The following is a 111,339-nucleotide window of genomic DNA, read 5'->3' as shown; positions in this document are numbered from 1 at the left end:
GGTGTGCGCCAGCGCCTGCGCGAGCCGGTACGTGATCGACTCCCGGAGGCCCTGGGCGATCTGCGGTTCCTCCAGTGCCGTCCGGAGCTGGTTGATGGTCGTCACGGGGTCGTGCAGGAGGTTCGCCGAACCGAGTTCGAACAGCACCTCGGCCCGGTCCTCGGCCTCGGGCGGTTCACGCAGCGCCCGGGCCAGATAGCGCCGCGCGGCGTCGGGCGCGCCCGCGGAGAAACTGTCGCGCGCGGCCTGGCGCAGCTGCTGCACCACCCACGGGTCGCCCTCGGGGTGCATCTCCAGCACGTGGCGGGCGGCGGCGGTCGTGCCGTGCCCGTCGTCGATGAGGGCCTGTGCGGCCATGCCGTGCATGGCGACGCGCACCCCGGGCGGGATCGACCGGTAGACGGCGGTGGCGATGAGGGGGTGGTAGAACTCCACGACCTCCTTGCGCCGCAGGCTGGTCAGGACCGTCAGGATGCGGGCGGAGTGCAACTGCTCGATGGCATCGGCGGCCTGCGCCTCGCCGAGTGCCGCGACACTGCCGACGATGCCGGTCGGGACCGCCGTGCCCAGGACCGCTGCGGCCCAGGCGTACCGGACGGTCGACGCCCCGAGTTGCTCCAGGCGTTCGATGAGACCGCTGCCCTTGACGGCGGAGGCCAGATCGCGCAGCTGCACGATGTTGTCCTGGTGCGGCTTCAGCCCCCGGTCGCGGCCCTTCATCGCCAACTCGACGACCTCGAAGGGGTTGCCGCCGGTGATCGCCCAGCATTCGCGGCAGAACACGTCGTCGGCGTTCGACCCGAGGGCGTCCCGGACGATCTGCGCCACCGCGCTCGTCGTGAGGGGCGCCAGCTCGTGCGGCCGGGTCCCGCGCCGACCCATCAGGTTGCGCAGGCCGCCGGCATCCGTGGGGATCTCGTCCGGACGGCAGGCCACCATGATCAGCATGGACAGTTCCTCGGCGCGGGCCGCGAACGTGGTCAGCCAGGCCAGGGACTCCGCGTCCGCCCAGTGCGCGTCGTCGAGGATGAGCACGACCGGCGCGCTGCGCACCGTCAGCTGGGTGACGACCCAGTCCAGTCCGTCGCGCACGCCCTGCGGGTCCGGCGCCGCCGGGCCCTTCCGGGCCGCGGTCAGTCCGAGCGCCGGGGCGACGATGGTGCGCCAGTTGCCGAGCGCGGCCCGTCGCTCGTCCTCGGGCATGGCCGCGAACACCGGCTGGATGAACTGCCGCATCACGTGGAACGGCACCTGCCGCTCCTGTTCGCCGCCGCGTGCGAACAGCACGGTGCAGCCGTGGTCCGCGGCGTACCGGCGGGCCTCACCCAGCAGCGTGGTCTTGCCTATGCCGGCCGATCCCGCGAAGGTCAGCACGCCTCCGCGGCGGGTGGCCGCGTCCGTATCCTGGTCGGATACGCCGCGCACACCATCCACTGCGCGTCGGATCGCCAGCAATTCGGACTCCCGCTCGAGCAGGGGCTTCTCCGCCCCTCCTCTGGGTTCCATGGCATACGACATTCCTGCCCCCTCCTGCGCGTGCGGCCGAGTGTATGGCCCTGGGGACGAGACGTTGCCGAATCACGTTGCATTCTCCGTATCCCGCCACCCGTGCGAGTGCAATGCTGTACCCTCTGCGTGCTTCCTCGCGGTGGATTGATCGAGAAATGGCGGGAAGCGACCGCCAGGAGAACGCGATCGACAGGACCGCGCCGGTGGTCCCGGCGCGGTCGGGGCGAGCGGGGCGTACGGGGTCAGCGGCGCGCGACCGGAATCATGGGCAGTTCGTTCGGCTGGGGGATCCCTGCGGGAACCTCCCGTACGGCGGCTCCCGGGGCGGGCTCCAGGTGCCACCGGGAGGCGACGCTCGCCACCGCGGCCAGGATCTCCGCCACCGCGAACGAGTCCCCGATGCACTTGTGCTGGCCGGCCCCGAACGGGATGTACCGGTGGGCGCGCGGGCGTTCGCCCTCCTCCCGCCGCCAGCGGTCCGGATCGAAGACCTCCGGGTCGCGGAACAGCGACGGGTCCCGGTGCAGGGCGTACGGGCTGTAGGCCAGCTCGGCCCCTTCCGGGACGGACACGCCGCCGAGCGTGATCGGGACCAGGGCGCGCCGGGTGAACAGCAGCGGCGAGTGCAGCCGCAGCGCCTCCTGGAAGACGCGGTGCGCGTACGGCAGTGCGCCGAGGTCCGAGGGGCGGACGGGGCGGGCGCCCACCACCGCGTCCACCTCGGCGTGCAGGCGCTCCGCGACCTCGGGGTGGCGGCCTATCTCGTGGAACATCCAGGCCAGGGTGGTCGCGGAGGTCTCCGTACCGGCGAACATGATGGCGATCACCTCGTCCCGCACCTGCTCGGGATCCATCGTCCGGCCCGTCTCCGGGTCCGTGCTCGACAGCAGCATCGAGAGCAGGTCGTGGCGGCCCTCCGCGTCCCGGACCCGGTACTGCCCGATCACCTCGTCGATGATCCCGCGCAGGCGCTCCGCGGCCGTGTCGAAGCGCCGGTTGAGCGGAATCGGCAGCCTGTCCAGGGACTTGGGCATGACCGCGCGCAGCAGCATGCCCTCCAGGACGACGGGCAGGGAGCGGTGCACCTCGGCGACGGCAGGGCGGCTCAGCTCCCCCGAGAAGATCATCTCGGCGACCGAGGACATCGCGTAGCGGCGGGTCTCGGTGACGATCGAGACCTCGCGCCCGGCCGTCCACGACGAGGACATCGCCTCGGCCTGCCGGCACATCGCCTCGGCGTACCCGGTGATGTGGTTCCGGTGGAACGCCGGCTGGATCATCCGCCGCTGGGTGCGGTGGAAGTCGCCGTCGGTCGTCACGATCCCGTTGCCGAACACGGGGCGGAGCCTGTCGAAGATCCGCCCGCGGCCGAACCGCTGTGCCTGTCGGACCAGTACGGAGTGGACGTGTTCAGGGGTCGTCAGGACGTGGACCGGCCAGGTGCCGATGTCGATCCGTACGACCTCGCCGTGGTCCCGCAGCGACGTCAGGAAGGCGATCGGCTGCCGCCACAGGGGCAGGGCGTGGCCGAGGAGCGGTAACCGCCCGGGGGCCACGGGGGCGCCGGCCGCGGCGCCCCCTTGTTCCACGTGCGCCACGGGCGGACCCCCTCGTCATGCCACCGATACCAGGTCCGGGCGGGTGTACGCAGACTCCAGCCCGGCCGCGAACCGTTCGTCGCTGTACCGCGTGCACTCGTAACGCTGCCACAGATCCGCGCCGATCATCCAGTCTTCATAACTGCGTACGCATCGGGCGACCGCCTCGCGCAGGGCCGGTTCGGTCCCGTCGCCGGCGTCCAGGAGCCGGAACAGGCGCCCCTTGCACTGCAGGTATTCCTCTATGCGGGCGTGGATGCTGCTCTCCACCGTCCGCAGCGCGTCGGCGAGCGAGCACCGGTCCCGGGAGGCGACGAGGGTGACGAGGTTGTTGGTGTCCCCGCAGGAGTGCTCCTTCGGCAGCGAGAACACGTCGTTCTCCCACCCGATGATGTCCAGGGCGCTCGCGACGACCTCCCGGAACTCGGGGAGGTCGTGGATGTGCTGCGGCAGGTCGATGCCCAGCCCCGCCTCCACCATGTCCATCATGGGCAGCAGTTGGGAGCTGTGCCGGCGCAGGAGGACGTGGTCCTCGACCGTCGGGCGCACGCCGGCCCGCCTGTTGTGCGCCTCCTGGTCCAACGAGCGCAGCACGAGCCGGAAATGGGCCCGGAAGCGGGCCGCGGCCGGTTCGGACAGTCCGGCGAGGATCCGGTCGCACAGCTCGGTGAACCCGTGCACCAGCGGGTTCCCGTCCGCCGCCGCGCTGTTGAGCCGGCCCGTGCCCAGATAGTCGCCGATGGCGCCGACGACGGGCCGCCATGCGGAGAGCCCGCCGCTCCTGATGAGGTGGTCGTGCTGGTCGTCCAGGACGAAGGACCAGGCCATCCACTCGGCGAGGAGGACGACCGTCTCGTACGGCACCTCGCCGCTCACGCGGCTCGCGAGGTGGCCGAATCCGATCCCTGCGAACTGGTCCACGGCATCGGTCACCAGTTCGTGCCTCACCGTCCAGGCCGTCGCCTCCGCATTGGCGCGCGCGGCATGCGGGTGCTTCGCGTTCCCGAAAGGCAGATGGAAATCCGGAACGGTGAAATCTGTGAGCCCGGCCATTTGGTCCCCCATGGAGAAGTCTCGTTCGTCAGTACTCGCTCACTGTGAAACATGAGCGCTGCGACCTGGAGCGTTCCCCCTTTGCTGCGAAATTTTCATGGGGAAGTGTGATGTTTGTGGGGAGGAACCGGTCGTATGTCGAACGGATCCGGCCATCTGAAGGGCAATTAACCCTCAGGGGGGACGGCACTGTCAATGTGGGTCGACCGAAGAGGGCGAATTAGTCCCGAAAACCTGTGCTGTCTATTCGTACAGAATATGTGGATGGCATAGTCGCCGGCGGTCGCGGCCCCGGGCGCGTACCACCGGGCCCGGTTGGCCGGGATGCTGCGGCGGAGCGGGCAAGTGGTCGAAGAGCGCCTTGGCGACAGGGGGTTCTGCCTAGACTGCCGGTGGACGCGGCCGTCCGGGAGGGGTGGGGAACATGGTCGAGAACCGTCCGGCCGGACCGGATGACGGCGGCCCCGGAGCCGAGGTCCTGGGCTCCTATCTGGAAGGGGTGCGGGCCCGCCTGAGCGGGGAGCGGTTCGACGTGCTCATCCGCGCCGTCCAGACCACCTGCGCCCTGCTCGGTGAGGGCCACCACCAGGCCGTCGTCGAGGTGCCCGGCGGCGGCGAACTCGCCCCCGACCTGCAGCGCGAGTACGTCTCCCTGCTCGCCGTGATGATCACGGGGCGGCTCGACCACCACCTGGTCGAACTCGACGCCCCCGAGGGCGACAAGGGCTGGGCCGTCGTCGAGAACACCGGCCCGCGGCACGACGAGGCCGAGCGGATGTGGATCCAGGCCGAACTCGACGGCATCCTGCGCGCCGGCAACCCGGCATCCCCCTGACCGCCGCCCGCGGCGGGCGGGGAGTCCGGTCGGGAGTCCTCGGGAGTCCGGTCGGGAGTCCTCGGGAGTCCGGTGCGGAATCCGGTGGGAGTCCGGTGGGGAATCCGTTCCCGGGCCTGGTCAAACGGGGTGGGCGTGCGCGAGGATCTCGGCCCGCACCCCACACCGCTCCAGCACGGGAGGACCTTCATGGCCCGCCGCACACACCGCGGCCTTGTCGCCGCGGCCACCGCCACCGTGGCACTCTTCGGCCTCGCCGGACCCGTCGCGGCCCTGCCCCCGGCGACCGGCGCAGGCCCGGAGGCCGGGCCGCCCCTGGCCCGGATCTTCATGGTCAACCCCGTCCAGTCCACCGGCGACCGGACGCTGACCGACGGCAAGGACGGGGCCGCCGCCGTGCCCGAGTCCGCGTACACCCTGGCGGCGCTGCGGAACCTGGACGGCAGCGGATCGCTGTCGGGGAAGTGGGCGTACGTGCGCTCGGACACCGGAGCCTCGGCCCGGCTCGCGGACGTGGGCGGGTACGACCGGAACGACGACCGCTTCGAGCAGGTGATGGCGTACTTCTGGGTCAACGAGGCGCAGGAGTACCTCCAGGGCCTGGGCTTCGGCAGCGAGCTGCCCGGAGCCAACGACCGGGCGCAGCCCGTCCGCATCAACCAGTGGGGTGCCGACAACTCCTTCTTCACCGACAAGAAGGCCGAGATCCGCTTCGGCAAGGGCGGCGTCGACGACGCCGAGGACGCCGAGGTCATCGTCCACGAGTACGGGCACGCGGTGCACCACGCCCAGGTGCCCGGCTTCGGCACCTCCCCGGAGGCGGGCGCGATCGGCGAGGCCTTCGGGGACTACCTGGCCGTCGCGGTCGGCTCGCACGCCGCCGCGAAGTACGGCTGGCCGGGCGGCGCCGACCCGGCGTGCGTCGCCGACTGGGACGCGGTCGCCTACACGGCCGCCCCGCACTGCCTGCGGCGCACCGACAGCGGCAAGGTGTACGCCGACCGGGTCGGCGAGGTCCACGCCGACGGCGAGATATGGTCCCGGGCGCTGTCCGACATCCGCGGGGCGCTCGGGGCGCGGACCGCCGACCGGATCATCGTGAACGCGCAGTTCGGCTTCCGCCCGGACACGAGCTTCCAGGACGCGGCGCTGACGACGGTCGCGACGGCGCAGCGCATGTACGGCACGAGCGCCGCGAACGCCGTGCGCGACGCGTTCAGGGCCCGGCAGATCCCCGGCATCGCCTGACGCACCGGCCGACTGCCCCGGCGGACCCGTGCCGCCGGGGCGGTCACCCGGCCAGGTCCCACAGCTGCTGTGCGCACAGCACCACGAACAGCAGCCCGGCGGCCCCCAGCATCGCGTTGCTCAGCATCCCGTTGCGCCAGGCGGCGGGCGTGCGCGCGGAGTTGAGCAGCCAGAGCAGGGTCAGCGCCAGGAACGGCATGAAGAGCGCGCCGACCACCCCGTACACGATGACGAGCCCGAAGGGCTGGTCCAGGAAGAGCAGGCTGACGGGCGGGAACGTGAGCCAGAGCAGGTAGGCCCGGAAGGGCCGCGACCGCTCGGGGCTCGTCCCCGCCGGGACGAGCGACGGCCGGTACTTGGCGGCGAAGTCGGCGAACATCAGGCTGACGCCGTGCCAGACGCCGATCAGCGAGGTGTAGGACGTGGCGAAGAAGCCCACCAGGAACAGCTTGGCGGTCGCCGCCCCGTAGCGCTCCTCCAGGACACCGCTCAGGTCGAGCAGCCCCCTGTCGCCCTTCGCCAGCGCCACCCCGGACGCGTACAGCAGCTCGGCACCGACGAACAGCATGGCCACGACGAAGACGCCGGTGGTGAGATAGGCGATGCGGTTGTCGAGCCGCATCACCCTCATCCAGCCGGTGTCCGTCCAGCCCTTCGCGTTGACCCAGTAGCCGTACGCGGCGAGCGTGATCGTCCCGCCCACGCCGCCGATCAGGCCGAGCGTGTAGACCAGCGAACCGTCCGGCAGGACCGGCACGAGACCGGCGAGTGCCGAGCCGAGGTGCGGCGTGACCCGGATCGCGAGGTAGACGGTCACCGCGAACATCACGCCGACGAGGCCCGTCATGACCTTCTCGAAGACGGCGTACCGGTTGAACCACACGAACACCAGCCCGGACAGGCCGCACAGCACCGCCCACACCTTCAGGTCCATCACGCCCGGGAAGAGCGCGGCCAGCGGGAGCGCGCTGGAGGACATCGCGGCGGCGCCGTAGACGAACCCCCAGACGACGACGTACCCCGCGAAGTAGACGCTGGTCCAGGAGCCGAGGCTGCGCCAGCCGTCGAACAGGGTGCGGCCGGTGGCGAGGTGCCAGCGGCCGGCGGCCTCGGCGAGGGAGATCTTGACCAGGCAGCCGATCACCGCCGCCCACAGCAGGGTGTAGCCGAACTTGCCGCCCGCGATGAGGGTGGCGACGAGGTCCCCCGCGCCGACCCCGGTCGCCGCCACGACCATCCCGGGGCCGATGGACCGCCAACTCGGCTTGCGCGGCGCGTGGTTCTCGCCCGCTCCGGTGCCGGTCTGGGTGGTGTCCGCCATCCGTGGCCGCCTTCCCGCTCGCCCTGGGTGATCCGGATCACCCAAGCGGCTCGGGGGCCCTCCCGCAAGAGGACCTCCCCGCGGGGGCGGGGGCGGGGGCGGGGCGAGGGCGGGGGCGGGGGCCGGGGCTGTCCGCGTGGCGTGCGGGGCGGCGGGCGCGGCCCGTCTACCGTGGCCCGGTGCGCCTCGCCCCCCTCGCCGTCGCCGTGGTCGTCGTGCTCGGCGCCGCCGCCCCGTCCTGTACGCGGACCGTGTCGCTCCCGCAGCCCGGCCTGCGCGTGGAGGCCCAGACCCGGGACCTGGCCGCCCAGGTGACGGGGGTCCCGCCGACCGCGCTCGGCGCCACCCACCGCCCCGGCTGCCCGGTCGGCCCCGACCGGCTGCGGCTGATCCGGATGAACCACTGGGGCTTCGACGGCAGGGTCCACCGGGGGGAGATGGTCGTCCACGAACGCGTGGTCCGCCCGCTGCTGTACGTCTTCGGCGAGGCCTTCCGGGCCCGGTTCCCGATCCGCCGGATACGGCCCGTCTCGGTGTACGGCGGCGACGACGCGAAGTCGATGGCCGACGACAACACCTCCGCCTTCAACTGCCGCCGGGTCACCGGGGACGCCTCCCGGCTCTCCCGGCACACCTACGGGGACGCCGTCGACATCAACCCCGTGGAGAACCCCTACGTGGACCGCTTCGGCACCGCCCACCCGCCCGCGAGCCGGCCCCACCTCCGCCGCGACCGCACCGCACCGGGCATGATCCGCCCCGGCGACGTCGTCACCCGGGCCTTCGCGGAGGTCGGCTGGCGCTGGGGCGGCCGCTGGTCCCACCGCGACTACCAGCACTTCTCGGCAACCGGCGGCTAGCTGCCCGCAACCGATCTTTGAGCGAAGGCGGCTCCCCCGCGCGGGGGAGCCGCCTTCGTCCGCGCGGACGACGCCCTGCCGCCCGGGTCCGGCGAGGGTGGAGCCGTGACGATCAAGCATGCTCCGGGCGATGCCGTGCGTCCGGCCCCGGGCCGGGCGCTCCGCCTCCGTCCGGGCACGTGGCCCGGGTTCGCCGCTGCGGCATGGGGGGTCCTGTTCGCGGTACCCAGTTTCGTCTGGGCCTCGGGCGGCACCTTCGGTGCGCAGTCGACGGTGGCTCCGTCGCTGATGACGCTCGCTCATGACCGGGTGACGTGGTTTCTGGCGGTCTTGTGGGTGACTGGCTTCCTGAAGCTCTTCGGGGCCTTGGTCGGTATCGGCCTGACGCGGCGCCGCGGCAAGCGGACGGGGCGGTTCTTGGTGTTCTGCGGTGGCGGTGCGACGGTCCTGCTCGTCTGGCACGGATGTCTGTTCGTCGTCCACGGAGTGCTGGTTGAGGCCGGGGCACGCGCTGTCGCGCCTGATCTGCTCGGGTTGACCCGCTGGTACCTCTGCCTGTGGGGGCCGTGGTTCGTTGCCGGTGGTCTGGCCTTCGCCGCGGCCGCCGCGCACTATGTCCGCCGACACGATGCCCGGCGTGAGCTGAGGCTTTACGGCTCCGTCGGGGCGCTGGGCGCGTTGCTCCTGTCCGTGGCCTCGGCGGTCACCGGGGTCGGCTGACGGCCGCCTGCGTGGTGGTCATGCGGCTTCCACCCAGGCTCGGGTGCGGGCCAGGCGGCGTAGCTCCACCAGGTCGGCGTACGAGTGGGCGGTGTCGGTCCAGTACGGATGGGCGTACAGGAGGCGCAGCTCGTGGATCAGTGCGCGCCGCAGCCGGGTGGTGCCTGCCCGGGGCTGCCGGGCGAGGGCGGCGTAGGTCTGGATCACCCTGATCTGGGTGAGGAGGAGGTCATCGGGGAATTCGGTTCGCGCCATGCCTGAATTAGGCCACTTGTTCGATTTTGCGGGCAAGTGGAATCCGGTCGCCGGAGCGCTCGTACGTTCGTGCGAGAGATCACTCGTGGGTGTCCCGCTCGGGCCTGCCGTGCGCCTCTGCGATGACCACGGACGTGGGGCGGGACACCTCAAGGGGCCGGCGGTACGCTCCCGGCGCCCGGTTGCCTCGGGGCCCGGCAGCAGCCGTCCCCGCGACACCCGGCGTTGGCGTGGACGCCACGCCCAGCCCCTAATTTCCTCAGCGCTTCCCCCCGCTCTCCCCCGCTCTCCCCAATCTCCGAGGAGTGACTGTGGAACGTCGTACCTTCCTGCGCGGCGCTGTTGTCGGCACCTCCGCCGCCGCCTTCGGCGGCACGCTCATGCGCGGCGCCGCCTACGCCGCCCCCGCCCAGCCCGGCCCCGGCCCGTACGGGGCGCTCGGCCCGGCCGACGCGAACGGGATCATGCTGCCCAGCGGCTTCACCAGCCGCGTCATAGCCCGCTCCGGCCAGACCGTCTCCGGCACCTCCTACACCTGGCACAACGCGCCCGACGGCGGCGCGTGCTACTCCGACGGCACGGGCTGGATCTACGTGTCCAACTCGGAGATCAACCCGTCCGGCGGGGCGAGCGCGGTCCGCTTCAACGCGTCCGGCACCGTCACCTCCGCGTACCGGATCCTCTCCAACACCCGCCAGAACTGCGCGGGCGGCAAGACGCCGTGGAACACCTGGCTCTCCTGCGAGGAGGTCAGCCTCGGCTACGTCTACGAGACCGACCCGTGGGGCGTGAACGCGTCGGTCCGGCGGCCCGCGATGGGTCGGTTCAAGCACGAGGCGGCCGCGGCCGACCCGGTCCGGCAGGCGGTCTACCTGACCGAGGACGAGTCGGACGGCTGCTTCTACCGCTTCCTCCCCACCACCTGGGGCAACCTCTCCTCCGGCACCCTCCAGGCCCTGGTCGCCGGCTCCGGCACCTCGGGGTCCTTCAGCTGGCAGAACGTGCCGGACCCGGACGGCTCGCCCACCACCACCCGCAACCAGGTGTCCGGCGCCAAGCGCTTCAACGGCGGTGAGGGCTGCCACTACGCCAACGACACGGTCTGGTTCACCACCAAGGGCGACAACCGCGTCTGGCAGCTCAACCTCGCGAACAACACGTACGAGCTGGCCTACGACGACTCGCTCGTGGTCGGCGGCGGCGCCCCGCTCACGGGCGTCGACAACGTCACCGGGTCCTCGTTCGGCGACCTGTACGTCGCCGAGGACGGCGGCAACATGGAAATCTGCGTGATCACCCCGGACGACGTCGTCGCGCCGTTCCTGCGGATCACCGGGCAGTCGTCCTCCGAGATCACCGGTCCCGCCTTCTCGCCCGCCGGCAACCGGCTGTACTTCTCCAGCCAGCGCGGCACCACCGGCAGCTCCTCCGGCGGCATCACCTACGAGGTGACGGGCCCCTTCCGCACCTGACCCCGCCTCCTCCCGCACGCCGCGGCGCGGCCCCGCCGGACCCCCGGCGGGCCGCGCCCGTCGCCGGGCCGTGTGGGGCCGTGCATAGTGGGTAGACGGGGTGCCCCCGAGCCCGAAGGAGAGGTGAGGACGTATGGCCGCTGACATGGCCGACCTCATCGGATACAAGGTCGAGGCCTCCGACGGGACCATCGGCAAGATCGATCGGCACAGCGAGTACGTCGGGCGGCAGTACATGGTGGTGGACACCGGCCCGTGGATCTTCGGACACCACGTCCTGGTGCCGGCCTCGGTCGTCACCCGGGTGGACGACGAGAACGAGACCGTCCACCTGTCCGTCACACGGGCCGAGGTCAAGGACGCGCCCGAGTTCGAGCGCGGCCAGCACCAGGACGACATGGCGGCCATCCAGATCATCGAGCACTACTACTCGAAGAACAGCCACACCTGAGCCCGCGCCCCCGCACCGCCGCTCAGCGGCGCGGCGGGCGCTCCGCGGCCGATTTCAGGTACCGGCGGAGGGCCGCACTGTCGTCCATGACGTGGCGGTCGCCCTCCTTCACGGGCAGCCCGTTGACCTCCATCGACGGGGTCCCGCGGACCCAGGAGGCGCTGAGGGCCCGGTCGGCGGCCTCGACGAACTCGCGGTGCCGTGCCGTGCGGACCGCGTCGTCGAAGTCGCCGTCGCGCAACCCGTCGATCGTGGCGGCCAGGTCGAGCAGGCCGTTCGTGCTGAAGCCGCCGCGCCGCTTGGCCGACGCCTGGCCGTCGTAGACCGCCTGGTGCAGGTCGACGAACTTGCCCTTGTCCAGCGCCGCGCGCAGGGCGTTGACGGCCCGCTTGGACCCGGAGCCGAGGAACGAGCCCAGTGCGAACTGCAGCTGGAGCTCGCCTGCTGCCGCCATCAGGAGCAGGCGGGGCCCGGTGCCGGTGGTCTCGAAATCGGCGCAGGCCGGGCAGCTCGGGTCCTCGAAGAGCTTGACGGTGAGCTTCGCCGACGGGTCACCGACCACGATGGTGGTCCCGTCCGGGCCCAGTGCCTGCGCCACGGACCCGACGGTCCCGGTCTCGCGCTCGCCCTCGCCCGGCCTTCCCAGCGGCAGGCATCCGGCGGTCGCCGGCGCCAGCGCGGCCGCCCCGATCGCCACGAGCACCTGTCGTCTGGATCTGACCTGCATGTATGTCTCCTCCCCTGGTCTGAAGAGGCGAGCGTACGCACTCCGGCCCGGCCTCCCGGCGACGGGGTCAGCCGACTGCCGGTATGCGGGCGGCCACCGGGCCCGCGACCAGGGCCGACCAGTCCGCCAGGTCGGCCGCTTCGGCCGCGGAGGACCCGGCCCAGGCCGTGTAGCCGTCGGGGCGGATCAGGAACAGGCCGCGGCCGTAGCCCTCGTGGGCGGCCATGCGCGCCGTGCGCAGCTGCGGCAGCGGCGGGAGCTGCTCCGGCAGGTCCGTGTCGACGGCGAGCAGGGTGAAATGCGGCCCGCGGAAGAGGTCGAACAGCCGCAGCCCGTCGCGCCGGCCGTCGGGGGCGCGGTCACCCGCGGTGAGGGCGTCCTCCGGCAGCCCGGACCGGGTCTCGCGGGAGAGCGACGAGTCCCGGTGGTGGATGCCGAGCTGGCGGGTGGCGGCCCCGCGGCGCGCCTCGCCGCGGTGGATGCGCGTGGACAGCCCCAGCACGGCGGTCGCCTGGGGCAGGCGCTCCTCCTCGTACGTGTCCAGCAGGGCCTCGGGCGCGCCGTCGCACAGCACGGCGGCGAGCTTCCAGCCCAGGTTGTAGGCGTCCTGGACGCTGGTGTTGAGGCCCTGGCCGCCGGCGGGGGAGTGGATGTGCGCGGCGTCGCCGGCCAGGAAGACCCGCCCCTCCCGGAACCGGTCGGCGAGCGCCGCGTTGACCGTGAAGTCCGAGGCCCAGCGGACCTCCCGGACGTCCTCGGCCGGGACGTGGGTGAGCTCGGCCACCAGGGCGCGGACGTCGTCGGCGGACAGGTCGGGCCGCACCTCGCGGTACTGGCCGACGAACTGGAACTCCTGCGTGTGCGGCAGCGGGCACAGGGCGGCGAAGCCCCGGCTGCCGTCCTCGGCCGGCGGGAAGAGGTGCCAGTTGTCGCGGTCCAGGTTGTCGACGACCACATCGGCCACGACCAGCGGGGTGGGGTCGACGCGTTCGCCGGACATCGTGATGCCGAGGAGCCGGCGGACCGTGGACCGGCCGCCGTCGGCGCCGACCGCGTACCGGGCGCGGACCGCCGCGGCCGGGCCGCCGTCCGACGAGAGGAGGGCCTCGACGCCGTCGGCGTCCTGTGTGAGGGCCGTGAGCTCCGTGCCGAACCGCACCTCGCCGCCCAGTTCCCGCAGGCGGGCCAGGAGGATCTCCTGCGTGCGCCACTGCGGCAGTATCCAGGGGCCGGTGTAGGGGGCCTGCTCGGTGGGCTCGGCCTCGTCGAACATGGTGTGCTCGCCCAGCCGCACGCCGTCCTTCCACGCCATGCCGACCGGGGCGACGCCGCCCCGGCGCAGCACGTCCTCCAGCACGCCGAGGTCGTCGAAGACCTCCAGCGTCCGCGGCTGGATCCCCTTGCCGCGCGAGCCCGGGAACAGCCCCGCCGCCCGCTCCACCACCAGCGGACGCACGCCCCGCCGCGCCAGACAGCAGGCCAGGGCCAGGCCGGTCGGGCCAGCGCCCACCACCAGCACATCCGTCACGCCGACAGCCCCGATCCCGTTCGTGTGTGCGCTCATCGTCATCCCCGTTCGTCGTGCGGGCGCACCACGCGCCCGCCCTCACACTTCCCACCTCCTTAACGCTGTTAAGGAAGTGATGGCACGAGGATGCCCTTAACGTTGTTAAGCTGTCAACCCCGATGATCCGGACGCCGCGCGTCCGTGCGACCACAGGAGAGAGACGGGCGATGACCCCCAAGTCCGACCGCACGCCGCCCCGCGTCCCGCCGCTCAGCCGCGTGACCGTCGCCGAGGCCGCCCTGCGCCTGCTGAACGAAACGGGACTGGAGAAGCTCACGCTGCGGGCCATCGCCGCCGAACTGGACGTGAAGGCCCCCGCCCTGTACTGGCACTTCAAGAACAAGCAAGAGCTCATCGACGAGATGGCCACCGAGATGCACCGGCGCATGACCGCCGACCCGGCGGCCGTGCCGCCGTCGCACGGGGCCGGGGCGGAAGGGCCCGGGTGGCGCGCGATGCTGCTGGCCGGCAACCGCCACCTGCGGCACACGCTGCTCTCCTACCGCGACGGCGCGCGCGTCTTCAGCGGCTCCCGTTTCACCGGCACCGGGCACGGCGAACACGTGGAGGCCCACCTCCGGGCGCTGCAGGAGGCGGGCCTCGACCTGCCGCAGGCCGTCCGGGCCCTCGCGACCGCCTTCGTCTACACGCTGGGCTTCGTCACGGAGGAGCAGGGCGTCCACCCCGTCCCGGGCGAGCGGCGGGAGGGCTTCGACGTGGCCGAGCGCGGCGAGCGCCTGGCCGAGTACCCGCTGGCCGCGGCCGCCGGGTCGCACCTCTTCGAGGACTTCGACGCCCAGTTCGAGGAGGGCCTCCAGCTCATTCTCGACGGCATCGCCGCACGCTACGGCGTGAGCTGACGAAGCCGGCGATGCCGGGGCCGGCCTTGCGGAATGGGGTCGGTTCAGTCCTCCTCGCCGTCCGGCAGCTGCTGCTCCGACCAGATGACCTTCCCCTCCGGCGTGTACCGCGCCCCCCAGCGCCGGCTGAGCTGGGCCACCAGGAAGAGCCCGCGGCCCCCCTCGTCGGTGGTCGTCGCGTAGTGCAGGCGCGGTGAACTGCTGCTGCCGTCGAAGACCTCGCAGGTCAGCACCCGGTCGCGGAGCAGGCGGACGCGCACCGGTGCCGCGCCGTGCCGGATCGCGTTGGTGATGAGCTCGCTGAGCACCAGTTCGGTGCTGAACGAGAGCTCCGACAGCCCCCACTCGTCCAGCTTCTCCATGGCGACCGCGCGCAGCGCCCCGACCGCGCTGGGCTCGAACGGGACCTCCCACTCGGCGATCCGGTCCGCCGGCAGCACCGAGGTCCGCGCGACCAGCAGGGCCACGTCGTCTCGGGCGCGCACCGGCAGCAGTTCCTGCAGCACCGCCGTCACCGTGTCCTCCGGTTTGCGGTCGGCGTGGGCGAGCGCCGCGCGCAGCAGGTCGAGCCCCTCGTCGATGTCCCGGGCCCGGTCCTCGATCAGCCCGTCGGTGTACAGCACCAGCTGGCTGCCCTCCGGGAGGTCCAGCTCGGCCGCCTCGAAGGGGAACCCGCCGAGCCCCAGGGGAGCCCCGGCGGGCAGCTCGGGCGTCTCGACCCGGCCGTCCGGGTACACCACCGCCGGCGGTACGTGGCCCGCGCGCGCCACCGTGCAGCGCCGGGCCACGGCGTCGTAGACGGCGTACATGCAGGTGGCGCCGAGCAGGCCGCCCTCGGCTCCGCCGCCCTCCCCGTTCTGGTCGGTGTACTGCACGAGGTCGTCGAGGCGGGCCAGCAGCTCGTCGGGCGGCAGGTCGAGGGAGGAGAAGTTCAGCACGGCGGTCCGCAGGCGGCCCATGGCCGCGGCCGCGTGCAGTCCGTGGCCGACGACGTCGCCGACGACGAGGGCGACCCGGCTGCCGGAGAGCGGGATCACGTCGAACCAGTCGCCGCCCACGCCGGACTGCGCGGGCAGGTAGTAGTGGGCGACCTCGACGGCGTTCTGCTCGGGCAGGTCGCGCGGCAGCAGGCTGTGCTGGAGGGCGACGGCGAGGGCGTGCTCGCGGGTGTAGCGGCGGGCGTTGTCGATGCTGACCCCGGCCCGGGCGACGAGCTCCTCGGCGAGGGAGAGGTCCTCCTCGTCGAACGGCTCCGGTTTCTCGGAGCGCCAGAAGTTGACCACGCCGAGGACGACGCCGCGGGCCTTGAGCGGGGCCGTGATCAGGGAGTGGACCCCGTACTCGATGATGGCCCGGGCGCGCGGCGGGTCCTGCGCGTGCCAGCCGGGGGCGTCTTCCAGGTCGGGGATCAACCCGGCCTGGCCGCTGCTGAGGCCGCGGGCCTGCGGGGTGGAGGGCAGGAAGTCGATCAGCCGGCCGCGGGGGTACAGGGGCACGTCGTCGCGGATGCCGCTCACGCCGGTGCGGCGCAGGTCGACGGCGGCTGCGGTGGGCTCGTCGCCGAGCAGGACCGGTTCTGCGAGGTCGACGGTGACGAAGTCCGCGAAGCGGGGCACGGCGACGTCGGCCAGCTCCTGGGCGGTGCGCTCCACGTCGAGGGTGGTGCCGACGCCGACCCCGGCGTCGTAGAGCAGCCTGAGCCGTCTGCGGGCGGCCTCGGCCCGGGTGGTGAGGACCTGCATCTCGGTGGAGTCCCGGATGGTGACGGCCATGCCCTCGGTCCTGCCGCCCGAGGGCCGGGTCGGCCGCTGGTTGATGACCAGCAGCCGCTCCCCGGCCTCCATCACCTCGTCGGTGGCCTCCCGGCCGGAGAGCAGCAGGTCGGCCAGGTGTCCGTCGAGTTCCGGGAGGTCGCGGATGTGCCGGCCCTCGGCGTCCGGCGGCAGGCTGAGGAGTCGTTTCGCCTCGTCGTTCGCGAGGAGCAGCCGGCCGCCGCGGTCCGTGATCAGCACCCCTTCGCGTACGGAGTGCAGCACCGCGTCGTGGTGCTCGTACATCCGGGTCATCTCGAGCGGGCCGAGGCCGCGGGTCTGGCGGCGCAGGCGCCGGCTGATCAGGGCGGCGCCTGCGGTGCCGAGGGCCAGGCCGGCCGCGCTGGTGCCGAGGATCACCGGGAGCTGCCGGTCCACGACGCCGGTGACGTTCTCGACGGTGAGCCCCGCCGACACCAGTGCCTCGACCTTGCCCTTGTCGCCCTCGGAGAAGACGGGCACCACGGCCTGGATCTCCTTGCCCAGCGGGCCGTCCACGCTCTCGGTGTACACGCGGCCCTTCAGCGAGGGCTCGATCGTTCCGACGAAGCGTTTGCCGATCCGGTCGGGCAGCGGATGGGAGTACCGGATGCCGTTGGTGTCCATCGCGACGATGAAGTCGACCCCGGCGGCCTTGCGCGTCTGCTCCGCCAGCGGCTGGAGGGTCTTGGACGGGTCGGAGGAGCGCAGCGCCTCGCGCAGCGCGGGGGAGTGCGCGAAGGTCTCGGCCACGGCCACGGACCGGCCGCGGGCCTCCCGGTCGACGTCGCTGCGCGACTGCAGGACGAGGGCCAGCACGGCGCCGGCGGCGAGCAGCACCACGATCGCCACCTGAAGGACGAATACCTGTCTGGCGACGCTCCGCGGGCGCTTCCCGCTCAGTGACCGCACCGATGTCCCCGGCACGGGTTGCAAGGACGGGCCACGAGACCATTTGTAGCACTGTCTATGGCTGTCGGCCGGAAGTAGCGGCGGGGTAAAGTCCGCGCCGGCGCCCCCGATGCCGCCCCCGATGCCGTCGACGCTGCTGCCCCCGATGCCGATGCCGATGCCGCTGCCGACGCTGCCGCCGGCTCGCGGGACTGCGCGTCAGCCGGTGCGGCCTGCGCGCCAGGCCGCGAGGACCTCGTCGACGTCGAACACGGACAGCCGCAGCGGCGGCCCGGGCGGAGGCCTGCGCAGTGCGGCGCGGATCTTCTCGTTGATCTCCGCGAGGACGGCGCGCACCTGCCGCTCCGAGCGGGCCGCGTGCACCGCCTCCATCGCGTCCTCGGCCTCCTTGCGCAGGGCGAGGCTCGGCGGCAGGGCGGCGAACCCCTCGCGGTGCAGCTTCTCCCTGACCCACCACATCTCGTCGTACGGGGTGTCGGCGGAGGCCAGCGGCTTGCCCATGCCCTCCAGCCGGTCGAACGCGCCGCGCTCGGCGGCCTCGCGGATCTGCCGGTCCACCCAGGACTCGAAGTCGACGCCCGGTGGCTTGCGCTCGGTCACGGTTCCTCCCTCGGTTCCGACCCGGGCTCGCGGGATGCCGGGCCCCACGTCCCCCGGCCCACGTCCCCCCACGTCCCCCGGCCCGCGTCCCCCACGTTCCCCGGTCCTTCGGCCTGCTGCGGCCTGCCGGCGGGCCTCTGGCGCCAGCGTAGCGCCGCGCTAAGTATCTTGACGTCGAGATTGATGTCCGGCAGGCTACCGCAAAGTATCTCGACATCGAGATATCTTCGCGGGGGACTCGGAGGTCCGGCATGAAGCAGCGCGGCGGGGGACCCGGCCTGATCGCACAGCTGCGCCGGCCGCCCGGCGGCCGCGACGCCCGGATCATGCTCTTCGGCCAGCTGCTGGACCGGACCGGTACCGGAGTGTGGGCCGCGTCCTCGGTCCTGTTCTTCACCTTCGTCGTCGGGCTCGACGCCGGGCAGCTGGGCCTGATGCTCGGGGCCGGCGCGATCGCGGGCATCGCCGGATCACCGCTCGCCGGACACCTCGCCGACCGCTTCCCGCTCCGCCCGCTGCTGATCGCCTGCCATCTGGTGCGCCTCGCGGCACTCTGCGCCCTGCTCGTGGTCACCCGCTTCGATGCTCTGGTGCTCGTCGTCGCCCTCACCCACCTGGGGGACCGGGCCGCCAAGACGCTGGAGATGCTCTTCGCCACCCGCGTCGCCGGTGAGCGGCGCGCCACCTACCAGGCCCTCTCGCGCAGCGCGGCGAACGCCGGCTACGCCGTCGGAGCGGGCATCGCCGCCCTCGGCCTCGCCGTCGGGACCCGGGAGGCGTACGCGTTCCTCATCCTCGGCAACGCGGTGTCGTTCCTGGCGGCCGCGGTGCTGGTGTGGCGCACCCGGGAGCCGTACGGCCACGGCCGCTTGACCGCGCCGGCCGAAGGCGGGGCCCCGACGGGCGAGGACAGCGGGGCGGACGGGGCCGGCGCGGACGGACCCGCGGCGGGTGGAGCCGCGGCGGTCGGATCCCGGGCGGTCGGATCCGCGGCGGGCGGGGCCGCGGCGGGCGGGGCCGCGGCGGGCGGGGCCGCGCGGGGCACGCCCGCGGGGGACGGGCGGAGCCCGTGGCGGGACCGCGGCTACCTCCGCTTCGTCCTCCTCGACATCCCGCTGAACCTCGACGACGCCATCCTCAACGTCGGGCTCCCGCTGTGGCTCGTGCACCGCACCGACGCGCCCCACGCCCTCGTCCCGGCCATCCTCGCGATCAACACCGTGCTCGTCGTCGCCCTGCAGCTGACCGTCTCCGCCCGGGTGGGGGAGCCGCGTCAGGCCGCGCGCGCCTCCGCCTGGTACGGGCTGTTCCTGCTCGCCTGCTGCGCCGCCGTCGCCCTCACCCCCGCCCGCGGAGCCCTGGCCGCCTCGCTCGCCCTGCTGGCCGCGGCGGTGCTGGTCACCGCGGCGGAGCTGGTGCGCTCCGTGAGCTCCTGGGAACTCGCGGTGTCGCTCGCGCCGCCGCAGGCGAGGGCTTCGTACCTGGGGGTGGCCGGGATCTCCCCGTCGGTGCAGAAGGCCGCGGGCCCGCTGCTGCTGACCGGTGCGGTCATGCCGGCCGGGCCCGCCGGGTGGCTCGCGCTCGGCGCGGCGGTCGCGGGGCTGTCCCTCGTACAGCGCAGGGCCGGCCTGCGCCGGCTGGACACCGTCCTGCCGGCACCCGCCGGGCCCCGGCTGCCGGCCCGGGAGGACGCCGCGCCCGTGCCCTGAACCCGCCCGTCCCGGCGAATGTTCTCGGCCCGTCAGGGTAGGCGGTTTTCGGCAGGTCGCACGGCAAGGAGGAACGGGGCACCAGGCCATGAGCGAGGAGATCCGCAGGCTGGCTCTCGGCAGCGGAGCCGGAGGCGTTGTGGCCCGGTGCCGCGACTTCACCCTGGACGCTCTGGCCGCCTGGCAGTGGATCGCCCGGCCGCCCGGTGACGGCCGGCGGGCCGCCGACGGTCAGTACGGCGCCGACGGGCGGTACCGCAAGGAGGCGGCCGCCGAGGACCCGGACCGGGCCGAGGCCGCCGAGGACGTCCTGCTGATGGTCTCCGAACTGGTGAGCAACGCCTGTGTGCACGCGGGCGGCCCCAGCGAACTCGTGCTGCGCCGCACCCCGGACCGGCTCCGCGTGGAGGTCGGCGACGGGAGCCCCGAGCACCCCCGCCGCCGAACGGCCGCGGACCCCGCCCTCCCCGGCGGGCACGGCCTGCTGGTGGTGGAGCGGCTCTCGCGGGACTGGGGCTGGGAGCCCCGCCCGGACGGGACCGGCAAGACGGTCTGGGCCGAGGTGCCGTACCCGCTGCCGCGGCGGCTGCCCTGAGTGGTCCGCGGAGGTGCCGCGATGGTCCGGGGTCGTCTGCGGGCCGGTGCGGGCTGGTCGCGCAGTTCCCCGCGCCCCTCACGGGGCAGTTTCCCGCGCTCCTCACGGGGCGCAGTTCCCCGCGCCCCTCACCGGGCGCAGTGGGGTCACGCGTCATCGAGCAGGCTCGCCCGCAGCATGGCCAGCGTCCGGCTGAGCAGCCGCGAGACGTGCATCTGGGAGAGCCCCAGCCGCTCGCCGATCTCGGACTGGGTCAGCTCGTCCCCGAACCGCAGCGACAGCAGCGTCCGCTCGCGCGCCGGCAGGGTCGCCAGCACCGGCTTGAGGGACTCCAGGCACTCGATGCGGTCGTACGCCGTCTCCTCCTCGCCGAGCGAGGGCCGGTCGGATCCGGGCTGCCGTTCGCCGTCCTCCCGCGCCGGCGCGTCCAGGGAGCGCGCCGAGTACGCGTGCGCCGCCTTCTGCCCCTCCGCGAACTCCTCTTCGCTCACGTTCAGGTGCTCGGCGATCTCGCCGTCGGTCGGCTCGCGGCCGAGGTCCTGCTCCAGGGCGTCGTGCGCCTTCGCGGCGCCGATCCGCAGCTCCTGCAGCCTCCGGGGCACCCGGACGGCCCAGCTGGTGTCGCGGAAGAACCGCTTCATCTCCCCGGTGATGGTCGGCAGGGCGAACGTCGTGAACTCCACGCCCCGCGCCGGGTCGAACCTGTTGATGGCCTTGATCAGGCCGATCGTCCCGACCTGGACGATGTCCTCCATGGGCTCGCTGCGGCCGCGGAAGCGGCGCGCGGCGTACTTCACCAGGCTGAGGTTGAGTTCCACGAGGGTGTTGCGCACGTAGGAGTACTCGGCCGTGCCTTCCTCAAGGGCCCGCAGTCTGCGGAAAAGGGTCTCCGACAGGGCGCGGGCCTCGCCGGTGCTGACGCTCAGCGTGTCCTGCGGGATTCCTTCGGTGACCTCTGCGTAGAGCATGTCGGCTCCTCCGACGGGTGGTCGCGCCGCACCGCCGTGCGACCCGGCCGTCTCGTGAGCTTTCCTGAGGGATATACCCGCGGGCGACCGCCGCGAAAGCAGCCCGCCGGACCGGGCCGGTCGGTCCCCCGCGCATCAGGCCCCGCCGGCCTGGTTCCGCAGCGCCAGCCGGACCGCCCACAGCACCGACACCAGGGGTACGGCCACCACCGCGCCCACCAGCCCCGCGGCGATGGTCCCCGCCGCGACCGACAGCGCCACCACGACCGGGTGCAGCCGCACGGCCCAGCTCATCACCATCGGGTGCAGCACGTGCCCCTCCAGCTGCCCGATGACCACGATCAGCGCGACCACGAGGGCGGCGATCAGCGGTCCCTTGGACGCCAGCGCGACGACCACGGCGACGGCGAGCGCGATCGGGGACCCGATGAGCGGGATGAACGCGAGGAAGAACTCCAGCAGGGCCAGCGGCACCGCCAGCGGGACCCCCAGCGCGTACAGCGCGACCCCGACGAGCACGGCGTTCGTCGCGGCGACGAGGACGATCCCGTGGGTGTACCCGGTGAACGCCCGCCACGCCGCCCGGCCGGCGACCTGGGCCCGGTCGCGCCCGCCCGGCGGGAGCTGGCCGCACAGCCAGTTCCACTGCCGCTCGCCGGACGCGATGAAGAACACGGCGCAGAACAGCCCCAGCGCCCCCACCGTCAGCGCGTGCGCCACCCGGCCCGCGCTGTCCCAGGCCGTGCTGAGCAGCGAGGTGCGGTGGCTGGTGAGGTAGGAGCCGATCCGCTCCCGCAGGTCGGTCAGCGCGCCGGGGGCCATCCCGAACGGCGCCCGGTCCAGCCACACCTGCAGCCGGCCCAGACCGACCCGGAACTCCGCGATCAGCGACTGCCACTGCACGGCCACCGTCTCGCCGATGCCCGCGAGCACCCCCGTCAGGAGCACGGCGCTCCCGATGATCGCGAGGGCCACCGCCGGGGGTCGGGGCATCCACCGGTCCAGCAGGTCCGCCACCGGACGCAGCAGTGCGGCCCCGACCAGGCCGAGGAAGACGGCCACGGCCACCTCGTGGAACCGGCCCAGGACCGCGAAGACCGCGTACACGGCCGCGCCGACCACCAGCAGCCGCCAGGCGTACGCGGCCGCCGTCCGCAGCAGCGGCGACACCGCGCCCGGGCCCGCCCCCGCCCCCGCACTCGCCCCGGCCGGTGGCGGCCTCCGGCCGCGCACCCCGGCCCCCGCCCCCGCCCCGGCCGCGGTCCCGGTTCCGGCCCCGTACCGGGCGCGGGTGCGGCGGGCCGCCACCCGGATGGAGGAGCGCGGGCCGTCCCCGCGCGGCCCCGCCGGGCGGCGGTCCGGTCGCGCCGCGGATCGCCTGGTCATCTGCGCGTGCACCGCCTCTGCCGGTGGCGAAGGGCCTGTCGCCGTACGAGGTGCCACGCAGGGCCGGACGGCGCACGCGCCCGCCGGCAGATTCGCCCGAAGGAGGCGGCCGGACGCCGGATGCCCGGATTCCCGGAGTTCCGCGGACGGGCATCCCTGCCATGCTTGAGGTGAGTCCAACCGGGCAGACGCGGTACCCACCTGGGGTCCGGCCGGCCCGGGCCCCGGACCGAAGGAAGTGAGCCTGGTGCGCATCGCCTTTCTGACCGCGCCCGCGGGCGTCGAGGAGATCGAGCTCATCGAGCCGTGGAAAGCCGTGCTCGACGCCGGCTGGGATCCACGGCTGGTCTCCACGAAGCCGGGGGAGGTCCGCGCCTTCCGGCACCTGGAGAAGGCCGGCCGCCACCACGTCGACGACGTGCTCGGGGACGACGCGGCCGGGGCCGCGGACGGCTTCGACGCACTCGTCCTGCCCGGCGGCCTCGCCAACCCGGACGCCCTGCGCCTGCACAAGGGGGCCGTCCGGTTCGTCCGGCGCTTCTTCGACGCGGCCAGACCGGTCGCGGCGATCTGCCACGCGCCCTGGACCCTGGTCGAGGCCGATGTCGTACGGGGCCGCACGCTGACCTCGTGGCCGAGCCTGGCCACCGACATCCGCAACGCCGGGGGCACTTGGGTGGACGAGGAGGTCCACGTCTGTCGCGCCGCTCCCGCCACCCTGGTCACCAGCCGAAAACCGGCGGACCTGGACGCCTTCTGCGGGGCGTTCGTCAAGGAGTTCGACAGGGAGTTCGACGCGGGGTTCGAGTCGGGTACTTCGGCGAGGAGTTCGGCGGGACATGACCACGGTCGGGGTTGAGGAAGAGTACGTACTGCTGGACCCCGCCACCCACCTCCCGGTGGCCTGCGCCGAGGAGGTCCGGGCCCGGGCGGGCCTCGGGACCTGGGTGGACGAGGGTGAGGTCCAGCACGAGCTGCTCCAGGCGCAGGTGGAGGTCGCCACTCCCGTCTGCACGGACCTGGAGGAGGTCGGCGGCCACCTGCTGCGGCTGCGGCACGCGGTGGCGGCGGCCGCCGAGCAGGAGGGGTGCGTGGTCGCCAAGACCGCCACGTGGCCGCTCCGGGACGGCTTGCCGGTACCGGTCACCCGGGAGACGCGGTACCTGAAGATGCGCGAGGAGGCCGGGCGGCTGGTCGACGAGCAGCTGATCAACGGGATGCACGTGCACGTCGCGATCCCCGACCGGGACACCGGCGTGGCGGCCATGAACCGGGCGCGGGTCTGGCTGCCGACCCTGCTGGCGATGTCCGCGAACTCGCCCATGTGGGACGGGCGCGACACCGGCTTCGCGAGCTGGCGCACCATCGTCTTCGGCCGCTGGCCGGTCAGCGGCCTGCCGCCGCACTTCGACTCGCTCGCCGACTACGAGCAGCGGATCGACGCGCTCGTGGAGTCCGGGATGATCGCCGACCGGGGCCAGCTGTACTGGCAGGCGCGATTGTCCGAGCGCTACCCCACGATCGAGATCCGGTGCCTGGACGTGCAGCTGGAGGCCGACGACGCCGTCCTGCTCGCCGGCATCGCCCGGGGCCTGATCACCACCGCGGTCAACGAGGAGAAGGCGGGCGCGCCGCCGCCCGTCTGCGCCCCCGAACTGCTGCAGGCCTCCCTGTGGCACGCGGCCCGGTACGGGCTGAGCGGCACCCTCCTCGACCCGAACGGGCACCGGCAGAGCGCGGGTGACGTGCTGTACATGCTGATCCAGCACATCACCCCGGCCCTGGAGGAGGCCGGGGACCTGCGGGAGGTCAGCGCCCTCCTGCACCGGCTGCTCCAGCAGGGCACCCCCGCGGACCGGCAGCGCCGGGCCTTCACCGACGGAGGGATCCAGGCCCTGACCGACCTCATCACCACCAAGGATGCCGCGGACTGACCCGGCGTCCGCCGCCCCGTCCGCAGGGCCCGGCCGGACCGGTCCGACCGGGCCACATTGCGGCGCGCCGCCGCACGGCCGCGCCCCCGCAGCCTGTAGCAGAGGGGGTACCGGTACGGCGGCCGCCGGGCCGCGGTGCGGCGGCGAGGCTCGGGAGGCCGGATGACGTCAGTGGACCCCTCACCCCACGGCGCACCGCCCCCCGCGCCGGAGGGGTCCGCCCGGCCGGCGGCCGGGCCGCGCACGGAGCGCCGCGTCGGCCAGGGCGCGGCGCTGCTGCGCTGGCTGTCGACCACCGACCACAAGGTGATCGGCAACCTCTACCTCGTGACGGCCTTCGCCTTCTTCCTGTTCGGCGGGGTCCTGGCCCTGCTGATGCGGGCCGAACTCGCCCGCCCCGGCAACCAGATCTTCTCGAACCAGCAGTACAACGAGCTGTTCACCGTGCACGGCACGGTGATGATGCTGCTGTTCGCCACCCCCACCTTCACCGGCTTCGCCAATGCGGTCATGCCCCTGCAGATCGGCGCGCCCGACGTCGCGTTCCCCCGGCTCAACGCGTTCACCTACTGGGTGTACCTCTTCGGCGCCCTGATGGTCGTGTCCGGGTTCCTCACCGAGCAAGGGGCGGCCGCGTTCGGCTGGTTCGCGTACGCCCCGCTCAACGGGGCCGTGTACGCGCCCGGCCCCGGCTCCGACCTGTGGGTGATGGGGCTGGTGGTGTCCGGGGTGAGCACGATCCTCGGCTCGGTCAACTTCATCACCACCGTCATCTGCCTGCGCGCCCCCGGGATGACCCTCTTCCGCATGCCGATCTTCACCTGGAACGTGCTGTTCACGTCGATCCTGGCGCTGCTGGCCTTCCCCGTCCTCGCCGCCGCCCTGCTGGCCCTCGAAGCGGACCGGAAGTTCGGCGCGCACGTCTTCGACGCGGCGTACGGGGGCGCCCTGCTGTGGCAGCACCTGTTCTGGTTCTTCGGCCACCCGGAGGTCTACATCGTGGCCCTGCCGTTCTTCGGGGTGGTCAGCGAGATCCTGCCCGTCTTCAGCCGCAAGCCCATGTTCGGCTACGCCTCCCTGATCGGCGCCACGATCGCCATCACCGGGCTGTCGGCGACGGTGTGGGCGCACCACATGTTCGCCACGGGTGCGGTGCTGCTGCCGTTCTTCGCCCTCCTGTCCTTCCTGATCGCCGTACCGACCGGGGTGAAGTTCTTCAACTGGATCGGGACCATGTGGAGCGGTTCGCTGTCCTTCGAGACGCCGATGCTGTGGTCGGTCGGCTTCCTCGTCACCTTCCTCCTCGGCGGGCTGACGGGCGTCCTCGTGGCCTCGCCGCCGCTGGACTTCCAGCTGACGGACAGCTACTTCGTCGTCGCCCACCTGCACTACGTCCTGTTCGGCACGATCGTCTTCGCGACCTTCGCCGGCTTCTACTTCTGGTGGCCCAAGCTCACCGGCCGGATGCTGGACGAGCGGCTCGGCCGGATCCACTTCTGGACCCTCTTCACCGGCTTCCAGACCACCTTCCTCGTCCAGCACTGGCTCGGCGAGGCCGGCATGCCCCGCCGGTACGCCGACTACCTGGCCGGAGACGGGTTCACCGTCCTCAACTCGGTCTCCACCATCGGGGCCTTCCTGCTGGGGCTGTCCACCCTGCCGTTCCTCTACAACGTGTGGCGGACGCAGACCCGCGGCGCGCGGGTCACCGTCGACGACCCCTGGGGCTGGGGGCGCTCACTCGAATGGGCGACGAGCTGTCCGCCGCCCCGGCACAACTTCCACACCCTGCCGCGGATCCGCTCCGAGTCCCCGGCCTTCGACCTGCACCACCCGGAGGTGGTCCGTGAAAGGTGAGGCCTGGCTGTTCACCGGCACCGCCCTGTTCTTCGGGGGCACCATGGCCGTCTACGCCTGGTTCTCGGGGGAGCCGGCGGGAACCGCGGCCCTGGCCGTGTCGTTCCTCATGACGGCCCTCGTCGCCGCGTTCCTGTGGCGGCAGTACCGGCGCGGCGGCAGCCGCCCGGAGGACCGGGGCACGGCCGAGGTCCAGGAGGCGGGCGGGCGCCGCGCGTTCTTCCCGGGCCGCACCTACCTCCCGGTCACGGCGGCCGCGGGCACCGCCCTGATCGGCCTGGGCGTGGTCCAGGGGCTGTGGCTGTGCCTGATCGGGTTCGGCGTGCTGCTGCCCGCGGTGGTCGGCTTCGCCTTCCGCACCCTCGACCACCCGCAGTAGCAGGGGCCGTACGGGCCCGGGGCCGGACCGGCTCCCTCAGGCCCCGTCCGCGGGCGGCCGCCGGTCCGGACCGGCCAGGGCGTCCTCGACCGCGCGGCGCTGCCCGGCGGTCGCCGGGTAGCGGACCCGGTCGGCGTAGTACCAGGCGGACAGCGCTGACCGGACACGCCGCGCCACGCCCCGCATCCGCCGTGCCAGGCCCCGCATCCGCCCCGCACCGGCCGCCGGCTCGGGCTCCGGCCGCGCCGCCGGCAGGGGCCGCGGCCGCTCCCGTACGAGGATCCCGTACCGTTCGTCGGCCGACAACGGCCGGTGCTGCGGGCGGAAGCCGCCCTCCACCCCCTGGACCACCAGCCCCGATTCCGTGCCCCCGGCCAGCTCGGCGGCCTCCCGCGCCTGCAGCGCCAGGCACAGCCGCCGGGTGGTCCAGAACGCGACCGCGGGCACGGCGAAGAACGCCACCCGCAGCGCCCAGGTCACCCCCGCGACCGGCACGTCGAAGACGAACGCCGCGATGTCCTGGCCGCCCGCGACGAGCAGCACGGCGTAGCAGGACAGAGCCCCCACCGCCAGCCCGGTGCGCACCGGCCGGTCCCGCGGCCGGTCGCACAGGTGCCGCTCACCCGGCCCCGGCGTGATCCAGCGTTCGAAGAAGGGGTACGCGTACAGCACCGCGAACAGCAGCCCCGGCAGGACCACCGCGGTGAGCAGGGGGTTCCAGCTCACCGTGTGGCCCCAGAGGCGGGTCTCCACGCCCGGCATCAGCCGCAGCGCCCCCTCCAGGAACCCGATGTACCAGTCCGGCTGGGAGCCCGTGGAGACCAGGTCCGGCCGGTAGGGGCCGTACACCCAGATCGGATTGACCTGCGCGGCGCCCCCGAGGACCGCGAGCACGCCGGCCACGGCCAGGAACAGCCCGCCCGACTTGGCCGCGTAGTTCGGGAAGAAGGGCGGGCCGACGGCGTTGCGGGCGGTCCTGCCGCGGCCGGGCCACTGGGTGTGCTTCAGCACGAACACCAGCAGCACGTGCACGGTCACCAGGGCCACCAGCAGGCCCGGGACGAGCAGGATGTGCAGGGCGTACAGCCGCGGCACGATGTCCTCGCCGGGGAACTGGCCGCCGAAGACCAGCATGCTCAGGTACGTGCCGACGACCGGAACCGACAGCATGATCCCCTGCGCGATCCGCAGGCCCGTGCCCGACAGCAGGTCGTCCGGGAGCGAGTAGCCGGCGAACCCCTCCAGCAGCGCCAGCAGGAAGAGCGTGACGCCGATCAACCAGTTGAGCTCCCGCGGCCTGCGGAAGGCGCCCGTGAGGAAGACGCGCAGCATGTGCACCCCGATCGCGGCGACGAACACGATCGCCCCCCAGTGGTGCACCTGGCGGACCAGCAGCCCGCCCCGCACGTCGAAGCTGATCGCCAGCGTGGAGTCGAACGCCCGGCTCATCGGCACGCCCTGCAGGGGCTCGTACGAGCCCCGGTAGACCTCCTCGGCCATCGACGGGTCGAAGAAGAAGGTGAGGTACACCCCGGTCAGCAGCAGCACGACCAGGCTGTACAGGGCGATCTCGCCCAGCAGGAACGACCAGTGGTCGGGGAAGGCCTTGCGCAGCACCGACCGGGTGAGCTCCGCCAGCGGCAGCCGCGCGTCCAGCCACCCCGCCCCGCGCACCGCCGGGCTCCCCGACCTGGCCTTCCGTCCTGTCGTCCGCGTCGACGCCGGCACCCGGTGCACCTCCTGTCGGGGCCCTCGCCGTCGCAGGGAGGGGGAGGAGAGGGCCGGGCGAGCCGCCCGGAGTAGCCGCAACGCTACAGAAAGTGGTCAATGCGGATCAATTCAGACACGGTGCTCCCGGTCCGAGGCGCATGATGGTGGTACCACCACCGGACGGGCGCGCGGACAGGCCTGTGCATGCCGCCACGGCAGTACAGCCGCGCCCGACGTGCGGGCCACCTCCCCTGACGCGAGGATGGGGCGGGGACAAGGACGGAGCGTGAGTCGTGGAGATTTCTACGAGAGAGGTCTTCGGCGCCCCGTGCTGGGTGAGCCTGATGGCCCGCGACCTGCAGCAGGCACAGGAGTTCTACGGCGCGGTCCTCGGGTGGAAGTTCCGGCCCGACCGCCTGGGCGACGCGTTCACCATCGCCGAGCTGGAAGGCGTCGCCGTCGCCGGCATCGGGGCGCTGGCCGGAGACCTGGCCGTCGCCCCGACCTGGACGCCGTACTTCGCCGTCGACGACGCCGACGTGGCCACGGACCGGATCCGCGAGCGCAGCGGCACGATCGCGGTCGGCCCCGTCACCTTCTCCGGCGGCGGCCGGGGAGCCCTCGCCGCCGACCGGGACGGCGCCGTCTTCGGCATCTGGGAAGGCCGGGTCTCCTCCGAGTGGCGGGTGGGCCGCGGCCGGGCGCCGGCCTGGCTGGAACTGCGCACCCGCGACGCCTTCGAGGCTGCGATGTTCTACGGAGAGGTCCTGGAGTGGGCCACCGGCCGCGTCGGCTGCTGCGAGGTCTCGTACGAGGACGACCAGGTCGTGCTGCGGCAGGCCGGCGAACCCGTCGCCCGGCTCAACGGCGGCCTCGGCCCCGACGCCGCCTCGCACGCCCCCGAGTCCAGGCCCCGCTGGCACGTCTACTTCCGCGTCGCGGACCTCGACGAAGCCATCGACGCGGCCCTCGCGGCCGGCGGCACCACCCTGTCGACGATCGTCTCCAGCGCCACCGAGCGCTGGGTCACCGTCCGCGACCCCGAGGGCGCCATGCTCACCCTCACGGCCGCCCGGGCCCAGGACGGCTGACCCGGGTGGCCGGGGTGGAGCGGCTGCGCTCCCTGCCCGGCCTCACGTGGTGCAGGGAACTGCCCCCGGCGGCGGGTGGCGCCGTCATGGCCCCCGGCATCCTCTCCGTCGGCCTGCACCTGATCGGCCGGCAGGTGCTCTCCCTGGCCGCACTGGCCGTCGCCGGGGTGCTCTGGCTGCTCCTCGCCTTCGCCTTCGCGTGCCGGCTGGTGTGCGACCGGCCGCGGTTCCGGGCCGCCGCCTACACCCCGGCGGCGCTGACCGCCGTGGCCGCCACCTCCGTGCTCGGCTCCCGGATCTCGATGCTGGGCCGGCAGACCGCCGCGGCCGCCCTGCTGGCACTGTCCGCCGCCCTCTGGCCCTGGCTGACCCTCGCCGTCGTACGGCACTGGAAGCGGCAGATGCCCGGGGCGGTGTTCCTGGTCTGCGTGGCCGCCCAGGCGCTCGCCGTCCTGGCCGCGACCCTGGCCCTCGCCGGCCTCGGCGACTGGCTCGCCTGGGCGGCGCTGGCCGCGTTCTGCCTCGGCCTGCTCGACTACGGGCTGTCCTTCGCCCGGTTCGACCTGCGCGAGGTGGTGCGCGGCGCGGGCGACCAGTGGGTGGCGGGAGGCGCGCTGGCCATCTCGGCCCTGGCCGCGTCGAAGCTCACGGCGGTGCCCTGGACCGGTCCCCTGCACACGGCGCTGCACCGGGCCACCCTGGTCACCCTCGCGCCGGCCCTCGCCTGGTACGTGCTCCTGCTGGCCGCCGAGCTGCGCAGCCGGCGCCCCCACTACGACGTCCGGCGCTGGGCGACCGTGTTCCCGCTCGGGATGACGGCCACCGCCTGCCTGTCGGCGGCCGGGCCGACGGGCATCGACGGGCTGGCCCGACTGGGCGAGGTGCTCCTGTGGATCGCCGTCGGCGCCTGGCTGCTGACCCTCGCCGCCTTCGCGGTCAGCCGCCCGGGCGCCCGCTGACCGGACCGCCCGCCGGGGCGGCCGCGGCCCTGCCCGCCACCGCGATCCCCGCGAGCAGGGCGAACGCCGGCGCCAGCGCCGCCCACGGCCCGTGGTGCAGTGTCAGCAGGGCGCCGGCCAGGGCCCCGCAGAACAGCGCCGCGAGCGACACCAGCCGCCGCCGCGCGGCCGGCCCCCACGGGTCCGCGGCCAGCCCGGTCAGTGTCCGGGTGACGACGGTGGTCGTCAGGTCGGGGACGGCCAGCCGGTGCACGACGGCGTTCTGCACGCCCATGCCGAGCGCGAGCAGTCCCACCGCGGGCAGTTGACCCGCGCCGGCCGCGGACACCGCGAGGGCGCCCGCCACCAGTGCTGCCTGCACCGCCACGAGCGGCGCGAACAGCCGCCCGCCCGGACGGCCGCGGCGGCTCCGCCCGGCTGCCGCCGCCCCGGCCGTGAACGCGGCGAGCGCCAGGAGGGAGGCGGCGGCAGAGAACTGCCGGTCGCCGGCGAGCGCGAAGCCGAGCAGGGCCACGTTGCCGGTCATGTTCGCCACGAACACCTGGTCGAGGCCGATGAAGCTCACCGCGTCGACCAGCCCGCTCACGAACGTGAGCCCGACCAGCAGCGGCGGCAGCACCCCGTGCGCACCGGCCCCGCCGCCCTCCCGCGACGGGAACAGCAGCCGGGCCAGCGCCCGCAGAATTCGTTCCACGGCGTTGTCAGTGCCCCTCGGTAGGGTCGCTCCATGGCCTATATGTTCCAGGTGACCATCGACAGCGCCGACCCGCACGCCCTTGCGGACTGGTGGGCAGAAGCCCTCGGCTGGGAAGTCGAGCCGGTCGACGAGGAATTCATCCGCAAGACCGTCGCGGCGGGGCACGCCGCCGAGGACGACACCACCACCCACCGCGGCAGGCTCGTCTGGAAGGTGGGAACGGCCATCCGGCACCCCGAGGGCACGGACCGCGCCCCCCGCGTCCTCTTCCAGCTCGTCCCCGAGGAGAAGACCGTCAAGAACCGCGTCCACCTCGACGTCCGCACCGGCTCCGACGACCCGAAGGAGGTCGTCGAGCGCCTCCTCGCCAAGGGCGCCACCTTCCTGCACGACGGCCACCAGGGCCCGTTCGTCTGGACCACCCTGGCCGACCCGGAGGGCAACGAACTCTGCGTATCCCGCTGACCCGCGCGGAACCGCGCCGTCCGCACCGCCGCGACCTGCGGTAATTCGGTACCGGGCAGTCCCTCCCACCGTCGAGAATGAGACATCTCGAAACGGGAGGGACCCCATGGGCCACAACCAGGCCTACCTGACGCTGGACGACCTCATGCCGCGGCAGGAGCTCGCCGCCGCCATCGACGCCGGCCACGTCAGCCGCAAGACACACCCCGAACTGCCGCTGTCCATCTACACCTACACCCGGACGGCGCAGTACGAGCGGGTCTGGAACCAGGTGACCGTCCGCTGCCGCGGACTCGTCGCCGACGACACCACCGGTGCCGTCGTCGCGCTGCCGCTGCCGAAGTTCTTCAACGTCGGAGAGCACGAATCCGGACAGCCCTACGCCCCGGCCCTGCCCGACGAGCCGTTCGAGGTGTACGAGAAGGTCGACGGCAGCCTCGCGGTGGTCTTCCACTACGCGGGCGCCTGGCGGGTCGCGTCCAAGGGGTCGTTCATCAGCACGCAGGCGGTCTGGGCGCAGCGCCGCCTCGACGGCCGGGACACCTCGGGCCTCGTGCCCGGCACGACCTACCTCGCCGAGATCCTGTACCCGCAGAATCGTATCGTCGTCGACTACGGCGACCGCCGGGACCTGGTGCTCCTCGCCGCGTTCGGCGCCGACGGCACCGAGGTCCCGCTCGCCGAGGCCACCGGCCACTGGGAGGGGATCGGATCGGTCGTCACCCTGTGGCCCGCCATGCCGCTCGGCGAGCTGACCGCACTCGCCGAGGCGAACACGCTGCCCGGCGGCCGCGCCGCCACCGGGACCGACGCCGAGGGCTTCGTACTGCGCTTCGCCTCCGGCGTGCGCGCGAAGGCCAAGCTGTCCGAATACGTACGCCTGCACAAGGTGCTGACCGGCGTCACGGAACGGGACGTCTGGCGCAGCCACGGCATCCAGCGGTTCGCCGGCCTGCCCGCCAAGCAGGTCGCGCAGACCCTCGGCTGTACCCTCGCGGAGATCGAGGCCTCCGACGGCAAGCCGCTGGACGCACTGCTGGAACAGGTGCCGGACGAGTTCGACGCCTGGGTGCGCCAGGTCATCGCCCGCATCGAGGACGAGGCCGCACGGCGCGAGCAGGCGATCGACGAGGCCTACGCGCAGCTGGAGCACCTCGCCTCCGACCGGGGCGCCTTCGCGCGCGCCGCGAAGGCGCTGCCCGACAGCGGGATCCGCGGGGCGGTGTTCCTGCGTCTGGACAACCGTCCGACCGAGCTCGTCGTGTGGCGCCACGTACGGCCGCAGGCGTCCGACCCGTTCACGACCGATGAGGAGAACTGACCAGTGTCCGCACGACCCGAAGAGCCCGTACGGCCCGTCGTCCACGTCATGACGGGGCTGCCGGCGTCGGGGAAGACCACCGCCGCGCGCGCCCTGCAGTCCGAGGCCCCGGGCCGGATGCGCCGCGTCAACCTCGACGACCTGCGCGCCATGCTCGACCTGCCCGACCCCGAGCGGGGCCGCTCGTACCGGCACGAACAGACCGTCCTGGCCATCCAGGACGCGGCGGTCAGCGCCGCCGTCGAGGACGGCTTCGACGTCGTCGTCGACAACACCCACCTGACCTCGCGCATCCCCAAGCGGCTCAAGGCCGCCGTCGCCGGCCGGGCCACCTTCGTCGTGCACGACTTCACCCACGTGCCGGTGGAGGAGTGCCTGCGCCGCGACGCCGAGCGCGCGCGGCCGGTCGGCGAGGAGGTCATCCGGATCCTCGCCGACCAGCACACCAAGGCACGCAAGGGCGGCTGGCGGCTCACCGCCGAATGGCTGAACGACACGCCGTCCGTACAGCCGTACGTGGCCGACCCCGCCCTGCCCCCGGCGGTGATGTGCGACATCGACGGCACCCTCGCGCTGACCGGCGACCGCAGCCCGTACGACTTCTCGCGCTGCGAGATCGACGAGCTGAACGAGCCGGTGCGGTACGCGCTGGACGCCTTCCGGCGCGCCGAGGGCGACACCATCGTGCTGCTGTCCGGGCGCGGCGAGGAGCACCGCCCGCAGACCGAGGCGTGGCTCGCCCGCCACGGGGTGCCGTACGACGAGCTGTGGATGCGCCCGGCCGGGGACACGCGCCGCGACGACGTCGTGAAGGCCGAGCTGTTCGACGCGCACGTGCGGCACCGGTTCGCGGTGCGGGTATCGCTGGACGACCGGGACCGGGTGGTCGCGGTTTGGCGCCGGATGGGCCTGCCCACCTGGCAGGTCAACTACGGCGACTTCTAGCCCGCCGACCATACTGGGACCGTGAACGTGCTGATCGTGGACGGTGCCAACGTCGTCGGGTCCGTCCCGGACGGCTGGTGGCGCGACCGGCGGGGCGCGGCCGAGCGGCTGCGCGACCGCCTGGCGGGGCGCGACCCGGTGGCGGGCGAGGAGGTCGTCCTCGTCGTCGAGGGCGCCGCCCGGGGGGTCGAGTCCGTGCCCGGAGTACGGGTGGACTCGGCGCCGGGCAGCGGCGACGACCGGATCGTGGAACTGGTGGCGTCCCTCGCGGGCAGCGGCCGCGACTGCACCGTCGTCACGGCGGACCGGGAGCTGCGGTCCCGGGTCCGGGCGTACGGAGCGCAGTGCGTGGGGCCGCGTGCCGTACGCCCGGAGGCCTGACCGGGCGGTCGCAGGACCGGCGGTCCGGGAGAGCCGGGGAATGCGGAGGAGTCGGGGAATTCGGGGGAGCCGGGGGAGCCGGGGGTTCGGGCGGGTCAGTCGCAGGACCCGACCCGGTCCAGGTTCTTCACGTAGCGGGCGGAGACCCAGGCCTTGTGGCTCTCCTTGCCGCCGTTCCGCTTGGCGGACACGGCCTTCTCCTCGTCGGAGTCCTCTTCGAGCTCGTCCACGAGGTCGTCCTCGGCCACCTCCTCGGCCACCTCCTCGTCGGCCGATTCGTCGGCGGCGAGGTCCTCCTCGACCGCTTCCTGCTCGTCCCGCTGCTCCTGCTCGTCCCGCTGCTCCTGCTCGTCCCGCTGCTCCTGCTCGTCCCGCTGCTCCTGCTCGTCCCGCTGGTCCTTGTCCTCGCCGCCCTGCTCCTTCTCGTCTTCCTTCTTGTCGTCCTTCTTGTCGTCCTTCTTGTCCTTGTCCTCGCGACCCTTCTGGGAGTCCTCGTGCTCCTTCACCAGGAGGCGGTACCAGACGTCGTTGCCGTCGACCTTCTGGCCGTAGACCTTGCACAGGATCGCGACCCTGTGACCCGACCCGACCTCGCCGACGGAGCGCGAGTCGGCCGTCGGCAGGCTCCTGACCTTCAGCGAACCGCGCGAGACGACCTTGCCGACGGTGTAGTGCCGGCCGTTGAACTTCCCCGACGACCCTTGCCCCGGTTCGACGAGGCGGAGGTCGCGCGACGTCGTGTCGCCGCCGTGGCCCGCGTCCGCGACGGCGGCGCTCGCGCAGCCCAAGCCGAGCACCAGGCTTCCGGCGGCGAGAGCGATGACGGTCCTGGTGGGCTTCAGCATGTGCAGGCTCCTCTGCGAAGGCGCATCCGCCCGGCCGCGATGCGCCGCGGTCCGGAGCGGCGACCGGGCGGTCGCCAGGGACGACTATGACGAGGGCGTATCGTGCCGCCCCGATGACGCACCGTCATTTCGCCCGAAATGCCCAATAGGTATCGCTCTGGTGCGGGTGGGCTGCGCCGCCCCCGTGCTGCGCGGCCGCGCAGCAGGGCCCCGCAGGCCGGGGCCGGTGCAGGCGCCTGCCGGCCACCGCCCCGGTACCCGGTGGGCCGCGCTGCGGATGCGGGGCCGCGGCCCCGCCGCCACAGTGGGTGCCATGGGTATCGACGATTACACCGGCGGCCCCGGGGCCCAGCAGACCGGAGTCCTGGTCGTGACGACCAACGACGCCCCCGGATACCGGGTGGAGCAGGTGGTCGGGGAGGTCTTCGGCCTCACCGTCCGCTCCCGCCACCTGGGCAGCCAGATCGGCGCCGGCCTGAAGTCGATGATCGGCGGAGAGCTGAAGGGCCTGACCAAGACCCTGGTCGAGACCCGCAACCAGGCCATGGACCGGCTCATCGAGGCGGCCAAGGCCCGCGGCGCGAACGCCGTGCTCATGATGCGGTTCGATGTGACCGACGCCGCCGACGTGGGCACGGAGGTGTGCGCGTACGGCACTGCCGTCGTCCTCGTCCCGGCCGGCTCCTGACCGGCCGCGGTTCGGCAGCGCCCCGAAGTGCGCGGGGAACCGCGCGACCGGCCGCAACCAGGCCGCAACCAGGCCGCAACCGGGCCTCAACCGGGCCGCAGGCGACCGCCGGCCCGCCACGGCGCCTCCCGCGGAGCGCTCGGCGCGCGCCCCGTCGCCGCGGCCGGGGTCCCGGCTGCGGGCGCAGTGCGCGGCGAACCCTATGCTCAGGGCATGTACCACCCGTTCGTGCCCGACGTGTCCGTGATCATCGCGGTGTACAACGCGATGCCGTACCTGACCGAATGCCTCGAATCGGTCATGGCGCAGTCGCTCGGGCGCGACCGCCTGGAGGTCATCGCGGTCGACGACGGGTCGACCGACGGCAGCGGTGCCGAACTCGACCACTTCGCGGCCCGCCACCCGCAGATCCGCGTGCTGCACCAGCCGAACTCCGGCGGCCCCGGCGGACCGCGCAACCGCGCCCTCGACCTGGCCCGCGGGCGGTACGTCTTCTTCGCCGACGCCGACGACATGCTGGGTCCCGAGGCCCTCCAGCGGCTGCTCGCCATGGCCGACACCCAGGGCAGCGACCTCGTCCTCGCCCGGCAGGTCGGCCTCGGCCGGACCGTCTCCGAGAAGGCCCACCAGCACGCCCCCGAGGCCGACCTCTACACCTCGGAGGTCTACCGCTCGCTGCACTCGGCCAAGCTGATGCGCCGCAAGACCATCGAGGACGCGCAGCTGCGCTACCCGGAGGACCTCTGGTACGGCGAGGACCAGCTCTTCGTCACCTCCGTCTTCCTGGCCGCCGGGAAGATATCCGTGGTCGGCGACTACGACTGCTACTACCTGCGCCGCCGCGACGACGGCGGCAACCTCACCTCGCGCCCCCGCACCGCCCACGAGACCGTCGCCCACATCGAACGCGTCATGGCGCTGGTCGCCGAGCGCGTGCAGGACCCGGTGGGCCGGCGGCGGATGCTCGGCCGCCACTTCCGCAGCCTGCTGCGCACGGCCCTGCGGCCGGCCGTCGCCGCCCGCCACGGCGACCCCGCGTACACGGCGGAGGTCTACACGCGGGCGCGGACGCTGGTCGAGACGTACTGGACCCCCGACATGGGCGGCGAGCTGCCGCGGATCGACTGGATCCGGCTGTACGCCTTCGCCTGCGGCCCCCTCGCAGCCTTCGAGCAGCTCATGGAGTACGACCCGGCGAAGGAGCCGGCGCCGCAGGAGTTCGTCGAGAACGGCCGCCTGTACCGCTGCTACCCCCTCTTCCGGGATCCGGCCGCGGGCCTGCCCGACGTGCTCTTCGACGTGACGGGGCAGCTGAAGGTCCAGCACCGGCTGGTGTCGATGGCCTGGCAGGGCCGCCGGGTACGGCTGGCCGGGCACGCCTGGATCCAGAGCCTCGGCACGGACCGCATGGACAGCGAACTCGTCCTGCGCGAGCGCGAGACGGGACGCGAGTACGCGGTGCCCGCCGCCCCGTGCCCGGACCCCGAGCTCGCCGAGCGCGATCCCGGGCTGGACATGGCCGGGTTCCGGGCGGAGCTCGACCTGGCCACCGTGGCCGGGGGAGAGCCGCTCCCGCCGGGCCTGTGGGACTGCTTCCTGAACGTGCGCGCGGACGGGGTGGCGCGCACCGTCCGGCTGGGCCGGCGGCACGCGCCCGACCTGGACCGCACGGCCCGCCGCTCCAAGGTCCTGGCCCGGGAGGCGGGCGGGGCCACCGAGCTCGCGGCCGCGCCCTTCTTCACCGCGTACGGCAACCTCAGCTTCGAGGTCGTACGCCGGATCCCGCTGTCGGCGGGGTGAGGCCGGGCGTGTCCCGGACCCGCGCCGCCGCCCGGCCGGAAGTCCGCGGAAACTTTTCTGCACAGGGCGGCAACCTCCCGGGGGGTCGCGCGTCGTGCGGGGGTGAAGGGCGTCATCCCGCGCCCTCGACCCGACCGTGGAGAACCACCGTGACCAACCTCAAGCGTGTCCCCGCGCCCGCCCGTCCGTCGCTGCGCCGGGCGGCGGCCGCCGCCGTCGTGGCCGCCGCCGCGGCCGCCCTCGCCGGGCCGGTGCCGGCCGCGCACGCGGCCTCGGCCACGCCGTCTCCCGTGCCGACCGCGACGCGGAGCGTGCCGCCCACCGCCGTGCCCAGCACGGCTCCGACCCCCGTGCCGAGCACGCCGCCGAGCACCGCCCCGGGCGGCCGGCCGACGCCCTCGGTCAGCGTCCCCCCGACGGCCAGGCCGAGCGCCGCCCCGAGCGCGGTGCCGAGCGTGCCGCCGGGCCAGACGCCGTCCGCGACCCCCTCGCCCGCCGGCGGCGAGCTCGCGCAGACCGGCTCCTCCGCGACCAACGTCGCCCTGGGGGCCGGGGCGGCCGTACTCCTCGCCGCCGGCGGCGGGACCCTGTACGCCGTCCGGCGCCGCACCAACGGCTGAGGACGCCCGTGCTCCACCTCGCACCACCGGCACCCCTCGCACGGCCCCTCGCGCCCGGCTTCGGCCGGGCGTGGCGGGGCCTGCTGGCGTGGGCGCTGCGCCGTGAACGGCCCGCCCCGGCCGCCGCCCGCCCGGCCCCGGCCGTGCCCCCGCCGGCCGCCGCACCGCCGTACGCAGCCGGGCCCGCCCACCGGGACGCGTCCGCGTACCGGGGCGCGTCCGTGTACCGGGGCGCGTCCGCGTACGACAGCACCCGGGCCGGCCCCGGGGATCCGCCGTGGGATCCGCCGCGCCCGACGGTCTCCGGGCTCTACCACGCCCACCGGCTGCCGATGGTCCGCCTGGCCGTCCTGCTCGTCGACGACCTCGCCACCGCCGAGGACGTCGTGCAGGACGCGTTCACCGCCCTGTACCGCCGCCACGGGGAGGACATCGCCGAGGTCGACAACGCCCTGGGCTACCTGCGCACCGCCGTGGTCAACACCTCCCGGTCCGTCCTGCGCCGCCGGCGCACGGCCCGCGCCTGGACCCCGCCCCCGGCGCGGGACCTGCCGTCCGCGGAGGAGCACGTGGTCCTCGACGAGGCCCACCGCGAGGTCCTCGCCGCGCTCGCCCGGCTCACCCCGCGCCGCCGGCAGGTCCTGGTGCTGCGCTACTGGGCCGACCTGAGCGAGGCGGAGATCGCCACCACCCTCGGGATCAGCCGGGGTGCGGTGAAGTCGAACGCGAGCCGCGCCCTGGACGCGCTGGAACGGATTCTGGAGGGACGCGTATGACGTACGGCGAGCGCCCCGGCGGAGCCACGGGCGAAAGACCGGTCGAGCGCAGGCTGCGTGCCGCCCTCGACGCCCGGGCGGCCTCGGTCACCGTCCGCGAGCTGAGCCCCGCGGCTCCGCCCGGGCCGCACCTCCGGCGGCCGGGCCCCGTGGTGTGGCTGCGGTCGCGGCGCTGGGCGGTGCCGCTGGCGGGTCTGGCCGCGGCGGCCGCGGCCGTGGCCGGCTACGCCGTCCTGGCCCCGGACGCGCCGCCCGCCCGCCCGCTGCCGCCGGCCTCCCCGCCCGACCCGGGTTCCCCCGGCCCGGGACCGGGTCCGTCCGGCAGCCCGGCACCGTCGGCGGTGCCGTCGTCCCCGCCCGCGACACCGGGGAACCGGTCGACGCCGTCGCCCGGTGCGTCGCCGGGCCCGTCGGGGACGCGGCCGGCGCCCCCGGCCTCCCCGTCGCGGACCGGGTCCCCGTCGGCGCCGCCCTCGGGGACGGGGACTCCGGTGCAGTCCTCGCCGTTGCGCTCCCCGACCCCCAGCGCGAGCAGGACGGGCTGAGCCCAAGCGCTCCGCGGGAGGCGCTGTGACGGGCCGGTGAGCGCCTGCGGGCCCGTTGTGGCTGGTCGCGCAGTTCCCCGCGCCCCTTACGGGGCGCTGCCGCGGACCGGTCAGTCCGCGGCGCCGGCCGGGCCGGAGGCGCCGGCGCAGGCGAGGTGTCCCCAGCGGGCGCCGACCTTGGCGATGGTCTCGCCGGAGGCGTACGGCTTCCCGCAGGGGCAGCTGCCGGGGAACTTCGCCTTGACGGAGGCGCGGCCGCGGCCGGACGCCGCCTTCTTCGCCGGGGTGCCGGAGGGCCGGCGGGCGGGGATGGCGCGGCCGGGGTCGGGCACGGGCGGGTCGGTGTGGCCGAGTGCGGTGCCGGCGGCCTCCTGGGAGACGGCCGCGTCGCTGGCGGCCTGGTCGGCGATGGCGTTCAGCCGGTCGCCGTCGGTGCGGTGCGCGGGGACGTAGCGGAACTCCACGTCCCGCTCCGCCAGCAGCCCGTCGATGCGTTCGACGAGCTCCCGGTTGGCCACCGGCTTGCCCGCGGCGGTCTTCCACCCGTTGCGCTTCCAGGCGGGGAGCCACTGGGTGACGGCCTTCATCGCGTACTGCGAGTCCATGCGCACCTCGACGGCCGTCCCCGGGTCGAGCGCCTCCAGCAGCCGCTGCAGGGCCGTCAGTTCGCCCACGTTGTTGGTGGCCCGGCCCAGCGGGCCGGCCTCCCAGCGCTCCGGGCGGCCCTCGGCGTCGGCGATGACCCACGCCCATCCGGCAGGCCCGGGATTGCCCTTCGCCGCCCCGTCGCAGGCGGCAATGATCCGTTCAGACATCCCTCGATCATGCCCCAACCGCGGGGGTGCCCGTGCCGGGCCGGATGTTTTCCACGGCGGCGACCAGCGGGGCGAGCTCGGGCTTGGGCCTGGCCTCGTCCAGGGCCTCGCGCAGCGCGGTGTCGTTGGTCGGCCGGGCCGCGGCCAGCAGGGCCAGGCCGGCCTCGCTGACGTCGGTGTAGATGCCGCGGCGGTCGGTGTCGCAGAGGTAGCGGCTCAGCAGCCCGCGGTCCTCCAGCCGGCTGACCAGCCGGGTGGTGGCGCTCTGGCTGAGGACCACCGCGTCGGCGACCTGGTTCATGCGCAAGTGGCCGCCCGGCCCGTTGTGCTGGCGGCTGAGGACGTCGAGCAGCGAGTACTCGCGGACGCTCAGCCCGTGCTCGGCCTGCAGGGCCCGCTCGATGCGCGCCTCGATCCGGCCGTGCAGCAGGGAGAGGGCGCACCAGCCCTGGGCGAGGGCGGTCAGCGCGCTGTCCGTGGCCGTCATGGGCTCCTCCTTGCAGATCCCCGGTCCGGGCCGGTTCCCCGTACGCGGGTGCCTCCAGGATAGGCGACGGACGCAATAGCCCGCGCTTGCAAATATCCCGCGTCTACAATTAATGTGGACGCAGGCAATCGGCGATCGCAACCATTCTCGGTGCTGCCGCGCCCGTACCACCCCCCACCCCTGAAGGGCACCTCCCCTCATGCCTCTCGCACTGCTCGCCCTGGCCATCGGGGCCTTCGGGATCGGCACCACCGAGTTCGTGATCATGGGCCTGCTCCCCGAGGTCGCCGCCGGCTACGGCGTCTCCATCCCGACCGCCGGCTTCCTCGTCACCGGATACGCCCTCGGCGTCGTCCTCGGCGCCCCCCTGATGACCGTCCTGGGCACGCGCATCCCCCGCAAGCGCATGCTGATGCTGCTCATGGGCCTGTTCGTGGCCGGCAACGTGCTCTCCGCGCTCGCCCCCGTCTTCGGCGTCATGCTGGCCGGACGCGTCGTCGCCTCCCTCGCCCACGGAGCCTTCTTCGGCATCGGCTCGGTCGTCGCCGCCGAACTCGTCGCCCCCGAGAAGAAGGCCGGCGCCATCGCGATGATGTTCACCGGCCTGACCGTGGCCAACGTCGTCGGCGTCCCCCTCGGCACCCTCGTCGGCCAGACCCTCGGCTGGCGCACGACCTTCCTGATCGTCGCCGCCCTCGGTGTCGTCGGCCTGCTCGGCATCGCCCGCCTCGTCCCGGACCTGCCCCGGCCTGAGGGCGTCCGGATCCGCCACGAGCTGGCCGCCTTCAGGAACGTCCAGGTGCTCCTCGCGATGGCCATGACCGTCCTCGGCTTCGGCGGGGTCTTCGCCGCCATCACCTACATCACGCCGATGATGACCGAGGTCGCCGGCTTCGCCGACACCTCCGTCACCTGGCTCCTCGTCCTCTTCGGCCTCGGCATGGTCGGCGGCAACCTCCTCGGCGGCCGGTACGCCGACCGGGCGCTCATGCCGATGCTGTACGCCAGCCTGGGCGCCCTCGCCCTCGTCCTGGCCCTCTTCACGCTCACCGCCCACTCCAAGGCCGGCGCCGCCGTCACCGTCGTCCTCATCGGAGCCCTCGGCTTCGCCACCGTGCCGCCCCTGCAGAAGCGGGTCCTCGACCAGGCCGCCGGCGCGCCCACCCTGGCCTCCGCCGTCAACATCGGCGCCTTCAACCTCGGCAACGCGCTCGCCGCCTGGCTGGGCGGGCTCGTCATCGCCGCCGGGCTCGGCTGGACCGCCCCGAACTGGGTCGGTGCCGCCCTCGCCGGCTCCGCCCTGGTCCTCGCCCTCGTCTCCGGCGCGCTGGAACGGCGTACGGCCCCCCGCCCGGGGCGCATCGCCGCAGCCTCCGCCACCGCCCGGGGCGCCGCGGCGCCCGAGGCCGCCGCCGCCCGCCGCTGACCCGCTGACCCACCGATCCGCCGAACCGCCGAACCGCCGATCCGCGGCACACCGCCGCACGCACACCGCCACCCGACCGCACCACCCCCAGGAGAACCCCGCCATGTCCACCGCCACCCGCCCCCGCACCGCCGTCGCCCCCCTGACCACCGACGACGCCGAACTCCTCGTCTCCGCCGCCCGGGCCGCCGCCGAAGCGGCCGGCGCCACCGTGAGCGTCACCGTCCTCGACGCGGGCGGCCACCTGCTCGCCTTCCGGCGCGACGACAGGGCCGTGCTGATCTCCGGCGAAACCAGCACCCGCAAGGCCTACACCGCCCTCCAGCTGAACGCCCCCACGGCCGACCTGGTCGACGCCGTCCGCCCCGACGGGCCGTTCCACACCCTGCCCACCGCCCTCGACCGGCCGCTGCTGTTCATCGCCGGCGGGCTGCCCGTCCACCGCGAGGGCCGGATCATCGGCGCCGTCGGCGTGGGCGGAGCCGCCCCCGAGGAGGACCACGGCTTCGCCGCCGCCGCCCTCGCCGAGCTCGCCGCACACGACGGGGACGGTGCGCCGGCCGCCTGAGGCCTCGGCCGCCCGGGCGCCGGCCGAGTCGCGAGCCCGTGTCCCCCGTGCCACGTTGGTACCCGGGACACGGGCCACGGGGACACGGGTGCATCATGAGACGAACCAGGCAGTACAGGACGGGCCGCGCCCTCGCGACGGCGACCGCCGCCGCGCTGGTCGCCCTTTCCGTCTCCTCCTGCACCGCCGCCTCCCACGGCCGCGGGACGGGCGCCGCCCCCAGCGGCCCGGCCGGGCAGGCCCTCGGCACCGGCCCGGTGACCGCGCCGGCCGTCCCCGCGCCGACACCGTCGTACCCGCTGTCCTCCGCCCCGCAGACCATCCCGGCCGTACGCGAGCACACCCCCGCCCGCGGCCCCGGATGGAAGCCCGCCCCCGGCGCGCGGGTCGTCGTACCGGCGGCGAACAGCGCGGCCCTCGCCGACGAGGGCAGGCTGCTCGCCGGCGAACTCCGGCTCGGCTTCACCGACAAGGCCGCCGCACGCCCCGGAGACGTCGAACTCGCGCTCGCCGCGCCGGACTCCGGGCCCCCGGAGTCGTACACCCTCACCGTGAAGGACGGCCGCGTCCGCGTCACCGGCCCCGACCAGGCCGGGGTCTTCTACGGCACCCGGACCCTCAAACAGGCGGTGAAGGCGGCCGGTTCGGCCCCCGAGGGCACCGTGCGCGACGCGCCGGCCAAACCGCAGCGCGGCCTGAACCTCGACACCGCCCGGAAGAACTACACCGCGCCCTGGATCGAGGCGCGGTTGCGCGAGATGGCCGACCTCAAGCTCAACCAGCTCGGCCTGCACTTCTCCGACGACCAGGCCTTCCGGATCCAGTCCGACACCCACCCCGAGATCGTCTCCACCCCCCACCTGACCAAGGCGGAGGTCCGGCGGATCAACGCGCTCGCCGCCCGCCTGCACATCGCCGTCGTCCCCGAGATCGACTCCCCGGGCCACCTCGGCGCGGTGCTGCGCGCCCACCCCGACCTGCAGCTGCGCGACGTACAGGGCCGCGCGGTCAAGGGCGCCGTGGACATCTCGAACCCGGCCGCGGCCCGGCTCGTCGACGAGCTGCTCCGCGAGTACCTGCCGCTTTTCCCGGGCACCACCTGGCACCTGGGGGCCGACGAGTACCAGGCACTGGTCTACCGCGACCCGGAGGCCTCCTTCCCACAGCTCGCGCAGGCCGCGCGGCAGCGGTACGGGCCCTCGGCGAAGGTGCAGGACCTCGCCACGGGCTGGCTGAACGACCGGGCGGGCGTGGTCCGCCCGGCGGGCCGGGTGCCCAAGGCGTGGAACGACGGCCTGTTCGCGGGCGGAGTGGCGCGGGCAGCGCAGGACATCCAGGTCGAGTACTGGACCGGCCGCGAGGCCGGGGCCCGGCCGCCGGTCTCGTACCTCGACGAGGGCCGCAAGGTCGTCAACCTCAACGACGAGTACCTCTACTACGTGCTGGGGGAGCCGAACCAGTTCACGTACCCCACCGGCCGGCGGATCTACGAGGAGTGGACCCCGCTGGTCCTGCGCGGGACCACCCCCGTGCCCGCCCGGTACGGGCCGCAGATCCTGGGCGGCCGGCTCGCCGTCTGGAGCGACCTCGCCGGGGCCCAGACCCAGGCCCAGGTCGCCGACGGGATCCGGCTGCCGCTGGCCGCGCTGTCCCAGAAGGTCTGGGACACGCGGCCCCCGCAGCAGCCGTGGACCGACTTCACGGCCCTCGCCGACCGGCTCCGGCCCGCCGGGTCCTAGCACCGGCGCGCCCGGGCCGGGCGCACCGGAGGCTCAGCCCGCCCGGCCCGTATGCTCCCGGACCTGCCAGCGGTGCCGGAGCCACTGGGCGAGCAGCGGCAGCGCCATGGCCACCGTCAGGGTCCAGGCGGCCGCGAAGCCCCAGATCAGCGGCAGGGACACGGTGATGGACGCCGCGATCAGCAGTCCCACCGTCACCGCGCCGAGCGCGCACGCCGCCATCGCACGGTGGCGCAGCCGGCCGAAGCGCAGGATCCGGTCGAGCGAGCGGTCCTGCCTCAGTTCCGCCTCGATCGCGGAGAGGGCGCGCTGCTCGCGGTCGGAGAGTCCGGCATCGTCCATGACGACCTCCGTCGGCTGCTGCCGCAGGGTGCGTGCAGCAGCCTCTGACCTGCGGATACCCGGTCCACAGAGGGGTCAATCCTGGGTCACCAGATGGAGTCGACCCACTCCGGGTGGTCGATGAACGGGTTCCGGTTGTGCTGGTAGGTGTTGTAGATGACCTCGTTGCGGCGCTTCTCGAAGGCGTCCGGCGGGTCCAGCCGGTTCCATTCCTTCAGCATGCTGATCCGGCCGAACGACGGCGCGCTGCCGTTGTTGACCCGGTCGTTCATCTCCAGGTCCGCGAAGCCGTCGCCGCCGTCGTAGCGCACCGCCATGTACAGCAGCATCCGGGCGACGTCGCCCTTGACCGCGTTCCGCGGCTCGAAGGAGTCGGCGTCGGTGTAGCTGCCGGGGGCCTCGGCGACGGGGCTGCCGCCGCGGTCGAAGTCCTTGTTGCCGCGGGTGCTGTTGACCGTGACGTCCTCGGGGCGCAGGTGGTGCAGGTCCGTGCCCGGGCCGGTGGCGGTGCCGAAGTCGCCGTGGCTCTTGGCCCAGACGTGCTCGCGGTTCCAGTCGTTGGCGCCGCCGCCGTTGGTCGACTTGGACTGGGAGCGGCCCGAGTAGACGAGGATGACGTTGTTCGGGTTCGCCGGGTCCTGGTCGGTGACCTTCAGCGCGTTCCACACGGCGTCATAGCTGATCCGGGACTGGTTCTTGACGATGTCGTGGAGCGCGGCCTTCAGCGCTGCCCCGCTCTTGCCCTCGGCGGGCGCGTAGTACGCGTCGACGGGCGTGTACGCGGTGGTCGCGGCCTGCGCGGCCGCGGCCGTGCCGGTGCTGCCGGCCGCCTGGTGCGCCGTACCCGCCGTGGCGGCGGCGGGTATCGCCACCAGGGTGGCGGCGGCGAGGCCGACGACCCAGGAGGTTCTCCGGGAGATGGTCATGGCGTGGGGGATCCTTTCCGTGCGCACCGCCCTCCCCGCCGGTGGGTCGACGGGGTGTCAGGTGACGGAGCGACGGTGACATTGTCATGCACCGAACAGGTGAAATGCACATGTCGGGAGCCCGGACATTCCTTGCGGGCCGCGTAACCCGATCGGGTGACAGCCCTCTTGGCAGGAACCCGGAGCACGGGCAGGGTGGCCGGGGCCCGGCGAGGACCGGGCGGACGCGAAGACCACGATCGTGCGAACACCCTTACCGGGAGCAGCCCATGGCAGTGAAGATCCTCATCGTGACCGGCGACGCGGCGGAGTCGCTGGAGGTCCTCTACCCGTACCAGCGCCTGCGCGAGGAGGGGTACGAGGTGCACATCGCGGCGCCCGCGGTGAAGCGGCTGCGGTTCGTCGTGCACGACTTCGAGGACGGCTTCGACACCTACACCGAGAAGCCGGGCTACACCTGGCCCGCCGACGTCGCCTTCGCCGACGTGGACCCGGAGCAGTACGCGGCCGTCGTGGTGCCGGGCGGCAGGGCGCCGGAGTACCTGCGCAACAACGAGGACGTGCAGCGGATCCTGGGCGCCTTCGCCGCCTCGGGCAAGCCGATCGCCCAGATCTGCCACGGCCCGCTGATCACCGCGGCGACCGGCTCGCTGGACGGTCGGCGGGTGACCGCGTACCCGGCGCTCCAGCTGGACATGAAGGCGGCCGGCGCCGACTTCGAGGATGCCGAGGCCGTCGTCGACGACAAGCTGGTCTCGGCGCGCGTCTGGCCCGACCACCCGGCGTGGATGCGCGAGTTCCTCAAGGTCCTCGCCGCCGAGGCCCCGGTGGACTGATCCCGGCGGCGGCGAAGGAGACGTTCCCCCTTCGTCCGGTCGTCAACGACGACGCGCAGGCCCTGTTCCGCGCCGACCGGCGCACCGGCGCACCGGCGCCGCGGCCCCGCGGCCCGGCCCCCGCTCGCAGGGGGGGCGGGTCCGTGGGCGGTGCCCGGCGGGCGTCGTCAGCTGCCCGTGGTGATCTGCGGAGCGGGCTCGTTGCGGTAGTTGGCCGAGCCGAAGTTCTTCTTCACGGCGGCGTCCCAGGAGCCGTCGGCGACCATCTTCTTCAGGGCGGCGTTGATCTTGCCGACCAGCTCCTTGTTGCCCTTCTTGACGCCGATGCCGTAGCTCTCGTTGCTCAGGCTCAGGCCGACGAGCTTGAACTTGCCCGTGTTGGCCTTGTGGGCGGCGTAACCGGCGAGGATGGCGTTGTCGGTGGTCATGGCGTCGGCCTGGCCGTCCTGGAGGGCGATGACGCACTCCGAGTAGCCGCCGAGCTCCAGCAGGCTCGCCTTGGGCGCCAGGCTCTCCTTGATGTTCGACGCCGAGGTGGAGCCGGAGACCGAGCACAGCTTCTTGTTGTTGAGGTCCTCGGCCTTGGTGATCGAGTTGTCGCCGGCGCGGACGAGGAGGTCCTGGTGGGCCGTGAAGTACGGGCCGGCGAAGTCGACCTTCTCCTTGCGCTTGTCGCTGATCGAGTAGCTCGCGGCGACGAACTTGACCTCGTTGTACTGCAGCAGCAGCTCGCGGTCGGAGCTGTCGACCTTCTTGAACTCGATCTGCTCGGGCTTGTAGCCGAGCTCCTTGCCGATGTAGGTCGCGACGTCCACGTCGAAGCCGGAGAAGGCGCCGCCGGTCTCGCGCAGGCCCACACCGGGCTGGTCGAACTTGATGCCGACCGACAGGGTCCCCTGGGGGCCTTCGTCGCCGCCGCAGCCGGTGGCGGTCAGGGCGAGGCCGACGACCGCGGCCATCGCACCAGCCTTGGGAACCCTCATGTTGTGCACTCTTTCCTAGGGGTCGCGGGACGCGGAGCGGGATTGCCGGATCGCGCGGAACCGCGGAGATGTTTAAAAGCGTTAAGACGCGTGTACGAGGAAGCTAGGAATGCCGCCGCCGTGGTGTCACTGGAATTGAGCGAAACTTGAGGTAACGATCCGGCTCGACCGGCGTTTCTGTGGCGATTACGGCCGTGAACGGGATAAAAGCGGACGCCTCGGGGCGGCGTGCGGGTGACGCCTTCGAGGTGGTCGGTGGAAATGCCTCGGATGTCAAAGAAAAGGCATATGTCTGATTCGTCCGGATGTTGCGCTTCCGGAATCGGGCGGGGGCGCATGGTCCCGCGGCGTCCGTTCGTCGTCGATGGCAGTTATCCGGCCATGGATTCAAACTGATGATCGACTTTGGCCGGAAAGTCGCTATGATCTCCGCAGCAAGGCCGTAGCGCAGAGGTCGTCGCGCCCAAGCATCGAGCTGGAGGACGTCGGTTCGAATCCGACCGGTCTTGCGTCTTCTTCGAGTCGTAGCGGACGCCGGGCACCGGCGAAGGAACCGGTGGAGTGGTGATGACACGGCCGATACCCGTACGGTGCCCTGCGATCGAGCACCCCGACCTGCCCCTCGCCGACCCGGCCGGCCTCGACCCGCTGCTCGCGCGGCTCGCCGCGGCCGAGGAGCCCGCGGCCGACGAGGCCTTCACGATCGGCACCCTGCGCACCGACGGCCGCGTCGACCTGTGCAAGCAGGGCCTCGGACCGGCGGGCGCCGCCCGCGTCGCGACGGCCGCCGCCCGCTCCCCGCACGCCCGGCACCTCCTGCTCGGCACGAACTCCATCGGCGACGAGGGCGCCCGTACGCTCGTCGGCGCCCTCGGCGACGGCCACGGCCTGCACACCCTCTACCTGGGCTGCAACCGGATCGGCCCGGACGGCGTCGCCGCCCTCGCGGAAGCCCTCGCCGACGACACCTCCGTCAAGGCCCTCTGGCTCAAGCGGAACCCGGTCCTCGCCGACGGCGCCGCGACCCTGGCCGCCCTGCTCCGGCGCAACCGCACCCTGCGCACCCTCGACCTGGTCAACACCGGCATCGGCGGCGACGGCGTACGCCTCCTCCTCGACGCCCTCCGCACCCGCGAGACCCCGCTGGAGCGCCTCTTCCTCGGCGGCAACGGCCTCACCGCCGACGACGCCCCGCTGCTCGCCGCCCTCATCCGGGACGCCGGCGTCCGCGAGCTGTACCTCCCCGCCAACCACCTCGGCGACGAGGGCACCGCCGTCCTGGCCGCCGCCGCGGCCGCCGACCCCGCCCGTCCGGTCCGCCTCGGCCTCGGCGGCAACGGCATCGGACCCGACGGCGCCCGGGCCCTCGCCGACGCCCTCGGCGGCGTCGAAGCCCTCGACCTCGGCCGGGCCCTGTCCGAGCGCAGCCTCGGCTCCACCGGCAACACCACCGGCGACGAAGGGGCGCACGCACTCGCCGCCGCCCTGCCCGGCAGCCCGCTGCGCCGCCTGGAACTGCGCCACACCGGACTGACCGGACGCGGCGCGAAGCGCCTGCTGGCCGCCGTCCCCGACGGCTCGCCCCTGGAGTACGTGGGCCTCGGCCCCGGCCTGCCCCGCAAGGTGAAGCGCTCCTTCGCCGGCCGGCTGCGCCCCGCCCGCGGCGCCCACCCCGACCTCAGCGCCATCACGAGCGTGTACCGATGAACGCGCGCCCCGAGAACCGCGTCCCCGACCGGCTGCCCGGCGGCTTCCTCACGGAGGACGGCCCGGCCTGGCAGCGGATCCGCCGCTACGCCGTGCCCGGCTGGATGATCGAGCGCGCGACCGGGCACCGGCTCGCCGGGGACTGGCGCGCCGCCTGCGCCGCGGCCGCCGTCGACGTCGCGTTCGACCTGTCCGAGGTCTCCGCCCGCCACGGCGCCCCGGTCGCGGAGGCGGTCGAGGACGACCTGCGCCACCTCGCGCCGGACCTGGTCCGCTGGCACCTGCCCCGCCTCCTCGGCGGCCGCACCACCCACGCCACCCAGGTGCGCGTCCTGCTCGCCCGTTACGGTTCGGGCCACGACGCCCCGGTGCTCTCCGCCACCACGGGTCCCACGGTCGACGGCCCGCAGCGGCTGCGGCTGCACTGCGGGCCCGTCGATCCGCTGGAGGGCAACCACAGGCCCTACGTCTTCACGAATTTCGCGCCCGAGAACTGGATCGCGACCCGGCCGCTCTGGGACGCCCGGCACACCGCCGGACTGCGCGAGCGCCTCACCGGCGGCGCCGCCCGGCTGCCGTTCTTCCGCCCCGACGGCACGCCGCTGGGCCGGGACGAGCTGCCGACCGCCGACCCGGGCCGGGCCGACCAGGCCGCCCGTGCCGAGTGGGTCGCCCTCCTGCAGGCCCGTGGCGAGGTCGCTGCCGCCTGCGATGCCGCCGGCATCGAACGGGACCTGACCGTGCCCGAGACGGAGTCGCCGTACGACCGCCCCGTCGACCCCGAGGCCCTCATGGCCGCCGGCACCTTCGACCTGACCCGCCTGGAGGCGGAGGTACGGCGCCTGCAGGAAGCCGGAGAAGGCGGGCGGTTCCGGATACCCGTGCGCTGGAACGGCGACCTGGCGGTGGAGCTGACGGAAGGGGGCGGCCTGCGCCTCTCGGCCCTCGCGGCGAGGCGCTGGAACACGCCGGTGGAAGTCGCCGCCCTGCCCCGGTCCGCCCGGTGGCGACTGCCCGACCTCGAACTCGTCCGCACCGGCCGGATGACTCCCCGGGAACTCCACCCGCTGGTGAGCGCCGCCCTCTTCCCCGAGGCGGGCCCGGCCGACGGCCCGCCCGCCCCGGACGCCCCCGGCGCCGTACGCGTGCGCTGCCGCGGCGTCTGGCACGAGGTGCGCTCCCAGGGCGGCACCCTGGACCTGCCGGCGCACACCGCCGAGGAGCAGCAGCGCGAGCGCGCCATGCGGGCGTTCGGCGGCGCCGTCGCCGGCTGCTTCGCCGTGCAGCACGACTGGACCACCGGCAAGGGGCGGCTGCCGCGCGCCCTGCGGGCCGAGATGCGCGACCTGTTCCTGCGCGCCCAGCACGGCGACACCCCGGGCGTCATCGCACTGCTGGACGCCGGCACGGACCCCCGGGTCCGCGACCGCCGCGGGTACACGCTGCTGCATGTGCTCCACCTCCTGGACCACACGGAACTGCTGCCCCGGCTGCGGGCGGCGGGCCTGGACCTGGAGGCCACGTCCGGGAACGGCCTCACCCCGCTGCAGGTGGCCGTCCAGTTCGGCGGCTCCGCCGAGCTGGTGCGGGCACTGCTCGCGGCCGGCTCCCGGATCGACGTCATCGACGACATGGACCTGTCGCTGGCCCAGACGATCCGCCGCTACAAGCGCACCGATCTCGCCTTCCTGCGCAGCCGTGTGGAGGAGGAGTTCCCCGGCATCGGCTCCGAGTGGTTCGACGAGTACATGGACGAGCGCGACGCCGAGCACGCCGAGGACGAGGACGCATGAGCAACCGGCCGCCCGGCCCCCTCGCGGCCGCCGACGCCCTCGGCGCCCGGCTGCGCGCCACCCGCACCGAGCCCGCCGCCAACCCCCAACTGGAGGCGCTGGCCCTTGCGGTGACCGCGAATCAGCCGGTCCTGCTGTGGGGCGAGCCCGGCATCGGCAAGTCCGCCGGCATGCAGCAGCTCGCCGACGCCCTCGGCATCGGGCTGGAGACGGTCATCGCCAGCGTCCACGAGCCCTCCGACTTCGCAGGCCTGCCCATCGTCGGGGACGACCCGGCCACCACCGGTGTGCCCATGGCCCCGCCGGACTGGGCCGTGCGCCTCGCCCGCACCGGGCACGGCCTGCTCTTCTTCGACGAGCTGTCCTCCGCCCCGCCCGCCGTGCAGGCGGCCCTGCTGCGCGTCGTCCTCGAACGCCGGGTCGGCAGCCTCGTCCTGCCCGAGTCGGTACGCATCGTGGCCGCGGCCAACCCGCCCTCCAGCGCTGCCGACGGCTGGCACCTCAGCCCGCCGCTGGCCAACCGGTTCGTCCACCTCGACTGGACCCACAGCCCGCGCACCGTCGCCCGCGGCATGGCCGGCACCTGGCCCGAGGTCGCCCTCCCCGCCGTGGACCCGGCCCGCGTCTCCGGCGCCGTCGCCCGGGCCCGCGGCGTGGTCTCCGGCTTCCTGACCGCCCGGCCGGGCCTCGTCCACCACATGCCGAACGAGGCCGAGGGCCGCGGCCGCGCCTGGCCCTCCCCGCGCACCTGGGAGATGGCGCTGCGGCTGCTGGCCACCGGGTACGCGGCCGGTGCCGGCCGGGAGGCCCTGGCCACCGCGCTCACCGGGGCCGTCGGCGAGGCCGCCGGCATCGAGCTGCTGTCGTACCTGGAGAACCTGGACCTGCCCGACCCGGACCGGGTGCTGGCCGATCCGGACGCCTTCGCCCTGCCCGAACGCGGCGACCGGCAGCTGGCCTTCCTCATCGCCGTGGTCGCGGCCGTCCAGGGCGAGCTCACCCGCCCGCGCTGGGAGGCCGGCTGGGCGGTCCTCGCCAAGGCCGTGGACGCGGGCGTGCCGGACGTGGCCGCACGGGCCGCCGCCGACCTCGCGGCGATGCGCGACCTGGACTGGCCGGTGCCGTCCGGCATCGACGCGTTCGTCGAACTGCTCCAGCTCTCCGGCGCACTGCCCGGCAGCGGCTGACGGGCGTGGACGCGGAGCAGGCCCGCCTGGACCGGGCGAAGCTGCTCGCCGCCCGCTACCGGGCGGCGGAGGCCCGGCCCTACCTGGCCTCGGCCCTGTACGCGCTCACCGTGGTCCCCTCGACGGCCGTCCCGACCATGGGCGTGGACCGGCACTGGCGCTGCTACGTCTCGCCCGCCTTCGTCGACGCGACCCCCGTGGCCGAACTGGCCGGCGTGTGGATCCACGAGGTGGCCCACCTGCTGCGCGACCACCACGGCCGGGCCGGCCGGCTCCCGGCCGCCGACCAGGGCGACCAGGTCCGGATCAACATCGCCGAGGACTGCGAGATCAACGACGACCTCCTCGCCGACGGGCTGGCGCTGCCCGAGGGGCGGATGGAGCCCCGGCTGTTCGGCCTGCCCACCGGAGGCATGTTCGAGGAGTACCTGCCGTCGATCCCGCGCACCCCGCGGCACGGCGTCGACTGCGGTTCGGGCGCCCACGGCGTGCCCGCCCCCTGGGAGCTCGGCGAGGCGGCCGGCACCGCCCGGATCAGCCCGGTCGAGGCCGAGGCGCTGCGCCGCCAGACCGCCCAGGCCATGCGCGCCCACCAGCGCAGCCGCGGCACGCTCCCGGCCGGCTGGGAGCGCTGGGCGACGGAGGTGCTGGAGCCCACCGTCGACTGGCGGCGCGCGCTGAGCGGGGCGGTACGGGAGGCCGCCGCCTGGGCCGCCGGAGCCGTCGACTACACCTACCGGCGCCCCTCGCGCCGCACGCCCGCCCTCGGCGGCCGGGTGGTGCTGCCCAGCCTGCGCAGGCCGCTGCCGCGGGTCGCGATCGTCATCGACACCTCGGGGTCGATGGGGGAGGACGAGCTGGCCGCCGCGCTCGCCGAAGTGACCGGCGTGCTGCGGGAGGTGGGGGTGCGCGGCAACCGGGTCGCGGTGCTGGCCTGTGACGCGGACGTGCAGGCCGTGGCCCGGGTGACCAGCGTCGACCAGGTGGCGCTCGCCGGCGGCGGCGGAACGGACATGCGGGTCGGGATCGGTGCCGCGCTGGCGGTGCCGGACCGGCCGGACATTGTCGTCGTGCTGACCGACGGTTTCACGCCATGGCCCGGCGAGCCCTCGTCATGCCGGGTGATCGCCGCGCTGATCGGCGAGGGCGCCCCGCAGCCCCCGGACTGGGTGGAGACCGTACGGGTCGTCCCCGGAGCGTAGGGGCCGGCCGCCGGAGCGGAGGCGCACACCCCGGAGCCCCGCGTGGCCGGGAACATGCGGTCACCCGCGCCGGAGCCGCCCCCGCATGACAGCATGGCCGGGCAACACCCGAGGAGCGGAGGGGGAGTTCGGTGAGCGGTTCGGCGAGCGGAGTACGCAAGAGCCTGGCGAAGGTCGAGGTCGCGCTGCGGTGGGACCCGAGCCCCGCGGGCGCGCCCCCGAACGACCTGGACATCGTGGCCGCGGTCTACGGCGCCGCCGACCCGTACGGGCAGCCCGTCCAGGTCGTGCACTTCGGCAGCCGGTCGCCCGACGGCACCATCACCCTCAACCGCGACAGCCGCACCGGCCAGGGCTTCGGCTACGACGAGGTGATGGTCCTCGAACTGGACCGGATGCGGCCGGAGTCGGTGCGGGTCGTGGTGGGCGTGCTGATCCAGGACGCGGGCCCGCGCGGCGGCCACCGCAAGACGTTCGCCGCCGTAGGGGGCACGGGCGTCCGGATCCGCGAGGGCCACAGCGACCTCGCGGTCACCGACTTCGCGGCCGTGCCGCACGCCACCGCGGCCACGGTCGCGCGGTTCACGCGCGACGGCGCGGGCTGCTGGCTGCTGGACACCGCCGTACAGGGCTTCGACGCCGACGCGGAGGAGTACGTCCGGGCCATGGGTGCCGAACGGCCCTGACACGGCAAGGGTGAAGGGGCCGGCCGTGCGGACCGGGCGGCCGCCACCCCTCGCACGGGTGGCCGCCGCCCGGTCCGGCCGGCGCGCTGCCGCCGTCCCCACGAGGCAGCGCGGGGCGGGCCTCCGTCCGGTCATCGGTGACGGGGCCCACCGGTTCAGGGGGCCGTGTCCGGTCCCGGTACAGGTGCCTGCCGCGGGCCGGAATCGGGCGCCTGCTGTGAGCCGGGGCCGGGTTCGGACGCCCGTTGCGGGCCGGAACCGGGTGCCTGCCGCGGGCCGGCGCCCGCGCCGGGTGCCGCGTCGGCCGCCAGCCCCAGGGCGGGCAGCAGGGCCGCGTCGACGAACCGCACCAGGTATTCCGCGTCCGCGTACCGCCCCTCCAGCACCGGCCGGATCCGCAGCACACCCATGAGCTGCGCCGGCAGGAACTCCACGGCGGGATGGTCCGGGACGATCTCCGCGCGCTCCACGGCCCGCGCCACCATCGCCGCGAACGCGGCCAGCTCCGGCTCGACCAGCGCCTCGCGCAGGGCCGCCTGGAGCTTCTCGTCGCTGAGCACCGCGTGCCCGAGCGCCTGGGTGAGGCGGGTGTCGCGCCCCGAGGTGCCGGCCGCGATCCGGGCCGCCTCGCGCAGGTCGCCGGCCAGGGAGCCGGTGTCGACCGCGGCCAGGGTGCCCTGCCGGTGCGCGCGCAGGGCCGCCGCGACCAGTTGCGGCTTGGTCTTCCACTGCCGGTAGAGCGTCGACTTGCCGCAGCAGGCGCGGGCGGCGACGCCCTCCATGGTCAGGGCCTCGTAGCCGTGCTCGCGCAGCTCGTCCAGGACGGCGTCGTAGAACTCCTGCACCCGCTCGGGGGTGATCTTGGAGCGGCGCCCGGCGGGCTGCGTCGACGTCATGGGGTGCGGCTCTCCTCGGGGCTTCGCGGCGGATGCTTCCGTCCCCGAAGTGTAGAGGAACGCTCGCGTATCGGTACACCCCCGTATCGATACGTGAATGTATCGATACACTGGCGTCTCGGTGGCGGCCGGTCCGGACCAACCGCCCGCCACCGCCGGACCACCGCACACGGGCGGAGCCCGCGCACGGGACCGATGACAGGAAGCGAGACCGGGGGAATGACCTCCCACACCACACCTGCGGGGCCGGTGGGCGGCCGGGGGGCCGCCCGTCGCCGGCTCCTGCGCGAGCTGCTGCTCGTCGCGGGCCTGTTCGCCGTCTACAAGGCGGGCCGGCTGCTCTCGACGGACCGCACGGACGAGGCCTTCCGCAACGCCGCCCGGGTCTGGGACGCCGAGCGGGCCCTGCACCTCCCGGGTGAGGGAACGATTCAGCGGCTGCTCCTCCACGGCGCAGGAGACACAGGAGCCGCCGGCGCCGCCACGGGGCACGCCCTGGTCCACACCGCCAACACCTACTACGCGGCCGTGCACTTCCCCGCCACCGCGCTCTTCCTCGTCTGGCTGTACCTGCGCCGACCCGGCCACTACCGGTGGGCCCGGCGCGTCCTCACCGTCCTGACCGGCGCCGCCCTCGCCCTGCACCTGGCCTTCCCGCTGGCCCCGCCGCGGATGCTCGCCGCCGCGCACCTCGTCGACACCGGGCAGGCCTACGGGCCCTCCGTCTACGGGGCCTCGCCCGCCGCCGACACCCTGGCCAACCAGTTCGCCGCCATGCCCTCGCTGCACTTCGGGTGGGCGCTGATGCTCGCCCTCGGCATGATCGCCGCCGGCCGCGGCCGCTCGCCGTGGCGCCTGCTGTGGCTGCTGCACCCGCTGCTGACCCTGCTCGTCATCGTCGGCACGGCCAACCACTACTGGCTCGACGCGATCGTCGCGGCCGCCCTGCTCGGCGCCGCAATCGTCGCCGTACCCCGCCCGCAGGCCCCCTCCCGCCCGCTCACGGCCGAAGCCACCGAGCCCTGCTGTGAGCTGCCGACTCGGGGGTTCCCGCTCAGGGGCGCGGGGAACTGCGCGAACAAGCACGCACGGCCCGCAGCCGACGACCCACCGCACCCCCAGCGGGAGGCCGTCCCTGCCGGAGCCGTCGAGCCTGCCGAAGCCGTCGAGCCTGCCGAAGCCGCAGAGCCGGCTGGAGCCGCCGAGCCGGCCGGGGTCGGCCGGTGAACGCCACCGTCCTCGCCGTCGCGCTCTGCCTCGCCTCCGCCGCGGCCTACGCGGCCGCCGCGGTCGCGCAGGAACGCCTCGCCCGCGCCGCCGTCGCCCGCACCGCCCGCGCCCTGCTCGGCAACGGCGCCTGGTGGTGGTCCGCCGGCCTGAACACCGCCGCCGCGCTGCTGCACGCCGCCGCCCTGCGCTACGGGCCGCTCACCCTGGTCCAGCCGCTCGGGGCGCTCACCCTCGTCGCCGCCGTCCCCATGGGCGCCCGCCGGGCCGGCCGCCGTGTCGCCGCCACCGAATGGCGCGGCACCCTGGCCACCGTCGCCGGGCTCGGCCTGCTGCTGCTCCCGGCCTCCGGGCCGGCCCCGGACGACACCCTCACCCTGGCCGAGGCGCTCGCCGTGTCGGGCGCCACCGCCGCCGTGATCGGCCTGCTGACCGCACGCAGGGACGTGCGCTCGGGGCTGCGGCACGCGACCGCGTCCGGGCTGGCCTCCGCGGTCGCCTCCGCGCTGACGCAGACGGTGGCCGTGGCGGGCGGCCGCGGGGGATCCCTGCTCGACGGGCGCGTCCTTGCCGTGGCCGGGCTCGTCGCCGTCTTCGCGGTCGGCGGGATGCTCCTGTCGCAGCGGGCCTACCGGGGCGGACTCGGCGCGCCCCTCGCCGTGGTCAACCTGGCCAACCCGCTGGCCGCGGCCGCGATCGGCACGGTCCTGCTCGGCGAACGCCTCCAGGGCGGCACCGCCGGCCTGCTGCTCGCGGTCGCGGGCGCGCTGATGGCGGCCCGCGGGGTGCTGCTGCTGACCCGTACGGCCCCGGACGGCGGGCGGACGCACCCCGCCGCAGCCCCCGCCGCGGCCGGCCGTGTGGCAGCATGACCGCATGAGGCACATGACCGGCACGGCTGCTGACGGATCGTTTCTCTCGCTCTGGTCCAAGAACTCCGTGCTGTCCATCGGTTCGGTGGGATCGGTGCTCTCCATCGGCTCGGTCGGCAGCGTGCTGTCGGTCGGCTCGCTCGGCTCCGCGCTCTCCGCCGGCTCCGTCGGCTCCTGGCTGAGCTCGGGCTCCCTGCTCAGCGCCCTGTCGAACCGCTCGGTGCTGTCCTACCGGTCGAACCTGTCCGTGCTCGCCTCCGGTTCGCACGGCACGGCGGTGCGCTGCCGGCGCGCCTGCGGGGGCGTCGCCGCAGCCGCGGTGGCCGTCGCGGCGGTCGCCTGCGCGCGGACCCGCCGGGGCTGAGAACCGTTTCGCCCCGCCGTGCGTCCTCCTTCCCGAGAGCGACCACACAGCGGGAGAGCGGAGTGAACACGGCATGGGGTTCGTCAGCTGGATCGTCCTGGGGCTGCTCGCCGGCGCCATAGCCAAGTTCCTGCTGCCGGGCCGCGACCCCGGGGGCCTGATCGGCACCACCCTCATCGGCATCGCCGGCGCGTTCATCGGCGGCTGGCTCTCCGCGAAGTTCCTGGACAAGCCGATCGCCAACGAGTTCTACGACCCCGCCACCTGGGGCTCGGCGGTCGCCGGCTCGCTGGTGCTGCTCATCGGCTACCGGATCCTCTTCGGCCACTCCCGCGACTGACCGGGCGGCCCGGCCGCCGCCACGGCCGGACCGTCCCCCGCCGGGGTGCATGATGGCGTCCGTGACCGGACAGCCCCTCCACGTCCCCCTCGCAGAGCTGCGCGCCTCCTTCGACGTGCTGCTGCGCCACCTCGAGCGGACCGCCGCACACGACAACGCCGTGCTCGTGGAGCACGACTACTTCTGGTCGGTCCCGTCCGACCGCCTCTTCGACGTCGCCGAGGAGCCGGACGAGCTGACGATCGGGCAGCTGTCGGAGTCCTGGCAGCACGTGCGGAACCTGCTCGCCGACCCGGACCACGCCCTCGGCCACCACCTGGTGTGGCTCGCGGACGTCCTGAGCGCGATCGGCCGGGAGCACCCCGTGTGACGGGCCGCGGCCCCGGACCGCCCCAACCGCGCGGTCCGCGACGACGTCGCCCTCGGCGGCCTCGGCGTCATGGCCCGGGGCACCGTCCCGCGCAGGAGTGCCGAGACCGGTGCCGGCCCGGCCGCCGACGGCGTCGTGGTCCTGCCCGGCGGCAGACGCACCCCTGACCCGCCCGCTCCGACGTACAGGACCCGCGCCCGACCTGAAGGCGCGCCGTGCAGGACCCGGCCGCCGTGCAGGGCGCGCACCGCCGTTCGGGGAACGTTCCTCCGGCGGGGGAGGGGGCGGGATCCGGCCACGGTCCGGGCGGCGGGCCTGGCGGCGGGAGGCGGGGGCGGGCTTCACTGCGGGGCCATGACACGACACCGGATCACCGGCCTGCTCGGCGCGCTCGCGCTCGCCGCGGCCACCCTGGCCGCCGCGGGCCCCGCGCACGCGGCCGGGCCCCCGCCCGCCCCGCCGGCCGCCGCCACCGCGGACGACCCGCCCGCCGAGTTCGGCACGGACTGGCACGACCCGCTCACCGCGGCCCCGCCGATCGAGCGCCCCCCGGCCCGGTCCTGCGAACTGACCCTCGCCGAGGCCCAGTTCCGCGACTTCACCCCGTACACCGGCACCTACACCCCGCCCGCCGGCTGCGGCACCGGCCCCTGGGCCAAGGTGGTCCTCCGCCTCGACGGCAAGGTCAAGGGCCGCCAGTACGACCGCCTCGGCCACCTCTCCGTCGGCGGCGTCGAGATCCTGCGCACCTCCACCCCCGAGCCCTCGCCCGACGGCATCACCTGGTCCGTGGAGAAGGACGTCACCCGCTACCGCGACACCCTCAGCCGGCCCCAGCCCGTCGAGATGCTGATCGGCAACGTCGTCAACGACACCTACACCGGCGTCATCGACGTCAAGGCCACCCTCACCTTCCACACCGCCGAACGGCACACCGCGGCCCCCGACACCCCCGACCGGGTCCTCCCGCTGACCGGCCCCACCGTCACCACCCCGCGCAACACCGAGCGGATCCTCGCCGAGGTGTACGCGACCGGCTCCGGCGGCGGCTGCGAGGAGTACTGGTACATGACCGTCCCGGACGCCGCCCCGTACTCCTGCAAGGCCTCCGGCGGCCCCTACCGCGAGGTCCGCATCTCCGTCGACGGACGGCTCGCCGGCATCGCCGCCCCCTTCCCGAACGTGTGGACCGGCGGCTGGTCCAACCCGTTCCTCTGGTATGTGGTGCCTGCGCCGCGCGCCTTCGACGTCCGGCCGGTCGTCTACGACCTGACGCCGTTCGCCGCGCTCCTCAACGACGGCCGCGAGCACCGCATCGAGGTGTCCGTCGCCGGCGTTCCGGCCGGGCAGACCGGCTGGAGCACCCCCGCGAACCTGCTGCTGTGGCAGGACGAGGGCCGGGCCGTCGTCACCGGCTCCCTGACCCGGCACGAGGAGGGCGAACCGGCCAACTCCAGCCGCTTCACGCCCGGTACGGCCGGCAGCCCGCACCGCCTCGACACCGACGGCGGGCACCGCCTGACCGTGTCCGGACGGCTCGACACCTCCCACGGCCGGGTCACCACCACCGTCACCCGCACCGTCCGCAACACCTCCGTGCACCGCTGGACGGACGGCGAGAACCAGGACGCCCTGACCGGCACCTGGACCGACGAGGAGAGCGTCACCAGGGGCCCCGCCACCACCCGCACCGCACGCACGTACACGATGGACGGGGAGACCACCCTCGGCGCCGGGGACCGGCTGCGCACCGTCATCACGCTCGGCGACCGGGCCGAGACGACGACCCTGCGCGGCGGCCGGACCGTGGACCGCACCCGCCTCGACGACACCTACACGGGCGACGCGAGCTACACGGCGAACGTGCCGCGCGAGCAGCGGCACGCGGTCGGCCGCAGCACCGAGCGCTACCGGCTGTACGGGGCAGGCGTGCCGGGCGGATGTTACGACCGGACCGTGTCCACGGTGCAGGGCATGCTGACGGAGGACCGGCGACGCTGTTGACGGAGGCGCCGCCTACGATGTCCCGCCATGGACAGAAGTGAGGCCGGCAGACAGCTGGTCGACGGCCGATTCGAACTGGTGGCGCCGCTCGGCGCCGGTGGCATGGGCACGGTGTGGCGCGCCCGCGACATCGCCTTGCACCGCGATGTCGCCCTGAAGGAGGTGCGCCCGCCGGACCCGGCGACGGCCGAGGCCACGCCCGGCCTCACGGTCCAGTTGCGGGAGCGCGCGGTGCGCGAGGCCCGGGCCCTGGCCCGCCTCGCGCACCCGAACGTGGTGACCATCCACCACATCGTCGAGCCGGCGGCCGGCACGGACGGGCACCCGTGGATCGTGATGGAGCTGGTCAAGGGCGGCTCCCTGCACGACCGGCTGGAGTCGGGGCCGCTGCCGGTCGCCGACGTGGTCAGGATCGGCCTCGACGTCCTGTCGGCGCTGCGCGCCGCGCACGCCGAAGGGGTGCTGCACCGCGACGTGAAGCCGGCCAACGTGCTGCTGCGGGCCGACGGCTCGGCCGTGCTGACCGACTTCGGCATCGCCGCCCTGCACGGCTCGACCGCCCTCACGTCCACCGGTGTGCTCATCGGCTCGCCGGAGTACATCGCGCCGGAGCGGGCGCGCGGCGAGGAGGGGCTCCCGGCCTCCGACCTGTGGTCGCTCGGCATGCTGCTGTACGTGGCGGCGGAGGGCACGCACCCGATGCGCCGCACCACCAGCCTGGCCACCGTCGTCGCCGTGCTGGAGGACCCGGTCCCGGCCCCGGTGCGGTCCGGGCCGCTGGGGCCCGTCCTGGAGCAGCTCCTCGTACGGGACCTGGCCGTGCGGCCCGACGCGGCCCGGCTGGAACAGCTGCTCCGGGACGCGAGCGCTGCTCTCGGCGCTTCCGCGTCGCCGCAGACGCCGCCGGCGGGCCTCGGCCGGTACGGTCCGCCGAGCACCCAGCTCTCCGCGCCGCAGCCGGCCACGGCCCCGCCCGGCGCGATGGCCCCCGCCGGGCCGTACGCACCGCCGCCGCCGTTCACTCCCGGCGGCGGATCCCCGTACGGGTCCACCGCGCCCGTGCCCGCGCCGGGCCCCACCCTGCGGCGCCGCCCGGCCCTGATCGGCGGCCTCCTCGCGGTGGCCCTGGCCGGCGGCGCGATCGCCCTCGTCAACGGGTTCCCCGGAGGCAAGGCCCAGGACGGCGCCAAGGGCGGCAGCGGCTCGGGCGGCTCGGGCGGCTCCAGCGCCTCCGCGCCCGCCACCCCGGCCGTGACCGGGGGCGCCAAGCCGGCCGCGCCCAGCGGCAAGGGCGGCCCCGCCGCCCCCAAGGGCAGCCTGCTCACCCCCGCCAACGTCCGCACCGCGATCGAGGCGCTCAAGCAGAAGACGGGCACCACCACCTTCGCGGAGATGACGGTCTACGAGGAGTACGTCATCGCCTCGATCCCCACCGGCCCCGGCGCCAAGACGTACGACCGCTGGGACTACCGCGACGGCGAGGCCAAGCGCAGCGGCCCCGGCGGCACCCTCAAGCCGGACGAGCCGCCGATCGACATGAGCACCGTCAACTGGGACGCGCTGCCCGGCCTGCTCGACACGGCCACGCAGGAGCTCGGCGTCGCCAACCCGACCTCGCGCTACGTCATCATCGAGCCCTGGCTCTTCGACGGGAGCCCCTCGATGCGCCCCTACCTCAGCGACGAGTACGGGCAGGGCGGGTACATCCACGCCGACACCCAGGGCAAGGTGAAGAAGGTCTACCGCCTTTGAGATCGTGTACCCGTACGCATGTCGCACACGCGTGCGTACGGTCCGACACGGTTCGAGGAGCACGCCCACCATGCCCACCTGGCGCACCACCCTCACGGCGGCCGGCATACGCGACCCCCGGCTGCGCGACGACTACACCCGCGTCGCCCGCCGGGTCCTGCGCCGGGAACCGGCCCCGTACCTGACGCTGCGCCTGCTCGCCGCGCCGGGGCTGGTGCCGTGGATGACGGCCGGGATCTGCTTCATGAACCTGGTCGACGACGTGGCCGAGACCGGCACCCCGCAGCAGCGCCGCGACGGCCTGGCCGCACTGGCCGGGCGCGTCGACGCGGCGCTGCGGACCGGGGACGGCCCCGACCCGCTGCTGCGGGCCTACGCGCACGCGGTGGCCTCGCGCGGGCTGCCCGCGCAGTGGATCACCCGGTTCCTGGACGGCGCGGCCACCGCCGAGGCCGGCTTCGACGGCTTCGGCACCGAGGAGGACTTCCAGGCCTACCTCGACGCCTACGCCTGGCCGGGCCTGATGGCCTTCACCGGCCTGCAGTACGAGGGCGGCCCCGACGCGGAACAGGCCGCCGGCTGGCGGCGGTTCGTGGACGCCGCCCAGCGCGTCGACTTCCTCGCCGACCTGGCCGGAGACCTCGCCGACGGCCGCCTCTGCCTGCCGCGCGCCCTCCTCGCCGAGCACTCCGTGACCCGGGCCGACCTCGAACAGGCCCGGGACACCCCGGCCGTACGCGCCCTCCTCGACGCGTCGACACGGCGTGCCCGGACCGCCCTGGAGGCCACCGACGGCATCCTCGACGTCGTGGACCCGGGGCTCCGTCCGGTGGTCGCCGCCATGACCGAGCTGATGGGGCACCAGCTGGCGGCGGTGGAGCGGGCCGGCGCGGCCGCCCTGCGCCGCGACGTCGGCTACGGTCTGGCGGCACCCCTGCGCACCCTGGCCCGCGCCCGCGCGTCCCGGGCGGCCGCCGCCCGGTCCGGGCCCGTCAGTACGGGCCGTTGACGTTGTCGATGGAGCCGTAACGGGCGGCCGCGTAGTTGCAGGCGGCCGTGATGTTCGCGACGGGGTCGTACGAGTCGTTCGAGGTGCCGGGCACGTGGTAGGCCCGGAAGGTGGGGTCGATGACCTGGAGCAGGCCCTTGGAGGGAATGCCGGCCGCGGCGTTCGAGTCCCAGTTGTTGATGGCCAGCGGGTTTCCGGAGGACTCGCGCATCACATTGCGGTAAATGCCGTTGTAGGTGCCGGGGATTCCGTGCTTGGCCATGACGGCCAGGGACTCGCGGATCCACCCGTCGAGGTTGTTCGGGTAGGTGGCGGCGGCCGGCTTGACCGCGGCCTTCGCCTTGGCCACGGCCGCCTTCGCAGCGGCGCCGAGGCTCAGCTTGGTGCCGGGGCGGATGACCGACGGGTTGCTGCCGATGACGCTGCGGTTGGCCTCGTACAGGGCCTGCCAGCCGCCGCTCACCGCGTGCTGGGAGGCGATCTTCGAGAGGCTGTCGCCGGTGGTCACGGAGTAGGTCAGGGGCGCGGTCGTCTTGGCCGCGGGAGCCTTGGCGGGCGCCGCCGCAGGAGCCGCCGCGGGCAGCGACGCGGTCGTCACCGCCGGGGATACCGCCGGCTGTCCGACGGCCGCACCGGCCGTGGTCGCGCCGATCAGCGGGAGGGCCAGGGCCGCGCTGCCGGTGCCCGCGAAAGCCAGCTTGCGGGTGATCGGACGCTGCTTGGGGCGGCGGTGCTTGCCGTGTCCGGGCATGGCGGAATTCCTCACGTGCGGGTGCGGGGGGATCCCTGGCGGCGGCCTGATTCGGCAGCAGCCCGCCGGGAACGACGTGACCGTAAGCGAGTCCGCGGGAACGGAACAAGGCTCGAAATCACCCCGGTGATCGAATGGCGCGAGCGGGCCCGGGAAATGACCTTGTCGGACGCTTCGGGAAATGACGGAATTCCTTTACGGAAAAGGGGACAGAGTCTCCCGAATAAATGATGTTGATGCTGTCCGCGTGACCCATATCACGGGTTTCGGGCGGCAGGTGCAAAACGGACAACTGGCCCCTCTGTGTACCCGATTCGGGCATCCAGGCTTTTCTTTCCCAACCGCCCATGGCGGGCGCATTCCGGCGCGCCCGCCATGGTCCGGGGCATTCCGCGACGCCTCAGGCCCGCGCCGGCCGATCCGGCTGCGCCGACCGATCCGGCTGCTCCAGCCGATCCAGCCGATCCAGCCGCTCCAGGGCCTCCGACACCGCCCCCGCGCTCGCCGCCAGCAGGGGCAGCCGCACGTCCGGGGCCGGGATCCGGCCCTGGGCGTGGAGCACCCCCTTGACGACCGCCGGATTGGGTTCGGCGAAGGCCGCCGCGGACAGCGCGGCCAGGGCATGGCCCAGGGTCCGGGCCCGCGGCACGTCACCGGCCCGCCAGGCGGCCACCAGCTCCGCGTACCGCGCCGTCGCCAGGTGCGCCGAGGCGAGGATCCCGCCCGCCGCGCCCAGCGCCAGCAGCGGCGACAGGTACAGGTCGTCGCCCGCCAGCACCGTGAAGGAGTCCGGCAGGTCGCCGAGCAGTGCGACCGCGTCCTCGCCGATGCCGCCGGCCGCGTACTTCATCCCGGCCACCCCGGGCAGCTCCCCGAGCCGCCGCAGCGCCGCCGCGTCCAGCGGCTGCCCGGTCCGGTACGGGATGTGGTAGACGACCAGCGGTACGGGGCTGACCTCCGCCAGCCGCGCGAAGTGCGCCACCACCCCCTCCGCCCCGGGCCGGACGAACGGCGGCACGGTCACCAGTGCCGCCCGCACCTCGGGCCGGTGCGCGAGCCGGCGGAGCGAGGCCTCGGCGGCCCGGGTGCCGCTCGCCCCGGCGCCCACGGTCAGCACCGCCCCCCGCTCCCGGCAGACCCCGGCGCAGACGTCGGTGACGAGCTCCCGCTCGGCCTCGTCCAGCGCGGCGGTCTCGGCGGTGGTCCCGAGGGCGACGATGCCGGTGGCGCCCTCGTCGAGCACCTGGTGGGCGAGTGCCTCCAGCGCCTCGGCGGCGACGTCCCCGGCGTGTGTGAAGGGGGTGATCAGCGGTACGTGAATCCCGTGCAGGGAAGTGTTCTGGGTCATGCCGACGATCCTCCGACGCCCCGACCGTCGAATCCAGTTCGCGTTTCTTACCCGAACCATAAGATGATCCGATGCTCGACGTACGACGCCTGCGCCTGCTGCGCGAACTCGCCCGCCGCGGCACGATCGCCGCCGTGGCGGAGGCGCTTGCCTTCAGCCCTTCGGCGGTGTCCCAGCAACTGGCCGTCCTCGAACGCGAGGCCGGGCTCCCCCTCCTCGAACGCACCGGCCGCAGCGTCCGCCTCACCCCGGTCGGCCAGAACCTCGTCCGGCACGCGGAGGCCGTCCTGGAACGCCTGGAGGAGGCCGCGGCCGACCTCGCCGAGGCGCGCAGCGGACTGGCCGGCGCCCTGCGGATCGGCGCCTTCCCCACCGCCACCCGGGCCATCGTCCCGGCGGCCCTGGCCGCCCTCGCCCGGCGGCACCCGGGGCTGGAGCCGATGGTGTCGGAGACCGACCCGGCGGCCGTGGCGCACGCCCTGCGGGCCGGCGACCTGGACGTGGCCCTGGTGCACGAGTACGACTTCGTCCCCGCGGCGCCGGAGCCCGGCCTCGCCACCGAGCCCCTCTACCGGGAGGCGATGTACCTGGCCGCACCGGCAGCCGCGCCCGTCCCCGCCCCCGTACCCCCGACCGGGTCAGGGCCGGGGCACGACCAGGGGGCCGCCCTGCGGGCCCACGCCGACGCCCCCTGGATCACCGCCACCCCCGGCACCCTCTGCCACGCCATGACCGTACGGGCCTGCCAGGCCGCCGGATTCACCCCGCGGGTGCGCCACCGGGTGGACGAGTTCGCCACCGTGCTCGCCCTCGTCGCGGCAGGCCAGGGCGTCGCCGTCGTACCGCAGCTCGGCATCCCGGAGCACGGCGCCCCGGCCGTGGCCCTCACCCGGCTGCTCATGGAGCGCCGCACCCAGGTGGCCTTCCGCAGCGGCGCCGCCGCCCACCCGGCGGTGGCCGCTTTCGGGGCGGCACTCCGCGCCGCCGTACCGCCGGAACTCGCCGCCACGGAAGCGAAGGGGTGACACAACTCCCGTACCCCGTCCCGCCCGTGTACGTTCGTTGATCCAGACAGATCCGAACAGAGCGGGGTATGACGTGACGCATCGCGTACGCGGGGTCATCGCACGGAGCAAGGGCGCACCGGTGGAGACGACGACGATCCTCGTACCGGACCCGGGGCCCGGAGAGGCGCTGGTCCGCGTCCAGGCCTGCGGTGTCTGCCACACCGACCTGCACTACCGTGAGGGCGGCATCAACGACGAGTTCCCCTTCCTCCTCGGCCACGAGGCCGCCGGCGTCGTCGAGGCGGTGGGCCCGGACGTCACCTCCGTCGCCCCCGGCGACTTCGTCGTCCTCAACTGGCGTGCGGTGTGCGGCACCTGCCGGGCCTGCAAGCGGGGCCGCCCCTGGTACTGCTTCGCCACGCACAACGCCACCCAGCCCATGACGCTGGAGGACGGCACCCGGCTGTCCCCGGCGCTCGGCATCGGCGCGTTCGCCGAGAAGACCCTGGTCGCCGCCGGCCAGTGCACCAAGGTCGACCCGGCCGCCTCGCCGGCCGCGGCCGGCCTCCTCGGCTGCGGGGTCATGGCCGGCCTCGGCGCCGCCCTGAACACCGGCGGCGTCGGGCGGGGCGACTCGGTCGCCGTCATCGGCTGCGGGGGAGTGGGCAACGCGGCCGTGGCCGGCGCCCGGCTGGCCGGCGCGTCCCGCATCATCGCCGTCGACCTCGACGACCGGAAGCTGGAGTGGGCCCGCGGGCTCGGCGCCACCCACACCGTCAACGGCCGCACCGAGGACGTGGTCAAGGCGATCCAGGAGCTCACCGGCGGGAACGGCGCGGACGTCGTCATCGAGGCGGTCGGCCGCCCCGAGACCTACCGGCAGGCCTTCTACGCCCGGGACCTGGCCGGCACCGTGGTCCTGGTCGGCGTCCCCACTCCGGAGATGCAGCTCGAACTGCCGCTGCTGGACGTCTTCGGCCGCGGCGGCGCCCTGAAGTCCTCCTGGTACGGGGACTGCCTGCCCGAGCGGGACTTCCCGCTGCTGGTCGACCTCTACCTGCAGGGCCGCCTCGACCTGGACGCCTTCGTCTCCGAGACCATCTCCCTCGACGGGATCGAGGACGCCTTCGCCCGGATGGAGCGCGGCGAGGTCCTCCGCTCGGTCGTCGTCCTCTAGATCCGTTCCGCCCGGCGCACACCCGCCCGGCGCACACCACCTGCCCGGCGCACCCCCGCCCGACCGCTGCACCGTCCGGTCATGTCTCGCCTATGGTTGCGAGACATGACCGGACATCAGGAACAGCCCGCGCAGCTCGAACCCATGCCCACCGACTGGCAGCGCGCCCTCGCGGTCGTGGCCCACCCCGACGACCTGGAGTACGGCGGCGCCGCGGCCATCGCCGACTGGACCGACGGCGGCCGCGAGGTGGCCTACCTGCTGGCCACGCGCGGCGAGGCCGGCATCGACACCATCCCCCCGGAGGAGTGCGCCCCGCTCCGCGAGGCCGAGCAGCGGGCCAGTGCGGCCGTCGTCGGGGTCTCCGCCGTGGAGTTCCTCGACCACCGCGACGGCGTCCTGGAGTACGGCCTCGACCTGCGCCGGGACATCGCGGCCGCCATCCGCCGGCACCGCCCCGAGCTGCTGATCACCCTCAACCACCGCGACAGCTGGGGCGGAGAGCGCGGCGGCTTCTGGAACACCCCCGACCACAAGGCCGTCGGCCGGGCCGTGCTGGACGCCGCCGCCGACGCCGGCAACCGGTGGATCTTCCCGGAGCTCCTGACCGAGCAGGGCCTCGAACCGTGGAACGGCGTGCGCTGGATCGCCGTCGCCGGCTCCCCGGCCCCGACGCACGCGGCGGACGCCACCGCCGGACTGGAGCGCTCGATCCGGTCGCTGATGGAGCACAAGACGTACATAGAGGTCCTCACCGACCAGGATCCGCACGAGTACTGCCGGAACTTCCTGACCGGGTTCGCCGAGCAGGCAGCGGCCCGCTTCGGGGGCCGCCCGGCCGTGACGTTCGAACTGTTCTCGCGCTGATCCACCCTCCCGGGCCCCGGCCCCGTCACACCGTTCCCAAGAGGGCAAGCAACCGCTTAGTATGCCCGCGGAGCGTGGTTCCCGACGGCGGCTGGAGGCCCCGGATGCAGGCATGGCGAGTTCACACCACCGGCGAACCCCGCGAGGCCATGCGCCTCGAAGAGGTTCCCGAACCCGTGCCCGGCGAGGGAGAGGTACGGCTGCGCGTCCTCGCCGCGAACGTCAACTTCCCCGACGCACTCCTCGTCCGCGGCCAGTACCAGATCCGCCCGCCCCTGCCCTTCACCCCCGGCGTCGAGGTCTGCGGCGAGACCGAGGACGGCCGCCGCGTCATCGCCAACCCCAGCCTGCCGCACGGCGGTTTCGCCGAGTACACCACCTCCCCCGCCAGCGCCCTGCTGCCCGCCCCCGAGGCCCTCGACGACGCCCAGGCCGCCGCCCTGCACATCGGCTACCAGACCGGCTGGTTCGGCCTGCACCGCCGCGCCCGCCTCCGGGCGGGCGAGACCCTGCTCGTGCACGCCGCCGCCGGCGGGGTCGGCAGCGCCGCCGTCCAGCTCGGCAAGGCCGCCGGAGCCACCGTCATCGGGGTCGTCGGCGGCAAGGCCAAGGCCCGCACCGCCGAGGAGCTCGGCTGCGACCTCGTCATCGACCGCACCGCCGAGGACATCGCCGCCCGGGTCAAGGAGTTCACCGGCGGCCGCGGCGCCGACGTCGTCTACGACCCCGTCGGCGGCGACGCCTACACCGCCTCCGCCAAGTGCGTGGCCTTCGAGGGCCGGATCGTCGTCGTCGGCTTCGCCGGCGGCACCGTCCCCGCCCCCGCCCTGAACCACGCCCTGGTCAAGAACTACTCCATCCTCGGGCTGCACTGGGGGCTGTACGCCGCCAAGGACCCGGCCGCGGTCCTCGCCTGCCACACCGAACTCACCCGGCTCGCCGCCGAGGGCGCCGTCACACCCCTGGTCAGCGAACGGGTCCCGCTCGCCGGAGCCGCCGACGCCGTGCAGCGCCTCGCCGACGGCACCACCACCGGCAGGCTCGTCGTCGTACCCGGCGCGGACGGAGGTGCCCGACGGTGACCACCGCCGAGGAACTCGCCCGGCGGGTCCGGGACCTGCTCGCCGCGCACCCGCCCGCCACCACCGACCGCACCGCCTTCCTGCGGGCCCGCTTCGACGCCGGCCTCGCCTGGGTCCACTACCCCGAGGGGCTCGGCGGGCTCGGCGCGCCCCGCACCCTCCAGGCTGCCGTGGACGCCGCGCTGGAGGCCGCCGGAGCCCCCGGCAACGACCCGCGCCGCATCGGCATCGGCCTCGGCATGGCCGCCCCGACGATCCTGGCGTACGGCACCGAGGAGCAGAAGCAGCGCTTCCTGCGCCCTCTGTGGGTCGGCGAGGAAGTCTGGTGCCAGCTCTTCAGCGAGCCCGGCGCCGGCTCCGACCTCGCCGCCCTCGGCACCCGGGCCGTCCTCGACGAGGCCGCGGGGGAATGGGTGGTGAACGGCCAGAAGGTGTGGACCTCCAGCGCCCACACCGCCCGCTGGGCCATCCTGATCGCCCGCACCGACCCGGCCCTGCCCAAGCACCGGGGCACCACCTACTTCCTGTGCGACATGCACGCCCCCGGCGTCGAGGTCAGGCCGCTGCGCCAGATCACCGGCGAGGCCGAGTTCAACGAGGTCTTCCTCACCGGCGTCCGCATCCCCGACTCCCACCGGCTCGGCGCCGTCGGCCAGGGCTGGGAGGTCGCCCGCACCACCCTGATGAACGAGCGGGTCTCCATCGGCGGCATGACCATCCCCCGCGAGGGCGGCATGATCGCCCCCGTCGCCGCCGCCTGGCGCGAACGGCCCGCCCTGCGCACCCACGCCCTGCACCAGCGCCTGCTGCAGCTGTGGGTCGAGGCCGAGGTCGCCCGGCTGACCGGCGAGCGGCTGCGCCAGCAGCTGGCCGCCGGCCGGCCCGGACCGGAGGGCTCCGGCATGAAGTACACCTTCGCCCGGCTCAACCAGGAGATCAGCGGCCTGGAGGTGGAACTCCTCGGCGAGGACGGCCTGGTGTACGAGGACTGGACGATGCGCCGGCCCGAGACCGTCGACTTCACCGGCCGCGACGCCGGATACCGGTACCTGCGCGCCAAGGGCAACAGCATCGAGGGCGGCACCAGCGAGATCCTCCTCAACATCATCGCCGAGCGCGTCCTCGGACTGCCCGCCGAGCCGCGCGACGACAAGGACCTCCCCTGGAAGGACCTCTCCCGATGACGACCTTCCCCGCGGCAGGGCTCGACCTGCTCTACTCCGACACCGAGGACGCCCTCCGCGCCGCCGTACGGGCCCTGCTCGCCGACCGCTGCACCCCCGCCGGCCTGCTCGCCCGCATCGAGACCGGCCGCCCCCACGACCCCGCCCTGTGGCACACCCTCGCCGCGGAGATCGGCACCGCCGGGCTGCTCGTCCCCGAGAAGCTCGGCGGCCAGGGCGCCGGCCACCGCGAGGCCGCCGTCGTCCTGGAGGAACTCGGCCGCGCCGTGGCCCCCGCCCCGTACCTGACCAGCGCGGTCCTCGCGACGGAGATCCTGCTGGGCTGCGACCGGGCCGAGGCACTGCCGCTGCTGCGCGAACTCGCCGCCGGCCGGCGGGTCTGCGTACCGGCACTGCCGCTGACCCTCGCCCCGGGAGCACCCCTGCCGGCCCCCGTCCGGGACACCGGGGGCGGGATCCTGACCGGGCGGGCGACGACGGTGGCGGACGCGGCCGCCGCCGACGTGCTGCTGGTCCTCGCGGACACCGGGCTGTACGCGGTCGAGGCGGCCGCCGCCACGCTCGTACCGCAGGTCCCGCTGGACCTGACCCGGCCGCCCGCCCACGTCACCCTGGACCGGGCGCCCGGCACCCTGCTCGCCGACCCGGGGGCGGCCCGCGCCGCCGTGGCGGGGGCCCTGCTGTCCGGGGCGGGCCTGCTCGCCTCGGAGCAGGTCGGGATCGCCGAATGGTGCCTGACGCAGACCGTGGCCCACCTGAGGACCCGGCACCAGTTCAACCGGCCCCTCGGCTCCTTCCAGGCCCTCAAGCACCGCCTCGCCCGGCTCTGGCTGGACGTCGCCTCCGCCCGCGCCGCGGCCCGGGCGGCCGCCGACGCCCTGGCCACCGCTTCCCCGGACGCGCCGCTCACCGTGGCCGTCGCCCAGGCCCACTGCTCCGGCGTCGCGGTACGGGCCGCCGAGGAGTGCGTCCAGCTGCACGGCGGCATCGGCATGACGTGGGAGCACCCGGCCCACCTCTACCTCAAGCGGGCCAAGGCCGACGCCCTGGCCCTCGGCACGGCAGGCCACCACCACGGCCTGGTCGCGGACTTCACGGAACTGCCCGCCCCGTAGCCCGCGGATCCTCCCGGCAGCCCGGGTGTCTTCCGGGCGGCCCAGGTGACCTCCCCCGCCGCGCCGCGTTAGACCCCGTAGCGCGAACCACCGAGCGAGGGAGAGAACGTATGCACGCCGCACCCGCCTGGGCACGACCGACCCGCCGTGCGGTCCTGCGCACGGTCTTCACCGCGGCGGTGCTCGCCGGCACCGCCGCGGCCCTGGCCCCCGTCCTGCGCGCCCGCCGGCCCCGGCAGACCCTCACCCCGGCCCCGCTGGCCGAGGAGACGGAGACCTACCGCGGCCGACACATCGCGGTGACCGAGGCCGGGGTCAGCATCGACGGCCGCCCCCTGCACGTGATGCGCCGCGCCGACGGCAGCTACCTCAGCGGGATCAACCACTTCCAGTCCTTCGCGACCCCGCTGGAGCTCGCCCGCGCGGCCGTCGACGAACTCGGCACCACGCAGCTGGCCCTCGCCGCCCCGCAGCACGGCTGACCACGGATCGGGAGGAGCCCGCGGTGTACACCCGGCAGAACCAGCGCAACCTGACCAGCGCCCAGAAGAAGCGGTTCACGACCGCCGTCCTGGAGCTCAAGCGCACCGGCGCGTACGACGACCTGGTGCGCACGCACGACACGTACTTCGTGGCCGACCGGGACACCAAGCTGCGGGTGGGGCACATGTCCCCCTCGTTCTTCCCGTGGCACCGGCGCTACCTGCTGGAGTTCGAGCAGCTGCTCCGGGGCGTCGACCCGGGCGTGAGCATCCCGTACTGGGACTGGACCACCGACACCAGCCCGGCCTCCTCGCTGTGGGCCGAGGACTTCCTCGGCGGCACCGGCCGCGCGAGCGACCGCCAGGTCATGACCGGCCCGTTCGCCCACGGGCGGGGCCACTGGGAGATCACGGTCGGCTTCTCGGAGGCCCGCTTCCTCACCCGCAACCTGGGCCGGCCGCAGAACCCCATCACCCTGCCCGGCCGCGCCGAGCTGCAGTGGGCGCTGGACGACCCGGTGTACGACACCTCGCCCTGGAACTCCACGGCGCGCGACGGCGGGTTCCGCAACAAGCTGGAGGGCTGGGCCGCCCCGAAGAGCGAGCGCTGGCGCAACCACAACAAGGTCCACCAGTGGATCGGGGGCCACATGACCGGCGGCACGGCCCCCAACGACCCGGCCTTCTGGCTGCACCACGCCTTCGTCGACCTGCTCTGGGACCGCTGGCAGCAGCAGCACCCCGGCTCCGGCTACCTGCCCGCCGCCCCCCTGAAGGCCGGCGACCTCCAGCGCGGCCGGGTGATCTCCCTGGACGAGCCGATGCCGCCGTGGGACGTCACACCGCGCGAGATGCTCGGCCACCAGGGCCTCTACCGCTACGAGTGATCCGCCGCCCGCCGCCCGCCGCCCGCCGCCCGCGGCGCGCGCAGCGGGCGGGCACGCGGAAGGGCCCCCGCCCGGCGGCGGGGGCCCTTGCCGGCGTTCAGCCGGGGCGGTGGCCGGTCAGCCGCCGTAACCCTCGGTGTGGTGCTCGGTGTGGTGCTTCTTCTCGCCCGACGCGTTGATGCAGGTGTTGCCGAACGCGGGGTTCAGCAGGGCGATCACGTTCACGGTGTTCCCGCACAGGTTGATCGGGACGTGCACCGGGACCTGGACGACGTTGCCCGACAGAACACCGGGCGAGCCGATCGCCGCACCGTGCGCTCCGGCATCGGCGACGGCCAGACCCGCACCGGCGGCCAGGGCGCTACCGGCGGCAGCGGTGACGGCGACTGCCTTCGCGATACGCGACATCAAGAACTCCTCCTGAGATGGGCGCCGCACGATCTGCGGCATTGGACATGGCATACAACGCGGCGGGAGCCCGGGGGTCACGGCCGCTGGGCCGTCGTGGTGATCTCGAACCGGACGGACGCGAACCGGGGGGTGATCTGGCCGCCCGCACCGGGCCGGAGCACCGCGACCGCCTTGCCCCTGCAGCCCGGCTCCGCGTGGAGCACGGCGGTGGCGGGCGTGTCGTTGACGACCCCGCGGGCACCGCCGCCCCGGGCCTCCCGGCAGCCCTCCGGCGTGCGCACCCGGTCGATCCGGTCGCGGTCGTTGACGTACTGGAAGTCGCCGGGGCCCGCCTGGGCGGTGCCGGCGGCCGCGAGCAGGAGCAGGGGCACCGCGCCGGTCAGGGCGAGGGAGCGGGCCCGCAGGGTACGGGGGATGCGTGTGGATGGCATGCCGGTCCAACCAGGGCGCCCCCGGCCCGGGTACGCCCTGTCACCCGTGGGGCGCCTGTGCGAAACGCGCGCGGCGTTTTGACTGCACACTGGAAGACCGCGCCGGACGTGCCGGACGCAACGGTTCCACGGAGGACGCGATGAGCACAGCGGGCGTCGGCGGCCGGCCCCGGGCCACAACCCGGCACGGTGTGGTCGAGGGCCGGACCGGACCCGGCGGGATCGCCGTCTTCCGCGGCATCCCGTACGCCGCCCCGCCCGTAGGGCCCCTGCGGTTCGCCGCCCCCGGGCCCCCGGCCGCCTGGGAGGGCGTCCGCGACGCCGGAGCGTACGGGCCCACCGCCCCCAAGGTGCCCTACCCGCCGCGGTTCGCCGCCCTGCTGGCCGACCCGGACATCCCCGGGGACGGCTGCCTCAACCTCAACGTCTGGACCCCGGACCCGGACCCCGCGGCGCGGCTCCCGGTCATGGTGTGGCTCCACGGAGGGGCGCTCACCCGCGGCTCCTCGGCCGTCCCCGTCTACGACGGCTCCGCCTTCGCCCGCGACGGGGTGGTCCTCGTCTCGGCCAACTACCGGCTGGGAATCCTCGGGTACGGGCTGTTCCCCGACGCTCCCGCCAACCGGGGGCTGCTCGACCAGATCGCCGCCATGACCTGGGTGCAGGAGAACATCCGGGCCTTCGGCGGGGACCCGGGCCGCGTCACGGTCTTCGGTGAGTCCGCCGGCGCGATCAGCGTCGGCGCCCTGCTCGCCGCCCCGCGGGCCGCCGGGCTGTTCGCGCAGGCCGCCCTGCAGAGCGGCGCCCCCGAGGTGCTGCCGCGCGACCGGGTGCGGGCCATGGTCCGGCGGATGGCCGCCCTGCTGAGGGTGCCGGCGACCGCCGCGGACTTCGCCGCGGTCCCGACGGCGGACCTGCTCGCCGCCCAGGGCGCCGCCTCGCGCCGTTCGAGCCCCCTCGCCGCCGGGCCCGCCTTCGGGCTGGTCACCGATCCCGGCACGCTGCCCGGCGACCCGCTGCGGGAGGCCGCCGCCCGGTCCGCGGACGTGCCGCTGCTGCTCGGCTGGACGAGCGAGGAGTACCGGCTTTGGCTCGCCCCCACCGGCGCCATGCGGCTGCTGGACCGGCTCGGCCCGCTCGCCGTGGCGCTGGCCCGGGCCCGCAGCGGCAAGGACCGCGCCGCCGTCCAGGCCCTGCGCGAGGCGCTGCCCGCGGCGAGCCCGGCCGAGATCGCGGGCCAGCTGCTCACGGACCGGCTGCTGCGGGACCCGCTGCGCCGGCTCGCCGGGTCGCGCGCCGCGGACCCGGCGGCGGCCCCGAGCTTCCTGTACGAGTTCGCGTGGCCGTCCGGCATCCCGGGGCTGGGCGCCTGCCACGCCCTGGAGCTGGGCTTCGTCTTCGACACCCTCGGCGTGCCGGAGGGGGAGCACCTGGCCGGGCCGGGCGCCCCGCAGGAGCTGGCCGACCTGATGCACGCGGCCTGGGTGCGGTTCGCCGTGTCCGGCAGCCCCGGCTGGGCGGCCTGGGACGGCGACGGCCCGCCGATGGTGTTCGGCGGGCCGCGGAGCGAGGAGGCGGAGGAGTCCGTGCCGGCGGTTACTCCACCGGTCCTTCCATGACCTTGCTGATGAACTGGATCGGGCCCTCGCCCATGCCGGGCACGTAGGTCTTGGCGTTGTGCTGGCCGCCCGGGATCACCCTCATGCTGGTGTGGACGGGGCCCTTGCCGTAGGTCGCGATCCACTTCTGCACGTCGGGCAGGGTCTTCTTGTTGTTCTCGTTGTCGCCGACCTGGAAGGCGAGGTAGACCTCGGGGCCCTTCTTGTCGATCAGGGCCTTCGCGAGCGTGCCCGGGTCGTTCTCGGACTTCTCCTTCTCGTGGCCCTTCCACAGCGGGGAGTCGGGCACCACGTCCGGGCCGGAGCAGATGGCGGCCTTGAACTTGTCCGGGTGCTTGAGCACGGACTTCAGGCTCGCGAAGCCGCCGGTGGAGGAGCCCATGAAGGCCCAGCCGTCACGGGACTTGATGGTGCGGAAGTTCGCCTTCATCAGGTCCGGCACGTCCTCCGTCAGCCAGGTCCCCATCTTGGGCTGCTCGGGGATGTCGGAGCCGTCCCAGTAGATGCCCTTCTCGTCACCGGACGGGTTGAGGACCGGCATGGCCAGCAGGAACGGCTTGCTCTTGCCCTCGGCGTACCACTTGCTGATGCTGGTCTGGAGGCCCAGGTCGGTGCCCATCCAGTAGTTGCTGGGGTAGCCTGCGCCGCCCGGCAGGGCGATCAGGACCGGGAAGCCGCTCTTGGCGAACTTCGGGTCGTTGTACTCCTTGGGGGCCCACACCCAGACCTTGCCCTTGAAGCCGGACTTCTTGCCGTCCAGCACGGTGACGGCCACGTGGGTGCCGTCGTTCAGGGTCATCGAGTTCTTGAAGTCGGCCTTCGGGCCGGTCGGCATCAGCGCCTTGGCGTTCGGGTTCTGCTTGGCCTCGGCCCCGTCCTTGCCGCCCGCGGCGGGCTTCCCGAAGGAGACGTCCTTGCCCTTGTCGGTGAACGGGGGTATCTCGAAGTGCCACATCACGCCGGCGGCTATACCGGCGAGGGCGAGGAAGGACACGCCCGCCACCAGCCAGCGGCGGCCGCGCCGCGGCCGCCGGGTCTCCTCGGGCTCCTGCTCCTCGTAGTGCGGCTGCTGGGGTGCGTACGGCTGTGCGTACGAGGTGCCGTAGGGCTGCTGACGGTACTGCCCTTCCGGCCGGTACGGCTGGTGCTGTCCGTCGGGTGAGTACGACATGTGCGGTTGCTCTCCGGCTGGTGCTGCCCCATCGGGGGTCGGTCTCTTCCGTTGGAAGGATGAGCCTACGTGTGCCCCGGTTCCGTTTTTTTCCAGCTCTTGGGTTGCTCTGGGGGTGCTCGTTGCCGAAGGCCTGACGGATCGACGGAGCTCCGCGCCCGTCCCGGCCGAGGTTCCCGCGGGGCCGCACGCCCCCCGGTGACCGATCCTTCCGATTCCGCTTCTGCCGCCGGACGGCAGCGGCCCCCGCCCCGGACCCTGCCCCGGCGGAAGCCGGGCAGACGTCGGGGCGGGGGCCGCGGGGCCGGAGCAGGACCGTTACGCCGGGACGAGTGTCTTGCGCCGGCGCTTGCGCGGGGTCCGGGCCGACATCCTCAGCTCGATGATCGACCGGACGGTCGGCCACTCCTCGTCGAGGATCGAGTAGAAGGCAGTGCTGCGCACGACGCCGTCCAGCCCCCGCGAATGGGCCCGGCGCACCCCCTCCGGGGTGAACCCGAGACGCTCCATCGCGGCGCGCGAGCGGACGTTGCGGGCGTCCGCGCGCAGGGAGATCCGCCGCACACCCCAGGTCTCGAACGCATGGCGCAGCATGAGCAGCTTCGCCTCCGTGTTGATCCCGGTGCCCTGGGCGCTCGGGGACAGCCAGGTGTTCCCGATCTCGGCGGCATCCGGGATCGCCGCCAGCGGATCACCGAAGGGGACGCCCGGCACGGCAGGCCACACCAGCGGCCCCTGCCAGTAGTCCAGCTCCAGGAACCGGGTGGAACCGACAACCAGTCCGTCCGCGGCTCTCACCACGGCGAACGGGAGCGACCGGCCCGCCGCCTGATCGGCGAGGGCGCGTTCGATGTACTCGTGGGACGCCTGCACCCCGTGGGGTACGGGGGTGAAGGCGTAGGTCGTACGATCCTCGGCCCCGGCCATGGCCAAGGCCTCGGCGTGGTGCGGGGCGAGGGGCTCCAGCCGCACGGTGCGGCCGGCGAGGAGTACGGGTACGGGCACGGAGCCTTCGGTCCTTCTGGGCGGTGGGGTGGTTGTACAGTCTGCGCTCCTGACGTCACCCCCCACGCAAAACGTGGGTGAAAGGCAACGCGATGTCAGGTGAACGCGAGTGGCTCAATGTAGCCCGATAACGGGCTCGCATGAACCCCCAAAATGGCAACGGCACGGCCATGTTTTCCGACGGCCCCCCGGACGGCCGCCCCGGAGATCGCCGAAGACCGCTTTCATCGCCTCTGACCTGCGACGATGCGCACGGGCCGAGGTGGCGCCGGACACCCGCCCGACGCGGCCCGGCCGACGGCCGTCAACCGGACGTTGCCGGACATCCCGCCGGGGGTGCCGGCAGGGGGCCGAAGGGGTCGCGGCGCGCGTGAAATGGCCCGGCAGACCGGGGGCCGATTGGACCAAGCCCATGGGCCACTCCGCCGGTGGAATGAAGGGGTGACGACACGGATACTCCCCGCGCCCGGAGCCCCCCGCCGGCTCGCCGCCGCCCAGCTGGCCAACTCGGTCGGCGACGGCGCCTACTACGTCTGCTCGGCCCTCTACTTCACCCGCGTGGTGGGCCTCTCACCCGCGCAGATCGGCCTCGGCCTCACCCTCGCCTGGGCCGTCGGCTCGGTCGCCGGGGTCCCGCTGGGGGCGCTCGCCGACCGGCGCGGCCCCCGCGGCACCTCCGTGCTGCTGGCGCTGGCCACCGCCGCCTGCGTCGCCTCGTTCCTGCTGATCCGGTCGTACGGGGCCTTCCTCGTCGCCGTCACCGCCTACGCCACCGCCCAGTGCGGGCTCGCCGCGGCCCGCCAGGCCCTGCTGGCCGGGCTCGTGCCCGCGCAGGAGCGCACGGGCGTGCTGGCCCACCTCCAGGCCGTGCTCAACGCCGGTCTGGCGCTCGGCGCGGCGCTCGGCGGCCTCGCCCTCGGCATCGGCACCGAGCGGGCCTACCTGGCGGTGCTCGCCCTCGACGCGGCCGCCTTCCTCGTCTGCGCCGCCGTCCTGCTCCGGCTGCCCCGGGTGGCCCCCGCGCCCGGGCCGGCGGCGGGGGAGCCGCGGCCGGAGGTACTCCGGGACCGGCCCTACGCCCTGGTGACCCTGCTGAACGCGGTCCTGCTGCTGCGGATGCCGCTGCTCAGCCTCGCGATACCGCTGTGGATCGCGGAGCGCACCACCGCCCCCGGCTGGCTCGTCTCGGCGCTGTTCGTGCTCAACACGGTGGCCGTGATGCTGTTCCAGGTGCGCATCGCGCGGCCGGTGACCGACCTGGACGCCGCCCGCCGCGCGGTGCGGGTCTCCGGGCTGGTCATGGCGGCCTCCTGCACGGTGTTCGCCCTCTCCGCGCTGCCCGGTTCCGGCTGGGCGGCCGCGGCGCTGCTCGTCGCGGGCGCGGTGCTCCAGGCCGACGGGGAGATGCGGCAGTCCGCCGGGTCCTGGCAGATCGGCTTCGCGCTGGCCCCGGCCGAGCGGATCGGCCAGTACCAGGGGTTCTTCGGGACCGGCGTGCCGATCGCCCGCACCCTGGGCCCCACCGTGCTGACCGCCCTGCTCCTGCTGTGGGGGATCCCCGGCTGGCTGCTGCTCGGCGCCGTCCTGCTGGCCGCCTCGTACGCCATGGGCCCGGCGGTCCGGTGGGCGCAGGCCGGCCGGAGCGGCGCCGGACCGGCCCGCGGCGGCGTACCGGCGGGGGAGCCGGTGCGGCAGGGGGCGGACGCGGGGGCGGGGCCCGTCGGCGGTGCGCCCGCCGCCTGAGATCATCCTCGGCATGGACATGGACGACGTACTGCGCCGCCTGGCGGCCGTCGGGCCGTTCTTCGCCGTGCCGTGCGGGACGGAGCCGCCCGGGGCCGGCTTCCGGCCCCTGACCGGGCTGTACGGGGAGCACCTCGGCCCGTACGTGGCCGAGGTGGGCCGGCGGATCGGCACCGGCCCCGGCCGGGTGGCGGCGTCGACCGCGCAGTTCGGGATCGCCTCGCGGCTGTGGTCCCTGGGCCTCGGCTGCGCCGCGCTGGGCGGGCGGGTGCCGGACCTGGCGCCGGACCGGGTGTGGTGGCGGCTGCCCGCCGCGGGGTCGCTGGAGCTGTGGCTGCCTGGGCCCGGCGAGGGGGCGCGGCCGGCCGCGGAGCTCGGTGCGACCGTCCTCGGGAACCTGGAACTCCTCGACGCGGGTCTGCGGGAGCGCTACGGGGTCTCGCCGCAGGTGCTGCGGGGGAACGCGGCGTCCGGGCTGGTGGGGGCGCTGCGGGTGCTGCTCGACCGGGTGCCGGGCGGCACGGCGGTCGCCCTGGCGGCCGGTCTGCTGGCCGACGGCGGGGCGCTCGGCGGGACCGGCACCTTCCTCCACGAGGAGGGCCTCGGGATGGCCTTCGTACGGCGCAGCTGCTGCCTGTACTACAAGGTGCCCGGCGGCGGCCTGTGCGGGGACTGCGTCCTGCGGACCCGGTGAGGTACCGCGCCCCGCAAGGGCGCGGGGAACGGCGCAGGTCACCGGGGGCGGAACGCCGCTCCCGGTGGCCTGCGTACGTGCGTGCGGTAACGTCTGTGACGCCCGTGGTGTCCTGCGTCAGAAGGTGAGGTTCCAGGCGTCGATGCGGCCGGTGTCGCCACCCGCGTTGTCGTTCACCCGGAGCTTCCACGTGCCGTTCGCCACCTCGGAGGAGGCGTTGACCGTGTAGACCTGGTTGATGTTGTCGGTGCTGCCGCCGGACCGGTTGTGCAGCGTGTAGACGGTGCCGTCCGGGGCGACGAGGTCCACCTTCAGGTCGCCGATGTAGGTGTGCACGACCTTCACGCCCACCTTCAGGGTGGCCGGCGCGTTGCCGGTGACGCCGCTGACGGTGACCGGGCTCTCCACGGTGGTGTTGTCGCCGATGGCGAAGTCACCGAGGTTCTCGAAGTACTTGCCGGGCGGCGGCGTGCTGCCGACCGCCTTCAGGGCGTCGACCTGGCCCTCGCCGAAGAACCCGTTGTTGGCGGTGGTGCCGGTGCAGCGGCCGTCCGCAGGGCAGGGGATGTCGTTGGCCTGGGTGGCCAGCTTCTCGCGGATCTGCGCCGGGGTGATGCCCGGGTTGGTGCTCGCGATCAGCGCGGCGACGCCCGCCACGTGCGGGGAGGCCATCGAGGTGCCGCTCATGGTGTCGTACTTGCCGCCGGGGACGGTCGAGTAGACGTTGCCGCCCGGGGCGGAGACGTCGATGACGCCGCGGCCGAAGTTGGAGAAGGAGGCCTTGGTGACGCCGTCGCCGTTGGCGGCGACCGTCACCACGCCCGGCAGCTCGGTCGGGATGTCCATGCAGGCGTTGGTGATGGTGCGGGTGACCGGCGTCGAGTCGTTCGGGCTGGCGCTGTCGGTCGTCTTGTTGGCGAGGTCGTAGTTCTCGTTGCCCGCCGCGGCGACCTGGAGCGAGCCCTTGCCCTCGGCGTACTCCTGGGCGCGCCGGACGCCCTCGATGATGGCGGCCTGGTCGGCGTTGTCCGGGCAGTTGAACTGCCACGGGTCCGTGTAGTAGCTGTTGTTGGTGACCTTGAAGCCGTGGTCGCCGGCCCACACGAAGCCGCAGATGGTGTTCTCGGCGAAGAAGAGCGAGGTGTTCGGCTCGGCGATGCGGACCGAGGAGATCTTCACGCCCGGGGCCACGCCGACGACGCCCTTGCCGTTCTTGGCGGCCGCCACCGTGCCGGCGACGTGCGTGCCGTGTTCGCCGACGTCCCGCCAGGCGCCGGCGCGCGCGTCGGGCTTGCCGTAGGCGCAGGAGACCGAGTCGGCGGCGTTGAAGTTCGGGGCCAGGTCCTGGTGCTGGTCGTCCACACCGGTGTCGAGGATGCCGACCTTGACCGCGGACGAGCCGGTGGTCACGGCCCAGGCCTGGTCGGCCTTGATCTGGCTCATGTCCGCGCGGACGGGCTCGCCGGCCGGGGTCGTCGACTGCGCCGGGTTGGCCGGAAGCGCCGGGTTGTAGGCGTCGGCCGGAACGTCCGAGGTGCGGGTCGCGCCCACCTGCTGCACGCCGCTGACGCCGCGCATGGCGGTCGCGAAGTTGGCGGAGGAGGAGTGGGCGACGATCACGCCGATGGCGTTGAACGCCGAGAAGACGGTGCCGCCGTTGGCGGTGATGGCCGAGCGCACGGCCGGGTTGTCACCGGGGGCGGTGATCACGAGGTAGGCGCGGGTGCCGGCAGCCCAGGTCGCACTCTGGGAAGTCGGCGCCGCGGCCGGGGCCTTGGCCGGAGCCTTGGCGGCGGCGGACGGGGACGGCACCACGGGGGTGCCGGCGAACGCCGCGGGCGCTCCGAGGGTGAGGGCCGCGCCGAGCGTCGCGGCCAGAACGAGGGTGCGTCGGGGTCGGCCGGATATGTGGGGTATCAATGCGTCCTCCGATGACCCGGTGTGCGCAAGGCAGTTACCGGGCCGTACGAAACGAGTGGTGGACGCAAGATGTCAGACGCGTGCCCCTCGGGGGAAGTACCTTTTAGCGCAGCCGAACTGAAGATCGAATGGCTGAAAACGATCGCTGAAATCGGCGGGCCGGCCGGGCTGGGCACCGTGGGGGCGAGCCCGGCCCGGCCGGCCCGCGGCCGGCGTACCGATCAGGCCGGTACGCCGTCCTTGGCGGCGGCCGACTGGCCGGGTACGGAGGGGGGTTCCGTACCGTGCCCGTCGTCGACCAGCGTGGCCTCGTCGAACTCCAGTCGTCCCGCGAGGACTTCGGCGGCCCGCTCGCGGTCGAACTCCTTGGTCCAGGTGCCGATGAGCACCGTGGCCACCGCGTTGCCCGCGAAGTTCGTCAGGGCGCGGGCCTCGCTCATGAAGCGGTCGATGCCCACGATCAGCCCGACGCCCTCGACCAGCTCCGGCCGGTGCGTCTGCAGCCCGCCGGCCAGGGTGGCCAGACCCGCACCGGTCACGCCCGCGGCGCCCTTCGACGCGATGATCATGAAGAGCAGCAGCGAGATCTGCTCGCCCAGGGCGAGCGGCTTGCCCATGGCCTCCGCGACGAACAGCGAGGACATCGTCAGGTAGATCGCGGTCCCGTCCAGGTTGAAGGAGTAGCCCGTCGGCACGGTGATGCCGACCACCGGCTTGGAGACGCCCAGGTGCTCCATCTTCGCGATCAGCCGCGGAAGGGCAGATTCGGACGAGGAGGTCGACAGGATGAGCAGGAACTCCCGGCCGAGGTAGCGCAGCAGCGTGAGGATGCCGATTCCGGCACACAGCCGCAGCAGGGCGCCGAGCACGACGAACACGAACAGCAGGCAGGTCACGTAGAAGCCGATCATGATGACCGCCAGCGACTTCAGCGCGTCGATCCCGGTCGCCCCGACCACCGCCGCGATCGCGCCGAACGCGCCCACCGGCGCCGCCCACATGATCATCGCCAGTACCCGGAACACCAGCTTCTGCACGTGCCCGACCCCGCGCAGCACCGGCTCGCCCGCCCGGCCCATGGCCTGGAGCGCGAAGCCGCACAGCAGCGCCACCAGCAGGGTCTGCAGCACCTGGCCGCCGGTGAAGGCGGACACCAGCGTCGTCGGGATGATCCCGAGCAGGAACTCCTGCGTGGTCTGTGCCTCGCCCGCCTTGGCCTGGGCCTCGCCCGCGTGCTTGGCCGCCTCGGTCAGGTGCAGGCCGCTGCCCGGCTCCAGCAGGTTCCCGACCACGAGGCCGATGGCCAGCGCCACCGTCGACATGATCATGAAGTAGCCGAGGGCGAGACCGCCCACGGCGCCCACTTTCGCCGCCTTGCGGACCGAGCCGATGCCGAGCACGATCGTGCAGAAGATCACCGGCGAGATCATCATCTTGATGAGGTTGACGAAGCCGGTGCCCAGCGGTTTGAGCTCCACGGCCACGCCGGGGGCGGCGAAACCGACGGTGATGCCGAGCACCACCGCGGCGATCACCGCGATGTACAGGTAATGGGTTTTGTCGCGTCTGGCGGCCACGTTCGCCTCCTGGTGGTGAAAATCGTCCCGCCAGACCATCGCCCAGCACTGTGACCCCGGTCACCGTTGCGTTCATTGAGTTCACACCCCGTGCACACTGAGCGCCATGCTCCGCTTCCCCTGTCCGCCGCGCAGCCTCGCCGGCCAGCTCTTCGCCATGCAGGTGCTGCTCGTCGCCGTGGTCGTCGCCGGCTGCGCGGTCTTCGCGTACGCCACCGCCCGCGGGCAGGCCGAGGACGCCGCCCGGCGCCAGGCCGGGGCCGTCGCCCGCGCCGTCGCCGACTCGCCCGCCGTCCTCGACGCCGTGCGGGGGGCGGCGCGCGGCACCGATCCGACGGCCGAGCTCCAGCCCTACGCCGAGCGCGTCCGCGTCGACTCGGAAGTGGACTTCGTGACGATCATGGCCCCGGACGGGCGGCGCTGGACCCACCCCGACCCGCGGCGCATCGGCGAGCCCTTCCTCGGCAACACCGCCCCCGCCCTGCGCGGCGAGACCTTCAGCGAGACCTACACCGGCACCCTCGGCCCGTCCATCCGCGTGGTCACCCCGCTCCTCGACGACGGCCGCGTCATCGGCATGGTCAGCTCCGGCATCACGGTCCGCGCGATCAGCGCCCGCCTCGCCGCGCAGCTCTCGGCCCTCGTCTGGGTCGCGGTGGGGGCGCTCGCCCTCGGCGCGGTGGGCACGTACGTCGTCAACGCCCGGCTGCGCCGCCACACGCACGGCATGAACGCGACCGAGCTGAGCCGCGTGTACGACTACCACCAGGCGGCCCTGCACGCCGTCCGCGAGGGGCTGCTGATGCTCGACGGGCAGCGCAGGATCACCCTCATCAACGACGCCGGCCGCGAACTGCTCGGCCTGCACGGGGACCTGAAGGGCAGCTCGGTCGCCGACCTCGGGCTGCCCCCGCCGCTGACGGGGGCCCTCCTCGCCGACCGGCCCCGGGTGGACGAGGTACACCTGACCGCGGAGCGGGTGCTCGTCCTCAGCAGCGCGCCCGTGGCCGGCGGCGGCCGCCGCGGCACCGTGGTCACCCTGCGCGACCACACCGAACTGCAGTCCCTCACCGGGGAGCTGGACCACGAACGCGGGTTCACCCAGGCGCTGCGGTCCCAGGCCCACGAGGCCGCCAACCGGCTGCACACCGTGGTCTCGCTCATCGAACTCGGCCGCGCGGACGAGGCGGTGGACTTCGCCACCGCCGAACTCCAGCTGGCCCAGGCCCTCACGGACGAGGTGGTCACCGCCGTCGGCGAGCCGGTGCTGGTCGCGCTGCTGCTGGGCAAGGCCGCCCAGGCGCACGAGCGCGGGGTCGAACTGGTCGTGACCCGGGACGACCGCGGGGTGGAATCCGGGCGCGGCACCTCCGGGGTTCAGGTCCTGCCGGCCCGCGACCTCGTCACCGTCCTCGGCAACCTCCTCGACAACGCCGTGGACGCGCTGACGGGCGTTCCCGGGGCCCGGATCGAGGTCACGGTGCGCCCCGAGGAGGACGGTCTGCTGATCCGCGTGGCCGACAACGGGCCCGGCCTGCCCGAGGGGGCCGCGGCCGAGGTGTTCCGGCGGGGCTGGTCGGGAAAGGGGGAGGGGCGTGGGCTCGGCCTCGCGCTCGTCCGGCAGGTGGCCCTGCGGCACGGCGGCAGCGCGGATGCCGCCGAAGTGCCGGGCGGGGGCGCCGAGTTCACCGTACGACTGCCCATCGGGAAAGGGGTGCCGGCATGACCGGGACGGGTGCGGGCGCAGGGCCCGCGGTGCGCGTGCTGGTGGTCGAGGACGACCCCGTCGCCGCCGACGCGCACGCGCTGTACGTCGGCCGGGTGCCCGGCTTCACCGCGGTCGGCGTGGTCCACTCGCTGGCGGAGGCCACCCGGGTCCTGGAGCGGACCCGGGTCGACCTGCTGCTGCTCGATCTGGGACTGCCCGACGGCCACGGGCTGCGCTTCGCGCGCGGGCTGCGGGCCGCCGGGCATCCGGTCGACGTGATCGTGGTGACCTCGGCGCGGGACCTGGCCGTGGTCCGCGAGAGCGTCTCGCTCGGCGTGGTCCAGTACGTACTGAAGCCCTTCGCCTTCCCGACGCTGCGCGAACGGCTGCTGCGCTACGCCGAGTTCCGCTCCACGGCGGGGGAGGCGGCGGGCCAGGACGACGTGGACCGGGCGCTGGCCGCCCTGCGAACCCCGCTGCCCGCCGAGCTCCCGAAGGGGCTCAGCGCGCCGACCCTGGACCGGGTCGCCGCGCTGCTGCGGTCGACGCCCGACGGGCTGACCGCGGCCGGGGCGGCGGAGGCGGCCGGGATCTCGCGGATCACCGCCCGCCGCTACCTGGAGCACCTGGTGGACACCGGTCGCGCGGACCGCACCCCCCGGTACGGCCAGGTGGGCCGCCCCGAGCTGCACTACCGGTGGCTGGCGGCGGCCGCGGCCGGCTCGGTGTCGAAGGTGTAGAACTTGCGGTGGTCCAGCATGTCGGCCGGGGTGACGTCGTTCCACGGCCGCATGGTGTCGTTCAGGTCCACCACGTTCGCCGTGCCGGCGGCGGGCAGGTACGGCGACTGCGGGTGGCGGGCCTGCCACTCGGCCCACAGCTTGTCGACGTAGGCGTGGTGCATCCAGAACACCGGGTCGTTGGGGGAGACGCCGGTGGCCATCTGCCCGCCGACCCAGACGTGCACCCGGTTGTGCAGGTTGGCGCCGCGCCAGCCCTCCAGGTGGTTGCGGAAGCCGTTCGAGGAGCTGTTCCAGGGGGCCATGTCGTAGACCGGCATGTTCAGGACGGCGTCGACCTCGGCCTTGGTCGGCAGCTCGGCCACGCTCGACCCGAGCGAGCGCCGCAGGTAGGCGCGGCCGTCCACCCGGACGTTGACCGGGAACTTCCCGCCCGCGTACGCGAACGGGCCGTCCATCACCTGGCCGTCGCGGGCCCGGCCCGTGCCGCCCAGGAAGTCGGGGGACCAGATCGAGGCGCGTGAGGTGCGGTCCGCGGTCCAGTCCCAGTAGGGGAGGGCGACCTTCGGGTCCACCTTCTGCAGCTCGGCCTCGAATTCGAGGAGGAAGCGGCGGTGCCACGGGAGGAAGGAGGGGGAGCGGTGGCCGACCCGGTCGCCGGAGTCGGTGTCGCCCATGATGAAGCCGTTGTGCGTGGTGACGAACCGGTCGTAGACGCCGGTGCGCTTGAGCTCGATCACCGCGTTGGTGAAGGCGCGCTTCTCCTCGGCGGTGAGGGTGGCCTGGTTCTTGCGGACGGTCATGCCGGGCCTCCCATGGGCGCGAACGGGGCGAGGACGGCGCCCTGCAGCTCGCGCACGGCGGCGCGGGCGAGCGTGCGGGGATCGGTGAAGGTCTCGTAGTGGTTGACCACACTGATCCAGGTGCCGTCGGCGTTGCGCATCACGTGGAGCTCGCGTCCGTCTATGAGGACCGTGGGCAGTCCGGCGGAGTGGCCGCCGCCGTGGCCGCCCCCGTGGTGGCCGCCGTGGTGGCCGCCTCCGGCGGGGGTGATCTGGATGCGGCGGCCCTGGTACACCTCGTCGACCGTGCCGACGGGTTGCGTCGCGCGGGAGTCGGTGGCGGCTGCGTGCGCGGTGGCGCCGGCGATGCCGAGAGCGGTGAGTGCGCCGGCGGTGGTGCCCAAGGCCTGCCGGCGGGTGATCGTGTTCATGACCCGAAGAGTTATCAGGCCGTCACAGAGAGTTGACCGCTATCCGGACATGGGTGGATAAGTTGCCCATAGAACAAAGTGGTCGATCTTCCCGTTCCGGCCGGTTCGAACGCCCGGAACGGGAAGATCATTGGAAATCATCTTACTGGACAGTAATTTCTTCTGCTGCGCCCGGCCGGGTATGTGCGGGGTCACATTGCGGAGACGGCCGGAACTCGAAGCGGTGATATGGGGGTTATGTCGCCTATAGTCCGAATATGGCTCTTCATCAGACGAAAGACGCCGGTGACGCCGACACCGAAACGGACGTGTTCACGTCCGTCCTGAGCGGCCAGGTCCTCCCCAAGTACCGGATGCCCGACGAACATTCACCCTCCGAGGTGGTCTACCAACTCCTCCACAACGAGCTCCTCCTCGACGGCAACGCCGCCCAGAACTTCGCGACCTTCTGCACCACCTGGTCCGACGACGGCGTGCACAAGCTGATGAACGAGTGCCTCGACAAGAACATGATCGACAAGGACGAGTACCCGCAGACCGCGGAGATCGAGGCCCGCTGCATCAACATCCTGGCCGACCTGTGGCACTCCCCGGCCGGGGCCGGCCCCGGCACCGGCTGCTCCACCACCGGCTCCAGCGAGGCCGCCATGCTCGGCGGACTCGCCCTCAAATGGCGCTGGCGCGCCCGCCGCCGCGCCGAGGGCAAGTCCACCGACCGGCCCAACCTGGTGTGCGGGCCCGTCCAGGTCTGCTGGGAGAAGTTCGCCCGCTACTTCGACGTCGAACTGCGCCAGGTCCCGGTGGAGGAGGGCGCGACCGGCCTCCGGGCGCACCAGCTCGCCGAGTACGTCGACGAGAACACCATCGGCGTGGTCGCCATCCTCGGCGTCACCTACACCTGCACCTACGAGCCCGTCGCCGAGATCGCCGCCGAACTCGACCGGATCCAGCGCGAGTCCGGCTGGGACGTGCCGATCCACGTGGACGGGGCCAGCGGCGGCTTCGTCGCCCCGTTCCTCCACCCCGACGTCGTCTGGGACTTCCGGCTGCCGCGCGTCGCGTCCATCAACACGTCCGGCCACAAGTACGGGCTCGCGCCGCTCGGCGTCGGCTGGATCGTGTGGCGCACCGCCGACCTGCTGCCGTCCGAGCTCGTCTTCGACGTGGACTACCTCGGCGGCGACATGCCGACCTTCGCCCTCAACTTCTCCCGCCCCGGCGGCGAGGTCATCGCCCAGTACTACCTGTTCCTGCGGCTCGGCCGCGGCGGCTACCGGCGGGTCCACCAGGTGTGCGCCGACACCGCCGCCTACCTCGCGGGCGAGGTCGAGGCCATGGGCCCCTTCACCCTGCTCTACGACGGCCAGGGCGCCCTGCCCGCCGTCTCCTACCGGCTCACCGACCCCGCGTCGGCGGGCTTCACCCTCTACGACCTCTCCGACCGGCTGCGCATGCGGGGCTGGCAGGTGCCCTCGTACCCGCTGCCGGCCGACCGCGACGACACCGTCATCCAGCGCGTCCTGATCCGGCACGGGGTGACCCGCGATCAGATCGCCCTGCTCGTAGAGGACCTGCGCCGCGCGGTCGAACACCTCAAGGCCGCGCCCCCGCCGAAGCCGGCCGTCGCCCCCCGCTCGGGCTTCCACCACTGAGCGGCCGCCGGGCGGCCGTCACTGCGTGGCGCCGCTCCGGGTCCGGGCCCGGCCCCGGACCTGTGCCCGGTCCCGACGGGTCCTGCGGGTGGCGGTGCGGCGGGCGACGAACGCCGTCAGGCCGGCCAGGGTCAGGCAGAGCGGCGAGTACAGGACCAGGTCCCAGTGCCGGAAGGCCTCGGTCGACGAGCCCAGGCCCAGCCCCGAGGTGACGAGGCCGCCCGCCCCGCGGGCGGCCAGCACTCCGGCGAGCGTCCACAGCCCGGCCCGGTTGAGCTTCTCCGGCCCGAGGGTCCGGGCTATCCCGCCGTTGCTGAGGACGAGGTAGCCGGCCGCGCCGAGGGCGGCGGCGACGGCCAGCGTCAGCGGAACGGAGGGCAGCTGGTCCTCGGGCACCCCGACGACCGTTTCGGCGAATGCGGCCGCGGACCCCAGCGGCCACGGGTCGACGGTCCACAGTGCGTGCAGCGCGCCCGCGGCGGTCAGGCCGGTGGCGGCGACCCCTGCGGCCGCCTTGACCCCGGCTTCCGTGCGCTCGTTCTGGCTGGCGGGCATGGCGAGTCCCCTTCCCCGAAAGGCGTTCCATACAGTGCTGTATGGATAATCCATACAGTAGCGTATGGACCATGGCGAAGGGGAAGGTCACCAGGGACGACTGGACGATGGCAGCGCTCGCGGCGCTCGCCCGGGGCGGTGTCGCCGCGGTCGCGGTCGACGTGCTCGCCAAGGAACTGGCCGTCAGCCGCGGCAGCTTCTACTGGCACTTCAAGAACCGCGACGCGCTGCTCGTCGCCGCACTGGAGGCGTGGGAGCGGCTGGCCACCGGCGAGGTCATCGAAGAGGTCAACGCGGAACCCGACCCGCTGAAACGGGCCCGCGCGCTCTTCGCCGTGGCCCTCGGGGACGAGGAGATCGCCGGCCTGGAGCCGGCCATCGTCGCCCAGGTCGACCACCCGGCCGTCGCCGCGGTGCTCCAGCGGGTCACCCGGACCCGGCTGGACTACCTCACCGCCCTCTTCTCCGACCTCGGGCTGCCGCCCCGGAGCGCCCGGCAGCGCGCGGTGGCCGCCTACGCCGCCTACCTCGGCTGGATCGAGCTCCGCCGGGCCGTGCCCCACACCGCCCCGGAGACCGTGGCCGACGGGGAGGGTGCGGCCGAGGCCCTGGACCACCTGGTGGACATGATCACTGCGGGCATCCCCCGGGCGGCGGAGGCGGGCCGACGCCCGAGTGCCGCCGGTCAGCCGAAGCGGAGGTAGCTCTCGCCGTCGAGGTACAGGGTGCGGCCGTCCTGGGTGACGGCCCACCGGAAGGTGAGGGGCCCGCCCCCGGCGTCCGGGTACATCGCCAGCCCGCTCCCGCTGACGGTGAAGCGGCCGGTGAGCACGCCGCCGCCGATGTTCTGACGGTACGAGCCGTCCGCGCGGAAACCCCACACGGAGGACCGGAAGCCGTCGGTGGTTCCACCGCTCCAGTCCCCGACGAGGACGGGCGGGATCTGCGGGGCGCGCTGCCCCCACCCGGGCGCACTGCCGCTCCGGTCGCCCGTCGTCGCCGGGTCCTCGCACCCGCCGAGGGCGAGCGCGGCGCACAGGGCGGCTGTGAGGACGACACTGCGTCGGGCTGATGTCACCAGGCCTCCCGGGCCTCGCGGACCGCACGCTGACAGCGGTGTACTGCTCCGAATACCGGCTGATCACACGACACGTCGCAGATCTGCCGCGAACCGATCGATTCCGATCGCCCGGTGTGCGGATGCGGGCGGTCCGGGTGGTTCGGGTGGCGGTTTCGTGGCCCGGTCGGTCGAGGTCGGTCCGGTCCGTCGAGGCTGGTTCGGGTGGTCGGCCGGAGGCCGGCCGACGCATGCCGAGGGCGTTCAGGGCGGCGACGCGCTCCGGCGTGCGGGCGGCCGCGCGGGAGCACTGGTCGGCGACCCGCGCTCCCGGGCGCAACTCCCGCCCGCCGACGCGCTCCCATGCTCGAGGGGACCCGCAGGTGCTGCTCCCGCGCGTGGAACGGCCGGGCCGCGGCCGGGTGGTCGGCCCATGGCCCGCCCCGGCTGCGCCGCGGCCGGGGCGGCTCGGCCCCCGCCCGCCGCGGTCACGCCCGGCGTGTGCTCCGGCAGTCGGCGCCGGGCCCGGGTCGGCCGCTCCCGCCCGCCCCTTGGGTCAGGCGGAAGGCCCGCTGCCGGGGGACCTCCCGGGCCCGGCCCCTGTGATCCGCTCGCCGTTCTGCCCGCCGGTCTGCCCGTTCCGCTCCCGGTCCTCTCCTGCCCGGAAGCCGAAGCAGCCGGAGGGGCGGCGGTCGGGGCGGCGCGGCGTCACCGGGCGCCGAAGTTCTGCGTCCACCAGGGGCCGCCGGAACCCCGGTGGATTCCGACGCCTATGTCCTTGAACGAGCAGTTCAGTATGTTCGCGCGGTGGCCGGGGCTGTTCATCCAGGAGTCCATCACCGACTCGGGCGTCTGCTGCCCCTTGGCGATGTTCTCCCCGTACGTCGACCAGCGGTAGCCGGCGGCCGTCGTGCGGTCGCCCGGGTCGCTGCCGTCGGGGCTGGTGTGGGCGAAGAAGTCCCGGCCCGCCATGTCGTCGGAGTGCCGCTGAGCGGCCGTGCGGAGCTGGGAGTCGTCCTTGAGCGGGCCGCAGCCGGTCTTCGCCCGTTCGGCGTTGACCAGGGCCACGACCTGGCCCGCGGGCCCCTGGGGCGCGGGCGCCGGGTCCGGGGCCGAGGTGCGGGGAGCCGGCTTGGACGGGGTCGGCTTGGGGCTCGGGCTCGACCCGTCGGCGGACGGGCTCGGCGAGGCGGACGCCGACGGGGAGGGGGACGCCGAAGCGGAGGCGGACGGCGAGGCCGACTGCGGAGCCGAAGCGGCCGCCGACTCCGGGGCGGAGAGCGCGTTCACCGGGGCCGCGGTGTCCCGGCCGTCCTTGTCGCCCGAGCCGGGGAAGCCGCCGAGGTAGGCGAGCCCGCCGCCCGCGACGCACGCGGCGAGCACCGCACCGCCGACCGCCCGGCGGCGGCTGCGCCGGCGCTTGCGCAGCCGGCTGCGGCCGCCGGCCGTGGCCGGGTCGGGGTCCGGGAAGCCGTCCTGCGCGGAGACGGCGGGGGTCAGCTGTGTGACCGCGTCGGCGAGGTCGGCGTCGCCGGGGCCCGGGCGTCCGGGGCCCGGGTCGCCGAAGCCGGCGCCGCCGGGGCCCGTACCGCCGTCGCCGCCCGGGTAGGCACCGTTGTTCGGGTAGGCGCCGCTGCCCGAGGAGACGGCCTCGCCGGAGTGGCCGGAGTGGCCGGAGTGGCCGGGGTTGCCCGGGTAGGCCGCGGCCGCGGGGGCGAAGCCGCCCGTCGCCGCCACCGCCGAACGGACGCCGTCCAGCAGGACCACCGAGACCGGCACCAGCGCCAGGCCCGCCAGCAGCCCCTCGGCCGGGAGCAGCCCGCCCCACAGCCCCGCGCACCGCAGGCACTCCCGCGCGTGCCGGGCTATTCGCTTGCGCCACAGCGTGGACGGCTGTCCGTCCCAGCCGGCCGTCACCGACTGCAGCATGTCGCACGGCGGCTGCGCCTCCAGTGCCCGTTCCACCACCCGGGCCGACTCCAGCTGCGCCTTCATCCGCTGCACCCGCACCGCCGTGTGCTGCGGGGACAGCTCCAGCGCCGTGGCCACCTCGGCCCGGGTCAGCTCACCCGCACACTCCAGCCACCAGAGCGACAGCAGCGCCCGGTCGTCCGGCTCCAGCCAGCGGGTGGCGCGGGCCGTCTCGCGCCGCTGGCCCTCCAGCTGGAGCCGTACGACGGTCAGGTCCACGAAGTCGGCGCCGGGGTCGGCGAGTTCCCAGGCGGCCTCCAGGCCGCTCTCGCCGGGCGCGGTGCGCCGGGCCTGCCAGTACGCCCGTACGCGGTTCATCGCGATCGCCACCAGCCAGGACCGGAAGCTCTCGTCCGCACGGAGGGTGCCGAGACCGTCGAGCGCGCGCAGCATCGTGTCCTGCACGACATCGTCCACGTCGACCGACCCGTTCAGGGCACGCCCGACGACGTTGTAGACGAGCGGCAGATAGGTGCCGACCAGCTCGTCCTGCGCGCGGGGATCGCCCGCGCGGGCGGCCGCGACCAGCTCTGCCGTGTGCTGTGTAGTCATATGAGGTTTCCCTGTCCGTACCGGCGGTCGATGATGCCCGATATCTGGGAGACCGGCGAGCGCAGGCCGGATAACAATTTTCGGGGAAAGGTTTCGAAAACAGGTCCGGGGGGCGGGCGAGGGGACGGCCTCCGGCTTCTGCGGAACCCGGCGACAGGGGCGGGTGCGGCCGCTAGGGTCTGCGCAAGGAGTTCCGTCGTGGTTCCGTCGTGGGGAACGACCGGGGAGTCGCCTCGTGTCCTGCCATCCGTACGCGGCCCTGGCCGCCCAGCGACTGCTGCCGGTGCTGCGCACTCCCGGCGCGGACGACGCCGTCCGCCGCACCGAAGCCCTGCTGGCCGCCGGCTGTCGCGTGGTCGAGCTGACCACCACGACGCCCGGCTGGGCCGAGGCCGTCGCCCGGACCGCACCCCTCGCCGACGCGCACGGCCGCCCCGCGCTGATCGGGGTCGGCACGGTCACCACCGCCGGTCAGGCGGAGACCGCCCTGGACGCGGGCGCCGCCTTCCTCGTCTCCCCGTATCCGGCTCCCGAGGCCCGGGCGGCCGCCGGCCGGCGCGGCGCGGTCTTCATCGAGGGCGGCTTCACCCCGGGCGAGATCGCCGCCGCGGTGCGCAGCGCGGGCGCCGCCAAGGTGTTCCCGGCGCACGTCGGCGGCCCCGGTTTCCTCCGCTCCCTCACGGCCGTGCTCCCCGGGGCGGTGCTCCTCCCGACCGGCGGCATCCGGCCCGCCGAGGTCCGGGACTGGCTCGACGCCGGGGCCGCCGCCGTCGGCATCGGCAGCGGCCTGCCGGACGATCCCGCGGAACTGGCCGCCGTCTTCGCGGAGCCGGCGGGCCCCTGCTGCCCGGCCTGCGGCGGGACGGGCCGCTGACATGCCGGCCGGGCACGCGAACGGGGCGGAGAGAGAGGACGGAGAGGACATGAACGACCCCGGGTACGACGTGGTGGTCCTCGGCGAGGTCCTGGTCGAGATCCACACCGACACCGCCCTGCGGACGGCCGCCGACGGCACCCCGGCGCGCATCTCCTTCTCCGGCGACGCCCTGAACGCCGCCGCCGCGGCGGCCGCGGCGGGCGCCCGGACGGCCCTGCTCGCCGTCGTCGGGGACGACGAGCTGAGCGTTCCGCTGCTGCGCCGGGTCGCCGAACTCGGCGTGGACACCGCGCACATACGCCGGGCACCCCGCCCCAACGGCGCCTACCTGCTCGCAGCCGACACCGGGGGCGACCGCGAGTTCGTCTACTGGCGCACGCACAGCGCCGGTTCCACCCTCTCGCCCGGGCACGTGGAGGCCTGGCGGGACGTGCTCACCGGAGCCAAGGCCCTGATCGGCAGCGGGATCACCGGCGCCCTGTCGGCGGGCAGCGGCGAGGCCGTGGTGGCGGCCGCCGAGACCGTGCACCGGGCCGGCGGGCACGTCTCGTACGACCCGAACTTCCGGCCCCGGCTGACCGGCCGGGCCGCGGCCCGGCAACTGCTGGCGCGGGTCGCCCCGCTGACCGGGCTGCTCAAGACCTCCTGCCCCGCCGACGCGCTCGCCCTCGTGGGCACCGCGGACCCGGCCGCCGCCGCGGCCCGCTACCGCGCCCTCGGCGCCCGTACCGTCGCGGTCACCGCGGGCGCCGACCGGCTGCTCCTGGACGACGGGACACGCGCGGAGTACCACCCCGTACCCGTCAACCCGGCTCCGGTCGACGCCACCGGAGCCGGGGACTGCTTCACCGGCACCGCCACGGCCCGGATCGCCCTCGGCGACAGCCTCGCCGATGCCGTGGCCCACGGCATCGCGGCCGCCTCCCTGTCGGTGTCGGGACGCGGCGGGACCGGCGGCATCCCCCCGTTCGCCCGGACCGCGGCCCTGGCCGCCGTCCACCGCCGCCGAAGCGCCTCGGCGGACACGCGCCCTTAATCGAGTGGATCTTCTCGCCGTGTCATGGCATGGTTGTCCTCGTCGAAGGGGTGTAGCTCAGCTGGCCAGAGCGTCGGTCTCCAAAACCGAATGCCGCAGGTTCGAATCCTGTCGCCCCTGCCACGGTGAACCGGCGGTTCACGATCGAAGGCCCAGGTCCGGGTTGGCGGACCTGGGCCTTCGGCGCTCACGGGCGGCTGCTTTCCGGGGGGCCGTGCCGGTCTGGCAGACTGGTGTGGACCAACTCGGCGCTGCAGGACAGGAAACCGGTGCGACTCCGGTGCGGTCCCGCCACTGTGACCGGCCCCTCCGCGGAGCCGGAAGCCAGATACTGACGCGCCGCCTCTTCACGTCGGCCAGGGGACGAGGATCCCCCGGAGAGGCTTCGCCATGTCGCGTTCCCGCGCTCTGCTGCGCGCACTCGCCCCGCTTCCCCTCCTGATACCGCTCGCCGCGTGCGGCGGCCCCGGCGCGCCGGGCGGGGCGGCCCGGGACACGGCCGCGGGGGCGGCCGCCGCGCCCGGGTTCCCGTACACCGCCACCAACTGCGGTGTCACCACCACCTACCAGGCACCGCCGCAACGGGCCGTCAGCATGAACCAGCACGCCACCGAACTGCTGCTCGCCCTCGGCCTGCAGGACCGGATGGCGGGCACCGCCTACCTCGACGACGCCGTGCTGCCCGCCTACCGGCCCGCGTACGACGGGATCAAGGTGCTGGCCGAGGAGTACCCGTCCAAGGAGGTGCTCCTCGGCGCCGATCCGGACTTCGTGTACGGCGGTTACACCAGCGCGTTCGACAAGGCGCAGGGCCGCGACCGCGCGACGCTCGCCAAGGCGGGCATCAACACCCGGCTCAGCATCGAGTACTGCACCGGCGGGCCCGTCGGCCTGGACCAGCTGAAGACCGAGATCACCGAGGTCGCCCGCACCTTCGGCGTGCCCGAGCGGGGCGAACGGCTCATCGCGGAGGAGCAGCGCCGCGTCGACGCCGTCACCGCCCGGGTCAAGGACAAGGCCCGGCCGTCGGTGTTCGTCTACGACTCCGGCGAGGACAGCGCCTTCACCTCGGGCGGCCACGGCATCGGCAACGAGATCGTCTCCCTGGCGGGCGGGACGAACACCTTCGCCGACCTCAAGGACACCTTCGGCGACGTGTCGTGGGAGAAGGTCATCGAGCGCAAGCCCGAGGTCATCCTCATCTACGACTACGGCAGCACCACCGTCGAGACCAAGAAGCAGCGCCTGTTGAACGACCCGGCGCTCGCGGAGGTTCCCGCGGTCAAGAACCGCAGGTTCGCCGTGCTGCCGCTGTCCTCGGCCGTCCTCGGCGTGCGCGTCGCCGACGCCGTCGAGGCGCTGGGCCGCCAGCTCCACCCCGACGCCCCGTGACCCGGCCCGTGTCCCGACCCGTGGCACGCCGGGTGGGACGCCGGGTGGCACGGACCGCCGCGCGGACCGTCCCGCGGTCCCGTCCGCCCGTCGCCCTGGTCCTGCTCCTCCTCACCACGGCACTCGTCGCGTCCGCCGTGGCGGGGCTCGCCCTGGGCCCGGTCCGGATCGCCCCCGGGCAGGTGCTCGACCTGGTGCTCCGCGGACCCGGACCGGGCGGCGGGGCGTTCGCCTCCATCGTGTGGGACGTGCGGATGCCGCGGGTGCTCCTCGGCGCCGTCGTCGGAGCCGGCCTCGCCGTGGCCGGCACCGTCCTCCAGGCCCTCGTACGCAACCAGCTCGCCGACCCCTTCCTCCTCGGCGCCTCCTCGGGGGCCTCGGCCGGAGCCGTCCTCGTCATCGTCCTCGGAGCGGGAGCGGGAGCGGGAGCCGGAACCGCGGGCATCGCCGGCGGAGCCGGAGTGCCCGCGGCCGCGTTCGCCGGGTCGATGTGCGCGCTCGTCGCCGTGTACGCGATGGCCCGGCGCGGCGGAACCATGACCACCGGGCGGCTGATCCTCGCCGGCGTCGCCGTCCAGTACGTCCTGTCCGCGCTGACCAGCCTGGTGCTGGTGCTCGCCGCCCGCCCCGACCAGGTACGGTCCGTCCTCTTCTGGACCCTCGGCGGCCTCGGCGGCGCCCGCCCGGACGAACTGGCCCTGCCCGCCGCGGTGCTGCTCGCCGGCACCGTCCTGCTGATCGCCCTCGCCCGGCCGCTCGACCTGCTCCTGGCGGGGGAGGAGGGCGCACACACCCTCGGGCTGGACGCGGGCCGCTTCCGTGCCGCTGCCTTCGTCCTCGTCTCCCTCGTCACGGGGGTGCTCGTGGCGTACAGCGGGGCCATCGGCTTCGTCGGCCTGATGGTTCCGCACGCCGCCCGCATGGCCGTCGGGGCGGGGCATCGGGCCCTGCTGCCGGTCGCCGCACTGGGCGGGGCGGTGTTCCTGCTCCTGGCCGACCTGATCGCGCGTACGGCCGCGGCGCCCGAGGAGATACCGGTCGGCGTGGTCACCGCGCTCGCCGGCGGGCCGTTCTTCCTGTGGATGCTGAGGCGCTCCACGCGCACCGAGGGGGTGGCGGCATGACCGTGGGAAAGCACGCGCACCCACTGGAACTCACGGTCGAGGGCGTGCGTTACACGACCGGCGGACACACCCTGCTCCACGGAGTCGACCTCACCGCCCGGCCCGGCGAAACGGTCGGCGTGGTCGGCCCCAACGGCAGCGGCAAGACGACCCTGCTGCGCTGCGTGTACGGCACCCTGCGGCCCACGGGCGGCCGCATCCTGCTGGACGGCACGGACGCGGCGACCCTCGGAGTCAAGGACCGGGCCCGGCGCACGGCGGTCGTCCCGCAGGACGCGACCGGCATGCTCGGGCTGACCGTCCGCGAGGTCGTCGCCATGGGGCGCAGCCCGCACAAGCGGTTCTGGGAGCAGGACGGCCCGGACGACGCCCGGCGCGTCGCCGAGGCCCTGGAGACCGTCGGCGCGGCCGCCTTCGCGGACCGCCGCTTCGACGAACTCTCCGGCGGCGAACGCCAGCGCGCCCTCGTGGCCCGCGCCCTGACCCAGGACCCCGGCCTCCTCGCCCTCGACGAGCCGACGAACCACCTCGACATCCGCTACCAGCTGGAGATCCTGGCCCTGGTGCGGGCCCTCCCCACCACGGCCCTCCTCGTCCTGCACGACCTCAACCTGGCCGCAGCGTTCTGCGACCGCCTGTACGTCCTGGCGGCAGGCCGCACCGCCGCCGCAGGTCCCCCGACGGAGGTCCTCACGGAGCGACTCCTGACCAAGGTCTACGGCGTCCGCACCCGGATCGCTCCCCACCCCACCACGGCCGCCCCGAACATCGTCTACCTCCCCCCGAACACGCCCCGAGCCGACCACTGAGCGGCTGCGGGAGTGCCTGCGGGTGTGGCTGCGGGTGTGGCGAAGGGCGTCCGCGGGCCGGGGCGGGAGCCTTGGCCCACGGACGCCCTTCCCGGGCGCTACGGGGTGGGGGGCTGGTAGCCGTAGGGGCGGGTGATGATCTCCAGGGCGTGGCCGGACGGGTCCAGGAAGTAGACGCCGCGGCCGCCGTCGTTGTGGTTGATCTCGCCCGGGTGCTTCTGCCGGGGGTCGGCCCAGTAGTCGATTCCGGCCGCGCGGATCTTCCCGAACGAGACGTCGAACTCCGCTTCGGAGATCAGGAAGGCGTAGTGCTGGAGGGTGATGGATTCGGCCGGGACGGTCGCGAAGTCCAGGGTGACGCCGTTGGCGGTTTCGACGGGGACGAACGGTCCCCACTCCGTGCCGACCTCAAGGCCGAGGACGTCGGCGAGGAATTCGGCGGACTCCCGGTTGTTCCGGGAGTGGACGATCGTGTGGTTCAGCATGACTGACATGTGTGAATGCCTCCGCAAGGCACATCACGGGCACCTCCATGCCTCACCCGGTCGGTGACCGACACGCGATGCCGTGGTCGTGATCCTAGGCGTCCCTTCCGGGGGGAGTCCACCGCTCAAGATCCGTAAACGGCCTTGACGTTGTCCTGCGCCGGGTGTGCGCGGCCCGCCGGGCCCGCCGCGAAGGCGCGGAGGAGGTTTTCCGTCACCCGGGTCGTCAGGGCGCCTGCGCGTGCGTCCAGGCTGTGGTTGGCGCCGCTGCTGCCGTCGCCCGTGGCATCCAGGGCCTCCACCCAGCGCATGGTCCCGGTGGCGAACACGCCCGCGCCGCTCGGCACCGTGTGGTACGCCGTGTCCGCGTGGCTGGGCCGGCCCTCGCACACCACGGGGGAGTGCGCCAGGATCTCGATCGGGCGGGGTGTGGGGAAGCCGGTGTCGACCTTGTCGTACTCCACGCCCACCAGGTGCGCGAAGCGGTCGCCCGCCTTCACCCCCGTGCCCTCGAAGAGCCAGTGCCCCGGGTTGGTCACCACGTACGGGGCGTCCACCGGGTAGCCGTCGTAGATCACGCCGAGCAGCGAGCTCTCCGGGTCGGCGCCCGGCGCCGAACGGAAGTCGGTGGTCGCCGGGTGGCCCCGCTTGTGCCCGGGGTCCTGGTCGTAGGAGGTCTTGTAGCAGACCAGGGTGCGCTCCGGCCCCAGCTCGGACGGCTCCAGTCGGATCCGGCGGAAGCAGCAGTTCGCGCCCAGGACCGCGATGTTGGTGCCGGCGTCGCGGGCCGCGGTGAAGTGGGCCCGCTGCTCCGGCGACCAGTACTCGTCGTGCCCGAGGGACAGGACCGCCGCGGCCCCCTCCAGCAGCCGCTTCTCGCGCGCGACGTCGCTGGTCGTCGCGTAGGCCAGCGGTATGCCGAGCCGCTCGGCCAGGGCGAGCAGCGGGGCCTCGTACACGAGGAACAGGCCGGCGCCGTCGTCGTACTCGTACGGCCGGTCGAAGGTGACGGCCAGCGAGCGGGAGGAGTATCCGCCGCTCGGGCCGTCGTAGCTGCTGTGGCCGCCCCACCGGTTGTACGCCTGCCAGGTCGCCACGGCGTTGACGACGACCGTGCGCCCGGCGGTGGCCGCCGACCGCACCGTGACCGGCACGAAGCGCTGGCCGCCCTCGCCGCCCTGTGCGTCGAGCCGCAGCAGGTAGCAGCCCTCGGGCCAGCCCTTGGTGTCGACGGTGGCGGTACGGGGCCACCGGGCGCGGACCATCCGGGTCGCGGCATCCAGGGTGTGCTCCGGCTGCCGCACCCCGGGCAGGGCCTCGGAGCGCCACACGAGCCGGGCCCGGGCGCCGCCGTACCAGCCCATCCGGTAGGCGGAGACGGTGAACCGGGGCGCGGTGGTCGACACGTGCAGCCCGAAGGACTCGCCGGGCAGCACGCTCACCTTGTCGGCGAAGCCCTCGACGGCCCGGGCCGGTCCGGCCTTGGTGACGTGCCAGTCGGCGTTCCCGGGCTTGGCGTTCTCCGCCGTGACGTCGAAGCCGCCCGGTGCGGACGGACCTCCTGCGGGCGCTCCCCCGCCTGCGCCCCCTCCCTTCGCCCCGCCGGCGTCGCCGGTGTCGCCGGTCCCGCAGCCGGCCACGGCCCCGAGGCCGGCCGCGGTGGCCGCCCCCGTCGCGAGGGTGAGGAACCGCCGCCGGGCCGCGCCTTCGCCCTGTCCTCCGGTCGTATCATCCTGATGCATGCAGGGCACGCTATGTCACCGCCCGCGGCCTTCCGCCACCGGACCGGCCCCCACCGGCCCGGTCCCCGCCGCCGTCCGCCCGTGACCCTGCCGCCGCCCGTCCGGCCGTGCCTAGACTGGGCCGTCGATCAACGATCATGAACCGGTACACGGTGGAGGGAACCCCTCATGCGCTACCTGCCCCTGGGCAGTTCAGGCCTCCAGGTCTCCGCAGTAGGCCTCGGTTGCAACAACTTCGGCGGCCGCCTCGACGCCCGGGCCACCCGGTCCGTCGTGGACGCCGCCCTCGACGCGGGCATCACCCTCCTCGACACCGCCGACATCTACGGCGGCCGCGGAGGCTCCGAATCCCACCTCGGCCAAGCCCTCAAGGGCCGTCGCGACCAGGTCGTCCTCGCCACCAAGTTCGGCTACGCCGGCGTGGACATGGGCTACGGCCCCGCCGCCGGATCCCGCGGCGGCCGCGCCTACATCCGGCGCGCCGTCGAGGAGTCACTGCGCCGCCTGGACACCGACCACATCGACCTGTACCAGCTGCACAGCCCCGACCCCGCCGTCCCCGTGGCCGAAACCCTGGCCGCGCTCACCGAGCTCGTCGCCGAGGGCAAGGTCCGCTACATCGGCCACTCCAACCTCAGCGGCTGGCAGCTCGCCGAAGCCGCCCACGTCGCACGCGAAACGGGCGCGGTGCCGTTCGTATCGGCGCAGAACGAGTGGTCGCTGCTGCAGCGCTCGGCGGAGGCGGAACTCGTCCCGGCCGCCCGGCACTACGGCCTCGGCGTCCTCCCGTACTTCCCGCTCGCCAACGGCCTGCTCACCGGAAAGATCCGCCGGGGCGCGCCCGTCCCGGCCGGCTCCCGGCTGGAGGGCCGCGACGCCTACCTGACCGAGGCGCGGCTCGACACCGTCGAGGCGCTGGCCGCGATCGCCGACAAGCACGGCCGCAGCATCCTCGAACTCGCCATCGGCTGGCTGTCCGCCCAGCCCGGCTGCGCCTCCGTCATCGCGGGCGCCACCTCCGCCGAGCAGGTACGCGCCAACGCCGCGGTCGCCGACCGCCCCCTGGAGCCGGAGCTCCTCGCCGAGATCGACGCGGTCGCGGGAACCGCCGGGCACGCGGTGTGAGACGCCGCCGGCCCGGGACCCCGCTGCGGGTCCCGGGCCGGCTCCGGCTCCGTCTGCGGTTCCAACGGGGGGCGGTTCAGGAGACGATGTCCTTGCGGGCGAAGCCGCGGAAGGCGAGCGCGACCAGGACGATCGCACAGGACACCGACACGGCCGTCCCCTTCACCATGCCCGCCCACTCCAGGTTCGGCTGGAGGGCGTCCGCCCAGGCGAACTGCCAGTGCGCAGGCAGGAACTCCCGCCAGGACCCCAGCGCCGTCACCGCGTCCAGCACGTTGCCGACGATCGTCAGGCCGACCGCCCCGCCCACCGCGCCCAGCGGCGCGTCCGTCCGCGTCGACAGCCAGAACGCCAGTCCGGCCGTGACCAGCTGGGACACGAAGACGTACGCCACCACGAGCGCGAGCCGCGGCAGCGCGTCCCCGGCCGCCAGGACCCCGCCCGTCGGCAGCTTCAGGGGCCCCCACCCGTACGCGGCCGTGCCCGCCGCCAGCGCCACCGCCGGCAGCAGCACGATGCCCGCCAGGCTGAAGCCCAGCGCCACCACCAGCTTGCTCCACAGCAGCCGCGCCCGGGGCACGGGCGAGGCCAGCAGGTAGCGGAGCGACGACCAGTTCGCCTCCGACGCCACCGTGTCCCCGCAGAACAGCGCCACCGGCACCACCAGCAGGAACCCGGCCGACACGAACAGGCAGGTGGCCGCGAAGTTCGCGCCCGAGGCCGTCGCGGTGTCGATGAACGTGATCCGGTTGTTCCGGCCGCCGCCCTCCCGCCCGCCGCCCACCGCGAACGCGATGATCATCACGAAGGGCAGTGCGGCCAGCACCCCGCCCATCACCAGCGTCCGGCGCCGGCGCCACTGCCGCAGCGCCTCCACGCGCAGCGGCAGCGTACGGGCCGGGCGGTAGCCGGGAGCCCCCTCCGCCGCGGCGGCGGTCCCCGTGCTCTGCACACTGCTCACGCTGCTCGCGGCGCTCACGCCGTACCTCCGATCAGGGTCAGGAAAGCGTCCTCCAGGCGCCGGTGCGGGCCCACCCCGCTCACCGGCACCTCCAGCCGCACCAGTTCGGCCACCAGTTCCGCGGCCGTCGCACCGCCGAGCCGCACGAGCAGCCCCTCCTCGCAGGCCCTGGCGGACCCCACGCCCTCCAGGGCCGCCACCTTCGCGACGGTGATCTCGTCCACCGGCCCGTCGACCACGACCAGCAGCGTGTCCCCGCCACCGGTGATCTCGCCGACCTCGCCGGCCCGCACCAGCCGCCCGCGGTCCATGACCACGAGGTGCGTACAGGACTGCTCGACCTCCGACAGCAGATGGCTGGAGACGATCACCGTGCGGCCCCCGGCGGCGTACCGGATCATCACGTCCCGCATCTCGCGGATCTGCGGCGGGTCCAGACCGTTCGTCGGCTCGTCGAGGATCAGCAGGTCCGGCAGCCCGAGCATGGCCTGCGCGATCGCGAGCCGCTGCCGCATGCCCTGGGAGTACGTGCGCACCGCGCGCTCCAGTGCGTCGCCGAGCCCGGCGATCTCCAGGGCCTCCGCCATGTGCGCGTCCGTGGCGGGCCGTCCGGTGGCCTGCCAGTACAGCTCCAGATTGGCCCGCCCCGACAGGTGCGGCAGGAATCCGGCGCCCTCGACGAAGGCCCCGACCCGCGACAGCACCGGGGCTCCCGGCCGCACCGGGTGCCCGAACACCCGGATCTCCCCGGCGTCCGGCGTGATCAGCCCCATCAGCATCCGCAGGGTGGTGGTCTTGCCGGCGCCGTTGGGCCCGAGCAGGCCCAGCACCTGGCCCCGCTCCACCCGGAACGACAGGTCCCGCACCGCGTACCGGTCCTGTCCCTTCGCATACCGCTTCGTCAGGCCCCTGATGTCCAGCGGTACGCCGTCGCCCGGCCCGGGCACGGGAAGCGGCGCAGCGCCCCCCGCCGGAGCACCCGGCTGCGGCCGGTCCTGCGGCTGCGCGTGCGCCGTCGCCGCCCCGGTCCGGCCGGACCGGCGGATCCCCAGCAGTGCCGCCGCCACCAGTACCGCGCCCACCGGCAGGCCCCAGGTCCAGGCGGGCAGCCCCGCCGCGGCCGTCCGCACCCCGTCCGCCACGGGCACCGCCAGCGGGCCCTGCACCGCCACCGTGTACGAGGCCGGGGCCGCCGGGGACGCATAGCCCAGGTCGGTGGCCGCCACGACGAGCCGCAGCCGGTGCCCGGCCTGCACAGCGTGGTCGACGGCGGGCAGCCGCAGCTCCACGGTCCGGCCCTGCCCCGCGTCCTCCACCCGCAGCGGGGCGACCAGCTGATGCGGCAGCACCTGCTGCCGCCCGTCGGGCCCGACGTCGTACACCTTGCCGAACAGGACCGCCGCCCCGTCCGCCGCCGTCGACCGCACGGTCAGCGTGACCGTCGGCGTACCGGTGATCCGCACCTCCTCGGGCAGCGGCTCCGTGTCGAACCGGGCGTGCTGCCCGGGGAAGTCCAGGGCCAGCCCGGCCCCGAAGGCGGCCAGCTGCCCCCCGATCCCGGGGACGGAGGACATCGCGGACGGCGTGCCGCCCGCCGGGTTGGCGAAGGTTTGCTCCCGGGCCTGGCCGCGGCCCCCGCCGCCGTTCGCCAGGGCGAACTCGCGGCGGCTCGCGGTCAGCCCGGGATAGCCCTCGCCGGTCGCGCCGCGCAGCCGTACCGCGCCGTCGGTGGAGTCGATGCCCCCGGAGCGGGAGACGCGGAACGCGGGACCGGTGTCCGCCCCCGCCTCACCCTTGAGGTGCCGGTCGAACCAGGCCGCCACCCGTGCCTCGACCCGGCCTGCCTCGCGCACGCCGCCGTCGTGCCCGCCGGCCGCCCAGTCGACGGCCACGGGCGCGCCGTTCGCGGCGACCGCCCGGGCCATCGCGTCGGCCTGGTCCAGCGGGAAGAGGGAGTCGTCCTGCCCCTGCACGATGAGCGCCGGCACCTTGATCCGGTCCGCGACCGCCGACGGGCTGCGCCGCTCCAGCAGCGCGCGAGCCTCGGCGTCGGGCATACCGGAGGCCGCGACCCGCTCGTACATGGCGCACAGCTCCGGCCGGAACCGCCCGCACGCCGTGGCCGCGGCCACGGTCGCGGGGGCACCGGGTCCGGCGGCCGTCGACGGCCGGTCCGCGGACGCCTCCGCAGGGCCGCCCGGCTGCATGCCGCCCGCCGAACCGGTGGTGAAGAACAGCCCCGCCCACAGCTTCTTGAACACCCCCTGCGGGAAGAGGGAGTCCGCGAGGCTCCAGTACGTGATCTGCGGGGCGATCGCGTCCACCCGGCTGTCGTACCCGGCGGCGAGCAGCGCGACCGCCCCGCCGTACGACGCCCCGGCGACACCGACCCGCGGATCACCGGCGGCGTCGAGCCGCACCTCGGGGCGCGTCGCCAGCCAGTCGAGGAGCCGGGAGACGTCCTTGACCTCGTACTCGGGGTCGTTCAGCCCGATCTGCCCGCCCGAGCGGCCGAAGCCCCGCGCCGACCAGGTCAGCACCGCGTACCCGTCCCGGGCCAGCCGCTCCGCCTGCGCGCGGACGTCGTCCTTGCTGCCGCCGAAGCCGTGGCCCAGCAGCACCGCCGGACGCTTCTCCGGGCCCGGGGCGGTGAAGTACGAGGTGTCGATCCCGGCGCCCGGCATGTCGAGCACCCGGTCCTCGCGGCGTACGGGCGGCTGCCCGCCGGATGCGGCGGCCGTCCAGGTTCCGGCGCCCGCGACGACGGCGAGCGCGGCCGCGCCCGCGAGGAAGCGGCTTCGGCGGTGCCGGGGGAGCGGCCGGGGGAGCGGGAGCCTCGGCTTCGGCAGTCGGAGCGTCATACCGGCACCCTAGACGGATCATCGGGGCGCGCTGAGCGCCTCCGGGTGGAGCCGCGCACCTCCTTGGGGAGTACGCGGGCGCCTGCCGGTGTACCGCGTCCGCGGTACGTTGCGGGCTCCGGCCCCCCTGGGCGTGCCGCAGGCTCCGGCCCGGGGGCGCCCCGCTGTGTGCTTTCCCCCACCCCGCCCCTTCCCGAAACCGGGGATTGCGACCCCGGCCTCCGCCCGGCGGGCGCTGCGCGCCCGACCTCCCGGGGCTCCGCCCCGGACCCCGCTCCTCAAACGCCGGAGAGGCTGGATCGGCGCCGGAGGGGTGGGGTGGCGGTGGAGGGGGTGGGGTGGCGGGCTGCGGGGTTGCTTGGGTGGCGGGAGGATGGCGGCATGCTGCTTGCCGAGGTTGCGCGTGTGTCCCGGGCGGTTGCCGAGACCTCCGCCCGGTCCCGCAAGACCGCCCTGCTCGCGGAGCTGTTCGCGGCCGTGCCCGCGGACGAGGCCGCCCTGGTCATCTCGTACCTCGCCGGGCGGCTCCCGCAGGGCCGGCCCGGCCTGGGCTGGCGTACCCTCGGCCGGCCCGTCGCACCCGCCGACCGGCCCGGCCTGGGCGTCGCCGAGGTGGACGCGGCCGTCACCGAGCTCGCCGCCTTGGCCGGGCCCGGTTCCCAGGCCGGGCGGAACCGGATCGTCGACGCCCTGTTCGCCGCCGCCACCGAGCCCGAGCAGCGGTTCCTGCGCAGCCTGCTGTCCGGCGAGGTGCGCCAGGGCGCCCTGGACGCCGTGGCCCTGGAGGGCGTGGCCGCGGCCGCCGGGGTGCCGGCCGCCGAGCTGCGCCGGGCCGTGATGCTCGACGGCTCCCTGCCCCGGGTGGGCGCCGCGGTCCTCGCCGGGGGCCGGGCCGTGCTGCGCGAGATCACCCTCCGCGTCGGGCAGCCCGTCCAGCCGATGCTGGCGAACACCGCCGGGTCGGTGGCCGAGGCCCTGGCCGCGCTGGGGCCCTGCGCGGTGGAGGAGAAGCTCGACGGGATCCGGGTGCAGGTGCACCGCGACGGGGACGCCGTCCACGTCTACACCCGCTCCCTCGACGAGATCACCGACCGCCTGCCGGAGGTGGTGCAGGCGGCGCGGGGGTTCGCGGGGGAGCGGTTCATCCTGGACGGCGAGGTCATCGGCCGGGGCCCGGACGGCCGCCCGGTGCCGTTCCAGGACATCGCGAGCCGGGTCGGGTCCCGGATCGACGTCGAGACCGCCCGCCGGACGCTGCCCGTCGCCCCGTACTTCTTCGACGTGCTGGCCGCCGGCGGCGACGTCCTCCTCGACCTGCCCGTCCGCGAGCGGTACGCCGTCCTCGCCGCGCTCGTGCCGGAGGGCTTCCGGGTCCGCCGGCTCGCCGTCGAGGACCCGGCGGCGCAGGCGGCCGAGGCCGAGGAGTTCTGGGCCCAGACGCTGCGCCGCGGCCACGAGGGCGTCATGGCCAAGGCCCTCGACTCCGCGTACGCTGCCGGCCGGCGCGGCCGGCACTGGCTCAAGGTCAAACCCGTGCACACCCTGGACCTCGTCGTGCTCGCCGCCGAATGGGGCCACGGCCGGCGTACCGGGACCCTGTCGAACCTGCACCTCGGCGCCCGGGCCGGCGGCGGCTCGTACGCCATGCTCGGCAAGACCTTCAAGGGGCTGACCGACGAGATGCTGCACTGGCAGACCGGCCGGCTGCGGGAACTGGCCGTGGAGGACGACGGGCACACCGTGCGGGTCCGGCCGGAGCTGGTCGTCGAGATCGCCTACGACGGCCTGCAGCGCTCCCCCCGCTACCCGGCCGGGGTGGCGCTGCGCTTCGCGCGGGTGCTGCGCCACCGGCCGGACAAGCGCGCGGACGAGGCGGACACGGTGGAGACGGTGCTCGGCCGGGACCGGACTTTGCCTCAGAGGTAAGACGGATTGCCAGTCAGGCAAGGTTCTGGCTCAATCGGAGCATGACACCTGGTCCCCCCGGTCCGGCCGGCCCCGAAGGAGCCGACCCCGGCACCGAAGCCGACGCGCTGCCCGCGGTGGCCCCGCAGCTGCGCGAGCTGCGCCGCCGCGCCGGACTCACCCTCGAGGCCGCCGCCGCCCGGGCCCGACTCTCGCCCGCCCACCTCTCCCGCCTGGAGACGGGGCGCCGCCAGCCCTCGCTGCCGCTGCTGCTCGGGCTCGCCCGCACCTACGGCACGACGGTCTCCGAGCTGCTCGGCGAGACCCCCGCCGAGGCCGATCCCATCGTACGCGCGGGCGGTCCGGGCGCCCGCGAGGCCGACGGCTGGACGTACTGGCAGGCGGGCGGCTCCGGCCGCGGCATGCAGGCGCTGCGCGTGCACGTCCCGTACGGCGACCGCAGCCAGGGCGAGCTGGTCCGCGTCCATCCCGGCGAGGAGTGGCTGTATGTCCTCAAGGGGCGGCTGCGGCTGCACCTGGGCGAGGCCGAGTACCTGCTGGAGCCCGGCGACAGCGCCCACTTCGACTCGCTCACCCCGCACCGGATCGCCGCGGCCTCCCGCACGGGAGCCGACCTGCTGTTCGTCCACACGCTGCTGCAGAGCAGCCTCTCCGGCCTGTGCCTCGGAGGCACGGGCACGGGTACCGGCCCCGGCCGCCCGACCACCCACCACTGAACTCCAAGGAGCACCACCACCATGCGCATGCAGATGAAGTTCCCGCGCGGACTGGTGATCCGGCTGATCGCCTACCTGTTCGTCGGCCACCTCTTCGCCTTCTTCGTCTACCTCCTGTTCCTCCTCGGCGGGCAGAACCAGTAGCAGAACCAGTAACGGCGGCCCGCGGAGTTTTCCCCGCGCGACTCTGGGAACCTCGGGATCCTGTCGCTACCCTCCGCGCATGATTCCCACGGTTGTCTGGGGCACCGGCAACGTCGGCCGTCTGGCCATCCGTGCCGTGGAAGCCCATCCGGCGCTGGAACTGGCCGCCGTCATCGTCCACCATCCCGACAAGGTCGGCCGCGACGCGGGCCGCCTCGCCGGCCTCGGCCACGACACCGGGGTCACGGCCACCGACGACGCCGAGGCGGTCCTCGCGACCCGGCCGCGGGCCGTCGTCTACGCCGCCACCGGCGACATCCGCCCCGACGGCGCGCTCGCCGACATCACCCGGGCGATCCGGGCCGGAGCGGTCGTCGTCAGCCCCGCCCTCTACCCGCTGTACGACCACCGCAGCGCCCCGCCGGAGTTCCGCGATCCGGTGGCGGCCGCCGTCGCGGAGGGCGGCGGCTCGCTGTTCGCCTCCGGCGTCGACCCCGGCTGGGGCAACGACGTGCTCCCACTCCTGGTCAGCGGACTGGGCACCGCGATCGACGCCATCCGCTGCCAGGAGATCTTCGACTACTCCACCTACGACCAGCCCGACTCCGTGCGCGACCTGGTCGGCATGGGCCGGCCCATGGACTTCGAGCCGATGATGCTCATGCCGTCCGTCCCGACCATGGTGTGGGGCGGGCAGATACGCATGATGGCCCGCGCCCTCGGCGTCGAACTCGACGGGATCCGCGAGACGGTGGACCGCCGCGCCCTCGACACCACCGTCACCACCCGCACCATGGGCGTCTTCGAGGCCGGCACCCAGGGCGCGATCCGCTTCGAGGTCCAAGGCATCGTCGACGGCGAACCCCGCCTCGTCATCGAACACGTCACCCGCATCCACCCCTCCTGCGCCCCCGACTGGCCGGCGCCGCCCGACGGCGGCGACGGCGCCCACCGCGTGGTCATCGAGGGCCGCCCCCGCATCGAGGTCACCGTCGAGGCCACCGACGAGGACGAGAACCGCTCGGCCGGCGGCAACGCCACCGCCGTCGGCCGCCTGGTCGGCGCCATCGACTGGCTGGTGGAAGCCGAACCGGGCCTCTACGACGCCCTGGACATCCCGCTGCGCCCCGCCGTCGGCAGACTCGGAAGGAAACGGCCATGACCGCCATGAGGATCGACGTCCCCGAAGGGCAGCACCCGATCGAGTACGTGTGGGGCGACATGGTCCCCGGGATCGGGCCGGCCGCCGCGAACTTCTCGCTGTCGGTGTACGCCCACACCACCCTCGGGCTGCGCGAGTTCGAGGCCGCGCGGCTGCGCGTCGCACAGATCAACGGCTGTTCCTTCTGCCTGGACTGGCGGACCGAGCGCGACGGGGAGAAGGTCGAGGAGGAGTTCGCCGACGCGGTCACCGAGTGGCGCACCACGGACCGCTTCGACGAGCGGACCCGGCTCGCCGCCGAGTACGCCGAGCGGTACACCCTCGACCACCACCGCCTCGACGACGCGTTCTGGGAGCGGATGACCGCGCACTACAGCCAGCTGGAGATCGTGGAGCTGACCATGAGCATCGGGTCCTGGCTGGCCTTCGGCCGCCTCAACCACGTCCTCGGCCTCGACACCGTCTGCGTCCTGCCGGGCCACTGAGGGACGGGGGAGCCGGGGGAATCCGGGGTTCGAGCCCCTGTGGTTTCGAGTTCCCGGAGTTCGAGGCTCCGGGGCCGGCCGACGCATCGGGCCGCCCGGGGCCGGTCTTGGAGGCCCGTGTCTACACCGAACTGCGGCGCCCGCTACGGGCCGTGTCGCTGCTGACGGACGTGCTCGGACGATACGACGCCAGCCACGCCCGGGAGCTGGCGCTGTACCTTTCCTGGCTGGCGGTGGCCTACGCCGACGCCAACGAGCCCGAGGCCGCAGCGGGAACAGCGGGTCGGATGCTCGCCCTCGGGCAAAGCGGCAGCGAACGCACGGCGGAACGCACGAGGATCGTGCTCGATCGACTCGGGCCTATCGTGACGTGCCCGAAGTCGCCGAAGTACTGGCGTCCTGAGCGCCCTCGGAGTTGGCTGCCTGCCGGCCGGAGTCAGCCTCCGGCGGATTCGGGGCCTGAGTGGGAGGGGTCCCTCGTCGCCCGGGCAGCTTCGCCGTGCCCGGGGCTTCCTGGTATGCCTCCGGTGCCCGGGCGAGGAGGGACCCCCTCCCGCGACCGCGAGCCCGACACCACGACGAAGCCGCACTCGCACACGACCCCCTGCCCCTCGGAGGGAGGGCCGGGATCTGTGGCGGAGCCCCGGAAAGGGTTGGCTGTGCTGGTTGTCGCGCGCCCGGGCCGTTGCCAGCGGGCCGCCTTGATCAAGTAAAGAAACTCTGAACAGCTCAGCGCACGGCACCGGGCCCGAGGGCATTCTTCATGGCAGTCAGGTGCCATATCCAACGTCGCCGACACAGGTCCGGCTCTGTTTTCAGCCGCTGTGGCCCCTCGGTGACCGGTGACCACCGTCGAACCCGACGACGGGCGTCCAGCGTTCTGTGCAGCACCCGTCCGCTGACGTTGACGCTGAGGTTGAAAGGGTGGGGTGACAGCGGGCGTTGGCGGTGCTACATCCTCGTCATGAGGTACGCGGATGGCGGCGGACTGACCGCCGCGGGGCGGGCGAAGCGTGAAGCGGTGCGCTTCGAGGTCGTGGAGATGTTCGAGCAGGGGGTGCGGCCGCCGGAGGTGGCCCGCGGGTTACGGGTGTCGCGGAAGTCGGCGTACGCCTGGCACGCGGCCTGGCGGGACGGCAGCAGGCCGGCCCTGGCCTCCCAGAGGCCCGGTGGCTTTCCGTGTCAGCTCAGCGATGCCCACGCAGAACGCCTGCAGGTCGAGTTGGAGGCCGGCCCTGCGGTGCACGGCTGGGTGGAGGACCAGCGGTGGACCCTTGCCAGGGTCGCGGAGCTGATCCACCGGCTGTTCGGGCACCGGTACACCCAGCGTGGGGTGTCGTATCTGCTGCACCGGCTGGGCTGGTCGCCGCAGGTCCCCGCGCACCGGGCCGTCGAGCGCGACGAGCAGGCCGTGGCCAGGTGGCGGGAGGAGCAGTGGTCGCGGGTAAGAGGACGGCCCAGCTCCTGGGCGCGTGGACAGCCTTCGAGGACGAGGCCGGACAGGACCTGAAGCCCGGCAAGGGCCTGACCTGGTCGCGGCGGGGCAGGACGCCGCTGGTCAAGGTGACGGGCAAGGGTTCGGGCCGGGTCCTGAT

At 74.1% G+C, this 111,339-nt stretch carries 104 protein-coding genes, 2 tRNA genes, 1 pseudogene and 1 riboswitch (1 of these 108 only partly in view); of the genes and pseudogenes, 70 read left to right on the top strand and 37 right to left on the bottom strand.

What is annotated here, in order from left to right:
• The 3 genes from ACIQUT_RS30565 to ACIQUT_RS30555 form a co-directional block, all read right to left on the bottom strand.
• A protein-coding gene (locus ACIQUT_RS30565; protein ID WP_403567562.1) for an ATP-binding protein crosses the window boundary here: on the bottom strand, positions 1-1,425 show its 5' portion. Its footprint begins 1,389 nt before the window's first position; the window shows 1,425 of its 2,814 coding nt (coding positions 1-1,425); the start codon lies at positions 1,423-1,425; its stop codon lies beyond the left edge, outside the window.
• Positions 1,426-1,751: 326 nt separating this feature from the next.
• Complete coding sequence (locus ACIQUT_RS30560) at positions 1,752-3,107, bottom strand: cytochrome P450 (RefSeq protein ID WP_403567560.1); 1,356 nt, start codon at positions 3,105-3,107, stop codon at positions 1,752-1,754.
• Between the two features lie 15 nt (positions 3,108-3,122).
• Positions 3,123-4,028 carry a terpene synthase family protein gene (locus tag ACIQUT_RS30555; RefSeq protein ID WP_403567558.1) on the bottom strand — a complete coding sequence of 302 codons (906 nt, stop codon included), beginning with the start codon at positions 4,026-4,028 and terminating at the stop codon, positions 3,123-3,125.
• Between the two features lie 556 nt (positions 4,029-4,584).
• Here ACIQUT_RS30555 and ACIQUT_RS30550 point away from each other — a divergent pair.
• Together ACIQUT_RS30550 and ACIQUT_RS30545 are read left to right on the top strand one after the other, a co-directional pair.
• Positions 4,585-4,995: a hypothetical protein gene (locus ACIQUT_RS30550; protein ID WP_403567556.1), complete on the top strand. Its 411-nt coding sequence runs from the start codon at positions 4,585-4,587 to the stop codon at positions 4,993-4,995.
• 189 nt (positions 4,996-5,184) lie between these two features.
• Entirely contained in the window at positions 5,185-6,243 is a 1,059-nt protein-coding gene (locus tag ACIQUT_RS30545) for a M4 family metallopeptidase (RefSeq protein WP_403567554.1), read from the top strand.
• A gap of 43 nt (positions 6,244-6,286) precedes the next feature.
• On the opposite strand, the gene ACIQUT_RS30540 is transcribed toward ACIQUT_RS30545, so the two are convergent.
• Positions 6,287-7,564, bottom strand: coding sequence for an Nramp family divalent metal transporter (locus ACIQUT_RS30540; RefSeq protein ID WP_403567552.1), 1,278 nt, complete (start codon positions 7,562-7,564; stop codon positions 6,287-6,289).
• Between the two features lie 179 nt (positions 7,565-7,743).
• Here ACIQUT_RS30540 and ACIQUT_RS30535 point away from each other — a divergent pair, with 179 nt between their 5' ends.
• A complete protein-coding gene (locus tag ACIQUT_RS30535) occupies positions 7,744-8,424 on the top strand; it encodes a M15 family metallopeptidase (RefSeq protein ID WP_403567550.1) in 681 nt (226 codons plus the stop codon).
• A gap of 105 nt (positions 8,425-8,529) precedes the next feature.
• On the top strand, positions 8,530-9,144 hold the full coding sequence (locus ACIQUT_RS30530) for a DUF3995 domain-containing protein (protein WP_403567548.1): 615 nt from the start codon (positions 8,530-8,532) through the stop codon (positions 9,142-9,144).
• Between the two features lie 18 nt (positions 9,145-9,162).
• Here ACIQUT_RS30530 and ACIQUT_RS30525 read toward each other — a convergent pair whose 3' ends face one another.
• Positions 9,163-9,399, bottom strand: a complete 237-nt coding sequence (locus ACIQUT_RS30525) for a hypothetical protein (RefSeq protein ID WP_403567546.1) — start codon at positions 9,397-9,399, stop codon at positions 9,163-9,165.
• A 311-nt stretch (positions 9,400-9,710) separates the two neighbouring features.
• Here ACIQUT_RS30525 and ACIQUT_RS30520 point away from each other — a divergent pair, with 311 nt between their 5' ends.
• Both ACIQUT_RS30520 and ACIQUT_RS30515 read left to right on the top strand, forming a co-directional pair.
• On the top strand, positions 9,711-10,871 hold the full coding sequence (locus ACIQUT_RS30520; protein ID WP_403567544.1) for an alkaline phosphatase PhoX: 1,161 nt from the start codon (positions 9,711-9,713) through the stop codon (positions 10,869-10,871).
• Between the two features lie 133 nt (positions 10,872-11,004).
• Positions 11,005-11,322 carry a PRC-barrel domain containing protein gene (locus ACIQUT_RS30515; RefSeq protein ID WP_403567542.1) on the top strand — a complete coding sequence of 106 codons (318 nt, stop codon included), beginning with the start codon at positions 11,005-11,007 and terminating at the stop codon, positions 11,320-11,322.
• Positions 11,323-11,344: 22 nt separating this feature from the next.
• Here the strand turns inward: ACIQUT_RS30515 and ACIQUT_RS30510 are convergent, their stop codons facing one another.
• Together ACIQUT_RS30510 and ACIQUT_RS30505 are read right to left on the bottom strand one after the other, a co-directional pair.
• Complete coding sequence (locus ACIQUT_RS30510) at positions 11,345-12,049, bottom strand: DsbA family protein (protein WP_403567540.1); 705 nt, start codon at positions 12,047-12,049, stop codon at positions 11,345-11,347.
• Positions 12,050-12,116: 67 nt separating this feature from the next.
• Complete coding sequence (locus ACIQUT_RS30505; RefSeq protein ID WP_403567538.1) at positions 12,117-13,613, bottom strand: FAD-dependent monooxygenase; 1,497 nt, start codon at positions 13,611-13,613, stop codon at positions 12,117-12,119.
• A 170-nt stretch (positions 13,614-13,783) separates the two neighbouring features.
• On the opposite strand from ACIQUT_RS30505, the gene ACIQUT_RS30500 reads away from it, so the two are divergent.
• Positions 13,784-14,476 carry a TetR/AcrR family transcriptional regulator gene (locus ACIQUT_RS30500; protein ID WP_403567536.1) on the top strand — a complete coding sequence of 231 codons (693 nt, stop codon included), beginning with the start codon at positions 13,784-13,786 and terminating at the stop codon, positions 14,474-14,476.
• 44 nt (positions 14,477-14,520) lie between these two features.
• Here ACIQUT_RS30500 and ACIQUT_RS30495 read toward each other — a convergent pair whose 3' ends face one another.
• On the bottom strand, positions 14,521-17,169 hold the full coding sequence (locus tag ACIQUT_RS30495) for a SpoIIE family protein phosphatase (protein ID WP_403567578.1): 2,649 nt from the start codon (positions 17,167-17,169) through the stop codon (positions 14,521-14,523).
• Between the two features lie 207 nt (positions 17,170-17,376).
• A complete protein-coding gene (locus ACIQUT_RS30490; RefSeq protein ID WP_403567534.1) occupies positions 17,377-17,778 on the bottom strand; it encodes a DUF1992 domain-containing protein in 402 nt (133 codons plus the stop codon).
• Between the two features lie 251 nt (positions 17,779-18,029).
• Here ACIQUT_RS30490 and ACIQUT_RS30485 point away from each other — a divergent pair, with 251 nt between their 5' ends.
• Entirely contained in the window at positions 18,030-19,487 is a 1,458-nt protein-coding gene (locus ACIQUT_RS30485) for an MFS transporter (protein ID WP_403567533.1), read from the top strand.
• An 88-nt stretch (positions 19,488-19,575) separates the two neighbouring features.
• Entirely contained in the window at positions 19,576-20,082 is a 507-nt protein-coding gene (locus ACIQUT_RS30480; RefSeq protein WP_403567531.1) for an ATP-binding protein, read from the top strand.
• 146 nt (positions 20,083-20,228) lie between these two features.
• Here the strand turns inward: ACIQUT_RS30480 and ACIQUT_RS30475 are convergent, their stop codons facing one another.
• Together ACIQUT_RS30475 and ACIQUT_RS30470 are read right to left on the bottom strand one after the other, a co-directional pair.
• Positions 20,229-21,050, bottom strand: coding sequence for a SigB/SigF/SigG family RNA polymerase sigma factor (locus ACIQUT_RS30475; protein WP_403567529.1), 822 nt, complete (start codon positions 21,048-21,050; stop codon positions 20,229-20,231).
• Positions 21,051-21,185: 135 nt separating this feature from the next.
• Positions 21,186-22,436 carry an AI-2E family transporter gene (locus tag ACIQUT_RS30470; RefSeq protein ID WP_403567528.1) on the bottom strand — a complete coding sequence of 417 codons (1,251 nt, stop codon included), beginning with the start codon at positions 22,434-22,436 and terminating at the stop codon, positions 21,186-21,188.
• Between the two features lie 247 nt (positions 22,437-22,683).
• Between ACIQUT_RS30470 and ACIQUT_RS30465 the strand changes: the two genes are divergently transcribed.
• The 4 genes from ACIQUT_RS30465 (at position 22,684) to ACIQUT_RS30450 (ending at position 26,606) form a co-directional block, all read left to right on the top strand.
• Positions 22,684-23,295, top strand: coding sequence for a type 1 glutamine amidotransferase domain-containing protein (locus ACIQUT_RS30465; protein ID WP_403567526.1), 612 nt, complete (start codon positions 22,684-22,686; stop codon positions 23,293-23,295).
• Positions 23,276-24,370, top strand: coding sequence for a glutamate--cysteine ligase (locus tag ACIQUT_RS30460; protein ID WP_403567524.1), 1,095 nt, complete (start codon positions 23,276-23,278; stop codon positions 24,368-24,370). Before ACIQUT_RS30465 ends, ACIQUT_RS30460 begins: the two co-directional genes overlap by 20 nt.
• Positions 24,371-24,532: 162 nt before the next feature.
• The gene (gene ctaD, locus ACIQUT_RS30455; protein WP_403567522.1) at positions 24,533-26,227 is read left to right on the top strand and encodes a cytochrome c oxidase subunit I; all 1,695 of its coding nucleotides are present in this window, start codon (positions 24,533-24,535) and stop codon (positions 26,225-26,227) included.
• A complete protein-coding gene (locus tag ACIQUT_RS30450; protein ID WP_403567521.1) occupies positions 26,217-26,606 on the top strand; it encodes a cytochrome c oxidase subunit 4 in 390 nt (129 codons plus the stop codon). Before ctaD ends, ACIQUT_RS30450 begins: the two co-directional genes overlap by 11 nt.
• A 36-nt stretch (positions 26,607-26,642) precedes the next feature.
• On the opposite strand, the gene ACIQUT_RS30445 is transcribed toward ACIQUT_RS30450, so the two are convergent.
• On the bottom strand, positions 26,643-28,280 hold the full coding sequence (locus ACIQUT_RS30445; RefSeq protein WP_403567519.1) for a cytochrome bc complex cytochrome b subunit: 1,638 nt from the start codon (positions 28,278-28,280) through the stop codon (positions 26,643-26,645).
• Between the two features lie 329 nt (positions 28,281-28,609).
• Here ACIQUT_RS30445 and ACIQUT_RS30440 point away from each other — a divergent pair, with 329 nt between their 5' ends.
• Positions 28,610-29,407: a VOC family protein gene (locus tag ACIQUT_RS30440; RefSeq protein ID WP_403567517.1), complete on the top strand. Its 798-nt coding sequence runs from the start codon at positions 28,610-28,612 to the stop codon at positions 29,405-29,407.
• A gap of 5 nt (positions 29,408-29,412) precedes the next feature.
• Entirely contained in the window at positions 29,413-30,366 is a 954-nt protein-coding gene (locus tag ACIQUT_RS30435) for a hypothetical protein (protein WP_403567515.1), read from the top strand.
• Here the strand turns inward: ACIQUT_RS30435 and ACIQUT_RS30430 are convergent.
• Positions 30,344-31,060, bottom strand: coding sequence for a YoaK family protein (locus ACIQUT_RS30430; RefSeq protein WP_403567513.1), 717 nt, complete (start codon positions 31,058-31,060; stop codon positions 30,344-30,346). The two genes, ACIQUT_RS30435 and ACIQUT_RS30430, sit on opposite strands and share 23 nt — an antisense overlap.
• Before the next feature lie 33 nt (positions 31,061-31,093).
• Between ACIQUT_RS30430 and ACIQUT_RS30425 the strand changes: the two genes are divergently transcribed.
• The 4 genes from ACIQUT_RS30425 to ACIQUT_RS30410 all read left to right on the top strand — a co-directional run bounded on the left by ACIQUT_RS30425 (position 31,094) and on the right by ACIQUT_RS30410 (position 34,175).
• On the top strand, positions 31,094-31,528 hold the full coding sequence (locus ACIQUT_RS30425; RefSeq protein ID WP_403567512.1) for a VOC family protein: 435 nt from the start codon (positions 31,094-31,096) through the stop codon (positions 31,526-31,528).
• Between the two features lie 106 nt (positions 31,529-31,634).
• Positions 31,635-32,849 carry an RNA ligase gene (locus tag ACIQUT_RS30420; RefSeq protein ID WP_403567510.1) on the top strand — a complete coding sequence of 405 codons (1,215 nt, stop codon included), beginning with the start codon at positions 31,635-31,637 and terminating at the stop codon, positions 32,847-32,849.
• 3 nt (positions 32,850-32,852) lie between these two features.
• Positions 32,853-33,794 (top strand): AAA family ATPase, encoded by a 942-nt coding sequence (locus tag ACIQUT_RS30415; RefSeq protein ID WP_403567508.1) that lies wholly within the window; start codon positions 32,853-32,855, stop codon positions 33,792-33,794.
• Between the two features lie 21 nt (positions 33,795-33,815).
• On the top strand, positions 33,816-34,175 hold the full coding sequence (locus ACIQUT_RS30410; protein ID WP_403567507.1) for an NYN domain-containing protein: 360 nt from the start codon (positions 33,816-33,818) through the stop codon (positions 34,173-34,175).
• A 95-nt stretch (positions 34,176-34,270) separates the two neighbouring features.
• Here ACIQUT_RS30410 and ACIQUT_RS30405 read toward each other — a convergent pair whose 3' ends face one another.
• Complete coding sequence (locus ACIQUT_RS30405; protein WP_403567505.1) at positions 34,271-35,020, bottom strand: hypothetical protein; 750 nt, start codon at positions 35,018-35,020, stop codon at positions 34,271-34,273.
• A gap of 313 nt (positions 35,021-35,333) precedes the next feature.
• Between ACIQUT_RS30405 and ACIQUT_RS30400 the strand changes: the two genes are divergently transcribed.
• From ACIQUT_RS30400 to ACIQUT_RS30380, 5 genes are all read left to right on the top strand, one after another.
• On the top strand, positions 35,334-35,708 hold the full coding sequence (locus tag ACIQUT_RS30400) for a YbjQ family protein (protein WP_403567503.1): 375 nt from the start codon (positions 35,334-35,336) through the stop codon (positions 35,706-35,708).
• Positions 35,709-35,921: 213 nt separating this feature from the next.
• Complete coding sequence (locus tag ACIQUT_RS30395) at positions 35,922-37,508, top strand: glycosyltransferase family 2 protein (RefSeq protein WP_403567501.1); 1,587 nt, start codon at positions 35,922-35,924, stop codon at positions 37,506-37,508.
• A 149-nt stretch (positions 37,509-37,657) separates the two neighbouring features.
• Positions 37,658-38,128 (top strand): LPXTG cell wall anchor domain-containing protein, encoded by a 471-nt coding sequence (locus ACIQUT_RS30390; protein WP_403567499.1) that lies wholly within the window; start codon positions 37,658-37,660, stop codon positions 38,126-38,128.
• An 8-nt stretch (positions 38,129-38,136) separates the two neighbouring features.
• Entirely contained in the window at positions 38,137-38,904 is a 768-nt protein-coding gene (locus tag ACIQUT_RS30385) for an RNA polymerase sigma factor (RefSeq protein WP_403567497.1), read from the top strand.
• Positions 38,901-39,449 (top strand): hypothetical protein, encoded by a 549-nt coding sequence (locus tag ACIQUT_RS30380; protein ID WP_403567495.1) that lies wholly within the window; start codon positions 38,901-38,903, stop codon positions 39,447-39,449. Before ACIQUT_RS30385 ends, ACIQUT_RS30380 begins: the two co-directional genes overlap by 4 nt.
• Positions 39,450-39,559: 110 nt before the next feature.
• On the opposite strand, the gene ACIQUT_RS30375 is transcribed toward ACIQUT_RS30380, so the two are convergent.
• Together ACIQUT_RS30375 and ACIQUT_RS30370 are read right to left on the bottom strand one after the other, a co-directional pair.
• Positions 39,560-40,264, bottom strand: coding sequence for a ribonuclease H (locus ACIQUT_RS30375; RefSeq protein ID WP_403567493.1), 705 nt, complete (start codon positions 40,262-40,264; stop codon positions 39,560-39,562).
• A gap of 7 nt (positions 40,265-40,271) precedes the next feature.
• On the bottom strand, positions 40,272-40,751 hold the full coding sequence (locus ACIQUT_RS30370) for a MarR family winged helix-turn-helix transcriptional regulator (RefSeq protein ID WP_403567491.1): 480 nt from the start codon (positions 40,749-40,751) through the stop codon (positions 40,272-40,274).
• Positions 40,752-40,950: 199 nt separating this feature from the next.
• Between ACIQUT_RS30370 and ACIQUT_RS30365 the strand changes: the two genes are divergently transcribed.
• The 3 genes from ACIQUT_RS30365 to ACIQUT_RS30355 all read left to right on the top strand — a co-directional run bounded on the left by ACIQUT_RS30365 (position 40,951) and on the right by ACIQUT_RS30355 (position 44,484).
• Positions 40,951-42,177, top strand: a complete 1,227-nt coding sequence (locus tag ACIQUT_RS30365) for an MFS transporter (RefSeq protein WP_403567489.1) — start codon at positions 40,951-40,953, stop codon at positions 42,175-42,177.
• 103 nt (positions 42,178-42,280) lie between these two features.
• Positions 42,281-42,745: a heme-binding protein gene (locus ACIQUT_RS30360; protein WP_403567487.1), complete on the top strand. Its 465-nt coding sequence runs from the start codon at positions 42,281-42,283 to the stop codon at positions 42,743-42,745.
• A gap of 95 nt (positions 42,746-42,840) precedes the next feature.
• Positions 42,841-44,484 (top strand): glycoside hydrolase family 20 protein, encoded by a 1,644-nt coding sequence (locus ACIQUT_RS30355; protein ID WP_403567485.1) that lies wholly within the window; start codon positions 42,841-42,843, stop codon positions 44,482-44,484.
• Between the two features lie 33 nt (positions 44,485-44,517).
• Here ACIQUT_RS30355 and ACIQUT_RS30350 read toward each other — a convergent pair whose 3' ends face one another.
• Positions 44,518-44,826: a DUF3040 domain-containing protein gene (locus tag ACIQUT_RS30350; RefSeq protein WP_403567483.1), complete on the bottom strand. Its 309-nt coding sequence runs from the start codon at positions 44,824-44,826 to the stop codon at positions 44,518-44,520.
• Between the two features lie 86 nt (positions 44,827-44,912).
• Positions 44,913-45,752, bottom strand: coding sequence for an endonuclease I family protein (locus ACIQUT_RS30345; RefSeq protein ID WP_403567481.1), 840 nt, complete (start codon positions 45,750-45,752; stop codon positions 44,913-44,915).
• Positions 45,753-46,021: 269 nt separating this feature from the next.
• On the opposite strand from ACIQUT_RS30345, the gene ACIQUT_RS30340 reads away from it, so the two are divergent.
• On the top strand, positions 46,022-46,588 hold the full coding sequence (locus ACIQUT_RS30340; RefSeq protein ID WP_403567480.1) for a DJ-1/PfpI family protein: 567 nt from the start codon (positions 46,022-46,024) through the stop codon (positions 46,586-46,588).
• A 167-nt stretch (positions 46,589-46,755) separates the two neighbouring features.
• On the opposite strand, the gene ACIQUT_RS30335 is transcribed toward ACIQUT_RS30340, so the two are convergent.
• Complete coding sequence (locus ACIQUT_RS30335) at positions 46,756-47,571, bottom strand: glutamate ABC transporter substrate-binding protein (RefSeq protein ID WP_403567478.1); 816 nt, start codon at positions 47,569-47,571, stop codon at positions 46,756-46,758.
• A 436-nt stretch (positions 47,572-48,007) separates the two neighbouring features.
• On the opposite strand from ACIQUT_RS30335, the gene ACIQUT_RS30330 reads away from it, so the two are divergent.
• The 6 genes from ACIQUT_RS30330 to ACIQUT_RS30305 all read left to right on the top strand — a co-directional run bounded on the left by ACIQUT_RS30330 (position 48,008) and on the right by ACIQUT_RS30305 (position 54,146).
• Positions 48,008-48,080, top strand: a tRNA-Arg gene (locus tag ACIQUT_RS30330).
• Positions 48,081-48,138: 58 nt separating this feature from the next.
• Positions 48,139-49,278, top strand: coding sequence for a gala protein (locus tag ACIQUT_RS30325; RefSeq protein ID WP_403567476.1), 1,140 nt, complete (start codon positions 48,139-48,141; stop codon positions 49,276-49,278).
• Positions 49,275-51,071 carry an ankyrin repeat domain-containing protein gene (locus tag ACIQUT_RS30320; RefSeq protein ID WP_403567473.1) on the top strand — a complete coding sequence of 599 codons (1,797 nt, stop codon included), beginning with the start codon at positions 49,275-49,277 and terminating at the stop codon, positions 51,069-51,071. The genes ACIQUT_RS30325 and ACIQUT_RS30320 overlap by 4 nt, the downstream gene beginning before the upstream one ends.
• Positions 51,068-52,258: an AAA family ATPase gene (locus ACIQUT_RS30315; protein ID WP_403567471.1), complete on the top strand. Its 1,191-nt coding sequence runs from the start codon at positions 51,068-51,070 to the stop codon at positions 52,256-52,258. Before ACIQUT_RS30320 ends, ACIQUT_RS30315 begins: the two co-directional genes overlap by 4 nt.
• Positions 52,259-52,263: 5 nt before the next feature.
• Complete coding sequence (locus ACIQUT_RS30310) at positions 52,264-53,460, top strand: VWA-like domain-containing protein (protein ID WP_403567469.1); 1,197 nt, start codon at positions 52,264-52,266, stop codon at positions 53,458-53,460.
• 131 nt (positions 53,461-53,591) lie between these two features.
• Complete coding sequence (locus tag ACIQUT_RS30305) at positions 53,592-54,146, top strand: TerD family protein (protein WP_403567467.1); 555 nt, start codon at positions 53,592-53,594, stop codon at positions 54,144-54,146.
• 308 nt (positions 54,147-54,454) lie between these two features.
• Here ACIQUT_RS30305 and ACIQUT_RS30300 read toward each other — a convergent pair.
• Positions 54,455-55,042, bottom strand: a pseudogene (locus ACIQUT_RS30300) (TetR/AcrR family transcriptional regulator); the annotation flags it as partial.
• 219 nt (positions 55,043-55,261) lie between these two features.
• Here ACIQUT_RS30300 and ACIQUT_RS30295 point away from each other — a divergent pair.
• The 8 genes from ACIQUT_RS30295 (at position 55,262) to ACIQUT_RS30260 (ending at position 62,980) form a co-directional block, all read left to right on the top strand.
• The gene (locus tag ACIQUT_RS30295) at positions 55,262-56,269 is read left to right on the top strand and encodes a phosphatase PAP2 family protein (RefSeq protein ID WP_403567465.1); all 1,008 of its coding nucleotides are present in this window, start codon (positions 55,262-55,264) and stop codon (positions 56,267-56,269) included.
• Complete coding sequence (locus tag ACIQUT_RS30290; protein ID WP_403567463.1) at positions 56,266-57,141, top strand: hypothetical protein; 876 nt, start codon at positions 56,266-56,268, stop codon at positions 57,139-57,141. Before ACIQUT_RS30295 ends, ACIQUT_RS30290 begins: the two co-directional genes overlap by 4 nt.
• Positions 57,142-57,154: 13 nt before the next feature.
• The gene (locus tag ACIQUT_RS30285; RefSeq protein WP_403567577.1) at positions 57,155-57,505 is read left to right on the top strand and encodes a hypothetical protein; all 351 of its coding nucleotides are present in this window, start codon (positions 57,155-57,157) and stop codon (positions 57,503-57,505) included.
• A 73-nt stretch (positions 57,506-57,578) separates the two neighbouring features.
• Positions 57,579-57,845 (top strand): GlsB/YeaQ/YmgE family stress response membrane protein, encoded by a 267-nt coding sequence (locus ACIQUT_RS30280; protein WP_403567462.1) that lies wholly within the window; start codon positions 57,579-57,581, stop codon positions 57,843-57,845.
• A 61-nt stretch (positions 57,846-57,906) separates the two neighbouring features.
• A complete protein-coding gene (locus ACIQUT_RS30275; RefSeq protein WP_403567459.1) occupies positions 57,907-58,215 on the top strand; it encodes a hypothetical protein in 309 nt (102 codons plus the stop codon).
• 354 nt (positions 58,216-58,569) lie between these two features.
• Positions 58,570-60,219, top strand: coding sequence for a peptide-N4-asparagine amidase (locus tag ACIQUT_RS30270; RefSeq protein ID WP_403567457.1), 1,650 nt, complete (start codon positions 58,570-58,572; stop codon positions 60,217-60,219).
• A 27-nt stretch (positions 60,220-60,246) separates the two neighbouring features.
• A complete protein-coding gene (locus ACIQUT_RS30265; protein ID WP_403567455.1) occupies positions 60,247-61,971 on the top strand; it encodes a serine/threonine-protein kinase in 1,725 nt (574 codons plus the stop codon).
• A 70-nt stretch (positions 61,972-62,041) separates the two neighbouring features.
• Positions 62,042-62,980, top strand: a complete 939-nt coding sequence (locus ACIQUT_RS30260; RefSeq protein WP_403567453.1) for a squalene/phytoene synthase family protein — start codon at positions 62,042-62,044, stop codon at positions 62,978-62,980.
• Here the strand turns inward: ACIQUT_RS30260 and ACIQUT_RS30255 are convergent.
• Positions 62,964-63,731, bottom strand: coding sequence for a transglycosylase SLT domain-containing protein (locus ACIQUT_RS30255; protein ID WP_403567451.1), 768 nt, complete (start codon positions 63,729-63,731; stop codon positions 62,964-62,966). The genes ACIQUT_RS30260 and ACIQUT_RS30255 overlap by 17 nt on opposite strands.
• A gap of 400 nt (positions 63,732-64,131) precedes the next feature.
• Positions 64,132-65,079, bottom strand: coding sequence for a dihydrodipicolinate synthase family protein (locus ACIQUT_RS30250; RefSeq protein ID WP_403567450.1), 948 nt, complete (start codon positions 65,077-65,079; stop codon positions 64,132-64,134).
• A 71-nt stretch (positions 65,080-65,150) separates the two neighbouring features.
• Between ACIQUT_RS30250 and ACIQUT_RS30245 the strand changes: the two genes are divergently transcribed.
• The 8 genes from ACIQUT_RS30245 (at position 65,151) to ACIQUT_RS30210 (ending at position 72,880) form a co-directional block, all read left to right on the top strand.
• A complete protein-coding gene (locus ACIQUT_RS30245; protein WP_403567448.1) occupies positions 65,151-66,104 on the top strand; it encodes a LysR family transcriptional regulator in 954 nt (317 codons plus the stop codon).
• 73 nt (positions 66,105-66,177) lie between these two features.
• Entirely contained in the window at positions 66,178-67,263 is a 1,086-nt protein-coding gene (locus ACIQUT_RS30240; protein WP_403567447.1) for an S-(hydroxymethyl)mycothiol dehydrogenase, read from the top strand.
• A 105-nt stretch (positions 67,264-67,368) separates the two neighbouring features.
• Complete coding sequence (locus ACIQUT_RS30235) at positions 67,369-68,130, top strand: PIG-L deacetylase family protein (RefSeq protein ID WP_403567445.1); 762 nt, start codon at positions 67,369-67,371, stop codon at positions 68,128-68,130.
• Positions 68,131-68,234: 104 nt separating this feature from the next.
• Positions 68,235-69,212, top strand: coding sequence for an NADPH:quinone oxidoreductase family protein (locus ACIQUT_RS30230; protein WP_403567443.1), 978 nt, complete (start codon positions 68,235-68,237; stop codon positions 69,210-69,212).
• Positions 69,209-70,396: an acyl-CoA dehydrogenase family protein gene (locus ACIQUT_RS30225; RefSeq protein WP_403567441.1), complete on the top strand. Its 1,188-nt coding sequence runs from the start codon at positions 69,209-69,211 to the stop codon at positions 70,394-70,396. Before ACIQUT_RS30230 ends, ACIQUT_RS30225 begins: the two co-directional genes overlap by 4 nt.
• Positions 70,393-71,511: an acyl-CoA dehydrogenase family protein gene (locus ACIQUT_RS30220; protein ID WP_403567440.1), complete on the top strand. Its 1,119-nt coding sequence runs from the start codon at positions 70,393-70,395 to the stop codon at positions 71,509-71,511. Before ACIQUT_RS30225 ends, ACIQUT_RS30220 begins: the two co-directional genes overlap by 4 nt.
• Positions 71,512-71,621: 110 nt before the next feature.
• Positions 71,622-71,993: a tyrosinase family oxidase copper chaperone gene (locus tag ACIQUT_RS30215; RefSeq protein ID WP_403567438.1), complete on the top strand. Its 372-nt coding sequence runs from the start codon at positions 71,622-71,624 to the stop codon at positions 71,991-71,993.
• Between the two features lie 23 nt (positions 71,994-72,016).
• The gene (locus ACIQUT_RS30210; protein WP_403567436.1) at positions 72,017-72,880 is read left to right on the top strand and encodes a tyrosinase family protein; all 864 of its coding nucleotides are present in this window, start codon (positions 72,017-72,019) and stop codon (positions 72,878-72,880) included.
• Between the two features lie 117 nt (positions 72,881-72,997).
• On the opposite strand, the gene ACIQUT_RS30205 is transcribed toward ACIQUT_RS30210, so the two are convergent.
• Together ACIQUT_RS30205 and ACIQUT_RS30200 are read right to left on the bottom strand one after the other, a co-directional pair.
• Positions 72,998-73,288 (bottom strand): chaplin, encoded by a 291-nt coding sequence (locus ACIQUT_RS30205; protein WP_403567435.1) that lies wholly within the window; start codon positions 73,286-73,288, stop codon positions 72,998-73,000.
• Positions 73,289-73,365: 77 nt separating this feature from the next.
• The gene (locus tag ACIQUT_RS30200; protein ID WP_403567433.1) at positions 73,366-73,722 is read right to left on the bottom strand and encodes a hypothetical protein; all 357 of its coding nucleotides are present in this window, start codon (positions 73,720-73,722) and stop codon (positions 73,366-73,368) included.
• A 140-nt stretch (positions 73,723-73,862) separates the two neighbouring features.
• Between ACIQUT_RS30200 and ACIQUT_RS30195 the strand changes: the two genes are divergently transcribed.
• Entirely contained in the window at positions 73,863-75,341 is a 1,479-nt protein-coding gene (locus tag ACIQUT_RS30195; RefSeq protein WP_403567432.1) for a carboxylesterase/lipase family protein, read from the top strand.
• Here ACIQUT_RS30195 and ACIQUT_RS30190 read toward each other — a convergent pair.
• Entirely contained in the window at positions 75,319-76,296 is a 978-nt protein-coding gene (locus tag ACIQUT_RS30190; RefSeq protein WP_403567575.1) for an alpha/beta hydrolase, read from the bottom strand. The genes ACIQUT_RS30195 and ACIQUT_RS30190 overlap by 23 nt on opposite strands.
• A gap of 534 nt (positions 76,297-76,830) precedes the next feature.
• Positions 76,831-77,517, bottom strand: a complete 687-nt coding sequence (locus tag ACIQUT_RS30185; protein ID WP_403567430.1) for a GNAT family N-acetyltransferase — start codon at positions 77,515-77,517, stop codon at positions 76,831-76,833.
• 441 nt (positions 77,518-77,958) lie between these two features.
• Here ACIQUT_RS30185 and ACIQUT_RS30180 point away from each other — a divergent pair, with 441 nt between their 5' ends.
• The gene (locus tag ACIQUT_RS30180; protein WP_403567428.1) at positions 77,959-79,260 is read left to right on the top strand and encodes an MFS transporter; all 1,302 of its coding nucleotides are present in this window, start codon (positions 77,959-77,961) and stop codon (positions 79,258-79,260) included.
• 13 nt (positions 79,261-79,273) lie between these two features.
• On the top strand, positions 79,274-79,954 hold the full coding sequence (locus tag ACIQUT_RS30175; protein ID WP_403567426.1) for a (2Fe-2S)-binding protein: 681 nt from the start codon (positions 79,274-79,276) through the stop codon (positions 79,952-79,954).
• A gap of 117 nt (positions 79,955-80,071) precedes the next feature.
• Here the strand turns inward: ACIQUT_RS30175 and ACIQUT_RS30170 are convergent, their stop codons facing one another.
• The gene (locus ACIQUT_RS30170; protein WP_403567424.1) at positions 80,072-81,874 is read right to left on the bottom strand and encodes a S8 family peptidase; all 1,803 of its coding nucleotides are present in this window, start codon (positions 81,872-81,874) and stop codon (positions 80,072-80,074) included.
• Positions 81,875-82,095: 221 nt separating this feature from the next.
• Positions 82,096-83,490 carry a cation:dicarboxylate symporter family transporter gene (locus ACIQUT_RS30165; RefSeq protein WP_403567423.1) on the bottom strand — a complete coding sequence of 465 codons (1,395 nt, stop codon included), beginning with the start codon at positions 83,488-83,490 and terminating at the stop codon, positions 82,096-82,098.
• A 67-nt stretch (positions 83,491-83,557) separates the two neighbouring features.
• Here ACIQUT_RS30165 and ACIQUT_RS30160 point away from each other — a divergent pair, with 67 nt between their 5' ends.
• Positions 83,558-85,177, top strand: coding sequence for an ATP-binding protein (locus ACIQUT_RS30160; protein WP_403567421.1), 1,620 nt, complete (start codon positions 83,558-83,560; stop codon positions 85,175-85,177).
• Positions 85,174-85,899: a response regulator gene (locus ACIQUT_RS30155; protein ID WP_403567420.1), complete on the top strand. Its 726-nt coding sequence runs from the start codon at positions 85,174-85,176 to the stop codon at positions 85,897-85,899. Before ACIQUT_RS30160 ends, ACIQUT_RS30155 begins: the two co-directional genes overlap by 4 nt.
• Here ACIQUT_RS30155 and ACIQUT_RS30150 read toward each other — a convergent pair.
• On the bottom strand, positions 85,851-86,702 hold the full coding sequence (locus ACIQUT_RS30150; RefSeq protein WP_403567417.1) for a tyrosinase family protein: 852 nt from the start codon (positions 86,700-86,702) through the stop codon (positions 85,851-85,853). The two genes, ACIQUT_RS30155 and ACIQUT_RS30150, sit on opposite strands and share 49 nt — an antisense overlap.
• Complete coding sequence (locus ACIQUT_RS30145; RefSeq protein ID WP_403567415.1) at positions 86,699-87,112, bottom strand: tyrosinase family oxidase copper chaperone; 414 nt, start codon at positions 87,110-87,112, stop codon at positions 86,699-86,701. Before ACIQUT_RS30145 ends, ACIQUT_RS30150 begins: the two co-directional genes overlap by 4 nt.
• A gap of 257 nt (positions 87,113-87,369) precedes the next feature.
• Here ACIQUT_RS30145 and ACIQUT_RS30140 point away from each other — a divergent pair, with 257 nt between their 5' ends.
• Positions 87,370-88,764: a glutamate decarboxylase gene (locus tag ACIQUT_RS30140; protein ID WP_403567413.1), complete on the top strand. Its 1,395-nt coding sequence runs from the start codon at positions 87,370-87,372 to the stop codon at positions 88,762-88,764.
• Positions 88,765-88,782: 18 nt separating this feature from the next.
• Here the strand turns inward: ACIQUT_RS30140 and ACIQUT_RS30135 are convergent, their stop codons facing one another.
• Positions 88,783-89,319, bottom strand: a complete 537-nt coding sequence (locus tag ACIQUT_RS30135; protein ID WP_403567411.1) for a DUF3995 domain-containing protein — start codon at positions 89,317-89,319, stop codon at positions 88,783-88,785.
• Between the two features lie 71 nt (positions 89,320-89,390).
• On the opposite strand from ACIQUT_RS30135, the gene ACIQUT_RS30130 reads away from it, so the two are divergent.
• A complete protein-coding gene (locus ACIQUT_RS30130; RefSeq protein WP_403567409.1) occupies positions 89,391-90,023 on the top strand; it encodes a TetR/AcrR family transcriptional regulator in 633 nt (210 codons plus the stop codon).
• Here ACIQUT_RS30130 and ACIQUT_RS30125 read toward each other — a convergent pair.
• On the bottom strand, positions 90,005-90,397 hold the full coding sequence (locus ACIQUT_RS30125) for a hypothetical protein (protein WP_403567407.1): 393 nt from the start codon (positions 90,395-90,397) through the stop codon (positions 90,005-90,007). The two genes, ACIQUT_RS30130 and ACIQUT_RS30125, sit on opposite strands and share 19 nt — an antisense overlap.
• A 687-nt stretch (positions 90,398-91,084) precedes the next feature.
• Positions 91,085-92,899, bottom strand: coding sequence for a sigma-70 family RNA polymerase sigma factor (locus ACIQUT_RS30120; RefSeq protein WP_403567405.1), 1,815 nt, complete (start codon positions 92,897-92,899; stop codon positions 91,085-91,087).
• A gap of 235 nt (positions 92,900-93,134) precedes the next feature.
• On the opposite strand from ACIQUT_RS30120, the gene ACIQUT_RS30115 reads away from it, so the two are divergent.
• The 6 genes from ACIQUT_RS30115 to ACIQUT_RS30090 all read left to right on the top strand — a co-directional run bounded on the left by ACIQUT_RS30115 (position 93,135) and on the right by ACIQUT_RS30090 (position 98,137).
• Positions 93,135-93,773 (top strand): bifunctional 4-hydroxy-2-oxoglutarate aldolase/2-dehydro-3-deoxy-phosphogluconate aldolase, encoded by a 639-nt coding sequence (locus ACIQUT_RS30115; RefSeq protein WP_403567403.1) that lies wholly within the window; start codon positions 93,135-93,137, stop codon positions 93,771-93,773.
• Positions 93,774-93,822: 49 nt separating this feature from the next.
• Positions 93,823-94,812 carry a PfkB family carbohydrate kinase gene (locus tag ACIQUT_RS30110; protein WP_403567401.1) on the top strand — a complete coding sequence of 330 codons (990 nt, stop codon included), beginning with the start codon at positions 93,823-93,825 and terminating at the stop codon, positions 94,810-94,812.
• 46 nt (positions 94,813-94,858) lie between these two features.
• Positions 94,859-94,935: transfer RNA gene (locus ACIQUT_RS30105), tRNA-Trp, on the top strand.
• Positions 94,936-95,030: 95 nt separating this feature from the next.
• A riboswitch (cobalamin riboswitch) is annotated at positions 95,031-95,167 on the top strand.
• Positions 95,168-95,202: 35 nt separating this feature from the next.
• Positions 95,203-96,204 carry an ABC transporter substrate-binding protein gene (locus ACIQUT_RS30100; RefSeq protein ID WP_403567399.1) on the top strand — a complete coding sequence of 334 codons (1,002 nt, stop codon included), beginning with the start codon at positions 95,203-95,205 and terminating at the stop codon, positions 96,202-96,204.
• Positions 96,205-96,248: 44 nt separating this feature from the next.
• The gene (locus ACIQUT_RS30095; RefSeq protein ID WP_403567397.1) at positions 96,249-97,328 is read left to right on the top strand and encodes a FecCD family ABC transporter permease; all 1,080 of its coding nucleotides are present in this window, start codon (positions 96,249-96,251) and stop codon (positions 97,326-97,328) included.
• The gene (locus ACIQUT_RS30090) at positions 97,325-98,137 is read left to right on the top strand and encodes an ABC transporter ATP-binding protein (RefSeq protein WP_403567395.1); all 813 of its coding nucleotides are present in this window, start codon (positions 97,325-97,327) and stop codon (positions 98,135-98,137) included. The genes ACIQUT_RS30095 and ACIQUT_RS30090 overlap by 4 nt, the downstream gene beginning before the upstream one ends.
• A gap of 98 nt (positions 98,138-98,235) precedes the next feature.
• Here ACIQUT_RS30090 and ACIQUT_RS30085 read toward each other — a convergent pair whose 3' ends face one another.
• Together ACIQUT_RS30085 and ACIQUT_RS30080 are read right to left on the bottom strand one after the other, a co-directional pair.
• A complete protein-coding gene (locus ACIQUT_RS30085; protein WP_403567394.1) occupies positions 98,236-98,631 on the bottom strand; it encodes a VOC family protein in 396 nt (131 codons plus the stop codon).
• A gap of 116 nt (positions 98,632-98,747) precedes the next feature.
• Positions 98,748-100,364, bottom strand: a complete 1,617-nt coding sequence (locus tag ACIQUT_RS30080) for a N,N-dimethylformamidase beta subunit family domain-containing protein (RefSeq protein ID WP_403567393.1) — start codon at positions 100,362-100,364, stop codon at positions 98,748-98,750.
• Between the two features lie 168 nt (positions 100,365-100,532).
• Between ACIQUT_RS30080 and ACIQUT_RS30075 the strand changes: the two genes are divergently transcribed.
• Entirely contained in the window at positions 100,533-101,489 is a 957-nt protein-coding gene (locus ACIQUT_RS30075) for an aldo/keto reductase (protein WP_403567391.1), read from the top strand.
• Between the two features lie 76 nt (positions 101,490-101,565).
• Here ACIQUT_RS30075 and ACIQUT_RS30070 read toward each other — a convergent pair whose 3' ends face one another.
• Both ACIQUT_RS30070 and ACIQUT_RS30065 read right to left on the bottom strand, forming a co-directional pair.
• Positions 101,566-102,441 carry an ABC transporter permease gene (locus ACIQUT_RS30070; RefSeq protein ID WP_403567574.1) on the bottom strand — a complete coding sequence of 292 codons (876 nt, stop codon included), beginning with the start codon at positions 102,439-102,441 and terminating at the stop codon, positions 101,566-101,568.
• Positions 102,442-102,464: 23 nt separating this feature from the next.
• Positions 102,465-105,311: a CocE/NonD family hydrolase gene (locus ACIQUT_RS30065; protein ID WP_403567389.1), complete on the bottom strand. Its 2,847-nt coding sequence runs from the start codon at positions 105,309-105,311 to the stop codon at positions 102,465-102,467.
• Between the two features lie 381 nt (positions 105,312-105,692).
• On the opposite strand from ACIQUT_RS30065, the gene ACIQUT_RS30060 reads away from it, so the two are divergent.
• The 6 genes from ACIQUT_RS30060 to ACIQUT_RS30035 all read left to right on the top strand — a co-directional run bounded on the left by ACIQUT_RS30060 (position 105,693) and on the right by ACIQUT_RS30035 (position 111,254).
• Positions 105,693-107,237, top strand: a complete 1,545-nt coding sequence (locus ACIQUT_RS30060) for an ATP-dependent DNA ligase (protein ID WP_403567387.1) — start codon at positions 105,693-105,695, stop codon at positions 107,235-107,237.
• A 41-nt stretch (positions 107,238-107,278) separates the two neighbouring features.
• A complete protein-coding gene (locus tag ACIQUT_RS30055; RefSeq protein WP_403567386.1) occupies positions 107,279-107,953 on the top strand; it encodes a helix-turn-helix domain-containing protein in 675 nt (224 codons plus the stop codon).
• 21 nt (positions 107,954-107,974) lie between these two features.
• Positions 107,975-108,097 carry a DUF6126 family protein gene (locus ACIQUT_RS30050; RefSeq protein ID WP_403567385.1) on the top strand — a complete coding sequence of 41 codons (123 nt, stop codon included), beginning with the start codon at positions 107,975-107,977 and terminating at the stop codon, positions 108,095-108,097.
• Positions 108,098-108,176: 79 nt separating this feature from the next.
• Positions 108,177-109,259 (top strand): dihydrodipicolinate reductase, encoded by a 1,083-nt coding sequence (locus tag ACIQUT_RS30045; protein ID WP_403567383.1) that lies wholly within the window; start codon positions 108,177-108,179, stop codon positions 109,257-109,259.
• A gap of 5 nt (positions 109,260-109,264) precedes the next feature.
• Positions 109,265-109,744 carry a carboxymuconolactone decarboxylase family protein gene (locus tag ACIQUT_RS30040; protein WP_403567573.1) on the top strand — a complete coding sequence of 160 codons (480 nt, stop codon included), beginning with the start codon at positions 109,265-109,267 and terminating at the stop codon, positions 109,742-109,744.
• 964 nt (positions 109,745-110,708) lie between these two features.
• A complete protein-coding gene (locus ACIQUT_RS30035; protein ID WP_403567381.1) occupies positions 110,709-111,254 on the top strand; it encodes a winged helix-turn-helix domain-containing protein in 546 nt (181 codons plus the stop codon).
• Positions 111,255-111,339: the final 85 nt, after the last annotated feature.

This window comes from Streptomyces sp. NPDC090445 (genome assembly GCF_044769385.1).
GTDB lineage: Bacteria > Actinomycetota > Actinomycetes > Streptomycetales > Streptomycetaceae > Streptomyces.
The sequence above is the reverse complement of the archived record's forward strand: the minus strand, read 5'-3'. Positions and strand labels throughout refer to the sequence as shown.

Bases quoted from the DNA above. Each gene is read 5' to 3' on its own strand.
- ACIQUT_RS30470 (WP_403567528.1), bottom strand. From the start codon at position 22,436: ATGACCAGGCGATCCGCGGCGCGACCGGACCGCCGCCCGGCGGGGCCG.
- ACIQUT_RS30400 (WP_403567503.1), top strand. From the start codon at position 35,334: ATGGGTATCGACGATTACACCGGCGGCCCCGGGGCCCAGCAGACCGGA.
- ACIQUT_RS30320 (WP_403567473.1), top strand. From the start codon at position 49,275: ATGAACGCGCGCCCCGAGAACCGCGTCCCCGACCGGCTGCCCGGCGGC.
- ACIQUT_RS30485 (WP_403567533.1), top strand. From the start codon at position 18,030: ATGAAGCAGCGCGGCGGGGGACCCGGCCTGATCGCACAGCTGCGCCGG.
- ACIQUT_RS30155 (WP_403567420.1), top strand. From the start codon at position 85,174: ATGACCGGGACGGGTGCGGGCGCAGGGCCCGCGGTGCGCGTGCTGGTG.
- ACIQUT_RS30340 (WP_403567480.1), top strand. From the start codon at position 46,022: ATGGCAGTGAAGATCCTCATCGTGACCGGCGACGCGGCGGAGTCGCTG.
- ACIQUT_RS30140 (WP_403567413.1), top strand. From the start codon at position 87,370: ATGGCTCTTCATCAGACGAAAGACGCCGGTGACGCCGACACCGAAACG.
- ACIQUT_RS30220 (WP_403567440.1), top strand. From the start codon at position 70,393: ATGACGACCTTCCCCGCGGCAGGGCTCGACCTGCTCTACTCCGACACC.
- ctaD (WP_403567522.1), top strand. From the start codon at position 24,533: ATGACGTCAGTGGACCCCTCACCCCACGGCGCACCGCCCCCCGCGCCG.
- ACIQUT_RS30200 (WP_403567433.1), bottom strand. From the start codon at position 73,722: ATGCCATCCACACGCATCCCCCGTACCCTGCGGGCCCGCTCCCTCGCC.
- ACIQUT_RS30130 (WP_403567409.1), top strand. From the start codon at position 89,391: ATGGCGAAGGGGAAGGTCACCAGGGACGACTGGACGATGGCAGCGCTC.
- ACIQUT_RS30230 (WP_403567443.1), top strand. From the start codon at position 68,235: ATGCAGGCATGGCGAGTTCACACCACCGGCGAACCCCGCGAGGCCATG.
- ACIQUT_RS30375 (WP_403567493.1), bottom strand. From the start codon at position 40,264: ATGTCTGAACGGATCATTGCCGCCTGCGACGGGGCGGCGAAGGGCAAT.
- ACIQUT_RS30265 (WP_403567455.1), top strand. From the start codon at position 60,247: ATGGACAGAAGTGAGGCCGGCAGACAGCTGGTCGACGGCCGATTCGAA.
- ACIQUT_RS30195 (WP_403567432.1), top strand. From the start codon at position 73,863: ATGAGCACAGCGGGCGTCGGCGGCCGGCCCCGGGCCACAACCCGGCAC.
- ACIQUT_RS30100 (WP_403567399.1), top strand. From the start codon at position 95,203: ATGTCGCGTTCCCGCGCTCTGCTGCGCGCACTCGCCCCGCTTCCCCTC.
- ACIQUT_RS30135 (WP_403567411.1), bottom strand. From the start codon at position 89,319: ATGCCCGCCAGCCAGAACGAGCGCACGGAAGCCGGGGTCAAGGCGGCC.
- ACIQUT_RS30540 (WP_403567552.1), bottom strand. From the start codon at position 7,564: ATGGCGGACACCACCCAGACCGGCACCGGAGCGGGCGAGAACCACGCG.
- ACIQUT_RS30370 (WP_403567491.1), bottom strand. From the start codon at position 40,751: ATGACGGCCACGGACAGCGCGCTGACCGCCCTCGCCCAGGGCTGGTGC.
- ACIQUT_RS30360 (WP_403567487.1), top strand. From the start codon at position 42,281: ATGTCCACCGCCACCCGCCCCCGCACCGCCGTCGCCCCCCTGACCACC.
- ACIQUT_RS30285 (WP_403567577.1), top strand. From the start codon at position 57,155: ATGACCGGCACGGCTGCTGACGGATCGTTTCTCTCGCTCTGGTCCAAG.
- ACIQUT_RS30255 (WP_403567451.1), bottom strand. From the start codon at position 63,731: ATGCCCGGACACGGCAAGCACCGCCGCCCCAAGCAGCGTCCGATCACC.
- ACIQUT_RS30550 (WP_403567556.1), top strand. From the start codon at position 4,585: ATGGTCGAGAACCGTCCGGCCGGACCGGATGACGGCGGCCCCGGAGCC.
- ACIQUT_RS30315 (WP_403567471.1), top strand. From the start codon at position 51,068: ATGAGCAACCGGCCGCCCGGCCCCCTCGCGGCCGCCGACGCCCTCGGC.
- ACIQUT_RS30460 (WP_403567524.1), top strand. From the start codon at position 23,276: ATGACCACGGTCGGGGTTGAGGAAGAGTACGTACTGCTGGACCCCGCC.
- ACIQUT_RS30350 (WP_403567483.1), bottom strand. From the start codon at position 44,826: ATGGACGATGCCGGACTCTCCGACCGCGAGCAGCGCGCCCTCTCCGCG.
- ACIQUT_RS30425 (WP_403567512.1), top strand. From the start codon at position 31,094: ATGGCCTATATGTTCCAGGTGACCATCGACAGCGCCGACCCGCACGCC.
- ACIQUT_RS30060 (WP_403567387.1), top strand. From the start codon at position 105,693: ATGCTGCTTGCCGAGGTTGCGCGTGTGTCCCGGGCGGTTGCCGAGACC.
- ACIQUT_RS30380 (WP_403567495.1), top strand. From the start codon at position 38,901: ATGACGTACGGCGAGCGCCCCGGCGGAGCCACGGGCGAAAGACCGGTC.
- ACIQUT_RS30335 (WP_403567478.1), bottom strand. From the start codon at position 47,571: ATGAGGGTTCCCAAGGCTGGTGCGATGGCCGCGGTCGTCGGCCTCGCC.
- ACIQUT_RS30250 (WP_403567450.1), bottom strand. From the start codon at position 65,079: ATGACCCAGAACACTTCCCTGCACGGGATTCACGTACCGCTGATCACC.
- ACIQUT_RS30175 (WP_403567426.1), top strand. From the start codon at position 79,274: ATGGACATGGACGACGTACTGCGCCGCCTGGCGGCCGTCGGGCCGTTC.
- ACIQUT_RS30190 (WP_403567575.1), bottom strand. From the start codon at position 76,296: ATGTGGCACTTCGAGATACCCCCGTTCACCGACAAGGGCAAGGACGTC.
- ACIQUT_RS30395 (WP_403567501.1), top strand. From the start codon at position 35,922: ATGTACCACCCGTTCGTGCCCGACGTGTCCGTGATCATCGCGGTGTAC.
- ACIQUT_RS30325 (WP_403567476.1), top strand. From the start codon at position 48,139: ATGACACGGCCGATACCCGTACGGTGCCCTGCGATCGAGCACCCCGAC.
- ACIQUT_RS30345 (WP_403567481.1), bottom strand. From the start codon at position 45,752: ATGACCATCTCCCGGAGAACCTCCTGGGTCGTCGGCCTCGCCGCCGCC.
- ACIQUT_RS30235 (WP_403567445.1), top strand. From the start codon at position 67,369: ATGACCGGACATCAGGAACAGCCCGCGCAGCTCGAACCCATGCCCACC.
- ACIQUT_RS30085 (WP_403567394.1), bottom strand. From the start codon at position 98,631: ATGTCAGTCATGCTGAACCACACGATCGTCCACTCCCGGAACAACCGG.
- ACIQUT_RS30045 (WP_403567383.1), top strand. From the start codon at position 108,177: ATGATTCCCACGGTTGTCTGGGGCACCGGCAACGTCGGCCGTCTGGCC.
- ACIQUT_RS30120 (WP_403567405.1), bottom strand. From the start codon at position 92,899: ATGACTACACAGCACACGGCAGAGCTGGTCGCGGCCGCCCGCGCGGGC.
- ACIQUT_RS30505 (WP_403567538.1), bottom strand. From the start codon at position 13,613: ATGAGCGCACACACGAACGGGATCGGGGCTGTCGGCGTGACGGATGTG.
- ACIQUT_RS30545 (WP_403567554.1), top strand. From the start codon at position 5,185: ATGGCCCGCCGCACACACCGCGGCCTTGTCGCCGCGGCCACCGCCACC.
- ACIQUT_RS30165 (WP_403567423.1), bottom strand. From the start codon at position 83,490: ATGGTCTGGCGGGACGATTTTCACCACCAGGAGGCGAACGTGGCCGCC.
- ACIQUT_RS30090 (WP_403567395.1), top strand. From the start codon at position 97,325: ATGACCGTGGGAAAGCACGCGCACCCACTGGAACTCACGGTCGAGGGC.
- ACIQUT_RS30510 (WP_403567540.1), bottom strand. From the start codon at position 12,049: ATGCAGGTCAGATCCAGACGACAGGTGCTCGTGGCGATCGGGGCGGCC.
- ACIQUT_RS30150 (WP_403567417.1), bottom strand. From the start codon at position 86,702: ATGACCGTCCGCAAGAACCAGGCCACCCTCACCGCCGAGGAGAAGCGC.
- ACIQUT_RS30035 (WP_403567381.1), top strand. From the start codon at position 110,709: ATGAGGTACGCGGATGGCGGCGGACTGACCGCCGCGGGGCGGGCGAAG.
- ACIQUT_RS30160 (WP_403567421.1), top strand. From the start codon at position 83,558: ATGCTCCGCTTCCCCTGTCCGCCGCGCAGCCTCGCCGGCCAGCTCTTC.
- ACIQUT_RS30515 (WP_403567542.1), top strand. From the start codon at position 11,005: ATGGCCGCTGACATGGCCGACCTCATCGGATACAAGGTCGAGGCCTCC.
- ACIQUT_RS30525 (WP_403567546.1), bottom strand. From the start codon at position 9,399: ATGGCGCGAACCGAATTCCCCGATGACCTCCTCCTCACCCAGATCAGG.
- ACIQUT_RS30365 (WP_403567489.1), top strand. From the start codon at position 40,951: ATGCCTCTCGCACTGCTCGCCCTGGCCATCGGGGCCTTCGGGATCGGC.
- ACIQUT_RS30280 (WP_403567462.1), top strand. From the start codon at position 57,579: ATGGGGTTCGTCAGCTGGATCGTCCTGGGGCTGCTCGCCGGCGCCATA.
- ACIQUT_RS30475 (WP_403567529.1), bottom strand. From the start codon at position 21,050: ATGCTCTACGCAGAGGTCACCGAAGGAATCCCGCAGGACACGCTGAGC.
- ACIQUT_RS30500 (WP_403567536.1), top strand. From the start codon at position 13,784: ATGACCCCCAAGTCCGACCGCACGCCGCCCCGCGTCCCGCCGCTCAGC.
- ACIQUT_RS30205 (WP_403567435.1), bottom strand. From the start codon at position 73,288: ATGTCGCGTATCGCGAAGGCAGTCGCCGTCACCGCTGCCGCCGGTAGC.
- ACIQUT_RS30405 (WP_403567505.1), bottom strand. From the start codon at position 35,020: ATGCTGAAGCCCACCAGGACCGTCATCGCTCTCGCCGCCGGAAGCCTG.
- ACIQUT_RS30040 (WP_403567573.1), top strand. From the start codon at position 109,265: ATGAGGATCGACGTCCCCGAAGGGCAGCACCCGATCGAGTACGTGTGG.
- ACIQUT_RS30215 (WP_403567438.1), top strand. From the start codon at position 71,622: ATGCACGCCGCACCCGCCTGGGCACGACCGACCCGCCGTGCGGTCCTG.
- ACIQUT_RS30110 (WP_403567401.1), top strand. From the start codon at position 93,823: ATGAACGACCCCGGGTACGACGTGGTGGTCCTCGGCGAGGTCCTGGTC.
- ACIQUT_RS30295 (WP_403567465.1), top strand. From the start codon at position 55,262: ATGACCTCCCACACCACACCTGCGGGGCCGGTGGGCGGCCGGGGGGCC.
- ACIQUT_RS30480 (WP_403567531.1), top strand. From the start codon at position 19,576: ATGAGCGAGGAGATCCGCAGGCTGGCTCTCGGCAGCGGAGCCGGAGGC.
- ACIQUT_RS30270 (WP_403567457.1), top strand. From the start codon at position 58,570: ATGACACGACACCGGATCACCGGCCTGCTCGGCGCGCTCGCGCTCGCC.
- ACIQUT_RS30065 (WP_403567389.1), bottom strand. From the start codon at position 105,311: ATGACGCTCCGACTGCCGAAGCCGAGGCTCCCGCTCCCCCGGCCGCTC.
- ACIQUT_RS30080 (WP_403567393.1), bottom strand. From the start codon at position 100,364: ATGCATCAGGATGATACGACCGGAGGACAGGGCGAAGGCGCGGCCCGG.
- ACIQUT_RS30145 (WP_403567415.1), bottom strand. From the start codon at position 87,112: ATGAACACGATCACCCGCCGGCAGGCCTTGGGCACCACCGCCGGCGCA.
- ACIQUT_RS30260 (WP_403567453.1), top strand. From the start codon at position 62,042: ATGCCCACCTGGCGCACCACCCTCACGGCGGCCGGCATACGCGACCCC.
- ACIQUT_RS30075 (WP_403567391.1), top strand. From the start codon at position 100,533: ATGCGCTACCTGCCCCTGGGCAGTTCAGGCCTCCAGGTCTCCGCAGTA.
- ACIQUT_RS30245 (WP_403567448.1), top strand. From the start codon at position 65,151: ATGCTCGACGTACGACGCCTGCGCCTGCTGCGCGAACTCGCCCGCCGC.
- ACIQUT_RS30355 (WP_403567485.1), top strand. From the start codon at position 42,841: ATGAGACGAACCAGGCAGTACAGGACGGGCCGCGCCCTCGCGACGGCG.
- ACIQUT_RS30050 (WP_403567385.1), top strand. From the start codon at position 107,975: ATGCGCATGCAGATGAAGTTCCCGCGCGGACTGGTGATCCGGCTGATC.
- ACIQUT_RS30055 (WP_403567386.1), top strand. From the start codon at position 107,279: ATGACACCTGGTCCCCCCGGTCCGGCCGGCCCCGAAGGAGCCGACCCC.
- ACIQUT_RS30420 (WP_403567510.1), top strand. From the start codon at position 31,635: ATGGGCCACAACCAGGCCTACCTGACGCTGGACGACCTCATGCCGCGG.